Annotated in this window: 114 protein-coding genes (2 of these 114 running past the window's edge); 62 read left to right on the top strand and 52 right to left on the bottom strand. The window is 73.2% G+C overall.

Annotation, left to right across the window (positions count from 1 at the left end; translation table 11 throughout):
• On the bottom strand, positions 1-64 hold the 5' end (the start) of the coding sequence (locus CHF15_RS12770; protein WP_089223850.1) for an NADH:flavin oxidoreductase/NADH oxidase. It extends 1,040 nt beyond the left edge of the window; only the first 64 of its 1,104 coding nucleotides appear in the window; it begins with the start codon at positions 62-64; its stop codon lies beyond the left edge, outside the window.
• A 347-nt stretch (positions 65-411) separates the two neighbouring features.
• On the opposite strand from CHF15_RS12770, the gene CHF15_RS12765 reads away from it, so the two are divergent.
• Together CHF15_RS12765 and CHF15_RS12760 are read left to right on the top strand one after the other, a co-directional pair.
• Complete coding sequence (locus CHF15_RS12765; protein WP_089223849.1) at positions 412-1,422, top strand: aldo/keto reductase; 1,011 nt, start codon at positions 412-414, stop codon at positions 1,420-1,422.
• 49 nt (positions 1,423-1,471) lie between these two features.
• Positions 1,472-1,891 carry an SRPBCC family protein gene (locus tag CHF15_RS12760; RefSeq protein WP_089223848.1) on the top strand — a complete coding sequence of 140 codons (420 nt, stop codon included), beginning with the start codon at positions 1,472-1,474 and terminating at the stop codon, positions 1,889-1,891.
• A gap of 72 nt (positions 1,892-1,963) precedes the next feature.
• On the opposite strand, the gene CHF15_RS12755 is transcribed toward CHF15_RS12760, so the two are convergent.
• The gene (locus CHF15_RS12755) at positions 1,964-4,306 is read right to left on the bottom strand and encodes an FdhF/YdeP family oxidoreductase (RefSeq protein WP_089223847.1); all 2,343 of its coding nucleotides are present in this window, start codon (positions 4,304-4,306) and stop codon (positions 1,964-1,966) included.
• Positions 4,307-4,452: 146 nt separating this feature from the next.
• Between CHF15_RS12755 and CHF15_RS12750 the strand changes: the two genes are divergently transcribed.
• Positions 4,453-4,791, top strand: a complete 339-nt coding sequence (locus CHF15_RS12750; RefSeq protein WP_089223846.1) for a putative quinol monooxygenase — start codon at positions 4,453-4,455, stop codon at positions 4,789-4,791.
• A gap of 13 nt (positions 4,792-4,804) precedes the next feature.
• Here CHF15_RS12750 and CHF15_RS12745 read toward each other — a convergent pair whose 3' ends face one another.
• On the bottom strand, positions 4,805-5,599 hold the full coding sequence (locus CHF15_RS12745) for an SDR family NAD(P)-dependent oxidoreductase (protein ID WP_089223845.1): 795 nt from the start codon (positions 5,597-5,599) through the stop codon (positions 4,805-4,807).
• A gap of 192 nt (positions 5,600-5,791) precedes the next feature.
• Here CHF15_RS12745 and CHF15_RS12740 point away from each other — a divergent pair, with 192 nt between their 5' ends.
• Both CHF15_RS12740 and CHF15_RS12735 read left to right on the top strand, forming a co-directional pair.
• Positions 5,792-6,184, top strand: coding sequence for a hypothetical protein (locus CHF15_RS12740; protein ID WP_089223844.1), 393 nt, complete (start codon positions 5,792-5,794; stop codon positions 6,182-6,184).
• A gap of 39 nt (positions 6,185-6,223) precedes the next feature.
• A complete protein-coding gene (locus CHF15_RS12735) occupies positions 6,224-7,087 on the top strand; it encodes an alpha/beta fold hydrolase (protein WP_089223843.1) in 864 nt (287 codons plus the stop codon).
• 88 nt (positions 7,088-7,175) lie between these two features.
• Here CHF15_RS12735 and CHF15_RS12730 read toward each other — a convergent pair whose 3' ends face one another.
• Both CHF15_RS12730 and CHF15_RS12725 read right to left on the bottom strand, forming a co-directional pair.
• The gene (locus CHF15_RS12730; RefSeq protein WP_089223842.1) at positions 7,176-8,003 is read right to left on the bottom strand and encodes an aldo/keto reductase; all 828 of its coding nucleotides are present in this window, start codon (positions 8,001-8,003) and stop codon (positions 7,176-7,178) included.
• 170 nt (positions 8,004-8,173) lie between these two features.
• Positions 8,174-8,644, bottom strand: coding sequence for a MarR family winged helix-turn-helix transcriptional regulator (locus CHF15_RS12725; protein ID WP_089223841.1), 471 nt, complete (start codon positions 8,642-8,644; stop codon positions 8,174-8,176).
• Between the two features lie 160 nt (positions 8,645-8,804).
• Here CHF15_RS12725 and CHF15_RS12720 point away from each other — a divergent pair, with 160 nt between their 5' ends.
• A complete protein-coding gene (locus tag CHF15_RS12720; protein WP_089223840.1) occupies positions 8,805-10,019 on the top strand; it encodes an MFS transporter in 1,215 nt (404 codons plus the stop codon).
• 64 nt (positions 10,020-10,083) lie between these two features.
• Complete coding sequence (locus CHF15_RS12715) at positions 10,084-11,073, top strand: TIGR03571 family LLM class oxidoreductase (protein ID WP_089223839.1); 990 nt, start codon at positions 10,084-10,086, stop codon at positions 11,071-11,073.
• 66 nt (positions 11,074-11,139) lie between these two features.
• Here CHF15_RS12715 and CHF15_RS12710 read toward each other — a convergent pair whose 3' ends face one another.
• The 5 genes from CHF15_RS12710 to CHF15_RS12690 all read right to left on the bottom strand — a co-directional run bounded on the left by CHF15_RS12710 (position 11,140) and on the right by CHF15_RS12690 (position 16,383).
• Positions 11,140-13,479: a glycoside hydrolase family 65 protein gene (locus CHF15_RS12710; RefSeq protein ID WP_089223838.1), complete on the bottom strand. Its 2,340-nt coding sequence runs from the start codon at positions 13,477-13,479 to the stop codon at positions 11,140-11,142.
• Positions 13,476-14,219, bottom strand: coding sequence for an HAD family hydrolase (locus CHF15_RS12705; protein WP_089223837.1), 744 nt, complete (start codon positions 14,217-14,219; stop codon positions 13,476-13,478). Before CHF15_RS12705 ends, CHF15_RS12710 begins: the two co-directional genes overlap by 4 nt.
• A 269-nt stretch (positions 14,220-14,488) precedes the next feature.
• Positions 14,489-15,007: a YrhB domain-containing protein gene (locus tag CHF15_RS12700; RefSeq protein WP_089223836.1), complete on the bottom strand. Its 519-nt coding sequence runs from the start codon at positions 15,005-15,007 to the stop codon at positions 14,489-14,491.
• Positions 15,008-15,057: 50 nt separating this feature from the next.
• Positions 15,058-15,573, bottom strand: coding sequence for an SRPBCC family protein (locus CHF15_RS12695; RefSeq protein ID WP_089224002.1), 516 nt, complete (start codon positions 15,571-15,573; stop codon positions 15,058-15,060).
• Between the two features lie 168 nt (positions 15,574-15,741).
• Positions 15,742-16,383 (bottom strand): TetR family transcriptional regulator, encoded by a 642-nt coding sequence (locus CHF15_RS12690; RefSeq protein WP_089223835.1) that lies wholly within the window; start codon positions 16,381-16,383, stop codon positions 15,742-15,744.
• A 135-nt stretch (positions 16,384-16,518) separates the two neighbouring features.
• Between CHF15_RS12690 and CHF15_RS12685 the strand changes: the two genes are divergently transcribed.
• Positions 16,519-17,256, top strand: a complete 738-nt coding sequence (locus CHF15_RS12685) for an SDR family NAD(P)-dependent oxidoreductase (RefSeq protein WP_089223834.1) — start codon at positions 16,519-16,521, stop codon at positions 17,254-17,256.
• 131 nt (positions 17,257-17,387) lie between these two features.
• Complete coding sequence (locus tag CHF15_RS44845; RefSeq protein ID WP_179279762.1) at positions 17,388-17,531, top strand: DUF7660 family protein; 144 nt, start codon at positions 17,388-17,390, stop codon at positions 17,529-17,531.
• A gap of 22 nt (positions 17,532-17,553) precedes the next feature.
• Here the strand turns inward: CHF15_RS44845 and CHF15_RS12680 are convergent, their stop codons facing one another.
• Positions 17,554-18,246, bottom strand: coding sequence for a FadR/GntR family transcriptional regulator (locus tag CHF15_RS12680; protein WP_089223833.1), 693 nt, complete (start codon positions 18,244-18,246; stop codon positions 17,554-17,556).
• A 195-nt stretch (positions 18,247-18,441) separates the two neighbouring features.
• Between CHF15_RS12680 and CHF15_RS12675 the strand changes: the two genes are divergently transcribed.
• The 5 genes from CHF15_RS12675 to CHF15_RS12655 all read left to right on the top strand — a co-directional run bounded on the left by CHF15_RS12675 (position 18,442) and on the right by CHF15_RS12655 (position 23,472).
• Entirely contained in the window at positions 18,442-19,032 is a 591-nt protein-coding gene (locus tag CHF15_RS12675) for a hypothetical protein (RefSeq protein WP_089223832.1), read from the top strand.
• A 2-nt stretch (positions 19,033-19,034) separates the two neighbouring features.
• On the top strand, positions 19,035-19,697 hold the full coding sequence (locus CHF15_RS12670; RefSeq protein WP_220093284.1) for a DUF5987 family protein: 663 nt from the start codon (positions 19,035-19,037) through the stop codon (positions 19,695-19,697).
• On the top strand, positions 19,694-21,343 hold the full coding sequence (locus tag CHF15_RS12665) for an FAD-dependent oxidoreductase (RefSeq protein WP_089223831.1): 1,650 nt from the start codon (positions 19,694-19,696) through the stop codon (positions 21,341-21,343). The genes CHF15_RS12670 and CHF15_RS12665 overlap by 4 nt, the downstream gene beginning before the upstream one ends.
• Before the next feature lie 33 nt (positions 21,344-21,376).
• Complete coding sequence (locus CHF15_RS12660) at positions 21,377-22,321, top strand: MerR family transcriptional regulator (protein ID WP_089223830.1); 945 nt, start codon at positions 21,377-21,379, stop codon at positions 22,319-22,321.
• Positions 22,322-22,494: 173 nt separating this feature from the next.
• Complete coding sequence (locus tag CHF15_RS12655) at positions 22,495-23,472, top strand: hypothetical protein (RefSeq protein ID WP_089223829.1); 978 nt, start codon at positions 22,495-22,497, stop codon at positions 23,470-23,472.
• A 13-nt stretch (positions 23,473-23,485) separates the two neighbouring features.
• Here CHF15_RS12655 and CHF15_RS12650 read toward each other — a convergent pair whose 3' ends face one another.
• Positions 23,486-24,280, bottom strand: a complete 795-nt coding sequence (locus tag CHF15_RS12650) for an SDR family NAD(P)-dependent oxidoreductase (protein WP_089223828.1) — start codon at positions 24,278-24,280, stop codon at positions 23,486-23,488.
• 55 nt (positions 24,281-24,335) lie between these two features.
• Between CHF15_RS12650 and CHF15_RS12645 the strand changes: the two genes are divergently transcribed.
• On the top strand, positions 24,336-25,742 hold the full coding sequence (locus CHF15_RS12645; protein ID WP_089223827.1) for an amidase: 1,407 nt from the start codon (positions 24,336-24,338) through the stop codon (positions 25,740-25,742).
• Positions 25,743-25,747: 5 nt separating this feature from the next.
• The gene (locus tag CHF15_RS12640; protein ID WP_018563802.1) at positions 25,748-26,317 is read left to right on the top strand and encodes a TetR/AcrR family transcriptional regulator; all 570 of its coding nucleotides are present in this window, start codon (positions 25,748-25,750) and stop codon (positions 26,315-26,317) included.
• A gap of 12 nt (positions 26,318-26,329) precedes the next feature.
• Here CHF15_RS12640 and CHF15_RS12635 read toward each other — a convergent pair whose 3' ends face one another.
• Positions 26,330-26,890 (bottom strand): ester cyclase, encoded by a 561-nt coding sequence (locus CHF15_RS12635; RefSeq protein ID WP_089223826.1) that lies wholly within the window; start codon positions 26,888-26,890, stop codon positions 26,330-26,332.
• A 131-nt stretch (positions 26,891-27,021) separates the two neighbouring features.
• Here CHF15_RS12635 and CHF15_RS12630 point away from each other — a divergent pair, with 131 nt between their 5' ends.
• From CHF15_RS12630 to CHF15_RS12620, 4 genes are all read left to right on the top strand, one after another.
• Positions 27,022-27,636, top strand: a complete 615-nt coding sequence (locus CHF15_RS12630) for a TetR/AcrR family transcriptional regulator (RefSeq protein WP_089223825.1) — start codon at positions 27,022-27,024, stop codon at positions 27,634-27,636.
• Positions 27,637-27,784: 148 nt separating this feature from the next.
• A complete protein-coding gene (locus tag CHF15_RS12625; protein ID WP_143681557.1) occupies positions 27,785-28,054 on the top strand; it encodes a hypothetical protein in 270 nt (89 codons plus the stop codon).
• A 210-nt stretch (positions 28,055-28,264) separates the two neighbouring features.
• Positions 28,265-28,411 (top strand): hypothetical protein, encoded by a 147-nt coding sequence (locus tag CHF15_RS44840; RefSeq protein ID WP_179279761.1) that lies wholly within the window; start codon positions 28,265-28,267, stop codon positions 28,409-28,411.
• Between the two features lie 48 nt (positions 28,412-28,459).
• Positions 28,460-29,038, top strand: coding sequence for a chloramphenicol phosphotransferase CPT family protein (locus tag CHF15_RS12620; RefSeq protein WP_089223823.1), 579 nt, complete (start codon positions 28,460-28,462; stop codon positions 29,036-29,038).
• Here the strand turns inward: CHF15_RS12620 and CHF15_RS12615 are convergent.
• Both CHF15_RS12615 and CHF15_RS12610 read right to left on the bottom strand, forming a co-directional pair.
• Entirely contained in the window at positions 29,028-29,867 is an 840-nt protein-coding gene (locus tag CHF15_RS12615) for a helix-turn-helix transcriptional regulator (protein ID WP_089223822.1), read from the bottom strand. The genes CHF15_RS12620 and CHF15_RS12615 overlap by 11 nt on opposite strands.
• A 253-nt stretch (positions 29,868-30,120) precedes the next feature.
• Positions 30,121-30,513: an SRPBCC family protein gene (locus CHF15_RS12610; protein WP_089223821.1), complete on the bottom strand. Its 393-nt coding sequence runs from the start codon at positions 30,511-30,513 to the stop codon at positions 30,121-30,123.
• Between the two features lie 173 nt (positions 30,514-30,686).
• Between CHF15_RS12610 and CHF15_RS12605 the strand changes: the two genes are divergently transcribed.
• Positions 30,687-31,667: a D-cysteine desulfhydrase family protein gene (locus tag CHF15_RS12605; protein ID WP_089223820.1), complete on the top strand. Its 981-nt coding sequence runs from the start codon at positions 30,687-30,689 to the stop codon at positions 31,665-31,667.
• Between the two features lie 13 nt (positions 31,668-31,680).
• Here the strand turns inward: CHF15_RS12605 and CHF15_RS12600 are convergent, their stop codons facing one another.
• A complete protein-coding gene (locus tag CHF15_RS12600) occupies positions 31,681-32,442 on the bottom strand; it encodes an alpha/beta hydrolase (RefSeq protein WP_089223819.1) in 762 nt (253 codons plus the stop codon).
• The gene (locus CHF15_RS12595) at positions 32,439-33,602 is read right to left on the bottom strand and encodes an MFS transporter (protein ID WP_410169637.1); all 1,164 of its coding nucleotides are present in this window, start codon (positions 33,600-33,602) and stop codon (positions 32,439-32,441) included. The genes CHF15_RS12600 and CHF15_RS12595 overlap by 4 nt, the downstream gene beginning before the upstream one ends.
• Before the next feature lie 99 nt (positions 33,603-33,701).
• Here CHF15_RS12595 and CHF15_RS12590 point away from each other — a divergent pair, with 99 nt between their 5' ends.
• On the top strand, positions 33,702-34,460 hold the full coding sequence (locus CHF15_RS12590) for a DeoR/GlpR family DNA-binding transcription regulator (RefSeq protein ID WP_089224000.1): 759 nt from the start codon (positions 33,702-33,704) through the stop codon (positions 34,458-34,460).
• A gap of 4 nt (positions 34,461-34,464) precedes the next feature.
• The gene (locus CHF15_RS12585) at positions 34,465-35,130 is read left to right on the top strand and encodes an HAD family hydrolase (RefSeq protein ID WP_089223817.1); all 666 of its coding nucleotides are present in this window, start codon (positions 34,465-34,467) and stop codon (positions 35,128-35,130) included.
• A gap of 44 nt (positions 35,131-35,174) precedes the next feature.
• Here CHF15_RS12585 and CHF15_RS12580 read toward each other — a convergent pair whose 3' ends face one another.
• Positions 35,175-35,612 (bottom strand): Fur family transcriptional regulator, encoded by a 438-nt coding sequence (locus CHF15_RS12580; RefSeq protein ID WP_089223816.1) that lies wholly within the window; start codon positions 35,610-35,612, stop codon positions 35,175-35,177.
• 135 nt (positions 35,613-35,747) lie between these two features.
• A complete protein-coding gene (locus CHF15_RS12575; RefSeq protein WP_179279760.1) occupies positions 35,748-35,957 on the bottom strand; it encodes a DUF2180 family protein in 210 nt (69 codons plus the stop codon).
• Between the two features lie 145 nt (positions 35,958-36,102).
• Between CHF15_RS12575 and CHF15_RS12570 the strand changes: the two genes are divergently transcribed.
• Positions 36,103-36,465: an aldo/keto reductase gene (locus CHF15_RS12570; RefSeq protein ID WP_179279759.1), complete on the top strand. Its 363-nt coding sequence runs from the start codon at positions 36,103-36,105 to the stop codon at positions 36,463-36,465.
• Positions 36,466-36,537: 72 nt separating this feature from the next.
• Here the strand turns inward: CHF15_RS12570 and CHF15_RS12565 are convergent, their stop codons facing one another.
• Positions 36,538-37,026: a carboxymuconolactone decarboxylase family protein gene (locus CHF15_RS12565; protein WP_089223813.1), complete on the bottom strand. Its 489-nt coding sequence runs from the start codon at positions 37,024-37,026 to the stop codon at positions 36,538-36,540.
• Positions 37,027-37,151: 125 nt separating this feature from the next.
• Here CHF15_RS12565 and CHF15_RS12560 point away from each other — a divergent pair, with 125 nt between their 5' ends.
• The gene (locus tag CHF15_RS12560) at positions 37,152-38,078 is read left to right on the top strand and encodes a pirin family protein (RefSeq protein ID WP_089223812.1); all 927 of its coding nucleotides are present in this window, start codon (positions 37,152-37,154) and stop codon (positions 38,076-38,078) included.
• A gap of 55 nt (positions 38,079-38,133) precedes the next feature.
• Here CHF15_RS12560 and CHF15_RS12555 read toward each other — a convergent pair whose 3' ends face one another.
• Positions 38,134-38,985, bottom strand: a complete 852-nt coding sequence (locus CHF15_RS12555; protein ID WP_089223811.1) for a formate/nitrite transporter family protein — start codon at positions 38,983-38,985, stop codon at positions 38,134-38,136.
• Positions 38,986-39,515: 530 nt separating this feature from the next.
• Here CHF15_RS12555 and CHF15_RS12550 point away from each other — a divergent pair.
• The gene (locus tag CHF15_RS12550; protein WP_089223810.1) at positions 39,516-40,358 is read left to right on the top strand and encodes an IclR family transcriptional regulator domain-containing protein; all 843 of its coding nucleotides are present in this window, start codon (positions 39,516-39,518) and stop codon (positions 40,356-40,358) included.
• Between the two features lie 64 nt (positions 40,359-40,422).
• Here the strand turns inward: CHF15_RS12550 and CHF15_RS12545 are convergent, their stop codons facing one another.
• Genes CHF15_RS12545 through CHF15_RS12535 form a run of 3 tightly spaced genes read right to left on the bottom strand, consistent with a single transcriptional unit; the run spans position 40,423 to position 43,296 of the window.
• A complete protein-coding gene (locus tag CHF15_RS12545) occupies positions 40,423-41,280 on the bottom strand; it encodes a dioxygenase family protein (protein WP_089223809.1) in 858 nt (285 codons plus the stop codon).
• A gap of 2 nt (positions 41,281-41,282) precedes the next feature.
• Positions 41,283-42,113 carry a citryl-CoA lyase gene (locus CHF15_RS12540; RefSeq protein ID WP_089223808.1) on the bottom strand — a complete coding sequence of 277 codons (831 nt, stop codon included), beginning with the start codon at positions 42,111-42,113 and terminating at the stop codon, positions 41,283-41,285.
• Positions 42,106-43,296 carry a CaiB/BaiF CoA transferase family protein gene (locus CHF15_RS12535; protein ID WP_089223807.1) on the bottom strand — a complete coding sequence of 397 codons (1,191 nt, stop codon included), beginning with the start codon at positions 43,294-43,296 and terminating at the stop codon, positions 42,106-42,108. The genes CHF15_RS12540 and CHF15_RS12535 overlap by 8 nt, the downstream gene beginning before the upstream one ends.
• A gap of 255 nt (positions 43,297-43,551) precedes the next feature.
• Between CHF15_RS12535 and CHF15_RS12530 the strand changes: the two genes are divergently transcribed.
• From CHF15_RS12530 to CHF15_RS12515, 4 genes are all read left to right on the top strand, one after another.
• On the top strand, positions 43,552-45,003 hold the full coding sequence (locus tag CHF15_RS12530; RefSeq protein ID WP_179279758.1) for an amidohydrolase family protein: 1,452 nt from the start codon (positions 43,552-43,554) through the stop codon (positions 45,001-45,003).
• Positions 45,004-45,057: 54 nt separating this feature from the next.
• Entirely contained in the window at positions 45,058-45,585 is a 528-nt protein-coding gene (locus CHF15_RS12525) for a DoxX family protein (RefSeq protein ID WP_089223805.1), read from the top strand.
• A 105-nt stretch (positions 45,586-45,690) separates the two neighbouring features.
• The gene (locus tag CHF15_RS12520) at positions 45,691-46,908 is read left to right on the top strand and encodes a phospholipase D-like domain-containing protein (protein WP_089223804.1); all 1,218 of its coding nucleotides are present in this window, start codon (positions 45,691-45,693) and stop codon (positions 46,906-46,908) included.
• A 220-nt stretch (positions 46,909-47,128) separates the two neighbouring features.
• Entirely contained in the window at positions 47,129-48,592 is a 1,464-nt protein-coding gene (locus tag CHF15_RS12515; protein WP_089223803.1) for an amidase family protein, read from the top strand.
• Between the two features lie 48 nt (positions 48,593-48,640).
• Here the strand turns inward: CHF15_RS12515 and CHF15_RS12510 are convergent, their stop codons facing one another.
• A complete protein-coding gene (locus CHF15_RS12510) occupies positions 48,641-50,302 on the bottom strand; it encodes an ABC-F family ATP-binding cassette domain-containing protein (RefSeq protein ID WP_089223802.1) in 1,662 nt (553 codons plus the stop codon).
• A 377-nt stretch (positions 50,303-50,679) separates the two neighbouring features.
• Between CHF15_RS12510 and CHF15_RS12505 the strand changes: the two genes are divergently transcribed.
• The gene (locus CHF15_RS12505; protein ID WP_089223801.1) at positions 50,680-51,714 is read left to right on the top strand and encodes a serine/threonine-protein kinase; all 1,035 of its coding nucleotides are present in this window, start codon (positions 50,680-50,682) and stop codon (positions 51,712-51,714) included.
• 4 nt (positions 51,715-51,718) lie between these two features.
• Here CHF15_RS12505 and CHF15_RS12500 read toward each other — a convergent pair whose 3' ends face one another.
• A complete protein-coding gene (locus CHF15_RS12500; protein ID WP_089223800.1) occupies positions 51,719-52,885 on the bottom strand; it encodes a right-handed parallel beta-helix repeat-containing protein in 1,167 nt (388 codons plus the stop codon).
• Between the two features lie 236 nt (positions 52,886-53,121).
• Here CHF15_RS12500 and CHF15_RS12495 point away from each other — a divergent pair, with 236 nt between their 5' ends.
• The gene (locus CHF15_RS12495) at positions 53,122-53,532 is read left to right on the top strand and encodes a DUF3662 domain-containing protein (RefSeq protein WP_089223799.1); all 411 of its coding nucleotides are present in this window, start codon (positions 53,122-53,124) and stop codon (positions 53,530-53,532) included.
• 28 nt (positions 53,533-53,560) lie between these two features.
• On the opposite strand, the gene CHF15_RS12490 is transcribed toward CHF15_RS12495, so the two are convergent.
• Entirely contained in the window at positions 53,561-54,031 is a 471-nt protein-coding gene (locus CHF15_RS12490; protein ID WP_089223798.1) for a winged helix-turn-helix transcriptional regulator, read from the bottom strand.
• Positions 54,032-54,115: 84 nt separating this feature from the next.
• Positions 54,116-54,835: an SDR family oxidoreductase gene (locus tag CHF15_RS12485; protein WP_089223797.1), complete on the bottom strand. Its 720-nt coding sequence runs from the start codon at positions 54,833-54,835 to the stop codon at positions 54,116-54,118.
• A gap of 121 nt (positions 54,836-54,956) precedes the next feature.
• Here CHF15_RS12485 and CHF15_RS12480 point away from each other — a divergent pair, with 121 nt between their 5' ends.
• The 6 genes from CHF15_RS12480 to CHF15_RS12455 all read left to right on the top strand — a co-directional run bounded on the left by CHF15_RS12480 (position 54,957) and on the right by CHF15_RS12455 (position 63,579).
• Entirely contained in the window at positions 54,957-55,505 is a 549-nt protein-coding gene (locus CHF15_RS12480; RefSeq protein WP_089223796.1) for a GNAT family N-acetyltransferase, read from the top strand.
• Between the two features lie 10 nt (positions 55,506-55,515).
• On the top strand, positions 55,516-56,529 hold the full coding sequence (locus CHF15_RS12475) for a WGR domain-containing protein (RefSeq protein WP_245938797.1): 1,014 nt from the start codon (positions 55,516-55,518) through the stop codon (positions 56,527-56,529).
• 74 nt (positions 56,530-56,603) lie between these two features.
• Positions 56,604-58,988 (top strand): SpoIIE family protein phosphatase, encoded by a 2,385-nt coding sequence (locus tag CHF15_RS12470; RefSeq protein WP_245938796.1) that lies wholly within the window; start codon positions 56,604-56,606, stop codon positions 58,986-58,988.
• 321 nt (positions 58,989-59,309) lie between these two features.
• Positions 59,310-61,604 carry an FdhF/YdeP family oxidoreductase gene (locus CHF15_RS12465; RefSeq protein ID WP_089223794.1) on the top strand — a complete coding sequence of 765 codons (2,295 nt, stop codon included), beginning with the start codon at positions 59,310-59,312 and terminating at the stop codon, positions 61,602-61,604.
• Positions 61,592-62,431 (top strand): formate dehydrogenase accessory sulfurtransferase FdhD, encoded by an 840-nt coding sequence (fdhD, locus tag CHF15_RS12460; RefSeq protein WP_089223793.1) that lies wholly within the window; start codon positions 61,592-61,594, stop codon positions 62,429-62,431. Before CHF15_RS12465 ends, fdhD begins: the two co-directional genes overlap by 13 nt.
• 230 nt (positions 62,432-62,661) lie before the next feature.
• Positions 62,662-63,579 carry a LysR family transcriptional regulator gene (locus CHF15_RS12455; protein ID WP_089223792.1) on the top strand — a complete coding sequence of 306 codons (918 nt, stop codon included), beginning with the start codon at positions 62,662-62,664 and terminating at the stop codon, positions 63,577-63,579.
• Positions 63,580-63,787: 208 nt separating this feature from the next.
• On the opposite strand, the gene CHF15_RS12450 is transcribed toward CHF15_RS12455, so the two are convergent.
• The 7 genes from CHF15_RS12450 to CHF15_RS12420 form a co-directional block, all read right to left on the bottom strand.
• Positions 63,788-65,455, bottom strand: a complete 1,668-nt coding sequence (locus CHF15_RS12450; RefSeq protein WP_089223791.1) for a glycoside hydrolase family 13 protein — start codon at positions 65,453-65,455, stop codon at positions 63,788-63,790.
• Positions 65,452-66,648 carry a Gfo/Idh/MocA family oxidoreductase gene (locus CHF15_RS12445; RefSeq protein WP_089223790.1) on the bottom strand — a complete coding sequence of 399 codons (1,197 nt, stop codon included), beginning with the start codon at positions 66,646-66,648 and terminating at the stop codon, positions 65,452-65,454. The genes CHF15_RS12450 and CHF15_RS12445 overlap by 4 nt, the downstream gene beginning before the upstream one ends.
• A complete protein-coding gene (locus CHF15_RS12440; RefSeq protein WP_089223998.1) occupies positions 66,645-67,661 on the bottom strand; it encodes a glycoside hydrolase family 130 protein in 1,017 nt (338 codons plus the stop codon). Before CHF15_RS12440 ends, CHF15_RS12445 begins: the two co-directional genes overlap by 4 nt.
• A 79-nt stretch (positions 67,662-67,740) precedes the next feature.
• Positions 67,741-68,634, bottom strand: a complete 894-nt coding sequence (locus CHF15_RS12435) for a carbohydrate ABC transporter permease (protein ID WP_220093283.1) — start codon at positions 68,632-68,634, stop codon at positions 67,741-67,743.
• Between the two features lies 1 nt (position 68,635).
• Positions 68,636-69,598, bottom strand: coding sequence for a carbohydrate ABC transporter permease (locus CHF15_RS12430; RefSeq protein WP_089223789.1), 963 nt, complete (start codon positions 69,596-69,598; stop codon positions 68,636-68,638).
• A gap of 9 nt (positions 69,599-69,607) precedes the next feature.
• Positions 69,608-70,879 carry an extracellular solute-binding protein gene (locus tag CHF15_RS12425; protein WP_089223788.1) on the bottom strand — a complete coding sequence of 424 codons (1,272 nt, stop codon included), beginning with the start codon at positions 70,877-70,879 and terminating at the stop codon, positions 69,608-69,610.
• A gap of 128 nt (positions 70,880-71,007) precedes the next feature.
• Positions 71,008-72,030 (bottom strand): LacI family DNA-binding transcriptional regulator, encoded by a 1,023-nt coding sequence (locus CHF15_RS12420; protein ID WP_089223787.1) that lies wholly within the window; start codon positions 72,028-72,030, stop codon positions 71,008-71,010.
• A gap of 436 nt (positions 72,031-72,466) precedes the next feature.
• Between CHF15_RS12420 and CHF15_RS12415 the strand changes: the two genes are divergently transcribed.
• On the top strand, positions 72,467-73,357 hold the full coding sequence (locus CHF15_RS12415; protein WP_245938795.1) for a GNAT family N-acetyltransferase: 891 nt from the start codon (positions 72,467-72,469) through the stop codon (positions 73,355-73,357).
• 235 nt (positions 73,358-73,592) lie between these two features.
• On the opposite strand, the gene CHF15_RS12410 is transcribed toward CHF15_RS12415, so the two are convergent.
• Positions 73,593-74,384: a class I SAM-dependent methyltransferase gene (locus tag CHF15_RS12410; protein ID WP_089223786.1), complete on the bottom strand. Its 792-nt coding sequence runs from the start codon at positions 74,382-74,384 to the stop codon at positions 73,593-73,595.
• Between the two features lie 50 nt (positions 74,385-74,434).
• Positions 74,435-75,190: an SDR family NAD(P)-dependent oxidoreductase gene (locus CHF15_RS12405; protein WP_089223785.1), complete on the bottom strand. Its 756-nt coding sequence runs from the start codon at positions 75,188-75,190 to the stop codon at positions 74,435-74,437.
• Between the two features lie 92 nt (positions 75,191-75,282).
• Here CHF15_RS12405 and CHF15_RS12400 point away from each other — a divergent pair, with 92 nt between their 5' ends.
• Positions 75,283-75,924: a TetR/AcrR family transcriptional regulator gene (locus CHF15_RS12400; protein ID WP_089223784.1), complete on the top strand. Its 642-nt coding sequence runs from the start codon at positions 75,283-75,285 to the stop codon at positions 75,922-75,924.
• A gap of 16 nt (positions 75,925-75,940) precedes the next feature.
• Here CHF15_RS12400 and CHF15_RS12395 read toward each other — a convergent pair whose 3' ends face one another.
• The 4 genes from CHF15_RS12395 to CHF15_RS12380 all read right to left on the bottom strand — a co-directional run bounded on the left by CHF15_RS12395 (position 75,941) and on the right by CHF15_RS12380 (position 78,411).
• The gene (locus tag CHF15_RS12395; RefSeq protein ID WP_245938794.1) at positions 75,941-76,783 is read right to left on the bottom strand and encodes an aldo/keto reductase; all 843 of its coding nucleotides are present in this window, start codon (positions 76,781-76,783) and stop codon (positions 75,941-75,943) included.
• Positions 76,784-76,861: 78 nt separating this feature from the next.
• Complete coding sequence (locus CHF15_RS12390; protein ID WP_089223783.1) at positions 76,862-77,662, bottom strand: rod shape-determining protein; 801 nt, start codon at positions 77,660-77,662, stop codon at positions 76,862-76,864.
• Entirely contained in the window at positions 77,659-78,030 is a 372-nt protein-coding gene (locus CHF15_RS12385) for a TraR/DksA family transcriptional regulator (protein ID WP_245938793.1), read from the bottom strand. The genes CHF15_RS12390 and CHF15_RS12385 overlap by 4 nt, the downstream gene beginning before the upstream one ends.
• Before the next feature lie 30 nt (positions 78,031-78,060).
• A complete protein-coding gene (locus tag CHF15_RS12380; RefSeq protein ID WP_410169635.1) occupies positions 78,061-78,411 on the bottom strand; it encodes a TraR/DksA C4-type zinc finger protein in 351 nt (116 codons plus the stop codon).
• 351 nt (positions 78,412-78,762) lie between these two features.
• On the opposite strand from CHF15_RS12380, the gene CHF15_RS12375 reads away from it, so the two are divergent.
• The 6 genes from CHF15_RS12375 to CHF15_RS12350 all read left to right on the top strand — a co-directional run bounded on the left by CHF15_RS12375 (position 78,763) and on the right by CHF15_RS12350 (position 84,605).
• Positions 78,763-79,719, top strand: coding sequence for a sensor histidine kinase (locus CHF15_RS12375; RefSeq protein ID WP_089223782.1), 957 nt, complete (start codon positions 78,763-78,765; stop codon positions 79,717-79,719).
• Entirely contained in the window at positions 79,716-80,381 is a 666-nt protein-coding gene (locus CHF15_RS12370) for a response regulator (protein ID WP_089223781.1), read from the top strand. Before CHF15_RS12375 ends, CHF15_RS12370 begins: the two co-directional genes overlap by 4 nt.
• A gap of 52 nt (positions 80,382-80,433) precedes the next feature.
• Positions 80,434-80,862: a hypothetical protein gene (locus CHF15_RS12365; RefSeq protein WP_089223780.1), complete on the top strand. Its 429-nt coding sequence runs from the start codon at positions 80,434-80,436 to the stop codon at positions 80,860-80,862.
• Between the two features lie 64 nt (positions 80,863-80,926).
• The gene (secD, locus tag CHF15_RS12360) at positions 80,927-83,182 is read left to right on the top strand and encodes a protein translocase subunit SecD (protein ID WP_089223779.1); all 2,256 of its coding nucleotides are present in this window, start codon (positions 80,927-80,929) and stop codon (positions 83,180-83,182) included.
• Between the two features lie 131 nt (positions 83,183-83,313).
• A complete protein-coding gene (locus CHF15_RS12355; RefSeq protein ID WP_089223778.1) occupies positions 83,314-84,138 on the top strand; it encodes an LLM class F420-dependent oxidoreductase in 825 nt (274 codons plus the stop codon).
• A 26-nt stretch (positions 84,139-84,164) separates the two neighbouring features.
• Positions 84,165-84,605 (top strand): TIGR03668 family PPOX class F420-dependent oxidoreductase, encoded by a 441-nt coding sequence (locus CHF15_RS12350; RefSeq protein ID WP_089223777.1) that lies wholly within the window; start codon positions 84,165-84,167, stop codon positions 84,603-84,605.
• Between the two features lie 27 nt (positions 84,606-84,632).
• Here CHF15_RS12350 and CHF15_RS12345 read toward each other — a convergent pair whose 3' ends face one another.
• Together CHF15_RS12345 and CHF15_RS12340 are read right to left on the bottom strand one after the other, a co-directional pair.
• On the bottom strand, positions 84,633-87,146 hold the full coding sequence (locus tag CHF15_RS12345; protein ID WP_089223776.1) for an excinuclease ABC subunit UvrA: 2,514 nt from the start codon (positions 87,144-87,146) through the stop codon (positions 84,633-84,635).
• Between the two features lie 130 nt (positions 87,147-87,276).
• Positions 87,277-88,152 carry a LysR family transcriptional regulator gene (locus CHF15_RS12340; protein ID WP_089223775.1) on the bottom strand — a complete coding sequence of 292 codons (876 nt, stop codon included), beginning with the start codon at positions 88,150-88,152 and terminating at the stop codon, positions 87,277-87,279.
• Between the two features lie 191 nt (positions 88,153-88,343).
• Between CHF15_RS12340 and CHF15_RS12335 the strand changes: the two genes are divergently transcribed.
• Positions 88,344-89,201, top strand: coding sequence for an aldo/keto reductase (locus CHF15_RS12335; RefSeq protein ID WP_089223774.1), 858 nt, complete (start codon positions 88,344-88,346; stop codon positions 89,199-89,201).
• Between the two features lie 62 nt (positions 89,202-89,263).
• On the opposite strand, the gene CHF15_RS12330 is transcribed toward CHF15_RS12335, so the two are convergent.
• Positions 89,264-90,031 (bottom strand): NPP1 family protein, encoded by a 768-nt coding sequence (locus CHF15_RS12330; protein ID WP_089223773.1) that lies wholly within the window; start codon positions 90,029-90,031, stop codon positions 89,264-89,266.
• A gap of 282 nt (positions 90,032-90,313) precedes the next feature.
• Between CHF15_RS12330 and CHF15_RS12325 the strand changes: the two genes are divergently transcribed.
• Together CHF15_RS12325 and CHF15_RS12320 are read left to right on the top strand one after the other, a co-directional pair.
• Positions 90,314-90,733: a hypothetical protein gene (locus CHF15_RS12325; protein ID WP_089223772.1), complete on the top strand. Its 420-nt coding sequence runs from the start codon at positions 90,314-90,316 to the stop codon at positions 90,731-90,733.
• Positions 90,734-90,911: 178 nt separating this feature from the next.
• Positions 90,912-91,784: an aldo/keto reductase gene (locus tag CHF15_RS12320; protein ID WP_179279757.1), complete on the top strand. Its 873-nt coding sequence runs from the start codon at positions 90,912-90,914 to the stop codon at positions 91,782-91,784.
• A 78-nt stretch (positions 91,785-91,862) separates the two neighbouring features.
• Here the strand turns inward: CHF15_RS12320 and CHF15_RS12315 are convergent, their stop codons facing one another.
• The gene (locus CHF15_RS12315) at positions 91,863-92,309 is read right to left on the bottom strand and encodes a hypothetical protein (protein ID WP_143681556.1); all 447 of its coding nucleotides are present in this window, start codon (positions 92,307-92,309) and stop codon (positions 91,863-91,865) included.
• Positions 92,310-92,378: 69 nt separating this feature from the next.
• Between CHF15_RS12315 and CHF15_RS12310 the strand changes: the two genes are divergently transcribed.
• Together CHF15_RS12310 and CHF15_RS12305 are read left to right on the top strand one after the other, a co-directional pair.
• Entirely contained in the window at positions 92,379-93,230 is an 852-nt protein-coding gene (locus CHF15_RS12310) for a DUF3626 domain-containing protein (protein WP_089223769.1), read from the top strand.
• Between the two features lie 61 nt (positions 93,231-93,291).
• Complete coding sequence (locus CHF15_RS12305; RefSeq protein ID WP_089223768.1) at positions 93,292-94,020, top strand: HAD family hydrolase; 729 nt, start codon at positions 93,292-93,294, stop codon at positions 94,018-94,020.
• 30 nt (positions 94,021-94,050) lie between these two features.
• Here the strand turns inward: CHF15_RS12305 and CHF15_RS12300 are convergent, their stop codons facing one another.
• Both CHF15_RS12300 and CHF15_RS12295 read right to left on the bottom strand, forming a co-directional pair.
• Complete coding sequence (locus CHF15_RS12300) at positions 94,051-94,596, bottom strand: hypothetical protein (protein ID WP_089223767.1); 546 nt, start codon at positions 94,594-94,596, stop codon at positions 94,051-94,053.
• A 187-nt stretch (positions 94,597-94,783) separates the two neighbouring features.
• On the bottom strand, positions 94,784-95,629 hold the full coding sequence (locus CHF15_RS12295) for a patatin-like phospholipase family protein (RefSeq protein ID WP_089223766.1): 846 nt from the start codon (positions 95,627-95,629) through the stop codon (positions 94,784-94,786).
• Positions 95,630-95,948: 319 nt separating this feature from the next.
• Between CHF15_RS12295 and CHF15_RS12290 the strand changes: the two genes are divergently transcribed.
• The gene (locus CHF15_RS12290; RefSeq protein ID WP_143681555.1) at positions 95,949-96,236 is read left to right on the top strand and encodes a DUF6480 family protein; all 288 of its coding nucleotides are present in this window, start codon (positions 95,949-95,951) and stop codon (positions 96,234-96,236) included.
• 46 nt (positions 96,237-96,282) lie between these two features.
• Here the strand turns inward: CHF15_RS12290 and CHF15_RS12285 are convergent, their stop codons facing one another.
• The gene (locus CHF15_RS12285) at positions 96,283-97,251 is read right to left on the bottom strand and encodes an ion transporter (RefSeq protein ID WP_089223764.1); all 969 of its coding nucleotides are present in this window, start codon (positions 97,249-97,251) and stop codon (positions 96,283-96,285) included.
• A gap of 775 nt (positions 97,252-98,026) precedes the next feature.
• Here CHF15_RS12285 and CHF15_RS12275 point away from each other — a divergent pair.
• Positions 98,027-98,293 carry a hypothetical protein gene (locus tag CHF15_RS12275; RefSeq protein WP_089223992.1) on the top strand — a complete coding sequence of 89 codons (267 nt, stop codon included), beginning with the start codon at positions 98,027-98,029 and terminating at the stop codon, positions 98,291-98,293.
• A 268-nt stretch (positions 98,294-98,561) separates the two neighbouring features.
• Here CHF15_RS12275 and CHF15_RS12270 read toward each other — a convergent pair whose 3' ends face one another.
• Together CHF15_RS12270 and CHF15_RS12265 are read right to left on the bottom strand one after the other, a co-directional pair.
• Complete coding sequence (locus tag CHF15_RS12270; protein ID WP_089223762.1) at positions 98,562-99,383, bottom strand: SAM-dependent methyltransferase; 822 nt, start codon at positions 99,381-99,383, stop codon at positions 98,562-98,564.
• Positions 99,384-99,465: 82 nt separating this feature from the next.
• Positions 99,466-100,374 (bottom strand): helix-turn-helix domain-containing protein, encoded by a 909-nt coding sequence (locus tag CHF15_RS12265; RefSeq protein ID WP_089223761.1) that lies wholly within the window; start codon positions 100,372-100,374, stop codon positions 99,466-99,468.
• Between the two features lie 160 nt (positions 100,375-100,534).
• On the opposite strand from CHF15_RS12265, the gene CHF15_RS12260 reads away from it, so the two are divergent.
• The 3 genes from CHF15_RS12260 (at position 100,535) to CHF15_RS45440 (ending at position 102,281) form a co-directional block, all read left to right on the top strand.
• Complete coding sequence (locus CHF15_RS12260) at positions 100,535-101,599, top strand: lipoate--protein ligase family protein (RefSeq protein WP_089223760.1); 1,065 nt, start codon at positions 100,535-100,537, stop codon at positions 101,597-101,599.
• Between the two features lie 222 nt (positions 101,600-101,821).
• Positions 101,822-102,118, top strand: coding sequence for an NAD(P)H-dependent oxidoreductase (locus CHF15_RS46690; RefSeq protein WP_410169634.1), 297 nt, complete (start codon positions 101,822-101,824; stop codon positions 102,116-102,118).
• A complete protein-coding gene (locus CHF15_RS45440; protein WP_220093282.1) occupies positions 102,102-102,281 on the top strand; it encodes a hypothetical protein in 180 nt (59 codons plus the stop codon). The genes CHF15_RS46690 and CHF15_RS45440 overlap by 17 nt, the downstream gene beginning before the upstream one ends.
• A gap of 50 nt (positions 102,282-102,331) precedes the next feature.
• On the opposite strand, the gene CHF15_RS12250 is transcribed toward CHF15_RS45440, so the two are convergent.
• Positions 102,332-103,789 carry an MFS transporter gene (locus tag CHF15_RS12250; protein WP_089223759.1) on the bottom strand — a complete coding sequence of 486 codons (1,458 nt, stop codon included), beginning with the start codon at positions 103,787-103,789 and terminating at the stop codon, positions 102,332-102,334.
• A 158-nt stretch (positions 103,790-103,947) separates the two neighbouring features.
• Here CHF15_RS12250 and CHF15_RS12245 point away from each other — a divergent pair, with 158 nt between their 5' ends.
• From CHF15_RS12245 to CHF15_RS12225, 5 genes are all read left to right on the top strand, one after another.
• Positions 103,948-104,517, top strand: coding sequence for a MarR family winged helix-turn-helix transcriptional regulator (locus CHF15_RS12245; protein WP_089223758.1), 570 nt, complete (start codon positions 103,948-103,950; stop codon positions 104,515-104,517).
• A 203-nt stretch (positions 104,518-104,720) separates the two neighbouring features.
• Positions 104,721-107,015 carry an LLM class flavin-dependent oxidoreductase gene (locus CHF15_RS12240; protein ID WP_089223757.1) on the top strand — a complete coding sequence of 765 codons (2,295 nt, stop codon included), beginning with the start codon at positions 104,721-104,723 and terminating at the stop codon, positions 107,013-107,015.
• A gap of 52 nt (positions 107,016-107,067) precedes the next feature.
• Positions 107,068-107,769, top strand: a complete 702-nt coding sequence (locus tag CHF15_RS12235; RefSeq protein ID WP_089223756.1) for a TetR/AcrR family transcriptional regulator — start codon at positions 107,068-107,070, stop codon at positions 107,767-107,769.
• A 137-nt stretch (positions 107,770-107,906) separates the two neighbouring features.
• Positions 107,907-108,440: a hypothetical protein gene (locus CHF15_RS12230; RefSeq protein ID WP_089223755.1), complete on the top strand. Its 534-nt coding sequence runs from the start codon at positions 107,907-107,909 to the stop codon at positions 108,438-108,440.
• A gap of 5 nt (positions 108,441-108,445) precedes the next feature.
• The gene (locus tag CHF15_RS12225; RefSeq protein ID WP_089223754.1) at positions 108,446-109,144 is read left to right on the top strand and encodes a DedA family protein; all 699 of its coding nucleotides are present in this window, start codon (positions 108,446-108,448) and stop codon (positions 109,142-109,144) included.
• Between the two features lie 169 nt (positions 109,145-109,313).
• On the opposite strand, the gene CHF15_RS12220 is transcribed toward CHF15_RS12225, so the two are convergent.
• Positions 109,314-109,709, bottom strand: coding sequence for a DUF2267 domain-containing protein (locus tag CHF15_RS12220; protein ID WP_089223753.1), 396 nt, complete (start codon positions 109,707-109,709; stop codon positions 109,314-109,316).
• Between the two features lie 282 nt (positions 109,710-109,991).
• Here CHF15_RS12220 and CHF15_RS12215 point away from each other — a divergent pair, with 282 nt between their 5' ends.
• Positions 109,992-110,208: the 5' portion of a DUF805 domain-containing protein gene (locus CHF15_RS12215; protein WP_089223752.1), read on the top strand. It continues 140 nt past the right edge of the window; the window shows 217 of its 357 coding nt (coding positions 1-217); it begins with the start codon at positions 109,992-109,994; the stop codon falls past the right edge of the window.

Below are 110,208 nucleotides of genomic sequence, written 5' to 3'. Positions count from 1 at the left end.
TCCAGATCCGGTTCGGAACGGTCAGGGACCGGAGGGTGAGGGGCTCGAACAGGGTGGTGGTCACGAAGCTGTCTCCTCTGGGGGCGGTCGGGGCCGGGCCGCGTGGCGACGAGTCGGTACATCGTTCATGCGCCTGCGCCCTACAGGCTCAATCAATAATTGCACACGCGGATTAATTCCCGCATGCCGGTCAATCGTCGACATCCAGATGGCGCAGGTATCGCGCGCTTGCATTAGTCGGCGCCTGCAAGTAATCTCGGTTCCGCAAGGCGCCGGGCGTGGTCCACACCCCGTCCGACGCACCTGCGGCGGACGTCGGACCACGGCGCGCGCCGGAGGCGATCCCCCTCGCGAAACGGCCCCGCGGAGAAGCGCCCCGCACCCCACGCACGGTCGTCGAAAGGCACCATCATGTCGCTCAAGGAACTCATCCCCGGCCGCCTCGGCTTCGGTACCGCCCCTCTCGGCAACATGTTCCGCGCCATCCCCGAGGAGGAGGTGAGCGCCACCCTGGAGGCCGCCTGGGACCAGGGCATCCGCTTCTACGACACCGCCCCCTTCTACGGCGCGGGCCTCGCGGAGCTCCGGCTCGGCGAGCTGCTCTCGCAGAAGCCCCGCGACTCGTTCGTGCTGGCCAGCAAGGTCGGCCGCGTCATCCTGGACGAGTCCGAGCCGGGCGCCCGCGACCTCGGCGAGAAGGGCGGGCTGTTTGAGCACGGCCGTCCGAACGCGATGCTCCACGAGTGGACCGCCGACGCCACGGAGCGGTCCATCGAGGGCAGCCTGAAGCGCCTCGGCGTCGACCGCCTGGACATCGTCTGGGTGCACGACATCGCCCAGGACTTCCACGGCGACCTGTGGCTGAACAAGTTCGAGGAGGCCCGCACCGGCGCCTTCCGCGTGCTGTCCCGGCTCCGAGACGAGGGCGTCATCAAGGCCTGGGGCCTCGGCGTGAACCGGGTCGAGCCCATCGAGCTGACGCTGGACCTGGACGAGCCGCAGCCCGACGGCTTCCTTCTCGCGGGCCGCTACACCCTGCTGGACCACGCGCGCCCGCTGGAGCGGCTGCTGCCCAAGGCGCAGGAGCAGGGCGTCGGCATGGTCGTCGGCGGTCCCTACAGCTCCGGGGTCCTCGCCGGCGGCACCCACTTCGAGTACCAGGACGCGCCCCCGGAGGTCGTCGAGCGCGTACGGCGCATCAAGGAGCTCACGACCCGCCACGGTGTGAGCGTCAAGGCCGCGGCCCTGCAGTTCTCCCTCGCGCACCCGGTGGCCGTCGCGGCCGTCCCCGGCGCCACCAAGCCGAGCCGGATCGCCGAGGACATCGCGGCGCTCCACGAGGACGTCCCGGCCGGCTTCTGGACCGATCTGCGCGCCTCCGGGCTCGTCAGCCCGGCCGCGCCGCTCCCGAACGGCGCCTGAGCCGCACCCGCACCCGCCCCCGTCCCCCCGCAAGCCAAGGAGGAAGACCATGGCGTCCACCTCGGTCAGCCGTGTCGTACCCGCATCGCCCGAACGCGTCTGGAACCTGATCGGCGGCTTCCACGCGCTGCCCGACTGGCTCCCGTTCATCCCCGAGAGCAGCCCCCTGGAGGGCGGGCGGGCGCGCAGGCTCCGCACGCCCGAGGGCGATGTGATCGTCGAGCGCATGGTGGCCTTCAGCGAAGCCGAGCGCCACTACGCGTACGCCATCCTGGAAGCGCCCTTCCCCGTGACCGGGTACGTCGCCGACCTGCGGGTCCACGCCGTGCCCGGGCAGCCGGAGGTCGCCGAGGTCGTGTGGAGCGGCCGCTTCGTCCCGGACGGGGCCGGTGAGGCGGAGGTGGTCGAGCTGTTCGACGGCATCTACCGCGACGGCCTCGAAGCGCTCCACGGCACGCTCACCGGCTGAACCCGCGACGACGCTCCCCCGCCACGACCGGTGGTGGGGGAGCGTCGCCGCGTCGTGCCGCCGTGAGGCGCCTCAGCGGGTGGGGCCGATGGCGACCTTCACGTTCTTCATCAGCGGCTGGTCGCTCTGGCTGCTGTAGTCGTTCGCGGCGATGAGCACGTTCATCTCCGGCATGTAGCCGGCCGCGCAGCCGCGGGGCATGTCGTACGGCAGCGCGCGGTAGCCGGTGAGGGCCCGCCTGCTGCCGTCCTTCGCCGTCGCCGTGATGTCGACGAGGGTGCCCGGCCCGATGTCCCGGGCGCGCATGTCGGCCGGGTTCATCAGGACGAGGGTGCGCAGGTTCTTCACGCCGCGGTAGCGGTCGTCGTCGGAGTAGATCGTGGTGTTCCACTGGTCGTGGGAGCGCATGGTCTGCAGCACGAGCATCCCGTCGGGGGGCACCACGTCCGGCAGCGGCGCGCTGGAGAACTCGGCACGCCCGGAGGGGGTGAAGAAGACCAGTTCACGAGCGGGCTGCCGGATCCGGAAGCCCAGCGGGAGCCGGACACGGCGGTTGAAGTCCTCGAACCCGTCGAGGACCTGGGCCATGGTGTCGCGGATCCGGTCGTAGTCCTCGACGTAGTGCTCCCACGGCGTCGAACTGCCGGGCAGCGCGGCGCGGGCCATGCCCGCGATGATGGCCGGCTCGGAGAGCAGGTGCGGCGACGCGGGCCGCTTCATGCCGACGGACAGGTGGACCATGCTCATGGAGTCCTCGACGGACGTGGCCTGCAGACCGCGCCGCTGCTCGTCCTTCTCGGTGCGGCCCAGACACGGCAGGATCAGGGCCTGTTCGCCGTGGACGAGGTGGCTGCGGTTGAGCTTGGTGCTCACCTGCACGGTCAGGGCGCACTTGGCGAGTCCCCGGGCGGTGTAGGGGGTGTCGGGCGCCGCGAGCGCGAAGTTGCCGCCCATCCCGACGAACACCTTGACCTTGCCCTCGTGCATGGCGGCGATGGTGCCCACCGTGTCCATCCCGTGCTCCCGCGGCGGGTCGATGCCGCAGACCGCGCCGAGCCGGTCCAGGAAGGCCCCGGCCGGCCGGTGGTCGATGCCGCACGTGCGGTTGCCCTGGACGTTGCTGTGACCGCGTACGGGGGAGGGGCCGGCGCCCTCGCGCCCCAGATTGCCGCGGAGCAGCAGGACGTTGACGATCTCGCGGACGGTGTCCACGCCGTGCTCGTGCTGGCTGACACCGAGGCACCAGCTGATCAGGGTACGGTCGGAGCGCGAGTAGACGGCCGCGGCCCTGAGGATGTCGGAGCGGGTCAGCCCGGACTGGCGCTCCAGTTCCTCCCAGGGCGTGGCCTCGCACAGGGCGCGGTACTCCGCGAACCCGTGGGTGTACCGCTCGATGAACTCCCGGTCCAGCGCCTTGGGGTCACCGGCCGACTGCTCCAGCACGGCCTTGGCGATGCCCCGCATGAGCGCCATGTCGCCGCCGGAGCGCACCTGCAGATTGAGCGTGCCGGTCCGGGTCGACTTGAACAGGGCCATGTCCGTGATCTCGTGCGGCACGATCGTCCGGGTGGCCGCGGCCTCGATCAGCGGGTTGACGTGCACGATCTGGGCGCCGCGACGGTAGGCGTCGGCGAGGGCGGTCAGCATCCGCGGTGCGTTCGAGGCCGCGTTGACGCCCATGATGAACAGGGCCTCGGCGGACTCCCAGTCCTTGAGGTCGGCGGTGCCCTTGCCGGTGCCGAGGGCCGCCTGCAGCGCCCGGCCCGATGCCTCGTGGCACATGTTGGAGCAGTCCGGCAGGTTGTTCGTGCCGAACTCCCGGGCCATCAGCTGGTAGAGGAAGGTGGCCTCGTTGCCGAGCCTGCCGGAGGTGTAGAAGGAGGCCTCGTGGGGGCTGTCCAGGGCACGCAGTTCACGGCCGACGAGATCGAAGGCGGCCTGCCAGGAGATGGGCACGTAGTGGTCCGTGCCGGGGTCGTACACCATGGGCTCGGTGAGCCGGCCCTGGTCCTCGAGTGCGAAGTCGGTCCAGGTCGACAGCTCGGTGACGGTGTGGGCGGCGAAGAACTCCCGCGTCACGCGCTTGGGCGTCATCTCCCAGGTCACGTGCTTGATGCCGTTCTCGCAGATGTCGAGCTTGAGTCCCTTGGTGTCGTCGGGCCATGCGCATCCGGGACAGTCGAAGCCGCCGTTCTCGTGGTTCATCTTGAAGATCGCCCGGGGTCCGTCGACCAGCGCGCGTTCCTTCAGCAGCACCCGGGTGACGCTCTTGGCGGCGCCCCATCCGGCGGCCGGGTGGTGGTAGCCGTGCTGGGACGGCTGCTTGTCGTCGGCTGGACCCTCGCCGCCGGTCGGCGGTACCTCGGGCCGGCCGTCGCCGGGTGCCGTCGGCTCGTTCACGCCCTGGACGCTCATTCCGACCACCTTCGGAGCAAATGTGGCATTTAGAGATGATCATTATCCTATGGGGGTAGAGGGGCGCTGTCCTCCCCGGGCGGGCACCAGGACGGTGGGCAGGCCGCCGGCCCCGCGGCGCCCCGGACGGTGAGGTGAGGGAAGCCATGGACGACAACCCCGAGAACGGCTGGGCGCTGGCCGGCGCGCGACCCGGCCAGATCATCGTGATCGCCCGCTGGACCCCCGCACCCGGCAGCCACGAGGAGGTCCGTGCCGCGCTCGCCGAGCTCGTGGGGGCCTCCCGGGCGGAGCCGGGATGCCTGGGTTACCAGGCCTTCCATCCCGACGGGCCCGGCCGGGGCGACATCGTGCTGGTCGAGCGCTACACCGACCGGGACGCCCTTGACGCGCACCGCGGCAGCGTCCACTTCCGGAGCCTCGCGCTGGAGCGGATCGTCCCGCTGCTGCTGGACCGCCAGGCGGTCGTGACGACGGTCTCCTGAGCGCCGCGGAGCCTCAGGGGAGGATGGCGTCGACGTAACCGCCGTCGACCCGCAGGGCGCCGCCGGTGGTGGCCGAGGCCAGGTCGGAGCTCAGGTAGACCACCATGTTGGCGATCTCCTCCGGCTCGATCAGGCGTTGCAGCAGGGACTGCGGGCGGTGCTCGCGCATGAAGACCCGCTGCGCCTCGTCCCATGGGAGGCCGGGGTCCACCAGTTGGTGGACGAAGTCCTCGACGCCCGCCGTGCGGGTGGGGCCGGCGATCACCGAGTTGACGGTGACCCCGCTGCCCGCGGCCCGCTTGGCGAAACCGCGGCCGAGGGCGAGCAGCGCGGTCTTGGACATGCCGTAATGGATCATCTCGGCCGGCGTCACGACCGCCGAGTCGCTGGCGATGTACAGGACGCGGCCCCAGTCCCGCTCGAGCATCCGGGGCAGGTAGACGCGTGTGAGGCGGGCCGCGGCGAGCACGTTGACCTCGAAGTAGCGGCGCCACTCGTCGTCGTCGATGTCGAGGGCGTCCCTGGCGCCGTAGACGCCGAGGTTGTTGACGAGCACGTCCACGTCCGGCACCTGCTCGTACACGTGTACGGCGCCCTCCGGTGAGGCGACGTCGGCGCCGACGGCGAGGAAGTCGCCCTGCGGGACCTCGCCGCGCAGTCGTGCGACGGCCTCGTCCGCCCTCCCCGGATCGCGGCCGTTGACCGCGACCCGGGCGCCGGCCCCCGCGAGGCCCGCGGCGATCGCCGCCCCGATGCCCTGCGTCGACCCCGTCACCAAGGCGGTCCGTCCGGTGAGATCGATGCGCATGTACCGCTCCTTCGGCTGTCCCGGTCTCCGGTGGACGGTCGCGGCGCGGCCGTCCACCTCCCAGCCTTCCCGGGCGGGGCCGCGGTGCTCGCCGGACGCGCCGTGCGGGGGACGTACCGGCGTGCCCGCGCCCGGCGCGCACCTGACGGTGTATTAGCTGTGAGCGAAGATCGGCGTCAGCGAGGAGTGGACATGACGACGGCAACGACGCAGGGGCCCGCGGAGGAGTTCCGCAGGCTCAGTGACGGCGACGCGGAGCTGAGGGCGCACGGGGCGTACTTCAGCTGCACCTACCTGCTGGACATGGAACGGCACGCCTTCCTGGTACGCATGCACCGCGGCAGGGTGGAGGACCTCGTCGTCGACCCCGAACCGCTCACGGCCTACGACTTCGCCATCAGGGCCGGTGCCGAGACCTGGCGGGAGTTCTGCACGCCGGTGCCGAAGCCGATGTACCACGGCATCTGGGCGGCGAGCTTCCAGCGGGACATGCGGCTGGAGGGAGACCTGCTGGTGCTCATGCAGAACCTGCGCTGCCTCACCCGTCAGCTGGAACTGCTCCGCCTCACCGGCCCGCTGGGCTGAACCGCCGCTCCGCCCACGTACCGCCGAAAGGACCCCTTCATGGGCACCGCCTCCCGCATCTCCCCGGTGACCGGCCACTACGTCACGATCGACGTGGAGGACGTCCAGTACAAGGTCTTCTACCTGGAGAACGGCCAGGGGCAGCCGCTGGTGTGCCAGCACACGGCGGGCTGCCACAACCACCAGTGGCGCGGCCTCCTGGAGGACGAGGAGATCACCGCGAACCACCGCGTCATCGCCTACGACCTCGCGCGCCACGGGAAGTCGGACCCGCCGCTGAACAAGGAGTGGTGGAAGGAGGAGTACAAGCTCACCGCCGACCACTACGTCGCCTTCATCACCGCGTTCTGCGACGCGCTCGGCCTGGAGGACCCGATCTTCATGGGCTCCTCCTTCGGCGGGAACGTGGCCCTGCAGCTGGCGCTGCGGCACCCGGACCGCTTCAAGGCGGTGATCCCCGTGGAGGGGGCGGACTACTCCCCGGGCTTCTACCTCGACTGGTGGCAGCATCCGCACGCCAACGCGGCGCAGGTCTGCGCCAGTGGGGTGTGGGACCTGATGGCCCCGCAGTCGCCCGACGCGGACCGCTGGGCGACCTGGTTCTACTACAGCCAGGGCTCGGAGGCGTTCAAGGGCGACCTGTACTTCTACTCCGTCGACCACGACCTGCGCGGCAGGCTGGGGGAGATCGACGGGGAGCGCTGCCCGGTCGTCATGCTCACCGGCGAGTACGACTACCTGACCACCCCCGCGGACGGAGCCCGTACCGCCGAGCAGATCCGTGGGGCCGAGTTCATCGAGATGAAGGAGATCGGGCACTTCCCGATGAGCGAGAACTACCCGCGTTTCGCCGGGTACCTCAAGCAGGCGCTGCGGCGCATCGAGGAGCGCACCGCTTCCTGACCCGTGTGCGCCATGTGTGCTTGAGGGCCGTCCGCCGGTTCGCGGGGGTGCGGACCGGCGGTCCGGCGGACGGGGCGGCCCCCGGCGGTCAGTTGAAGGTGTCGGGGTCCGGGCCGATGCGGGTACCGCTGTCGAGGGCGGTGATCGCCGCGATGTCGGCGTCGGAGAGCGCGAAGTCGAAGACGTCGATGTTCTGGCGGATCCGCTCGGGGGTCACCGACTTGGGGATGACCACGTTGCCGAGCTGCAGGTGCCAGCGCAGGATCACCTGCGCCGGGGTCCTGCCCAGGCGGTCGGCGATGCCGGTGACGACCGGGTCCCTCAGCACGGCGCCCTGGGCGAGCGGGCTCCACGCCTCCGTGGCGATGCCGTGCCGGGCGTGGAAGGCGCGCAACTCGGCCTGCTGGAGCTGGGGGTGCAGCTCCACCTGGTTGACGGCGGGGACGACGTCGCTGCTGTCGATGAGGCGCTGCAGGTGCGCGGGCTGGAAGTTGGACACGCCGATGGCGCGGGCCCGGCCCTCGGCGTGGATCTTCTCGAAGGCCCGCCAGGTGTCCAGGTACGTGTCGCGGGCCGGGGCCGGCCAGTGGATCAGGTAGAGGTCCACGTGGTCGAGACCGAGCTTGGCGAGGGAGGCGTCGAAGGCGGCGAGAGTGCTGTCGTAGCCCTGGTCGCCGTTCCACAGCTTGGTGGTGACGAACAGTTCGTCGCGGGCGACGCCGGAGGCGGAGAGGGCCTGGCCGACGCCGGCCTCGTTGCCGTAGATCGCCGCGGTGTCGATGCTGCGGTAGCCGCTCTCCAGGGCGGAGGTGACGGCGGCGGCGGTGTCGGCGTCGGGCACCTGGAAGACGCCGAAGCCGAGCTGCGGCATGGCGACGCCGTTGTTCAGGGTGATGTACGGGGTGGGGGTGGTCATGGTGCTGATCCTTTCGCGTCGCGGCCGGCGGCGGGCGCCGGTGCGAGTGCGGACGGGTGAACGTCCCGGGAGGGGGCGGGGGACGCGCCCTTCCCGTGCTCCACGACCAGGTTAATTGCGTACGCTGTTAATTGCAAACGCCGAATAACTTCGTACGCCCATTGGCTGGGTCAGGAGGCGGGCACCTTGGCGCCCTGCAGATCCTCCACCGCCTTGACCAGCGGTGCGAGCTCCGGGACGAGGGCCGCCTCGTCCATCGCCGCGCGCAGCGCCGTGTTGTTCGTCGGGCGGGCCTCCTCCAGCAGCTTCAGGCCCTCCTCGGTCACGTTCGTGTAGATGCCGCGCCGGTCGGTGGGGCAGAGGTAGCGGGCCAGCAGGCCGCGGTCCTCCAGTCGGGTGACCAGGCGGGTCGTCGCCGACTGGCTGAGTACCACGGCGTCGGCGACCTGGCGCATCTGCAGGTGGCCTCCCTCGCCGTCGTGCTGGCGGCTGAGGACGTCGAGCAGCGCGTACTCGCGCACGCTCAGGTCGTGGTGGGTCTGCAGCTGCTTCTCGATCCGCCCCTCGATCCGGCCGTGCAGCAGGGACAGGGCGTGCCACCCCTGGGCGAGGGCGGTCAGTGCCGGATCGGTGGCGGTCATCGAAGTCCCCTTTGTGCGGCGGCTGCGGGCGGAGGCGGTGATCCTCCACTGGCCATGGTAAGCCGCCACCCGAGGATGTCCAGCGTTTGACGTTATAGCGCGTCTGCAATTATTGTTGGCGCCTGTTAGGTGCCGCTGCAATTTCTGGAAGGTCTCCGCCATGCCTCTCGCGCTCCTGGCCCTCGCCATCGGGGCTTTCGGGATCGGAACCACCGAATTCGTGATCATGGGCCTGCTGCCCGAGGTCGCCACCGATTTCGGGGTCTCCGTCCCCACCGCCGGCCTGCTCGTGACGGGCTACGGCCTCGGTGTCATGATCGGCGCGCCGATCATGACGCTGCTCGGCACCAAGGTGTCCCGCAAGAACATGCTCATGCTGCTCATGGGTGTGTTCGTGCTCGGCAACCTGGTCTCCGCCCTGGCCCCCGCCTTCGGCGTGATGATGGCCGGGCGCATCCTCGCGTCCTTCACCCACGGCGCCTTCTTCGGCATCGGTTCGGTCGTCGCCGCCGACCTCGTGGCCCCGGAGAAGAAGGCGCGTGCGATCTCCATGATGTTCGCCGGGCTCACCGTGGCCAACGTGATCGGCGTGCCGCTGGGCACCTTCATCGGGCAGAGCGCCGGCTGGCGCACGACCTTCTTCGTCGTCGCCGGCCTCGGCGTCGTCGGACTGGCCGGCGTCCTCAAGCTGGTGCCCGACATGCCGAAGCCGCAGGGCGTGCGCCTGCGCCACGAACTGGGCGCCTTCCGCAACGTCCAGGTCCTGCTGGCCATGGCGATGACCGTGCTCGGCTTCGGGGGCGTCTTCGCGGCCATCACCTACATCGCCCCGATGATGACCGAGGTCACCGGTTTCGCCGACTCCTCCATCACCTGGCTGCTGGTGCTCTTCGGGGCCGGCATGGTCGTCGGCAACCTGATCGGCGGCAAGTACGCCGACCGCGCCCTGATGCCGATGCTGTACACGGCGCTGGGCGCCCTGGCCGCCGTGCTGGCGCTGTTCACCCTCACCGCGCACAACGAGCTCACCGCCGGGGTCACGATCTTCCTCATCGGCGCACTGGGCTTCGCGACCGTGCCGCCGCTGCAGAAGCGGGTCCTGGACCAGGCCTCCGGGGCCCCCACCCTCGCCTCGGCCGTCAACATCGGCGCCTTCAACCTCGGCAACGCCCTGTCCGCCTGGCTGGGCGGGGTCGTGATCGCCGCGGGCCACGGCTATACCTCGCCGAACCTCGTCGGGGCGGCCCTGACCGCCTCCGCCCTCGTGCTCGCGGTCGTCTCCGCCGCACTGGAGAAGGGCCGCGGCGGCCGGAACGGCCGGGTCGTGACCGGGGCCACGCCCGCCGGTGAGCCTGCCCTCACCTCCCGGCACTGATCGCGCGCGCCGGGACCGCCGGCACCGCGGACCCGACACCGCACCCGAAGAAGGCCCGCACACCATGACCAGCACCGCCCTCGCCCGCCTCACCGGTCCCCACCGGCGGCTCACCCTCGGACTCGAACTGCCCCTGGACAACGACTGGGGAGCCGGCCGCCTCGCCGCCGACCGGCAGGCCGGCCGCCCCTTCGGGGTGCCTGACCTGGGGGGCCACGCCGACCTCGCCCGACTCGCCGACCGCCTCGGCTTCAACGCCCTGTGGCTGCGCGACGTGCCGCTGTACGACCCGCTCGCCTTCGGCGACGCCGGATCCGTCTTCGACGTCTTCGCGTACCTCGGCCACCTCGCCGCGCTCACCGAGCACGTCGTCCTCGGCACCTCCGCCGTCGTCCTGCCGCTGCGCAGCCCCCTGCACGTGGCCAAGGCCGCCGCCACCGTCGACGTGCTCTCCGGGGGACGGCTCGTCCTGGGCCTGGCGAGCGGGGACCGCCCGGTGGAGTACCCGCTGTTCGGCGCCGACTTCGACGGCCGCGGGCAGGCCTTCCGCGACGGCGTGCGGACCCTGCGCGCGGCCTGGGCCACTCCGGCCCCCGGGCTCGGGCTGACCCTGCCAGGCACCGGACTACGGGCCGAGCGCCGGATCGACGTCCTGCCGAAACCCGTGGGCGGCGACATCCCGGTCGCGGTGGCCGGCAGCGCCCGCCAGAGCCCGCAGTGGATCGCCGAGCACGCCGACGCGAGCCTGAACTACCCCCGCCCCCTCGGCGCCCTGGGGGACGACGTCCGCCGGTGGCGGGAGCTCACCGGCGGACTGGACAGGCCCTACCTCACACCCATGCTGCTCGACCTCCTCGCGGACCCCGCCGCCCCGGCCGAGCCGATCCGCCTCGGTCTGCGCACCGGCCGCACCGCCCTCCTCGACCACCTCGCGGCGATGGCGGACCTGGGCGTCGCCCATGTCTCCCTCAACCTCCGTCCGGGGGACCGCCCGGTCGCCGAGGTGCTGCACGAACTCGCCGAGGAGATCCTGCCGCACTTCCCCGGCCGCTGACCCGGCACCGGGCACCGGGCCCCGGTCGCGGGACCGCGGCGCCGGTGCACGGGCCGCCCGGCCGGGTCAGCGGTGCCGGGGGCTGCGGCTCGGCGGCTGCTCCGGGGCCGTACGCGCGGGAAGGGTCGGCACTTTGCGCGTCTGGGGGCGGTCGATGCCGACGGTGAACAGGTCGTCGTAGTGCCGCAGCTCCAGCGGTTCCCCGTCCAGCAGGGTGTACGTCGCCGCCGCGCCGGTGATCTCCACCCTCAGCCGCCGCCCCCGCACCTGCACCGTGAAGGCGAGCCGCCGCAGCTTCTCCGGCAGCCGGGGTGCGAAGGCGGCGCAGCCGTTCCGGTACCGCATCCCGCCGAAGCCGCCGACCAGGGCGGCCCACGTGCCGGCGAGGGAGGCGATGTGCAGCCCGTCGCGGGTGTTGTTCTCCAGGTCGTGCAGGTCCATCAGCGCCGCCTCGCCCAGGTAGTCGTAGGCGAGGCGCAGATGGCCGACCTCGGCGGCCATGATCGCCTGCGTCGACGCGGACAGGGACGAGTCCCGCACCGTCAGCGGCTCGTAGTAGGCGAAGTTGCGGGCCTTCTGCTCCTCGTCGAAGGCCTGCGGCTGCTTGACCATCGCCAGTACGAGGTCCGCCTGCTTGACGACCTGCCTGCGGTACAGGTCGAAGTAGGGGAAGTGCAGCATCAGCGGGTACTGGTCGGGCTGCGTGGCGGCGAAGTCCCACACCTGGTGCCGGGTGAATCCCGCCGACTGCTCGTGGACGCCGATCGCGTCGTCGTACGGCACGGTCATGGCCGCCGCCGCGTCCCGCCACGCCGCCGTCTCCTCGTCGTCGACGCCGAGGGCCGCGCCCTCCTTGGTGTGGCGCTCGACGATGTCGGCGGCGGCACGCAGGTTCGCCTGGGCCATCAGGTTGGTGTACACGTTGTCGTCCGCGATGGCGCTGTACTCGTCGGGCCCGGTCACCCCGTCGATGTGGAACTTCCCGTGCGGGTCGTGGTGACCGAGGGAGTGCCACATGCGGGCGGTCTCCACCAGGATCTCCACGCCCGTCTCGCGCTCGAAGTCCACGTCACCGGTGAGGGAGACATAGAGGATGACGGCGTCGGCGATGTCCGCGTTGATGTGGAACGCGGCGGTTCCCGCCGGCCAGTAGCCTGAGCCCTCCGAGCCGTCGATGGTGCGCCAAGGGAAGGCGGCGCCCTTGAGGCCGAGCTGGTGGGCGCGCTCCCGGGCGGCGGGCAGCGTTGCCTGGCGCCAGCGCAGCGCCTCCGCGACGGAATCCGGAGAGGTCAGGGTGAGCAGCGGCAGGACGAAGGTCTCCGTGTCCCAGAAGGAGTGCCCGTCGTAGCCCGAGCCCGTCAGGCCCTTCGAGGGGATCGCCCGCTGCTCGGCGCGCGCGCCCGCCTGCAGGACGTGGAACATGGCGAACCGGACCGCCTGCTGGATCTCGGCGTCGCCGTCGATCTCCACGTCCGCCCGCGACCAGAAGACGTCGAGGTATTCGCGCTGCTCGTCGCAGAGCCCCTGCCAGCCGGTGCTGCGGGCACCCGCGAGCGCCGCCTCCACCTGGTCGCGCACGGCGGGCAGCGAACGGACCTGGGACCAGCTGTAGGAGACCGTCTTCTCCAGCCGCAGCTTCTCCCCGGCCGCCAGGGAGCTGGTGACGGTGAGCCGGCTGGTGTCGTCGCCGCTCTCACTGAAGCTCCGCGTCGACGGCGGTCCCTCCACGACGTGGTCGGCCGCCACCGCGACCCGCAGCCCGGTGACCGACGTGGAGTGCACCAGGCGCAGACGGTTGTTCAGCGCCTGGTTCTCCTCCGGCTGCAGGGGGGAGTCCAGCACGGCGGAGACGCGTGGGTCTCCCGACGTCCTCGGCAGCTGCTCGTTGGCCACCAGTTCCGACTGGACGACCAGCCGCACGTCGTCCACGGCCTCGACCTCGTACACGACAGCGGCGATGGACCGCTGGGTGAGCGAGACCAGACGGGTCGAGGTCACCCGGACGGTGCAGCCGGCCGGAGAGGTCCATTCGCAGGTGCGGCGCAGCAGCCCGGCGCGCAGGTCGAGGACGCGTTCGTGCGAGACGAGCCGTCCGTAGCGCACATCGAAGGGCTCGTCGTTGACGAGCAGCCGGATGATCTTTCCGTTGGTGACGTTGATGACGGTCTGGCCGGCCTCCGGATAGCCGTAGCCCGCCTCCGCGTACGGCAGCGGATGGCGCTCGTGGACACCGTTCAGATAGGAACCGGGCAGCCCGTGCGGCTCGCCCTCGTCGAGGTTGCCGCGCCAGCCGACGTGGCCGTTGGACAGGGCGAACACCGACTCGCTCTGGGCGAGCACGTCGAGGTCCAGCTCGGTCTCCCGCACGCACCACGGCTCGACCACATAGGAGGAGTGGCTGATCACGCGTCGGCCTCCAGCAGCTCGGCGAGGTCCCGCACGACGATGTCTGCACCGTGCGCGCGCAGCGCGTCGGCCTGCCCCACCCGGTCCACCCCCACGACGTAGCCGAAATGCCCGGAGCGGCCGGCGTCCATGCCGGCCAGCGCGTCCTCGAACACCACCGCGGCCTTCGCCTCCAGGCCGAACTCGCGCGCCGCCTCCAGGAAGGTGTCCGGGTTCGGTTTGCCCGGGAGCTTGCGCTCGGCTGCCACCACGCCGTCGATGCGCACGTCGAAGAGGTCCTCGATGCCGACCGCGACGAGCACGTCGCGGCAGTTGGCGCTGGACGACACCACCGCCGTCCGCAGGCCGGCGGCCCGCACGGCGTTCACGTAGCGCACGGAGCCCGGATAGGCCTCGACGCCCTCGGTGCGGATCTTCTCCAGCAGGATCTCGTTCTTGCGGTTGCCCACCCCGTGCACGGTGTCGCGCTCGGGCGGGTCGTCCGCGGAGCCCTCGGGCAGCTCGATGCCCCGGGAGGCCAGGAAGGCCCGGACGCCGTCCGCGCGTGGACGGCCGTCGACGTACTCGTCGTAGTCGGCCACCTTGTCGAAGGGGCGGAAGTCCGCGCCCTCCCGGCGCCGCAGGAAGTCGTCGAACACCTCCTTCCAGGCGGCGGCGTGCACGACCGCGGTCTTGGTCAGCACTCCGTCGAGATCGAACAGGCAGGCCCGGATGCCCTCCGGGAGACCGGTCTTCGTCATGCAACGCGCTTCCCCGCAGCGGGCCACCGGCATGCCTTCCACGGCCGCGGACCACCGGGACGCGGGAACAATCCGGGCAGGTGCGTGGTTCCACCACATGCGGGTGCCGTGAGTGGGCCAGTGACCCCGGGCCTCATCCCTTCGCCCGTGGGGACGATCGTTCGGCTGAAGCCCCACGGAGCCCCTTGCCGGGGGCGACCGCCACCGCGGCCCCGCACACCGGACCGGCGCCGGTCAGGTTTCCCCCGTCCTGACCGGCGTCTTCGCGTTCACCCGGCGACGGTCTTGACCACGGGCTCCCGGTACGGCACGAGCGCCCCGGTGACGACGGCGAGCGGACCCCGCGGAGCGGCGTTCCCGGCCTGAAGGGCCGTCACGTAGGCCAGCGCTTCGGCCGCCCCGAGCGCCGGTATCCGTTCCCGCAGCTCGACCATGGCGAACACGCGGCCGTGCGCGGCCGCCGACGCGCGGACCCGGTCGTCCAGGTCGTCCACCGCGGTCCGCACGGGCAGCCCGCGGACCCGGGCCCGGTACTCCTCCTCCCATCCGCCCATGAGGTAGTCCACCGGACCGATCGTGTGCAGGCGGCCGTCGGCGCGATCCACGAGGTAGGGCCCGTTGCCGGCCAGCAGGTACCGCGAGACCCCGGTCCTGACGTACTCCGCCGACTGGTACAGGACGACCCAGGCCAGCTCGTGCTCCTCGGCCTCCACCACCGCCATGCGTCCCGGGAAGTGCAGGTCCAGGTGCTCCTGGACCCTCCGGACCGCCTCCTCGCGCTCGATCATGCGGTGAGCATCCCGCAACCGGCCCTGGCCGGGCCAGTGGTCCTTTTGTCCTAGGTCCCGGCCCGGTCCGCGCCTTGTCCCCGCTCGGCAGCGGCCTTGAGCATGCGGAGTATCTCCTCGTGGCCCCGGCGGAGCCGTGCGCTGTCGTAGAAGAGCGTGAGCAGCGGCCCGGAGAGCGACTCCTCGATCGTGACCATCGTCCGGCCGTCGTCGGTGGGCGTCATCCGCATCCTGTCGATCGCCTTCATCCAGCCCATCGCCGCCCCGGTCCACGACAGCTCCCGCCCGGGCGCCACCACGGCGAAGGTGGACGCGATCCGCGTCCCCCGCAGCTTCCAGCGGAAGCGCGCGTCAGGCTCCAGGGACCCGAGTTCGACGACGCGCGCGTCGGAGCGCCAGGTGTCCCAGGCGCGCATGTCGCTGATGAGCTTCCACACCGCGTCGACCGGTGCGTCCACGGTGACCGAGCTCGTCGACCTGACGGGCGCGCGCTCGTCCAGCCTGCCCTTCTTGGCGTACTCCTCGTGCAGTTCCCGCAGCGGCGGGCCCGCATAGAACAGCTTCATCGTCATCCCCCCATGGAGAGCATCGCTTACCAATGAGAGCAATGCTCTCTCTTTGGCATGGGTGCGGTCAAGACCCGTTGGAGGGCATGTGTCGGTTGCCCCGGAGTTCCCCGGAGTGGGAATGGGGGCCGGAGGTGGGGCTGCAGGCCGGGTGGGGGTGTGCGTGCCCTACGACGGCGTCGTGGGCTCGGCGATCTCCAGGCGCGCGGGCGGCGGTTCCGGCAGGGGGCCGGCGTCGGTGGCGACCAGCCCGTCGAGGGCCAGCGCGAGGTAGCGGCGCCAGGCCTGCGGCTGTACGGGCAGCAGTGGTGCCGCCGTCTGGTGGATCCCGCCGAGCAGCAGGACCACGTCGGTGCCCGTGATGTCGCCGCGCACGGCGCCTCGCTCGCGCGCCCGGGACGTGAGGGCCTCGGCCGCGTCGCAGAGCTGGGCGATGCGGTCCCGGACCTCGGCGTGCTGGAGTGACGGGCGGCCGATCACCTCGCAGAAGGCCCGGTCGGCGGCGAGCACCTCGACGCCGTCGCTCATGAACTCCCGCAGTGCCGTCGCCGAGTCGTCGGCCCCGAGGAGGCGGTCCGCCGAGTCGATGAGCCGGTCGAGCATCTGGAGCATGATCGCCGCGAGGAGGTCCTCCTTCGAGGCGAAGTGGCGGAAGACCGTGCCCTTGGCGAGGCCGGCGCGCTGGGCGATCTCGCCGATCGGCACGTCCACCCCGTGTTCGGCGAACGCCGCCGTCGCCGCCTCGAGCAGCAGGCGTCGATTGCGCACCATGTCCGCCCGCTGGCCCGCAGTGGCCGTCGTCCCGCTCATCCCTGCCTCCTCCCAGGTGTGGAGCCTATCACCAACGTGACCGGGCGGTCAGGTTAGCTGTTACGCTCAACATGACCCGGCGGTCACCTTCTGCCCGGGTCATGTACCGGCACCATCAACTCCTGGGAGAACAACGTGAGCGGCACCCTCGAAGGCAAGGTCGTCCTCGTCACCGGCGCGTCCTCGGGCATCGGCAGGGCCACGGCCCTCGCCCTGTCGAAGGCCGGCGCCCGGGTCGCGGTCGGGGCCCGGCGGGCCGACCGGCTGAAGGACCTCGTGCAGGACGCCCCCGGCGAGATGCTCGCCCTCGATCTGGACGTCACCGACCAGCAGTCGGTGCGGGACGCGGTGGCGGCGACCACCGAGCACTTCGGGGGCCTCGACATCCTGGTCAACAACGCGGGCGTCATGCTCAGCGGCCCGATCCTCGACGCGGACACCACGGAGTGGACGCGCATGGTCGAGACCAACCTGCTCGGCTCGATGTACGCGGTCCATGCCGCGCTGCCCCACCTGCTCGAGCGCAAGGGGGCCGTGGTCCAGGTCTCCTCGACCTCGGGGCGTACGGCGACGGCCGCGAGCGGCGCCTACTCGGCCACCAAGTTCGGCGTCACCGCCTTCGCGGAGTCGCTCCGCCAGGAGGTCACCGAACAGGGCGTCCGCGTCGTGCTCGTCGAACCCGGCTTCGTCTCGACCGAGCTGACCAGCCACATCACCCACCCGGGGATCCGGGCCATGGCGAAGAGCATGGCCGAGTCCATGCGGACCCTCCAGCCCGAGGACATCGCCGCGGCCGTCCTGTACGCGGTCACCCAGCCCGACCATGTCGCGGTCAACGAGATCCTGATCCGCCCCACCGACCAGGCCCGCTGACAACGCCCTCCGGCCCGCCCCCGAGTCCCGCCCATGCGTGCGGACCGGGGGCGGGATGCCGTGCGGGCGGGTGCGGGATTCGCGCCGCCCCTGGCGGCGGGGCCGCGCGGACCGCGGGGTACGGTGCCGTCATGCCTCGGCCCACCTGCGGACAGTCCATGGCCGCATGGATCGAGGACAGCGCCGGATACCACCGGTCCCGCGGTGAGGAACCACCGGGCCCGGACTGGGAGTTCATCGGCCGTGCCCTGACGGCCGCCGCGCTGTACGAGTAGCTCGGCCTGGGGCCGTCGTGCCTCAGGACGGTTCGAGTGCCTCCAGCATGATGCGCTGCGTCTCGCCGAGGTACGCCTGCGCCGCCGTGCGGGCCGTGGCCGGGTCGCCGGCGGCGACCGCCGTGACGAGGGGCTCCAGGCGGGCGGCGGACTCGGCCGGGTCGTGGAAGGGCGCGACGAGGCGGACGCGCAGGGGCAGGTAGGCGGCGAAGAGGGTGTTGGTGAGCAGTACGTAGACGCGGTTGCCGGTGGCCCGGGCGAGGGCGCGGTGGACCTCGGCGTCGGCCAGTTGGACGGCGTCGGGCTCGGTGGCCGCGGCGACGGCGTCCAGGAGGGTTCGCAGCCGGGCGCGTTGCGGGGGAGTGGCCTTCGCGGCCGCGCGCTCGGCGATCAACGTGCCGACGCCGGCGCGGACTTCGAAGATGTCGGCCAGCCATTCCGGGTTGTGCCGGACGAGCATGGGCAGCAGGTCCGCGCCGCCGAGGCGCAGGTAGTCGCGGACTCGGGTGCCGACGCCGTGGCGGGTCTCCAGGAGCCCGGCCTGGGTGAGCCGGCCGAAGGCGTGCTTCACCGTGGTGCGGGTGACGCCGTACCCCTCGGCCAGGCGCTGTTCGGGAGGCAGCAGGCTGCCTGCGGGATGGGTGCCGTCCAGGATGTCCTCCTGCAGGCGGCGTTCCAGTACGTCGACGATGGTCTCGCGGGGCAGTGGCTCCACCGTGGTCGTCCTCTCGAAGCGGTCCGGCCCCAGCCCACCCGGCAAGGGGGTGGCGCGTCAACACACTCAGGCAGTGGATGAGCCACTCATTCAATGAGTGTGTGTTCAACCTCTTGCTCTGACGTCCCGTCAGCGGCATCCTGCGTGGTGCCCAGGCCCCGTACGCCCCGCCCCCACGACCGCCGGAGTCTGCCCATGCCCCGTTTCCGCCGTCCCTCACGCCTGCTGACGTCCGCCCTGGCCGTCCTGCTCGCCGCGACCGCGGCCACCGCCGCCACACCGGCCTCCGCGAACGCCCCCGAGCCGTACACCGAGCCGCCGTTCGCCGCCGCCTGCGACTGGCACGCGTACGGGGAGGGTGAGACGCCCGACCCCTGGCTGTGGCTGTCCGACCCGGTGTGCGTGGAGTACTCCAAGCGCGACATCACGCTCGACAACGGCGGCGCCGTCCGCTTCCTGCTCGCCGAACCCGCCCGCTTCGCGCTCGCCCTCCCCGTGTGCCGCTACTACCAGCGCGACCACTGGAGCGTGCAGTCCACCACCGGAGCCGTCCCGTACGTCTCCTGGGACGGCCGCTACTGGTTCGACAAGCGCGGCCGTCGCGCGGCGATGCTCCTGACGAACTTCAAGGTCGGCGGGGTCACCGCGGGCATCGGCGACCTGGTGGCCGCGCTCCGCCCCCACCTGCCCGAACTCGCCGACGTCCTCGAGGCCTACGGCGACGAGGCGGGCGAGACGGGCCTGGCCGTCTCCCTGCCCTTCAGCCTGCTCTGCGCGGGACGGTGACGATGCCCCCCACCGCGGACATCGACCGGCGCGCCGTACTGCGCGGCCTCGCCGCCGCCGTCGCGGCACTGCCCGTGCTGGGCACGGTGGCGGCACCCGCGGCGTCCGCCGCCGCGCTCGGCTCCTGGCCGGTCTCCACCCTGGAGGCCTTCGCCGACACCCTCGTGCCGGGGGAGCGACGCTCGTCCTCCGACCGCGCCATCGCCGGAGCCGCACCCGGCCCCGGAGCCGTACAGGCCGGCGTGATCGCCCTCCTCACCTCGCCCGAACTCCCGCTGAACCCGCTCCTGCCGGGCATCGCGGCACTGCTGGACGCGCGCGCCACCGCCTTCGCGGTCAGCCGGCTCATCCTGCTCCCCATCGACCGCCCGCCCTTCGTCGGCCTCTCCTTCGACCACCGCACGACCCTGGTCGCAAGGCTGTTCCAGGCCGACGACCTCGACCGCGCGATCTGGCAACTGCTCGCCTTCCTCGTCGGCCTGGCCTTCGACACCGCCGCCCACCGGCACACCGCACAGGCCCTCGCGGAGGGCCACCCCGGCCTGGTCTGGACCGGTTTCCCGCCGCCCGACGCCGACGGTCTGTGGCGCTACCCCGCCCACTCCTACGGCACGGCCCTGGCCGAGCCGCACCCCGCCACCACCCCCTCCGGGAGCCCCGCATGAGCCCCCAGACCACCGATGTCCTCGTCATCGGCAGCGGCTTCGGCGGCGCGATACCCGCCTACCACCTCGCAGCCGCGGGAGCCCGGGTCACCGTCCTCGAACGCGGACCGCGCCTGGCCACCGAGGAGTTCACGCACGACCTCGGCCTGGGTGCATACCCCCGCATCGTCGACGTGATCAAGGGCGACGGCATCTCGGTCGTCGCGGGCAACTGCGTGGGCGGCGGCAGCGTCGTCTACTTCGCCGCGTCACTGCGCGCGCCCTCCTTCGTCTTCGACCGGCGCGACGCGGCCGGACGGCGGCTGTGGCCCGCCTCCCTCAGCCGTGCCGCCCTCGACCCCTGGTACGAACAGGTCGAGCAGGCCCTGCCCGTGACGAAGCTCGACTGGCCCGACGTCTCCTACGCGGGCGGCGTGCTGGCCGCGGCCTGCGACCGCGCCGGGCACACCTGCAACCCGGTGCCCGTCGCCGTCGACCGGGCCCGCTGCACCGACTGCAACTGGATGCTGTCCGGCTGCCGCTTCGGCGCCAAGCGCTCCATGCTGCTCAACTACCTGCCCGCAGCCGAGGCCCACGGCGCCGAGATCCGGCCGCTGCACGAGGTCCAGCTGATCCGCCCGTCCACGGTCCCCGGCTACCGCTACGCCGTCGACCACATCACCCTCGACCCGTCGGACTACACCTGCCCCACCGGAGCGGGCACCCTCCACACCAAGGTCTTGGTGCTGGCCGCGGGCGCCGTCGGCACACCCGTGCTGCTCCAGCGGTCGGCGCTCGCCCTCGGCGGAGTCCCGCCGGCCGTCGGCGGCTACTTCTCCGGCAACGGCGACCGGGTCAGCGTCGCGGAGATGGACGAGGGCAAGGTCCGCTCCCTGCTCGGACTGTCGCGCAGCGCGACCGTGGCCTACGAGGCGCTGCACATCGGGATGCCGATCACCGCGGCGTCCTTCGACCGCCTCGACGCGAGCGCCCCGCAGTTCTCCCGCTTCACCCTCCAGCAGATCTACTTCCCGGCCGTCACCAACACCCTCGCCCAGACCGCCGGGCAGCGCTGGTCGGGCGTCGCCAAGAAGCAGATGCGGGCCCGCTGGCGCTCCTGGCTCACCGTGCTCGCCATGACGGAGGACGAGGCCGAGGGCAGCTTCGGCGTGCCGCCCCTCACCGGCAGCTTCACCCGGCTGGCCAACGGGCTGGGCCTGGGCACCATGCGGTTCGCGCCGACGTCCGGCACACGGCGCGGCTGGGCCGAGGCCGACACCCACACCCGAGCGGTGCTGGAACGGGACGGCCTCGCCACCGTCCGTCCGTGGAGCGAGGACGTCGCGGGCACGGTGACCGCCCACCCCCTCGCCTCGTGCCGGCTCGGCGACTCCGCCGCGATCTCCGCGCTGACCGAGCTCAACGAGCTGCGCACCCACCCCGGGCTGTTCGTGACGGACGGCTCGGCCGTCCCCACCTCCCTCACCGTCAACCCCTCCCTCACCATCGCGGCCCTCGCCGAACGCGCCTGCCCCGCCATCGCCGCCCGCTGCGCCCAGTACGGCGTCCCCGTGCGCTACGCCCCGAGCGATCCGCTCACCGGCGCGACGCGCCGGGGCGAGGTCGCGGAGGCGGCACGGGCCGTGGCGGTCCGAGCGGGGGCTTGAGTCTCCCTCAGGGGGAGACGGAAGAGTGGGGGTGTGAACGGCGACGCGCGCTACTCGATCGGGGACCTGGCCCGGCGCACCGGGCTGACGGTCAAGACCATCCGCTTCTACTCGGACCGGGGGATCGTGACGCCCGCCGGCCGCAGCCCGGCCGGCTACCGCCGTTACGACGGCCCGGCCCTGGCCCGGCTGGAGCTCGTGCGGACCCTGCGCGACCTGGGACTCGACCTGGCGACGATCCGGCGGGTCGTGGACCGGGAGCTGTCGCTGCCCGAGGCCGCGGCGGCCCACGCCGCGGCCCTGGAGGCGCAGATCCGCACGCTGCGGGTGCGGCGCGCGGTGCTGACGGCCGTGGCCCGGCGCGGATCCACCCCGGAGGAGACGGAACTCATGCACGAACTGGCCGGGCTGTCCGCGCGGGAGCGCGGCCGGCTCATCGACGACTTCCTCGACGCCGTGCTCGGCGCGCCGGGCGCCCACGCGGAGGATCCCGCCCTCGCGGGCCCGCGCCGCACCCTCACCCCGGCGCTGCCCGACGACCCCCACCCGGACCAGCTCCAGGCCTGGGTGGAGCTGGCCGAACTCTCCCGTGACCCCGGATTCCGGGCCGTGATGCGCAGGGCGGTCGAGGAGCACGTTGCCGACCGCGCGAGGGCCGGGACCTCGCCGCCGCGCCGCGACGTCGTCGCCTCGGCCGGAGAACGGGCCGGCATCGCCGTTGCCGCCGGCGTCGACCCCGCCTCCGACCGGGCACGTCCGGTCGTCGCGGCGGTCGCCGCCGAGTACGCCGGTCTCCTCGGCGTCGAGGACGGCACCGAACTACGGCGGCGGCTGCTGACCCGTCTGCGGACCGCGTCCGACCCGCGCCGGGAGCGGTACACCCGGCTGCTCGCGGTGATCAACGGCTGGCCCGTGCCGGCGAGCCGCGGGCCCGCCCTGGACTGGGCCGTCCGGGCCCTGGAGGCCGGCCGCGCGTGAGCCGACGGCCACCGCGCCCGCCACGCCGGTGCGCCGGGGCCACGCCCCGTCAGGTAGCGGGGGGCGATCACCGGCAGTAATTTGGGCCGCGGGTTCGCCCCACAGCCCCGGCCCTGCCGCGACACCGCCGGGACGGGGCCCGGCCTTTCGGAGGGCGCGATGAGGGTATGCCGATGACTCACCCCTCCGGGCTGTCACGTTTCCGGCCGGCCGTGGTCATCGTCCTGCTGCTGGCGGTGGGAGCGGGGCTGTTCGCCGGCTCGTACAGCTTCGCCATGGCGCATCCGACGCCGCATCACATCCCGATCGGCGTCGTGGACGACTCACCGCAGCTGCAGAGGTTCGTGGCGGGGATGGACTCGGACCTGAGCACCCAGCTGGTGCAGCGGCGCTTCGCCACGCGCGCGGCCGCCGTCGACGCCGTCGACCGGCAGCATGTGTTCGCCGTGGCGCAGACGAAGGCCGGGGGCGGCACCGTCGCGTTCGACCTGGTGCCGGCCGCGGGGGCATCGGTGGCCCGCGTCCTTGCGGCGGCCGCCCCGACGGCGGCCGCGCAGGCCGGGGTGCGGCTCAGCCTGGGCAACCTCAAACCGCTGCAGCCCGGTGATCCCCAGGGGCTCGCGATCTTCTACATCACGCTCGCCGCGGTCATCGTGGGATTCCTCGGCGCGGTGCAGCTGACCGTGCACGCGTCGGAGCTGAGACCGCTGGAGCGCTTCCTGACGATCGTGGTGTACTCCGTGCTCGGCAGCCTCTCCATCGTCGCGGTCGTCGACTGGGGCCTGCACGTGCTGCGGCTGCCCTTCCCGGAGTCCTGGGGGATCCTCACCCTGACGATGGTGACCTCGGGGCTGGTGTTCACCGCGTTCTACATGCTGTTCGGGAAGTGGGCCATCCTGCCGACGTGGCTGCTCATGGTGCTGCTGGGCAATCCGTCCTCGGGCGGGGCGGTCTCCTGGCTGCTCCTTCCCCAGCCGCTGGGGGCCGTGGGCCGCTGGCTGCCGCCCGGGGCGTCGGTGAACGCGCAGCACAACGCGATCTACTTCGAGGGCAACCAGTACGCCTTCCCCTATCTGGTGCTCGTCGGCTGGGCGGTGGCCGCCGCCGCGATCGCGTGGACCTGGCGGCGCCGCCGGTACCCGGAGATGTGAACGGTCCGGCCGCTCAGCGGCGGTGCCGCTGGGCCGTCACGATGTCCCGCGTCGCGCGGTCCGCCGATCCGCTGAGCCGCTGGACGCGGGCCGCGAACACCGGGAACTGCCCGGCGACGGCGGTGAGCAGCCGCAGTTCGGGCGGGGCCACGTTCACCTCGCCGAGGTTGCGCTCCACGGCCCGTACGACTCCCGCCGTGACCTGCCGCGGCGTCACCGTACGGGCGCCGGCCGGCGCCTTGGCGCCTGTGTCGGCGAACATGCCCGCGTCCCTGACGAAGCCCGGCTGGACCAGCGACACCCCGACACCGGTGCCGTGCAGGTCCTCGCGGAAGCCGTGGGCGAAGCCGCGCAGTCCGAACTTGGTCGCGTTGTAGAGGGAGGTGGACCGTGAGGCCGCCTTGCCCGACAGCGAGCCGATGAGGACGATGTGGCCCCGCCCGGCCCCGACCATGGCCGGTGCCAGCAGCCGGGCCAGCAGCACCGGTGCGCGCAGGTTGACCATCAGGGCCCGGTCGAGTTCGTCGGGGGTGTAGTCCAGCAGTTCGCCGCTGCTCGGCAGGGCGGCGTTCGCCACGAGGACGTCGATGCCGGCGCACTCGGCGGCCAGCCGCTCCACATCGGACCGGACCGCGAGGTCGGCGGGTACGGCCCTCGCGTCCAGGCTCTTCGCCAGAGGTTCGAGGACGTCGGGACGGCGTCCGCTGAGGGTCAACCGCGCGCCCTTGGCGGCGAGTTCGCGTGCCATGTCCTGGCCGAGCCCACCCGTGGCACCCGTGAGCAGAACAGTTGCACCGGCGATCCGCATCCGTCTAACCTCCCGTCTTGTTCGTTCGAACGAACAATAGGGAGAGGGGGCGGCCGTGTCCACTGCCCGGACCGAGGGGCTTGCGGCGCAGGCGCGTGCGCTGCGCGAAGGCGATGTCACCGCCGCGGAACTGGTGCGCAGGTCGCTCGAGCGCGTCGACGCCACCCAGGCGACCGTCAACGCCTTCCGCCGCGTTCGCGCCGAGGCGGCCCTGGCGGAGGCCGAGGAGGCCGACCGGCGGCTGGAGCGCGGCGAGCGGCTGCCGCTGCTCGGCGTCCCCGTCGCCATCAAGGACGACACGGACCTGGCGGGCGAACCCACCGCGTTCGGCTGCGCGGGGGCGTTCCCGGCCAAGGCGCGGGACGGGGAGGCGGTACGGCGCCTGCGCGCGGCCGGCGCGATCGTCGTCGGCAAGACCAACACCTGCGAGCTGGGGCAGTGGCCGTTCACCGAGGGCCCCGCCTTTGGTGCCACCCGCAACCCGTGGAACCTCGGGCACACGCCCGGCGGCTCCTCCGGCGGTGCCGCGGCCGCGGTGGCCGCGGGAGTGGTCGCCGCGGCGCTCGGCTCGGACGGGGCGGGCTCGGTCCGCATCCCCGCGGCGTGGACGCGCCTGGTCGGCATCAAGCCGCAGCGCGGCCGGGTCTCCACCTGGCCGGACGCCGAGTCCTTCCACGGCCTGACCGTCAACGGCCCGCTCGCCCGCACCGTGGGCGACGCCGCGCTGCTGCTGGACGCCGCCGCCGGGCAGCACCCGGGCGACATCCACCGGCCCCCGGGCATCGCCGCCGTGGAGGCGGCCGGCCGCGAACCGGGCCGGCTGCGGATCGCGGTGTCCTGGCGGCCCCCGTTCGTCGCCGCCCGTGCACCGCTCCATCCCGCCGTGCGCCGCGCGGTGGGCGACCTGGCCGACGCCCTCGCCCGGCTGGGCCACGAGGTGGAGGAGGCCGAGCCGCGTTACGGCCTGATCGGGCTGAGCTTCCTGCCCCGCGCGTTCGCGGGCATCAGCCAGTGGAGCGAGCGCGTCCCGGACCGTACGCTTCTCGACCCCCGCACCCTGACCGCCTCCCGGAACGGGCGACTGCTCGCCGGGGCAGCCCTGCGCCGGGCCCGCCGCGCGGAGGGCGGCCAGCACCGCCGGATAGGGGAGCTCTTCTCCCGCTTCGACGTGCTGCTCACCCCCGCCACCGCCACCCCGCCCCCGGCCGTCGGGGCCATGACGGAGCTGTCCGGGCGGCGGACCGACCAGGCGGTGATCGCGGCCTGCCCGTACGCCTGGCCCTGGAACGTGCTCGGCTGGCCGGGCGTCAGCGTCCCGGCGGGCTTCGGCGACGGCCTGCCGGTGGGCGCGCAGTTCCTCGGTCCGGCCCACAGCGAGCCCCTGCTGATCTCGCTCGCCGCGCAGTTGGAGAGCGATCAGCGCTGGTACGAGCAGCGCGCCCCCGCCGCGGTGACAGAATGACGGACATGCCCAACCCCGCCGGCACCCGCCAGAACATCATCAGCGCCGTCCTGCGGATCATCGGTCAGGACGGTGTCGCCGCGGTCACCAACCGGCGCATCGCCCAGGAGGCCGGGGTGTCCCTCGGCTCGGTGACCTACCACTTCGCCACGCAGCACGACCTGTTGCGGGAGAGCCTGCTGCACTTCGTGGAGGAGGAGACCGGCCGCTTCACCGAACTGGCCGCCCGGGGCCGGCAGGAGGGCATCGACCTCAAGGGCGCCGCCGCGCTGGTCGGGCAGGTCGCCGAGGGGGCCGGTTTCGACAGCACGCACCTCGCGCCCTTCGAGCTGTACGTCCAGGCAGGCCGCGACCCCGCCCTGCGGGAGGCCGCGGCCGAGTGCTTCGCCGCCTACGACCGACTCGCCGCGTCCGTCCTGACCGCCCTCGGCGTGCCGGACGCCGAGGAGGCCGCCTCGACGGTCGTGGCCCTGGTGTTCGGCATGCAGATGCGTCGCCTGGCCACCGGCAGCTCCGCCGAGAGCCTGGTCGACGCGCTGCTCCTGCTGGCGAGGGGCGCCTCGGGCGCCCGCTGAGGCGCGGCGGGGTCAGCCGCGCGCTTGCCCGGCCGCCTCGGCGGCCAGCTTCGTGACCTCGTCGGCGGCCCGCTTGGCGCGTCCCGAGACCTTCCAGGCGACCATGCTCAGGGCGACGGCCGGCGACGGGGGGAAGACGCCGAGCTGGCCCAGCATCGTCACGTCGTCGCGCAGCGCCTCGTGGCGGACGACCTTGCCGTCGCGGAGGTCGAGCAGGTGCACCTGCTCGAAGTCGACCTCGCGCCCGGTGGGAGGGATCGCCTGGTCGAGCACGCCGTCACGGAAGCGCACGAACGCGCCGGTGTGCCGTCCCTGCATGCGGAGCCGGATCCAGACCTGGTCGTCGTTGCGCGCGATGCCCAGCACCGGGAAGCGCAGGTCGCTGAAGGCCGAGCGGAGCCACGCGCCCGAGGCGAGCGTCCCCGCCGGTCCGGGTATCGAACAGGCCGCGGGCGAGACGGCCGCCTCACGGTTGTGGCTGTCGGGGCCCACGACCTCGCGGGCCAGTGCCGCGTCGCCCGTCTCCAGGATCCGGAACAGCCCCTCGGCCAGGTCCTTGGCGTCCATCGCCATCGTTCCCACCTTTCGCCCGCCCGCCCCGCGGGCCGGTCTCACCGGATGCGCGCGCCGCGCATCCGATATTGAGGTTATAGAGGACCGATTGGATAGGTCAAAGCGGCACGGATATCGCATAGGATGCCGCCATGTCCACCAAGCGCGCTTACGTCTCCCCGCTCCGAGAACAGGCCGCGGCGCGGACGCGCGCGCTGATCCTCGAGCAGGCGGAGCTGCTCTTCGCCGAACGCGGCTACGGGCGGGTGACCGTCGCGGACATCGCGGAGGCGGCCGGGGTCGCGTCGAAGACCGTCTTCGCCAGCGTCGGCAGCAAGTCGGACATCCTCGACCGGATCGTCGACAAGGCCGTCGTCGGATCCGGATACGAGCAGGCCGTCGCGCGCATCCTGGACGTGCGGACGCCCGACGGTGTCCTCCAGGCGCTCGCCCGCGGTACCCGGGCCGGCAACGAGAGCCAGTTCAAGGCGCACGAGGCGATTCGCAAGGCGCTGCCCGTGCACGAGAACGGCGAGGCGCTGTGGGAAAGGGCGACGGCCGACTACCGGAAGGCGTTGCACGCGGTAGCCCGGCATTTCCTGGAAGTCGGCGCACCCGCCCTCCGGTACTCGCCCGAGGAGACCGCGGACCTGCTCTGGTTCTGGTTCGGCCCGACCGGCTGGCGCACGCTCGTGGTGGAGAACGGCTGGTCGTGGGACCGGGCCGAGGAAGTCCTCTACCGTACCGCCGCGTCCGCCCTCGCCTGACACCGCGGCTCCCCGTCAGCGGCGGAATTCGGCGGGGAGGGCGTGATGGGACGTCACAAACCGGCCCCGCACGTCACTCGTTAAGGCGATCCGTGGATTGACGGACGTTCACCGGGGAATGCGTTCTTCCGAAAGGGAGTGATTCTTCATGGATTTGAAGATTCGCAGGCTCGTTTTCGGTGCGGGAATGCTGGGAGTCGTGCTGGGCGCCGTGGTCGGGGCGATCTCGGCGGGTACGTTCTACAGCGTCGTCGTCGGTGCGTTGCTGTGCGCGGCGGCCGGTGTCGTCGCGGTCCTCTACTGGGGTGAGCACGGGGGTGCCCGGCGCCGCCGTGCCCGGTGGGCCCAGCGTCCTGAGCAGATCCCGCATCCGCGGCGCTTCGGGCGGCTCGACGGCCCCGACGCCTTCCGCTACTGACCCGACGGGCGCCGCGCCCGGGACCGGAACGCGAGAGCGCGGGTTCCCGGGCGCCCCCATACAACGCCCGAAGCGGGGAAGGCGGGCCTTCGACGCCGAAGTGGAGGTGCCCATGTCCCCCGTGTCCCGCCGTGTCCACGTCCGCCGCCATCCGTCCGACACCGTCGCCCGCTGCGGGCGAACGCCCCTGCCGTACACGGAGGATCCGCGATGATCGCCGCGTTGGTGCTCGGGCTGCCGTTGCTCCTGCTCGGGCTGATGCTCGTCCTGTCCGCGGTGGAGGACCGGATCGTAAGTCCGCCCTCCACCCCCCAGCCGTCGGTGAGCCCCAACGCGCCCGGCACACACACGCCGTAGGCTGTCCGCCCACCACGGCCGCGGCGGTCCGGCGGCGGAGGAGGCAGGTTGCCCGAAACCGGCACAGTCACCGACGCCGGGTCCGGCGGCCTCATCGTCTTCCTCAACGGGACGTACAGCTCGGGGAAGTCGAGCATCGCCGGGGAACTGCTGCTCACCCTGGACGGGACCTACTTCCACATGCCCGTGGACGCCTTCCACGCCATGCGGTCCCGTCGCGAGGTGACCCCGGAGGAACTGCCGGGTGTGCTGCGGCGCACCTGGCGCGGCTTCCACCGGGCGGTCGCCGGCATGGCCGCCGGAGGCAACAACGTCGTGGTCGACCATGTGCTCAGCGAGCCGTGGCGACTGCGGGACTGCCTCGCGCTGTTCCCCCCGAGGAACGTCGTCCTGGTCGGGGTGCACTGCTCGCTCGCGGAACTCCGGCGGCGCGAGCGGGAGCGCGGGGACCGTCCCGAGGGCCTGGCGGCCCGCCAGTTCGGCCTCGTCCACGCCCACGGCCGCTACGACCTCGAGTGCGACACGACCGAGGCCTCCGCGGCGGAATGCGCCCGGCGCATCCGTGACTTCCTGCCCCGCAGGCCCTTCCCGACCGCGTTCGAGCAGTTGGCGGCCGTCAGCCGGTGAGCGCCTGGGTGCCGAGGACGGTGAGCAGGGCGAGGCGGTCGGCGTCCTCGCTGCCCGGTTCCGCGGTGTAGACCATGATGCGCAGGTCGCTGCCGGTCACGGTCAGCACATCGCAGTCGAGGGTCAGCGGGCCCACGCGCGGGTGGTCGACGATCTTGCGGGACGCCTCGTGCCGGCCGACCGCGCCGGCGTCCCACAGTTCGGCGAAGCGGTCGCTGTGCGCGCGCAGGTCGGCGACGAGCCGGCGCACCTGCTGGTCGGACGGGTAGCGGTCGGCGGCGGCGCGGAGGTCGGCCACGAGCGCCGACTCGAAGCCCGCCAGGTACTCCCGGGTGCGCCGGATCCGCCCGGCCCGGCCGACGAAGTGGTTCCACACCCCGTTGCGCTCGTTGCCGCGCCATCCGGAGGGGTCGCCCATCAGCGCCGCGTACGGGGGATTGGCCACCAGGAGCGTCCAGGAGGCGTCGTAGACGGCGACCGGGGTCCCGGTCAGCCGGTCGAGCAGCCGCTGGACGCTGGGGGTGATGTACGCGGGGACGGTGTCCGGCCCCGGGGGCGCCAGACCCGCCAGCTGGAACAAGTGCCCGCGCTCGTCAGGGGACAGCCGCAGTGCCCTGGCCAGGGCCTCCACGACCTGGGCCGACGGATGGGAGGCCCGGCCCTGTTCGAGCCGGGTGACGTAGTCGACGGAGATCCCCGCGAGCTGGGCCAGTTCCTCCCGGCGCAGTCCCGGGGCGCGCCGGTGCCCGCCGACCGGAAGACCGGCCGCCTCGGGGGTCACCCGTTCACGCCACCGCCGCACCGCGCTGCCGAATTCCGTCGCCGCCATCTCCTCAGTGTGCTGCGCCGGAGGCGACGCTGCCTGGTACCCCGAGTCCCAGGAAGTCCGGGGGCGGCGGCGCGAGGCCGCTCCGGGCGGCAGCCGACATTTGACTCAGTCCAAACTGAGACCTAGGTTGGGGAGAAGCGGAGGGAGGGCTTCCGGGTCCGCAGGGACGTGCGCCGGCCCGGAGCCGGCCTCTCGCACCGGCGGAGCGGTCCGCGCCGACAGTTGGCCCCGGCGCACGGCCGCCCCGCCGGACTCACGCGGTGACGATGCCCGACAGGCGCTGCAGGCTGTCGTCCAGTGCCCGGTCCACGGCGCCCTCGGGCGGCACGATGCTCTCGTCGGTGAACGACAGGTGGATGGTCACCTCACTGGTCCGCTCGCCGGTCCGGTCGACCTGCAGCCAGCCCGCGTAGCGGTCGTCCTCGCGGGTGCCCCACTCCAGCCGTCTGTGCGCGCGGTCGGCCCGGAAGAGCGCGGCCGCGTCCCGTCCCGTGTCGTCGTCGTGCACGGTGACGGCGGGCGGTTCGGCGGCGCGGACGTGCAGCTCGTCGGGGAGCCAGGACTCGATGCGGCCGAGGTCCTCCGCCCGGTCGAAGACGCGGTCCGCGGAGGCCGTCATGTTCATGGAGCGCTCGAACTCACTCACGGCGATCCCACCTCCTCAGAGGGACACTTCGAGTGTCCCTCCGCCCCGTGACGGCAGCCACCGCGCCCCCTCCCGCCCTACCGGACCGTCGGGGCCGCCTGGAAGCCCACAATGGAGTCCACCGGCGTCCCGGAGCGCCGGTCACGTCGCCGTCAGAACCTGGAGCGCAGCCGATGCCCGGCAAGATCACGCTGTCCGCCTGGCCCACCCCCGTCGAACCCATGCCCCGGCTGGCCGCCGCCCTCGGCCTGGACGCGGACGACCTGTGGATCAAGCGTGACGACCTCATGGGACTCGGTGGCGGCGGCAACAAGGTCCGCAAGCTGGAGTGGACGGTCGGCGAGGCACTCGAAGCCGGAGCGGACACCCTGGTGACGGTGGGCGCGGCGCAGAGCAACCACGCCCGGCTCACCGCCGCGGCCGGGGCGCGCCTCGGACTCGGCACCGTCCTGGTCTTCCCCGGCAAGGAACCCGAGGCCGGGTCGGGTACCGGCAACCTCGTCCTCGACGGGCTCTTCGGCGCCCGGGTCGTCTGGGCTGGTGACGCGGAGCCGGCCGAGCTCGCGGGCGCCGCCGAGGACGTCTGCGTACAACTGCGCCGCGAGGGCGCGCGGCCCCACCTCATCCCCTTCGGCGGTTCCAGCGCCACCGGCGCCCGCGGCTACGTCGAGGGCGGCGAGGAGCTCCGCACCCAACTGCCCGACGCCGCCCATGTGGTGGTGGCCCTCGGCTCCGGCGGCACCATGGCCGGTCTCGTCGCCGCGCTGGGTGAGGAGCGGGTGCTCGGCGTCCACTGCGGCGCCGTGACCGAGCCGGCCGCGATCGTCGCGGACCTGGCCGGGGCGGTCGCCCGCCGCGCCGTCGCCCCGGAGGCACTGCGCATCCGCACCGACCAGGTCGGCGCCGGCTACGCGACGCTCCACGAACCGGTCCTGGAGGCGATGCGGACGGCGGCGGCCACCGAGGGCATCGCCCTTGACCCCACCTACACCGGCCGCGCGATGGCCGGTCTGGTCGCCGCCGTACGCGACGGCGGCATCCGCCGCGGGGAGCGCACCGTCTTCCTGCACACCGGCGGCCTGCCCGGGCTGTTCGGGCACGCCGAGGCCGTACGCCGCTCGGTCGCCGCGCTGCGGCCGTACGAACGGAGCTGACCGGCCGGGACGTTCACACCCCGTCGTGCAGGACGGCGTCGACGAAGCGGCCGCGCGGCCGCGGGTTGCCGGTGAACCACAGGGCGAGCCGGTGCTCCGCGTCCGGGTAGGTGAGCCGGGTGAAGCGGGCGCGGGAGCCCCCGAGCGCGGTCGCGACGGCCTCGGTGACGGCCGGCGGGATCACCGCGTCCGCGGCCGGTGTCGCGAGCACCGCCCGGCAGGACAGGGACCGGAAGGTCTCGAGGGCGGGCGAGGTGCGCCAGCTCTCCGGTGTCCGGATGATCTCGGTGAAGCCCGCCCCGAAGGGCACGCTCCAGGCCTCGGCGGCGTACACGGCGGGGGCGCACAGGCCGACGGAGGCCACGCGGGCACCGTAGTGCCGCGCGAGGTCGGCGACGGTCTGCCCGCTCATGCTGAAGCCGATCACGGCCAGCCGGTGCCGGGCCGGGACGTGCCCGTCGATGACCGCCCTGGCTTGCAGGAACCGCCGTCTCAGGCTGGATTCGGCGAGCCGGCCGGTGCTGTCCCCGTGCCCCGAGAAGTCGAGGGAGAGGGCGTGGTGACCCCGCTCGGCGACGTCGGTGAGCAGTCCGGTGAGCCGCTGCCGGTCGCTGGTTCCCGCACCGTGCAGGACGACGGCCGTCAGAGGGGCGGCCGGGCCCCGGTCCGCCGTGACCGGACGCGCCGCCGTGCAACCGAGGGTCTCGCCGTCGCAGTTCACGGTGAAGGCCTCGATCGCGGCGGGGCTCGTGTCCGTGTGGTCGGTGCCGGTCATGCCGTCGGAACCTCCTGGTGTGCCGCCGGGGCGGTGCGCGCGGGCGGGCGCAGGATGCCGGCCGTCGCGGCCGCGACGGCACAGCATGCCACGGGCAGCAGGAAGGTGAGGTTGAGCGGCATCAGGTGGGTCAGCGGTCCGATGACCGCCGGGCCCGCGAGCATGCCGAGGTAGCCGAGCCCGGCGACCCGGGAGACGTTGGCGCCCGCGGCGGCGGGATCGGCGTGGCCCGCGGCGCTGAACAACTGCGGTACGCAGCCGGACAGTCCGGCGCCGAACACGGCCCAGCCGGCCACCGCCAGCGGCACCCAGGGCGACAGGGCCGCCGTCAGCAGTCCGGCGGCGGCCACCGAGGCGCCGCCCCGCAGGACGGCCAGGGAACCGACCCGCGCCGCCAACCGGTCCACGAGGAACCGGCCGACCGTCATGGCGGTGGCGAAGGCCCCGTAGGCGAGCGCGGCGGTGGCGGCCGGCGCGTCCAGCACGGTGCTCAGGTGGAGTGTGCTCCAGTCGTTGGCCACTCCCTCGCACATCATGATCATCAGCGCGAGTACGGCGAGCGCCCAGATGCGCCGCGGCGTCTTCCTGCGGACCGCCGGGCCGGCGTCCGCCGCCTCCGGGGCGCGGGCCGCGGGCCGCAGCAGGGCGGGTGCCGCCGCGACCGCCGCGACGACCCCCAGCGCCGCCACGGCCCCGAGCGTCCACGCCGGGCTCCAGCCCTGGCTGAGGGTGCGCGCGCCCACCAGCGCGGCCAGGACGCCGCCGACGGAGAAGGTGGCGTGGAAGGCCGACATGACGGGGCGTCCGTAGGCGTGCTCGACCTGGACGGCGTGGGCGTTCATGCTCACGTCCAGACAGCCGTTGCCGATGCCCAGCAGCAGGAGGCCCGCCCCCAGGGTCCACGCGTCGCCGGCCAGACCCGGCAGGACGACGGTGGCGCTGCACAGCGCCGCACTGACCGGCACGACCGTTCGGGCACCGAGACGGTCGGTGAGGGGGCCGACGATCTGCATGCCCGCGAAGGCCCCCGCGCCGAGCAGCAGCAGGAGCCAGCCGAGGGTGGCGTGGCCGATCCCGGTGCGGTGCTCGATCTCCGGGATGTGCACGATCCACATCGCCAGCAGGAAACCGTTCAGCACGAAGTAGGCGAAGGTGGCCATCCGGGCGGCCCGAGGTGTTCCGTTCACGCATCGAACATAGCGAACAGGGATCGGTTTCGAAACCTTGCCTTTCGAACGTCGAAGATGTTCAATGCTGTCATGGCTGGCACCGACCGACTCAGGCAGATCACCGAGGCCGTACAGGAGGCGGGACGCCTCGGCGTCGCCGAACTGGCCGCCCTCACGGGCGCCTCGGAGATGACCGTCCGCCGCGACCTGGAGGCGCTGGCCGCCCAGGGCGTGCTGGAGCGCTACCGGGGCGGCGCGCGGAGTCTGCTGCTGCGCGGCGAGGAACCGCCCTTCGGGCTCAGGTCCCAGGAGGGGCAGGAGACCAAGGTGCGCATCGCCGAGGAGGTCGCCGGCTTGATCGCCGACGGCGAGGCCGTCGTACTGGACAGCGGTACCACCTGCCTGGAAGTGGCCAGGGCGCTCGCACAGCGCCGGCTGACGGTGATGCCGCTGTCCCTGCACTCCGTGAACGCCCTGACCGGTGCCCCGCACCTGACCCTGCTCGTCCCCGGCGGGCGGCCGCGGCCCGGCGAACTGGCGCTCACCGGGCCGCTGACGGAGGCCTCACTGGCCGCGTTGCGCTTCGACACCGCCGTGATCGGCTGCTGCGGGCTCAACGCCGCCAACGGCCTCACGGCCTACGACCTGGACGACGCCGCCGTGAAGCGGGCCGCGATCGCCTCCGCCCGGCGCGTCATCGCCGTGACCGAGGGCGCCAAGCTCTCCCGTACCGCCCTCGCCTTCGTCGCCCCCGCCACCGCGCTGCACGCGGTGGTCACGGACGGGTCCGCGCCGCAGGACGCGGTCGGCGCGCTGTCCGCGGCGGGCGTCACGGTGCGGCAGGTGTGACCCCGTGCCCGGCACCGTACTCTTCGACCTGTTCGGCGTCATCGCGTGCCCGCAGTCCGCGGAGGGCAGGGAAAGGCTGGCGCGGCCGGCCCTCGCGGCGGGGGTGCCCGCCGCCCGCTTCTGGGACGCCTACTGGGGGCTCCGCCCTCCCTACGACCGCGGTGAGCTGACCGGTCCCGCCTACTGGGGCGGCGTGGCGGCCGCGCTCGGGACCCGCTTCGACGGCCGGCGCACGCAGGCGCTCATCGCCGCCGACGTCGACAGCTGGAGCGCCGTCGACCCCCCGATGGTCGCCCTCGTCGAGGAACTCGCCTCCCAGGGGTGCCGCATCGGGCTGCTCTCCAACATCCCCGAAGAACTGGCCGCCCACTACGAGGCCCGCCACGCCTGGCTGCGGCACTTCCAGGTGCGCGCCCTCTCCTGCCGCACCGGCCTCGTCAAACCCGACCCCGCCGCCTACCGCTGGTGCCGGGACGCGCTGCGGGAGGAACCCGCCCGCATCCTCTTCGTGGACGACCGCCCGGAGAACATCCGCGCGGCGCGGGCGGCCGGCATGCGCGGCCACCTCTTCACCACCCCCGCGCGGCTGAGGAAACTTCTGTTGCGCGCTGCCGTGCTCCGGCCGTCCTCGGGCGATGTCGCCGAGGCGCGGGATGCGCACGGGACATGAGGGGGCGTCAGCCCCGGGAGCCCGGTGCCGTGCCGGGCGGTCGCTCACGCGCCGGCGGTCGCCTTACGGCACGCGGGGCACAGGCCCCACCAGGTGATCTCGGCCTCGTCGACGACAAAGCCCTTGTCCTCCACGGGGTCCAGGCAGGGGGGCGTGCCGACCGTGCAGTCGACGTCCTCGATGTGCCCGCACCTGCGGCACACAAGGTGGTGGTGGTTGTCGCCGACGCGCAGTTCGTAGCGCGCGGCGGATCCGGCGGGCTCGATGCAACGGATCAGCCGTGCCCTGGTGAGGTCGTCGAGCACGTTGTAGAGGCCCTGTTTGGACAGTCCTCCCGTGCCCGGGGAGCCGACGCCGATCCGCGCCTCGAGTTCCGAGGCGGTGGAGTGGGGATGGCCGCGGAGGGCGGTGAGGATGGCGCGGCGCTGTGCCGTGCTGCGCAGCCCCTTGCTCTTGAGCAGGTCGCCCGCTGACTGCTCCATGGCCGGCGTCACGCTCCTTCCGGGGCGCCGTGCGGGTGTCGGCCCGCAGGCGGTCGCGTCGCCCGCCGCCCGGCGGTACGCGCGAGATTTGACAAGGTCAATTCTAGTCGACGCGCCGCGCCGAGGTGCCCGTGCTCAGTCGGTGGTCTCGGCCGTGTGGCACGTGGCGCAGACGACCCGGCGTGCGGGCAGGCGGCTGGTGGCCCGCCCGAGGCCCTTGGGCTGGTGGACGGGGAGGCGGACGACGCGGGAGTGGTCCGCGCAGGTGAACAGGCCGCAGCGGGTGCAGACGCCGATGCCTTCGCTGTCGTGGCGCGCTTCCTGGACGCAGTCGTAGCACTTCACGCGAGTTCGCTCCGGGGAGGGTGGGGGAGGGGCGCGGCTCTCGTCGCCCCGCACCTCGAACGTAAAGGCGAGAATTGACCGAGTCAAATCTTGGCGGGGGTGCGTTCCGCCGTACGGGACGGCTCAGGCCTGCGGCCGCCGGAGGGTGCCGTACCACTGCGACTCGGCGAGGTCGCGGGCCACCGCCTCGTCCCGGGCCGGGTCGCCGATCGCCACGGTCGACGAGGCGCGCGGCTACGACGTCGTCGAACGCCTCGACGAGATCGCCGCGCGGCACGCCGCGACGGTCGCCCAGGTGGCCCTCGCCTGGGTGATGCGGCAGCCCGGGGTCAGCAGCGTGCTGGTCGGTGCGACCCGCATGGACCAGCTGCGGAACAACCTCGCCGCGGCCGAGCTCACGCTCACCGAGGACGACCTCGCCGCGCTCGACGAGGTCAGCCGCCTCGCCCCGGAGTACATCGAGCGGGTGCAGAGCGGCCCGGGTGTCCAGCGGGACCCGATCGGCTGACCCCGCAGGACCGGCAAGGGCGCGGCCCCGCCGACCGACGGCGGGTCGCGCCCCTTGGCGTACGGCCGTGCCTCACTGCTTCGGGCCGGGGCGGACCGGGTGCTTGCTCAGGATGGAGACCCGGTTGAAGGAGTTGATGGTGATCGCCACCCAGATGAGGGCGGAGAGCTCGTCGTCGCCGAACACCTCGCGCGCGGCCTGGTAGGCCTGCTCCTGGGCGGTGGCGTCGGTGGGGTCCGTGGTCACCTCGGCCACCGCGAGCGCGGCACGCTCGCGCGCGCTGAACAGTTCGGTGTCGCGCCAGGCCGGCAGCACGGTCAGCCGCTGCGGCGTCTCGCCCGCGTTGAGGGCGGCCCTGGTGTGCCGGTCGAGACAGAAGGCGCAGCCGTTGAGCTGCGACACGCGTATGTTCACCAGCTCCACCAGGTCCCGTTCGAGCCCGGCCTCGGCGGCCACGGCACGTACGGTCTCGGCGGCGGCCACCATCGCCTTGTAGGCCCGCGGACTCTGCTTGTCGATGAAGATCCGCCTGCTCGGCCGAACCGCCGTGGTGTCGCTCACCAGCACTCCTTCGCAGGGCCGTCTCCGGCCGCCGTGGGATGCGCCGTCGTCCGTGGCGGGCATCGCCGTATCATCACCACCATGATTGTTGAAATTCGAAGCAGTCGTTGTGTGAGAAGCGCGACATGAGCGAGTCCCAGGCAGAGACCGCCGTGGAGATCCTGTCCGCCCGCGACGTCCCGCTCGGCGGTCCCCGTGCGATGACGGTGCGGCGCACCCTGCCGCAGCGGAACCGCTCGCTGATCGGCGCCTGGTGCTTCGCCGACCACTACGGTCCGGACGACGTCTCCGACACCGGGGGCATGGACGTCGCGCCCCACCCCCACACCGGGCTCCAGACCGTGAGCTGGCTCTTCAGCGGCGAGATCGAGCACCGCGACAGCCTCGGGACGCACGCCTACGTGCGGCCCGGCGAGCTCAACCTCATGACCGGCGGGCACGGCATCAGCCACTCCGAGGTCTCCACCGAGCGCACCACGGTCCTGCACGGGGTCCAGCTGTGGGTCGTGCTCCCCGAGCGGGACCGCGACACCGCCCCCGCCTTCCAGCACTACGTACCGGAGCCCGTGGCGCTCGGCGGGGGCGTGGCGCGGGTGTTCCTGGGGTCCCTGGCCGGCGCCACCTCGCCGGTGGCGACCTTCACCCCGCTGCTCGGTGCCGAACTCGCCCTCGATCCCGGTGCGACCGTCACCCTGGCCGTCGACCCGGCCCACGAGCACGGCCTGCTCGTCGACAGCGGCGACGTCGAGATGGCCGGCACACGGCTGAGCCCGGCCGATCTCGGCTACCTGGCCCCCGGCGGCGACACCCTGACCCTGACCAACCACGCCGACGCCCCCGCCCGGGCGGTGCTGCTCGGGGGTCCGCCCTTCGAGGAGCGGATCATCATGTGGTGGAACTTCATCGGCCGTACGCAGGAGGACATCGAACAGGCCCGCTCCGACTGGATGACGGGCACCCGGTTCGGTGAGGTCGAGGGCTACGGCGGTGACGCGCTGCCCGCCCCGGAGCTGCCGCGCGTGCCCCTGAAGTCGCGGGGGAACACGCACTGACCGGCGCGGTCCGGCGGTGGCCCCCCGGGCCCGCCGCCGGACCGGCCCGCGTCGTTCAGACCGGGACCGACTCCGGAGCCTCGACGGGGGCGGGCCCGCCGGCGGGCCTCCCCGGCCTGCCGCGGCCCAGGAACGCGTACGCGGCGCCGACCAGCAGGCCGCCGCCGACGAGGTTGCCGAGGCCCACGAACAGCAGGTTGCGCGCGAAGCCCGCGGCCGTCGCGTCCGGCACGTGCTCGAACATCCCCAGCGAGTAGTACGTCATGTTCGCCACGACGTGCTCGAAGCCGGAGCCGACGAACGCCAGCAGGGCCCAGAAGATCACTGTGATCTTGGCGCCGTCCGACTTGGTCCGGGCGGCCATCCACACGCCCAGGCAGACCAGGAAGTTGCAGAGCACACCGCGGAAGAACAGCGCCGAGCCGGACTCCGCGGCCTTCGTCTTGAGCAGGGTGGTGAGCAGCGCGAGGGCCGGCGCGGTGTGCCCGGGAGCGGCACCGGCGCCGATGACCCCGCTGCCGTGCACCACCAGGGCGAAGAGGACGGACCCGATGAGGTTGCCCACGAACGAACCGACGATCAGGGCCGCCGCGTTGGCACCGCTGATGCTGCGGACGAGGAAGCCCTGGACGCTCGTCATCATGTTGCCGGTGGCGAGTTCGGCGCCGGCGAAGACCACCAGGATGAGCCCCACGGCGAACAGCAGGCCCTGGACGAGCTTCGTGAACGGCGACCCCGCGGCCGCCAGCGGTCCGGTGACCGTGAGCAGCAGCACGGCCGCGATCCCGATGAACGCGCCGGCCAGCAGGGAGCTGACCAGATAGCGGCCCGGGCTGAGGAGGCCGGCGGCCTTGTCGGCGGCGGTCCGCCCCTGCTCGTCGAGGGCCTGGGACACGGGGATCGGCATGGTGTCACCTCTTCACTGATGTACCGGAATGTCCGTCCTGCATTTCCCGATGCTAGGTCGGAGGAGGCGGCGAAAAGGAAAAGGAGTTGCACGTCACAAAGGGAAGGGCGAGTTCTTCCATCGGCGGGCAATCGGCGACGTATGGCCGGGTCAACGAGAATTCATCCATCGGTAAAGTGGCGCTCTGTGACGGGTCGAACCGCAGGTGGGAGCCGGTCCATGGGGTCGCGGTGGGGGGAGGCTCCGGATGCCTCACCGCATTGTCGATTCTGATGAATGGCACAGGAAACTACCGGTCGGACGGCTCCGTCCGTGGAATGCCGGTGGTGGCGCGTGGGGCTGGGGTGCGACCGGGTTCTCTCGGGCCCGACAGCCGCGGACGATCGTCCGTATAATGGCCACCGAGAGGATGCCCGTGCGGTCGGGGCCGGCGAAGGGGAACGGACGCAGGCGCGACGCCGTCTGCGGGCGGTCCGCCCTGCGGTCACCGGTGGAGCGGGCATCGCCGACGTGGACGCGGGAGGCATCGGATGGCAGGGCGCGGAAGCGGTCCGGACTTCGTGGAGGCACTGGCCCGCGGGCTGGACGTGCTGGGCTGCTTCGACGCCCGGCACCGCCGGCTGACGCTCAGCGAGATCGCCGCCGCCACGGGGCTGGCGCGGCCGACCGCGCGTCGTCTGCTGCTGACGCTCGAGGAACTCGGCTACGTCCGCACCGACCAGGGCGCGTTCACCCTCACCCCGCGCGTGCTGCGGCTGGGCATGTCCTACGTGGGCTCGCTCGGCCTGTGGGACGTGGCCCGCCCCCACATGGAGGCGCTGGTCACGCAGACCGGGGAGTCGTCCTCGATGGCGCAGCTGGACGGCTCGGACATCGTCTACGTGGCCCGGGTCTCCGTACCGAAGATCATCGCGCTGCGGGTGGACATCGGTACCCGGTTCCCCGCCCCGCAGACCTCCCAGGGCAAGGTGCTGCTCGCCGCCCTGGGCCCGGAGGAACTGGAGGCCGTCCTGGCCGAGCCCAGCCGCTCCGGGCTTCCCGCCTTCCCGCGCCCGACGCCCGAGGAGTTCGCCGCGGAACTGCGCACGGTCCGGGCTCGCGGCTGGGCGCTGGCCGACGAGGAACTCGCGCCCGGCGTACGGTCGGTCGCCGTGCCCGTGCGCGACGGCGACGGGGCGGTACGCGCGGCGATGAACGTCACCGTGCACGCCGCCGAGACCGGGGTGGACGTGCTCACCGGCACCTACCTCCCGCTGCTGCTGCGCGCGGCCGGGGACGTCTCGGCGGACTGGGCGCTGTGGCAGAGCCGCCCGCACAGCGAGGTCCGGCCGGCCGCCGCGCCGGCCCCCGGCGGTGGTACCGCCACGGGCTGACGCGTCCGGCATCCGGCATCCGGCGGTTGGTGCGGTCCGGTGCGGGCCGGTGTGAACCGGTTGATCAGCCGGACTGCAGGACGAAGTCGAACTCGGCCCGCAGATACGGGACGTCGAGCGTCGTGCCGTCGGGGGCGGGTCCCGCCGGCCGCTCGTGGAACCGCACCACCAGCGCTTCCTTCGTGCCGAAGACGACGTCGCTGTCCAGGTACTCGCTGCCCTCCTGGAACAGATGGGTGATCAGCTTCTCGTACCCGGGCTCGTTGATCAGGAAGTGGACGTGCGCGGGGCGGAAGTGACTGATGTCGGTGGTGCTGATCAGGTCGCCGACCGGTCCGTCCATGGGGATCGCGTATCCGCGGGGGGCGATGGTGCGGACGCAGTAGGTGCCGTCCTCCCGGGCCTGGTACTTGGCGCGCAGCCGGGCTTCGTCGATCTCGGGGAGCTGCGCCTCGTAGGCGCCGTCGGCGTCCGCCTGCCACACGTCGAGGACGGCCCCGGGGACGGGCTTGCCCTCCAGGTCGGTGACCTTGCCGGTGACGAACAGCGGTGTCCCGGGGATGCCGTCGGACATGTCGAAGCCGTACGGGGCGGCGGGCGATCCGTCGATGTGGAACGGGCCGAGGACGGTGGCGGGGGTGGCCTGGGGCGCGAACCTGTTGTTCAGCTGCACCACGAGGGTGCTGAGCCCGAACACGTCAGAGGCGAGGATGAGTTCCTGGCGCTTGGCGTCGCTGATCCGGCCCGCCTCGGTCAGCCACTGGATCGCGGCCATCCATTCGTCCTCGCCGAGTTCCACCTCGCGGGCGAACGCGTGGAGATGGCGGACCAGGGCGGACATCAGCTGCGCCTGGCGCGGGTCGTGGGAGGTCGCCCAGCGCTGGGCCGCCAGCTCGGTGAGGTTGTCCTCGTTGACGAACATGGTCACTCCTTGGTGTTCCCTGCGGATTCGGTGTCCGGCCGGGGCGGGACGGGCCGGTTGTTCAGGTCGACGGAGAGGAAGATGTCGTTCGCGACCGGATCGCGCATCTCCTCGGCGAGTTGGCCGATGAGCCCGGCGGTGCGTGCGAGCAGGGCGAATCCGCGCAGCAGCGGGAGCGGCAGTCCGAGGTCGGCGAGTGCGGCCCCGCAGACGCCCGCGCCGTTGAGCGGCAGGGTCCTGCCGAGGACCTGGGGGTGTACCCGGCCGATGGCCGCGAACAGCGACAGGTGCGGGCCGAACAGGCCCTCCTCGGCGGCGATGTCCATCAGCCGGGGCGTGCGCGGGTCACCGTCCTTGTGCACGTGGTGGCCGAGGCCCGGGACGAACCGGCCGGCCGCCCGCTGCTCGCGGACCAGACGGAGCGCCAGCTCGTCCCAGCCGGTGTCGTCGCGGGGCGGTTCGCCGTGCGCGGCCAGCGCCTCGTGCAGGAACGTCCCGGTGTCCTCGGTGACGCCGAGGAAGCGCGAGCCGCCGCCGAGCAGGCCCGCGGCGAGCGCGCCCTGGACGGAGTCCGGCGCGGACAGATAGGTCAGCCGGGTGACGATGGCCGTGGGTGTGAAGCCGTGGTCGGCCAGGGCAGCGAGAACGGCCTCGAAGACCCGGGTCTCGCCGCGGCTCGGGCGGCGCTGCGTCGCCAGCCAGAAGGCGAGTTCGCCGAAGCCGACCGTGCCCATGATGTCCTGGGCGAGGTCCTGGCCGAGCAGGGTGATGCTGGTGCGGTCCGAGGCGCCCAGCGCGGTGGGGTAGCCGCCGGGCGCGGACGGGTCAGTCACGGGTGTCCTCCGGGTCCCGGGCGAGCCATGCCCGCAGTTCGGCGCCGTGCTCGTCGAGCTCGGGCGGCGGCAGCCGGTACACGGCGGGAGTGGCCGAGAAGGTGACCGGGTGGCGGGTCGTGGGCACCGCGCGCTCTCCTTCGCCGACGGTGACGACCGGGTCGAGCCCGAACCGCTCGGCCATGGCGAAGCCGCCGTCGATGGTGTTGATCGGCCCGCTCGGCACGCCCGCCGCGACCAGCAGCTCGAACCATTCGTTCGCGCCGCGCTTGACCAGCTGCTCCACGAGCAGCGGCCGCAGCTCCTCCCGGTTCGCGGTGCGGTCGGCGTTGCGCGCGAACCGCGGGTCGTCGGGGACCCCGGGGATGCCGAGGACCTCGCACAACTTGCGGAACTGCCCGTCGTTGGCGGCGGCCACGATCAGGTCGTTGTCGGCCGTGGGGAGGGGTTCGTACGGGAAGACGCTCGGGTGCGCGTTGCCCATCCGGTACGGGACCTCGCCCCCGGCCACGTAGGCCGAGCTGTGGTTGACCAGTCCGGTCAGCGCCGACGACAGCAGGTTGACCTCGACGTGCTGGCCCTCGCCCGAGGCGTCGCGGTGCCGCAGGGCGGCGAGGATGCCGATGGCGGCGTGGTTGCCCGCCATGACGTCGAAGACCGAGATCCCGGCCCGGTACGGAGGGCCGCCCGTCTCCCCGGTGAGGCTCATCAGCCCGGAGACGGCCTGCACCATCAGGTCGTAGCCGGGCACGTCGCGCCCGGCGCCGGAGCCGAAGCCGCTGATGGACGCGTAGACGACGGCCGGGTTGCCGGTGCGCACCGACGCGTAGTCCAGGCCGTACTTGACGAGGCCGCCGGGCCGGAAGTTCTCGATGACGACGTCCGCCCGGCGCGCGAGTTCGCGCGCCGCCTCCCGGTCGGCCTCGCCGCGCAGGTCGAGCGAGATCGAACGCTTCCCGCGGTTGATGCCGAGGTAGTAGGTGGACACCTCGTCGCGTACCGGGGGCGTCCAGCTGCGGGTGTCGTCCCCCTGCGGACCCTCGACCTTGACGACGTCCGCGCCGAGGTCCGCCAGCAGCATCGTGGCGTAGGGGCCGGCGAGGATCCGGGAGAAGTCGGCCACCAGCAGCCCGGACAGCGGGCCCGCCGGGCCCGGTCGTGCAGGCGCGGTGCTCTCTGACATCCAGTGTCACCTTTCATCTGACCGCAGGACGGACAGCCGTCCGTACCCGTGATTCTGTTGCGGAAAGCCGGGGCCGTCAAGGGTGATCGCCAAGGCCATGGCCGGTCAGAGGCCTGTCGTTACTGCGGTGTCTCGTTTTGCGACAGGGGCCGCGCCTCTTCGGGGACGTGTGACTCCCGAACCGCGTCTTGAGGCTAGCGCTCGGTCCGATGGCCGAATAGCGTACTCGTGTCCGTCAAGCGGCCAAGGGAGTTCATGATGGATAAGGTCGAGGCATTCAGCCCGGGGCGGCCCACTGTTCTGCGCGGTGGGACCGTGCTGCCCGTCAACCGTGAGCGCGAGGTCCTCGCGGACACCGATGTGCTCGTCGTCGACGACCGGATCGCGGCGGTCGGTCCGCGACTGGCCGTGCCCGACGGGACGGTGGAGATCGACGCCACGGGCGGCGTCGTCATGCCGGGCATGATCGACACACACCGGCACATGTGGCAGACCGCGATGCGCGGTTACGGCGCCGACTGGACCCTCACGCAGTACTTCGTCTGGTACTACCTGGAGCACGGCAGGAAGTTCCGCCCCGAGGACGTGCACGCCGGCAACCGGCTCGCCGCCGTGGAGGCCCTCGACGCGGGCGTCACGACCGTCGTCGACTGGTCTCACGGCCTGCAGACCGTGGACCACGCCGACGCCGCCGTGGACGCCCTGCGGTCCGTGCCCGGCCGCTTCGTCCTGGCCTACGGCAACATCCAGCAGGCGCCCGCGGAATGGACCGCCGCGCCGGAGTTCCGCGACTTCGTCGGCCGCCGCGTCGACGGCGACGACATGCTCGGCTTCCAGCTCGCCTTCGACGTCACGGGCGACCCCGCCTTCCCCGAGAAGCCCGCCTTCGAGGTGGCCCGCGAACTGGGCGTCGCCGTCACCACCCACGCCGGGGTGTGGGGTGCCACCAACGACGACGGCATCCGCCTGATGTACGAGAACGGCTTCATGACCCCGCAGACGGTGTACGTCCACGCCTCGACGCTCAGCGCCGACTCCTACCACCGCATCGCGGCCACCGGCGGCTCGGTCTCCGTGTCGACCGAGAGCGAGCAGAGCGCCGGCCAGGGCTACCCGACGACCTGGGCCATCCGCTCGCACGACATCCCCGTCTCCCTGTCGATGGACACCAGCGTGTGGTGGAGCGGCGACCTGTTCTCCGCCATGCGCACCACCCTCGGCGCCGACCGTGCCCGCGCGCACCTGGAGGCGCACGCCCAGGGCGAGACCGTCACCCACTGCGCGCTGCGCGCCGACCAGGTGGTGGAGTGGGCCACCCTCGGCGGAGCCAGGGCCCTCGGCCGCGAGCGGGATCTGGGCAGCCTGGAGGCCGGCAAGAAGGCCGACATCGTCCTGCTGAAGAACGACCACTCGCCGGTCTCCTTCCCGCTGCTCAACCCGTACGGCCAGGTGGCCTTCCAGGCGCAGCGCGGCGACGTGCACACCGTGCTCGTCAACGGACGGGTCGTCAAGCACGAGCACCGCCTGCTCGGCGTCGACCTGGCCGCGGTGCGGCGCGAGGTTGAGCAGACCGTGGACCATCTGCGGTCCGCCATGGGCGAGGAGGAGTGGCGCAAGGGGATGAACCCCGACGTCCCCGAGACGAAGGTGCTCGACAACCCCTACACCTACACCGACTACCGCAGCGCCTCGACGCACGGCCAGTGACCCGGGGGCACGGGTGACGCGGGTGACACGGGTGACACGAAGGAGAACCGAGAGATGAACCTGGGGCTGCTGCTGCTCCGACTGCTGCTCGCCGCACTGCTCTTCGGCCACGCAACGCAGAAGCTGCGCGGCTGGTTCGGCGGGGCGGGCCTGGCCCGCACCGGCGCCGTCTTCGAGGGGTACGGCGTCGTCCCCGGGCCGCGGATGGCGCTGGTCGCCGGGGTGGCCGAGCTGACCGGAGCGGCGTCGGTCGCGGCCGGACTGCTGACGCCGGGCGGCTGCGCGGTCGTCGTCGGCACGATGACGGTGGCCGCCGCCTCGACGGCGCCGGGCGGCTTCTGGGCGCTGAAGGGCGGCTGCGAGGTGCCGTTCCTCTACGGCGCGGTCGCCGCGTGCCTCGGCTTCACCGGGCCGGGGGAGTGGTCGCTGGACCACGTCCTCGGCCTGACCTGGCAGCCGGCCCCCGCCTGGGGCGCGGCGGCGCTCGCGGCCGGTGTCCTCGCGGCGACGGTGCCGCTCGCCGGCCGCGCCAAGGTGCTGCGGAGCAGGAGGGAGTCCCCCGAGCCCCACGAGAACCCGTAGTCACTCCGGATAAGCGGCCTCCGGCCGGGCATACGGCTGGAGTACGCCACGCGACGCCGCGGCCGGACGGGCCGCGGCGGCACCGGAACCGGGGGGCACGACGGCATGGGCGCTTCGCTGGAGGAGACCGACCGCGCGGACGGGGACCGGCCGGAGCGCTCCGCCGCCGACCGCAAGCAGGAGCTGCGCCGCCGCCTGGAACGGCTGATCGGCATCGCCGCGACCGAGGGCAACTGCCTGCAGGCACTGAGGAACGGGGACGAGATCTTCCCCGCGATGCTGGACGCGATCCGCGCGGCGAAGCACACCGTCGACATGACCACCTTCGTCTACTGGCGCGGTCAGATCGCGCGCGACTTCGCGCACGCGCTGGCCGCCAAGGCGGCGGAGGGGGTGCGGGTGCGGTTGCTGCTGGACGGCTTCGGGGGGCGGCTGATCGAGCAGGAACTGCTCGACGGGCTGGACCGGGCCGGCGTGGACGTCGCCTGGTTCCGCAAGCCGGTGCGGCTCTCGCCGTTCAAGCAGAACCACCGCTGCCACCGCAAGGTCCTGGTGGTCGACGCCGAGGTGGCCTTCACCGGCGGCGTCGGCATCGCCGAGGAGTGGTGCGGCGACGCCCGGCACCCCGGGGAATGGCGGGACACCCACGTCCGGGTCACCGGCCCCGCCGTGGACGGGCTGGCCGCGGCCTTCGCCCAGAACTGGGCCGAGTGCCGGCGCAACGGGCTCTTCGACGAACGCGACCGCTTCGGCGAGCACGAGCAGAGCGGAGGCGCGATCGTCCAGGTCGTACGCGGCTCGGCGAGCGTCGGCTGGCAGGACATGCGCACCCTGCTCCGCGTGGTGATCGCCTCCGCGGAGCAGCGCATCCGGCTCGCGACCGCGTACTTCGCGCCCGACCCGTACTTCGTCGGCCTGCTCTGCCACGCGGCGGCGCGCGGGGTGGACGTCGAGATCCTGCTGCCCGGCCCGCACACCGACAAGCGCGTCTGCCAGCTCGCCGGGCAGCGCTACTACCAGCGGCTCCTCGACTGCGGCGTGCGGGTCTGGCACTACCAGCCGACGATGATGCACGCCAAGGTCATCACCATGGACGGCGTGGCCACCCTGATCGGCTCCACCAACTTCAACCGCCGCTCCCTCGACCACGACGAGGAGGTCATGCTGGCGGTGCTCGACGAGTCCTTCACCTCGGTCCTCGACGCCCACTTCGACGAGGACCTGCTGCGCAGCGAGCCCGTCGACGGCACGCGCTGGCGCGGCCGGCCGGCACTGGAGCGGGCCCAGGAGGTGGCGACCGCGCCCATCCGCCGCTTCCTGTGAGGACGGCGAGGATGATGGTGACGCCCCGCGGGACGGCCGAGCGGGGCGTACGGACCCCGGTCGCGTCAGCGCACCGTTCACCCTGGAGGGCGACATCAACGTCAACACCGGCACCGAACCGGCTGCGCCAGGCGGCCGGACCGACTCCGCCGACGCGGCGCGGCACGAGGAGTTCCCCGCCGACCTGGAGGTCGCGACGGTCGCGGAGCTGTCCGCCCTGATGGCCTCGGGCCGCGTCACGAGCGTCTCCCTCACCCGCGCCTACCTGCGGCGCATCGAGGACCTGGACGTCGGCGGACCGGCCCTGAACGCGGTGCGCTGCGTCAATCCCGCCGCCCTGGAGGAGGCCGCGGCGGCCGACGCGCGCAGGGCCGGCGGCGACCCCGGCGGGCCGCTGCTCGGCATACCGGTGCTCGTGAAGGACAACATCGACGTCCTCGGCATGCCGACCACCGCCTGCTCGGTGGTGCTCGCCGGCTCCCATCCCGCGCAGGACGCGCCACTGGTGACCGGACTGCGCGAGGCGGGGGCGGTGATCCTCGGCAAGGCGAACCTCACCGAGTTCGCCAACTACCTCACCGTCGGCATGCCCAGCGGTTACAGCTCGCTGGCCGGCCAGGTGCTCAACCCGTACGACCTGAGCGAGACGCCGAGCGGCTCCAGTGCCGGTTCGGGGGTCGCCGCCGCGGCCGGACTGGCCGCCGTCACCATCGGCACCGAGACCGACGGCTCCATCCTCAGCCCGGCGTCGGCCACGTCGGGGGTCGGGGTGAAGCCCACCCTGGGCCTGGTCAGCCGTACGGGCATCGTGCCCATCGCCTCCAGCCAGGACACCGCGGGCCCGATGACGCGGACCGTCGCGGACGCCGCCGCCCTGCTCACCGTCGTCACCGGCACCGATCCCGAGGACCCGGCCACCGCCGGCAACCCCCTCGAAGGCCACGACTTCACCGCCGACCTGTCACCCGACGCCCTGCGCGGCGCGCGCATCGGCGTCGTCGCGGAGCAGGCACCCGAGGACGGCACGGACGAACGGGCCCTGTGGGACGCGGCCCTGGACGCACTGGCGCGACGCGGCGCCGAACTCGTCGACGTCCGTATCGAGGCGCGCCGCCGGTACGACGTCGCCTCCCCGGTGCTGAGCCACGAGTTCAAGCGCGACCTCAACGCCTACCTCGCGCGGCTGCCCGAGGGGGCGCCGGTGCGCACCCTCGCCGACGTGATCGCCCACAACGAGGCCCACGCGGGCCTCGCCCTGAAGTTCGGGCAGACGCTCGCCCTCGCCGCGCAGGCCAGGGACCTCGGGCCGGACAGCGCGGACACCGTCGAGTACGAGGCCGCCCGCGCCCGGGACCTGGAGGAGAGCAAGGACCGCATCGACGCCCTCATGGCCGAACACGACGTCACCGCCCTGCTGTTCGTGAACAGCGGCAGCTCCTCCATCGGCGCCAAGGCGGGCTACCCCTCGGTCACCGTCCCCGCGGGCTACCTGGCGGCCAATCGCAGGCCGTTCAACATCACCTTCCTCGGACGGGCGTGGAGCGAGCCGCTGCTCCTCGGCTACGCGTACGACTACGAGCAGGCGACCCGGCTGCGCAGGCCGCCGTCCGCCGTCAACCCCACCCTGCTGCGCAGCCGTTCGCTCGCGGTGCCGGCGCCGAGGGCGGCGGACGAGGTGCGCTGACGGCGTCGGCGCGCGGGACCGCCCCGCACGAGCGGGGCGGTCCCGCGGTCAGCGCTGCCCGGCGTCCTCCAACAGGCCGCGCACCTGCCCGGCGGTGGTCTCGTGGAGTTCCTCGCCCACGAGCAGCCAGCGCGTGATCCCGACCGACTCCAGGAACGGCAGGTCGTGGCCGGCGACGACGAGTGCGCCCCGGAAGGACGCGAGGGCGCTCGTCAGCTGACGGACGCCGTCCATGTCGAGGTTGTTGGTGGGCTCGTCCAGGATCAGCAACTGCGGGGCCGGCGCGGCGAGCATCGCGGCCGCCAGGGCGGCGCGGAAGCGCTCCCCGCCGGAGAGGGTGCCCGCGGGCTGTTCGGCACGGGCCCCCCGGAACAGGAACCGCGCGAGCTGCGCCCGGATCTCGTTCTCGGAGGCCCCGGGGGCACCGCGGGCGACGTTGGCGGCCACGCTCAGCTCCTCGTCCAGGACGTCGAGGCGCTGCGGCAGGAACCGCAGCGGCACGTGCGTCCTCGCCTCCCCGGACAGCGGGGCGAGTTCCCCGGTGAGCGTGCGCAGCAGCGTCGTCTTGCCGGCCCCGTTGCGGCCGACCAGCGCCACGCGTTCCGGCCCGCGGAGCCGGAGGTCGCCCGACCGCAACGAACCGAAGCGCGGCCGCAGTCCCCGCAGGGTCAGCACGGTGCGGCCGGCCGGGACCGCGGTGTGCGGCAGGTCGACCCGGATCTCCGCGTCGTCGCGGATCGCGTCCGCGGCCGCCTCACGGCGTTCGTGCGCCTGGGCGAGCCGGTCCTCCTGCACCCCGCGGAGCCGGTCGGCGGACTCCTGCGCGGAGCGCTTGCGCTCACCGGCGACGATGCGCGGGGCGCGCCGCTGGGCGTCCATCTTCCGGCTGTGCCGACGGCGGCGGTCGGCCGCGATCCGTGCCTCGTCCAGTTCGCGCCGCTGGCGGCGCACGTCGGCCTCGGCGGCGCGGAGCACGCGTCCGGCCGTCTCCTGCTGGGCGGCCACGGCCTCCTCGTAGTCCGACCACCCTCCGCCGTACCAGGTGACGGAGCCCGCGCGCAGTTCGGCGACGCGGTCCACGCGCTCCAGCAGCTCGCGGTCGTGGCTGACCACGACCAGGACGCCGGAACGCCAGGAACCGACGGTCTCGTGGAGCCGGCGGCGTGCGAAGAGGTCGAGGTTGTTGGTGGGTTCGTCGAGGAGGAGGACGTCGGGGCGGCGCAGCAGCAGTGCGGCCAGGCGCAGCAGCACGGTCTCGCCGCCGGACATCCGTCCGACGGTGCGGTCCAGTTCGACGCCGCCGAGTCCCAGGGAACCCAGGGTCGCCAGGGCGCGTTCCTCGACGTCCCAGTCGTCGCCGACGGTCTCGAAGTGCTCCTCGCCGACGTCCCCCGCCTCGATGGCCCGCAGGGCGGCGCGCCGCTCCGCGATGCCGAGGGCCTGGTCGACGCGGAGACCGGTGTCGAGGGTGACGTCCTGGGGCAGGTAGGCGAGGCTGCCGCCGACGGTCACCGACCCCCGGGTGGGACGCAGCCGGCCGGCCAGCAGCTTCAACAGGGTGGACTTTCCGGTGCCGTTGGCGCCGACCAGTCCGGTGCGGCCGCGGCCGACGGCCAGGGAGAGCCCGTCGACCACGGGTGTGCCGTCCGGCCACCGGAAGGACAGGTCGGAGCAGCCCAGGGACGGGCCGGTCGTGGTGGGGGTGGACATGATGGTCCTCGCAGTCGCAGGCGCAGGGATGGCGGGCTTCGTGTGCGAGCACCACGCGGCGACCGTGCCAGGACGGGGAAGGGTGCGGTCCTCCGGGGGACGGGGACGGCTCGTGCACCGAGGTCGCAAGCGCGCGGGGTCACGGGCGCCGGGAAGACCGGCTGCGGGGTGACCGGCGTACGGCGGGGCCGTGCGCGCGATGGTCGCGGACCTCAGATGAGCAACGTCCACCTCTATCGGAGACGACAGGACCCGGGAACTGTACCTCAGGTCGCCGGGGAGACGCGTGGCCGCGAATTGCCCGGGCCCGGTCGATACACTTCAGGAAGGGGGCGGGGAAGGTTCTCCGGTGTCCGGCCGCGTGGCGGTGGTACGCGATGAATTCGATTCCGCATGACGTGAGCGTGTACGCCGGGCGGTCCTCCGGGCTCATCGGTGCCCAGATCGCCGGGTACCGCGTGGAGCGGGAGATCGGCCGCGGCGGAATGGCCGTCGTGTACTGCGCCCGGGACCTGCGGCTCGACCGCATGGTGGCGCTGAAGCTGCTCGCCCCCGAGCTGGCCCGCAACGACACCTTCCGCCGACGTTTCACGCACGAGTCGCGGGTGGCCGCCGCCATCGACCATCCCCACATCGTGCCGATCTTCGAGGCCGGGGAGACCGACGGTGTGCTCTACATCGCGATGCGTTACGTGTCGGGCCTCGACCTGCGGGCGCTGTTCGACCGGGACGGTCCGCTGCCCGTCCCCACCGCCCTGCGCATCGCCGCGCAGGTGGCCTCGGCGCTGGACGCGGCGCACGAGCACGACCTGGTGCACCGCGACGTGAAACCGGGGAACGTGCTCGTCGCCAAGGGCACCGACAGCGACCACCCCGAGCACGTCTATCTCACGGATTTCGGGCTGACGAAGAAATCGCTGTCGCTGACCGGATTCACCACCGTCGGCGAGTTCGTCGGCACGCTGGACTACGTGGCACCGGAGCAGATATCGGGGCGCCCGGTGGACGGCCGCTGTGATCTGTACAGCCTGGCCTGCGTCGTCTACGAGAGCCTGACCGGGGGCCTGCCCTTCGAGCGCGAGGAGGACATGGCCCTGCTGTGGGCGCACCAGTACGACCAGCCGCCACCCCTGACCGAGCGGCGGCCGGACATCCCTCCGGGCATGGACGACGCCATGGCCAAGGCGCTCGCGAAGGTCCCCGAGGACCGTTTCGAATCCTGCCTGGAGTTCGTGGGCGCCCTGCGGGCGGCCGCGGCGGGGCCTGAAGAGACGGCCGCGCGGGGGATCTCCCCCGACGACCAGGTCACCCGGGTGACGCCCCGGGCGGCGGCGGTCCCCGCGCCGCCGGGACCGCCGCCGGACCCGCCGATGTGGGCCCGGGCGGTCTTCCGTCGTCTGTCGGGTCTCTGAGACGTCAGCTGCTGGGGGCGACGCTGGGTGCGGTGCTCGGCGCGTCGCTGGGTGAGCTGTTGGGCAGCTGCTTGGGCTCGGTGGTCTCCATCGTGTTGTTGACGAACGTGTTGCCCTTGCCCTTGAGATCGCGGTTGGCGAGGTCGGCCGGCTTGTTGCCGCGGGCGACGTTGTCGCGGATGGTGTTCTCGGAGTTGGACGTCCCCACGACGCTGCCGAACAGCACGATGCCCCCGGACATGGGGGACTTGCCGCTGTTGTCGCGCACGTCGTTGTTGGTCACGACGGTCTTCTCGACGCCCGTGAGCAGGATGCCCGTGCCCTGGATGAACGGCAGGCGGGCGCTGGCCGCGCAGTACTTGTTGTTCCCGGTCACCGTGTTGTGGGTGACGGTCAGCGCGCCGCCCCGCGGGACGCCCTCGTCGCCGACGACGAAGACGCCGCCGCAGTTGCCGGTGATCTGGTTGTTCTCGACCTTGACGCCCCGGACACGGCGCAGACCGACGCCGATCCGGTTCTCCGACAGCTTGTTGCCCTCGATGACGGCGCCCTTGGTGTCGAGGGCACCGCCCTCGGTGTCCATGGAGTTGGCGAGGAAGATGCCCGAATCGGCGTTGTTGCGGGCGGTGTTGTCACGGAAGACGGTGCGGACCGACTTCTCCACGAGGATGCCCTGCACCTTGTTGTCCCGCGCCGTGACACGGACGACCTGCAGTCCGTCGGCCCCCGTCGCGTGGATGCCGGCCTTCTTGAACCCGGCGACCGTCAGCGACTCCAGCGTCACGTCGGAGGGCTTCTTCTGCGCCGTACCGCTGACGCAGATGCCCTCGCCCGCCTTGGCGCAGGCGTTCTCGTCGCCCTTCGCGCTCGGGGAGATGACGGTGCCCGTGCCCGCTCCGCGCAGCGTCAGCCGCGGCGTGCTGATCTGGACGCTCTCGTGGTACGTGCCGGCCGCGATGTCGATGACCTGGCCGGGCTCGGCACGGTCCACCGCCGACTGGATGGATTCCCCCGCGCGGACGGAGATCTTCTTCTGCGCGTCCGCTGCCTGCGAGGCCGCGGACTGCGAGGCCGTGGGCTGCGACTCGCCGCCGCACGCGACCGCGCCCCCCACGATGGTCGCCGTGGCGGCCGCCGCGACGACGGCCCTGCGGGACCGACAGAGCTTCATGTGTGTGCACCTGCTTCCCGTGATATGTGATCAGCATCAGCCGGAAACAGACGCTATGGACGGATGTGACACCTCGCCACTCCAGAGCGCACGGCACGCGGGTGACGCTGCCCTGATCGGCCGATGGGTCCGGGAACCACGGGGGCGCCGGGTCCGGTGGCCGGGAATCGACCCGGTACGGCTGATGGGGTGGCCGCACCGGCATCAGGGCCGGTGCCCCGGGCAGGCGCATCGTCATGGGAACGCTGACGCGATGGGAACGGCTGATCGAGCACTGGGAACGGGCGCTGGTGGCGAGGGTGCGCCGTCGGGGGCCGGTGGAACTGCTGGACGCCCTGCGCCGCGAGTGTGACGGACGGGCGGTGGTGTGCAGTCCGACCCGTGTGGTGGTGCCGAACGTGTACACGGTCGAACTCGCCGACACCCCGCACCGGGAACTGGTTCCGCACCGGGCCCGCGTGGGGGAGGCGCTGACGGATTCCCTGCTGCGGCACGCCGACCGGTGCGGTTACGAATGGGCGGGCCCGGTCACCGTGCGGATCGTACGGTCCGCCCATGTGCCCAACGGGCGCTACCGGGTGAGCAGCAACCCCATGAGCCGGATCCGCGCGGACGCGCTCGCCCGGATCGCTCCCGGGCCGCAGTGAACCACCCGCCGCGTACGGAGGGCCGAGGTCAGCGCGCGAGGCCCTGCGAAGGGGCGAACTCCACGTCCGTCACCGGGAGCACGGTGCCCGCGTCGTCGACGAAGGCGACGCTGACCGGGCGGCCCCCGGCCGCCGAGCGGCGGAGGTGCGCAGGGCCCCGCGCGGGGGTCCGGTGCACGTCGCCCCACTGCTGGAGCGCCGCGAGGATCAGTCGCAGTTCCTCGCCCGCCGGGGTCAGGTGGTAGCTGTACCGGGTGCGGCTGCCCGGCTCCCGGTACGGCCGCTTCTCCATGATTCCCTCGTCCACGAGCGAGCCCAGGCGGCCGGTCAGCAGGTCGGGGGCGATGCCGAGTTCCCGGCGGAAGTCCGCGAAGCGTGTCACCCTCCGCAGCGCCGCCTCGCGCAGGATGAGGAGCGTCCACTTGTCGCCGACGACCTCGAGGGTCCGGGCGATCGAGCAGACGGTCTCTTCCCTGCCGGTTGCCTTGGCGCTGGACATGGACTCAGTCTACCTCTGGATTGATATTCCCAAGTCAGCGCTCCTCGTGGCACCGGCCGGCGGGTGAGCCGCGTCCGCCCCCGGTCAGAGGGCCTGCGGGGCGGGCAGGCCGGGGTAGAGCAGTTCGAGCCCGCCGGACAGCGCGGCCCGCACGGCGCGGCTGCGGTCGTCGGCGACGACCTCCAGCGCCCGCTCCTCGATGCCGTCCAGGGCCAGGCCCGCCACCCAGGCCGGGTCCACCTTGTCGGCCGGGGCGACGTAGTCGGCCATCTCGGTGTCCATGTAGCCGACGTGGAGCGCGGTGACGTCGACGCCGGACGCGGCGAGCTCCTGCCGGACGACGTTGGTCATCGCCCACTCCGCGGCCTTGGCCGAGCTGTAGCCGCCGTATCCCGGGCGGTGGACCCAGGAAAGGATCGACAGGACGTTGAGGACCGCGCCGCCGCCGTTCGCCGCGATCAGGGGCGCGAAGGCCCGCGTGACGCCCAGGGTGCCGAAGAAGTGGGTCTCCATCTCCAGGCGGATGTCGGCCATGTTCCCGTCGGTGAGTCCCACATGGGTGCTGACGCCCGCGTTGTTGATCACGAGGGTGGCGTCGGAGGCTGTCCTGGCCGCCATGGCGATCGACTCGGGGTCGGTGATGTCCAGCCGGAGCGGCTCGACGTCCGGCAGATCGAGGGCCTCTGGGTTGCGGACGCCCGCGTAGACCTTGGCGGCGCCCCGGTCGAGCAGCTGGGTGGCCAGGTGGCGGCCGAGGCCGCGGCCGGCTCCGGTCACGACGGCGACGGAGTTCTTGATGTCCATGGGGGCGCTCATTCCGTTGGGCTGGGTTTGTGTCTCCAATCTAGGTCGGCTGAGTTCTGAAATGCAACTCAGCTGGAAAAACAGCTTGCCCGCGGGACGTGGCTCCCGTTGGCTTGGCGGCGTGACCGAACTGCGCACCGAACGTCTGCTCCTCCGCCGCTGGCACGACCGCGACCTCGCGCCATGGGCGGCGATGAACGCCGACCCCGAGGTGCGCGAGCACCTGGGGGAGCCGCTGACCCGCGAGCAGAGCGACGCCTCGGTGGCCCGGTTCCTGGCCGAGTTCGACGAGCGCGGTTACGGCTGGTGGGCGGTCGAGGTCCGGGCGAGCGGGGAGTTCGCCGGCTTCGCGGGCCTGGACCGGGTGGACGACGGGCTGCCCTTCACGGGGGTGGAGATCGGCTGGCGCCTGGCCCGTGGGGCCTGGGGCAAGGGCTACGCCACCGAGGCCGCCCGGGCCGTCCTGGCCTTCGGCTTCGGCACCCTCGGGCTCCCCGAGATCCTCGCGGTGACCACCGCCGGGAACCTCCGTTCCCAGGCCGTCATGGGCCGTATCGGCATGACCCGCGACCTCGCGGGCGACTTCGACGACCCCACTGCCCCCGCGGGGCCGCTGCGCCCCAACGTGCTGTACCGGATAGCCGCGGGCGCGCCCGACGCGGTCCTCTAGCATGGCGGCCGTGAGGCGGCGCGGAGCGCACGGCGGCGCCGCGGACGCCGGAGGGCCGATGACGGGGTGGCGGCGGTTCGAGTCCCCGGGAGCGGGGAGGCCCGAGTACCGGGAGATCCGCCAGGAGGGGATCCGCTGCTTCCTGCGCTGGGGCCCCGTCGGCGGGAGGGGCAAAGGGAGCACCTCGACGCTGAACGACGAGGAGCACGCCCGGCGCCATGCCGCGCGCAAGGCCGGCGAGTGGCTGCGCAAGGGCTTCACGGAGGTCGACCCGCCGCACGACGAGGCCGGACCCGACCCGGAGGCGAAGGTCCTCGACGTGCTCCGGGCGGGCCCCCGGCCGCAGGCCCCGGCCGCGGAGTACCTGCCGGTCGAGGGCTTCGACGAGGTGTACCGCCATGTGACGGCCCCCGGCCGGCCGGTGGGATTCCACGAGTACGTGGTCCTGCGCGACGACGGACGCGGCGCCGTCCGCTTCGCCGTACGGGCCGACCGGAGCGACGCGGCGGCGGTGTCCGCCTTCCTGGGCTTCGTGTCCACCCGTCGTGACCTGGCCTTCGACGGGAGCTCGCACCACAAGGTGCCGCTGCCGGAGCCGGTCGGGGCGTTCACCCACGCGCTGTTCTGCGCACCGGCGCTCGGGCAGGGCTGCGTCGCGTACCCCGCCGTCGCCGACCGCGTCGCCGCGGCCTTCCCGGTCTTCGACTGCGAGATCGGCGACGCGGATCCCGAGGTCCTGGTCGACGCGCGGATCCACGGGCACGGCTCGCTGCCCTACGCCGACTGGGCCCGGGCGCCGCAGCCGGTCGTCGACCTCCGTTTCGACGTCCGGCCCTCCCACTACCGGGGGACGCGGACGTTCAAGGTGTTCGGCACGGCCGATCTCGAGGCCCTCGTGGCGGCGCTGCCGGGTGCGGACCCCGCGAGCCGGCTGGACGTGCGCTCGTTCCGGGGCGAGATCCGGCGCTTCACTCCCGCCGAAGTCCCGTCCCTCGCCGAGGTGAGGTCCTTCCTGCACGGCTGAGGCGGCCCCGAGTGGTGACCTCGCGCGCCTGCGCAACACTGGGAACCGGAGGACCGGAACGTGATGGGACGGTCATGGGCACTGGGGCATCGCGAGGACACGGCGAAGAGGGCGAGGGGCCGGCCGGACGCAGCGCGGCGCGGTTGGTGATCGACGCCCACGGCGCGGTCGTCGTGTGGAGCCCGGGGGCGGAGCGGCTCCTCGGCCACCGTTCGGGCGACGTGCTCGGCCGGCCGGTGACGGAGCTGCTGGCCCCGGATCCCGGCACCGGTCCCGCCGACGACAGCGGCACGGGGTCCGGGTGCGTCCTCCTGCGGCACCGCGACGGCACCACGGTGGCCTGCCGGCCGGTCCTGCGGACCGTACGCGACGACGGGACGGGCCCGCGCCTGACCGTCGACCTGCTCGCCGGGGCGGCGGGACTCACCCCCGACATCGAAGGCGCCCTCCTGGAGGCCCTGTTCACGCGCTCACCCATCGGCCTTTTCGTGCTGGACCCGCAGCTCAGGCTGATGCGCTTCAACGCGGCGGCGGAGGGTATGCACGACCATCGGTCGCGGCTCGCCCTGGGGCGGCGGCCGACCGAGGTGTGGCCCGACTTCAGCGCGGAGCTCGCCGAGCAGGTGATGGGCCGGGTGCTCAGGACCGGCGAGGCCGCGATCTCCTTCGAGAAGCGCGGCCGTCCGCCCGGCGACCCCGCCCGGGAACACGTCTACTCGGCGTCCGCCTTCCGGCTCGAGGCGGAGGACGGCCGCATCCTCGGCGTGGCCGACGCCTTGGTCGACGTCACCGAGCGCCACCTCGCCGAACAGCGCCTGGCCCTGATGGCCGAGGCCGGCCGGCGGATCGGCACCACGCTGGACCCGGTCCGTACGGCGCAGGAACTGGCCGAGGTGGCCGTACCCGGGCTGGCCGACTGCGTGAGCGTGGACCTGCTGGCCCCCCTCCTCGGCGGCGACGACATGGCGGCGGGCTCCGTCGAGGACGACACCGGGCTGCGGCGCGCCGCGACCTCGGCCCGCTGCGGCCGGACCGGCCCCTACACGACGGGCGCGGTCGGCACCCACCTGGCACGCGCGCCCGCCCTGCGGGTGCTCGCCGACCACGAGCCGTGCCTGGTTCCCCGGCTCGCCGAGGACGGCGCGTGGATCCGGGACGACCCCGTGCGGGGCGGCAGGGTGCTGGAGGAGCGGGTGCACTCCCTGATGGTGGTGCCGCTGCTGGTCCGCGACTGCGTGCTGGGCCTCGTCACCTTCCACCGGTGGGACCCGGACCTCGGGCCCTTCGGCGACGACGACCTCTCGCTCGCCGTCGACCTCGCCGGTCGTGGCGCCATGGCGCTGGACAACGCCCATCGCTACGTGCGCGAGCGCAACGCCGTCCTCGCACTGCAGCGCGGCATGCTTCCCCAGCGGCTGCCCGCTCCCAGCGCCGTGGAGTGGGCCCACCACCTGGTGCGTTCCGGTGCCGGCGGCGACTGGACGGAGGTCATCCCGCTGCCCGGCGCGCGGGTCGCCCTCGTCAGCGGCAGCACCCCCGGCCGCGGCATGCGCACCGCGGCGACCATGGGCCGGCTGCGGGCGGCCGTGCACACCCTGGCCAACCTTGACCAGGCGCCGGACGAGGTCCTCGCCCGTCTGGACGACCTGGTGCGCAACCTCGCCGACGAGCACGCGGGCGCGGGCTCCGGTTCCCCGGTGGGCGCCACCTGCCTCTACCTCGTCTACGACCCCGTGACCCGGCTGAGCACCATGGCCTCGGCCGGCCACCCGCCGCCGAGCGTCGTCCACCCCGACCACACCGTGCGGACCCCGCAGGCCCCCGAGGGCGAGCCCCTCGGACGCCCCGGGCCGTCGTTCGGGATGACCACCCTGGAACTGCCCGAGGGGTGCATGCTGGTGCTCCGCACCCCCGGGCTGCTGCAGAGCCGGCCGGAGGGGACGGGGCAGGCGGAGTTCGAACGGCTGCTGGCCACGCCCTGCGACTCCCTGCAGGACATGAGCCTGCTGCTCACCGAGGCCCTGGTCCCCGCGGACCCGGACCGCGACGCCTCCGTGCTGGTGGCCTGCCCCCGTCCCCTCGGCTCCGACCGCGTCGTGACGTGGGACCTGCCATGCGACCCGGCCGCGGTGGCCACCGCCCGTACGCTGGCGACGCGCCAGCTCTCCGCGTGGGCCCTGCAGGAGGAGTGCTTCGCCACCGAACTGATCGTCAGCGAGCTGGTCACCAACGCCATCCGGTACGCGGCACCGCCGATCCAGCTGCGGCTCATCCGCGACCGAGCGCTGACCTGCGAGGTCTCCGACACCAGCAGCGCCGCCCCCTTCCTGCGGCACGCCCGCACCACCGACGAGGGCGGCCGCGGCCTGCTGCTGGTCTCCCAGTTCGCGGAGCGCTGGGGCACCCGCTACCGGGAGCGCGGCAAGACCATCTGGACCGAGCAGACGATCGCCGTCTAGATGCCCGAGGGCTGTGGTCGTGTGCGGCGTGAACGGCGCGGTGACGGTGCCGAATTCTCTTGGACGGTGGAACGAACGGCCTCGGGAAATTTCCGGATGGTGGGGCCATTTGTCTTTTGCGCGCGTCTTTCGCCGCCTTCCCACGGATGTGAAAAGTGCCGCCCCGAGCAGGGAGTTCACGTTCGGGTTCCTTCATCGGCGCCGCCTATCAAGCAACAGGAACGGCCTCTTTGACGGGCCGGTGAAGCGGGCTTAGCTTTTCTGCGAATCGGTATTCGCGGCGGTTTCCGCGGAGTCGGAAGCCGGGAAGGCAGGGCAGGCATGAGCGCTCTGGAGGACCCAACGGACGAGCACCTGGAGATCACCTCGCCCAAGACCTGGGCGGCCGGTCTCCCCGCGGTCGCGCACGCACTGCAGTACTCGCTGAGCCAGACCTCGCCCCGCCGGACCATGCTGACCCTGCTGAACGTCAACCAGGCCAAGGGCGTCGACTGCCCCGGCTGCGCCTGGCCGGAGGCGGCGCCGGGCAAGCGGCACATGAACGAGTACTGCGAGAACGGCGCCAAGCACATCAACGACGAGGCGACGTCGCACCGCGTACGGCGCGAGTTCTTCGAGCGGCACACCGTCGACGAATTGGGCCGCAAGTCCGACTACTGGCTCAACCAGCAGGGCAGACTGACCGAGCCGATGGTCAAGCGGCCGGGCGCGGAGCACTACGAGCCCATCTCCTGGGACGACGCCATCGCCCTGATGGCAGACGAACTGCGCGCCCTGGACTCCCCGGACGAGGCCCTGTTCTACACCTCCGGACGGGTCGGCAACGAGGCCGCCTTCCTCCTCCAGCTCTTCGCCCGCGCCTACGGCACCAACAACCTGCCGGACTGCAGCAACATGTGCCACGAGTCCAGCGGCTCCGCGATGACGGAGACGCTCGGCGTCGGCAAGGGCACCGTCAGCCTGGACGACATCCACGAGGCCGACCTGATCTTCGTCGTCGGCCAGAACCCCGGCACCAACCACCCGCGCATGCTGTCCGCACTGGAGGAGACCAAGCGGAACGGCGGAAGCGTCGTCGCCGTCAACACCCTGCCCGAGGCCGGGCTGATGCGCTTCAAGAACCCGCAGAAGGCGCGCGGCGTCGTCGGGCGCGGCACGGTCATCGCCGACCAGTTCCTGCACATCCGCGCGGGCGGCGACCTCGCCCTCTTCCAGGCGCTGAACCTGCTGCTCCTGGAGGCCGAGGACGCCGCTCCCGGCACGGTCCTGGACCACGACTTCATCCGCGAGCACAGCACGGGCTTCCAGGAGTTCGCCGAGCAGGCGCGCAAGACGTCGTGGGACGACGTGCTGACGGCCACCGGCCTGACGCGCGAGGAGATAGAGCAGGTCCACGAGCGCGTCCTGGCCGCCAAGAGCGTCATCGTCTGCTGGGCCATGGGCGTCACGCAGCAGAAGCACGGTGTGCCGACCATCCGCGAGATCGTCAACTTCCTGATGCTGCGCGGCAACCTGGGCAGGCCGGGCGCCGGGGCGTGCCCGGTGCGCGGCCACAGCAACGTCCAGGGCGACCGCACCATGGGCATCTGGGAGAAGATGCCGCAGAGCTTCCTCGACTCCCTGGGCCGGGAGTTCGGCTTCACGCCCCCCGCCAAGCACGGCCACGACTCCGTCAACGCCATCCGCGCCATGCGCGACGGCGAGGCGAAGTTCTTCCTCGGGGTCGCGGGGAACTTCATCCGGGCCACGCCCGACAGCGATGTCACCGAGCAGGCCATGCGCCGCTGCCGGCTGACGGCGCACATCTCCACCAAGCTCAACCGCTCGCACACCGTGTGCGGCGACACCGCGCTGATCCTGCCCACCCTGGGCCGCAGCGACCGGGACATGCAGGCGGGCGGCGAGCAGTTCGTCACCGTCGAGGACTCCATGAGCATGGTGCACGCCTCCCGCGGCAAGCTGGCGCCCGCCTCCCCCGACCTGCTGAGCGAGGTGGCGATCATCAGCCGGCTGGCCCGGGCCACCCTCGGCGGGACCCCGGAGATCGGCTGGGAGGAGTTCGAGGCCGACTACGGCACCGTCCGGGACCGGATTTCCCGGGTCGTGCCGGGGTTCGAGGACTTCAACCGGCGCGTCGCCGAACCGGGCGGATTCCAGCTGCCGAACCCGGTGAACGCGATGACCTTCCGGACGCCCAGCGGCAAGGCCGTCTTCACCCGCAACGACTTCGAGATGCCGCTGGCCCCCAAGGGCCACCTCATCCTGCAGTCGCTGCGGTCGCACGACCAGTGGAACACCGTCCCGTACGCCATGGACGACCGCTACCGCGGCATCCGGGGCGGCCGCCGGGTCGTCATGGTCAACCCCGAGGACATCGAGGACCTGGGGCTCACCGAGATGCAGATGGTGGACCTGGTGAGCATCTGGACCGACGGCAGCGAGCGCCGGGCCGAGTCCTTCCGCCTGGTCCCCTACCCCACCTCGCGGGGGTCGGCCGCCGCCTACTACCCGGAGACCAACGTCCTGGTCCCGCTGGACAGCGTCGCGGACGTCAGCAACTGCCCCACGTCCAAGGCCGTCGTCGTACGACTGGAGGCGGCGGCATGGGCCGGGTGACCGCGCGGCGGCGGGTGCTGCGGATCAGGGACGGGGTGCCCGGGCACCGCTCGGACACGCTGGCCGCCGAGGAGCCGATGGAGATCCGCGTCGGCGGCCGCGCGCTGACGATCACCATGCGCACCCCGGGCAGCGACTTCGACCTCGCGGTGGGCTTCCTCGTCAGCGAAGGGGTCGTCCACGGACCGGACGAGGTGCTGGGCATCCGCTACTGCGCCGGCGCCACGGCTGACGACGGCAACACCTACAACATCGTCGACGTCGTCCTGGCGCCCGGTGTGCGGCTCCCCGACGTCTCCCTGGAGCGCAACTTCTACACCACCTCCTCCTGCGGCCTGTGCGGCAAGGCGAGCCTGGACGCGGTGCGGACCACGCAGCACTGGAGTGTGGCGGGCGACGACACGGAGATCGACTCCGAGGTGCTCTTCACCCTCCCCGACCGGCTGCGGGCGGCGCAGCGGGTCTTCGACAGCACGGGCGGGCTGCACGCGGCCGGGCTGTTCACGACGGACGGCGAGATGCTGTGCCTGCGTGAGGACGTGGGCCGCCACAACGCCGTCGACAAGGTGGTCGGCCACGCGCTGCAGGAGGGGCTGCTGCCGCTGCGGGGCACCGTGCTCATGGTCAGCGGGCGGGCGTCCTTCGAACTCGTGCAGAAGGCGGCCATGGCGGGCATCCCGGTGCTGGCCGCGGTGTCCGCGCCGTCCTCCCTCGCCGTGGACCTGGCCGACGAGACGGGGATGACCCTGGTGGGCTTCCTGCGCGGCCGCTCGGCGAACGTGTACACCGGCGCCGAGCGGTTGCGCGCGGGCGCGCCCGTCGCCTGACGCGAGGCGGTGGGCGCGCTCCTCCCGAGTGCGCCCACCGTTCCGCGCGCGGGCCGCATCCACGACTCGCCCCGCACGGCACTCACCGGTTCACTGGGAAGAGGAGCGCTCCGGGCATCTCGCGGAGGCGGGCGCCGTCGGCCCGCCGGGAGCGACTTGGTATACAGCTCGGAACCGGCGACGACTCCGACGCGTATCCAGGCCGGCGGAATCCTGAGAGGTGCTCAGCCGTGCTCTTCCGGCAGCTCGAATACCTGGTGGCCCTGGCGCAGGAGGGGCACTTCGCCCGTGCCGCGCAGAGCTGCGGGGTGTCCCAGCCCTCGTTGTCCGAGGGCATCCGCAAGCTGGAGGAGGAGATGGGGGTCCCGCTGATCCAGCGGGGCCGGCGGTTCGACGGCCTGACCGCCGAGGGCGAGCGCGTCGTGGTGTGGGCGCGGCAGATCCTGGCCGACCGGGACGCCATGGAGGGCGAGGTCGCCGCCATGCGCACCGGCCTGAGCGGCCGTGTCCGCATCGGCGTCGTGCCCAGCGCCGCCACCGCCGTGCCGCGCCTGGTCGACCCGCTGTGCACGCGGCACCCGCTGCTCACCGCGCACATCGTCAACGACCTGACGTCGAGCGACATCCTCACCATGCTCAGGGACTTCACCCTGGACGCCGCCGTCACCTACCTGGACGACGAGGTGCGCGCCGCCTTTCGTACCGTGCCGCTGTACCGGGAGAAGTACGCGCTGCTCACCGACGCCTCGTGGGCCCCGGTCGGCGGCGCCACGGTGTCCTGGGCGGAGGCGGCGGCCCTGCCGCTGTGCCTGCTCACCCCGACCATGCGGGGACGGCGCACCATGGACGCCCTCTTCGCCGCGGCCGGGGCCGAACCGGTGGCGAGGGTGGAGACCGACTCGTTCGCCTCGCTGATCGCGCACGTCGTGCCCGGACGGTGGGCCGCGATCGCCCCCCTGGCCTGGATCCATGCCCTGGGAGTGCCGCCAGGGGTGCGGGCCGTCCCGATGGTGGAGTCCGCCCGGGCCGCCGAGATAGGGCTGGTCGCCTTCCGCCGGGATCCCGAGTCCGTGATGGTGCAGGCACTGGTCGCCACCGCACAGCACGCCGACCTCAAGCCGCTGGAATCGCTTCCCCGGATGCAGTGAGGGCGGTGCTCGCGGCCGCCGGCGGCGGGGCGGACGCCCGCCCTGCCCCCGCGAGCCCGGCCCCGGGCCGGGGCCGAAGGGCCACGCCCTCTCCCTCGACACCATCGGCCGCCCCGCGGCCGCCGGGAACCCTCGCTGCTCCGACAGTCCGGACTGTCGTGCCGACGGCCGTTCGCCGAGGGGCGGACGGAGCCCTGGCACCGCCGCTCTAGGACGCGATCGCGGTCGTGCCCCCGGCACTGCGGAGCCAGACGGTGGTGTCCGCGGGCACCGTGCGGCCGTCGAGCGGGGTGCTGGCCAGCAGCACCTCGTCGCCGTCCGCGAGGGGCAGCGGTTCGGGACCGAAGTTGGTCAGGCACCGCAGACCCGGTGCGCGGTCGAAGGCGAACCAGGAACCGTCCGCCGGCCCCTCCGGGGCCGCCACCGCGTCGGCCGGGACCGGCGCGGCGCGCCGCAGGCGCAGCGCGGCGCGGTACAGGGCGAGCATCGAGGCGGGGTCGTCCTCCTGGGCCCGTACGGTGAGGTCCGCCCAGTCGCCCGGCTGCGGGAACCAGCAGGCGTCCGGGGCGGCGGTGCTGAACCCGTACGGTGCCGACGCGCCCTCCCAGGGCAGCGGCACCCGGCAGCCGTCGCGGCCGCGTTCGAGGTGGCCGGAACGCTCCCAGAGCGGGTCGCGCAGCCGGTCGTCCGGTATGTGGGCCTGCGGCAGGCCCAGTTCCTCGCCCTGGTAGACGTAGGCGGCACCGGGCAGCGCGAGCATGAGCAGCGCGGCGGCCCGGGCGCGGCGCCGCCCGCGCGGCCCGCCGCCGTACCGGGTGACCGGGCGGACCGCGTCGTGACTGGAGAGGACCCAGGTGACCGGTGCCCCGACGGCCCGCATCGACGCGGCGGACCGCTCGATGACCGCGCGCATCTCCGCCCCGTCCCAAGAGGACTCCAGGAAGGCGAAGTTGAAGGCCTGCTGCATCTCGCCCGGGCTGACGTACCGGGCCAGCCGGGCCGGTTCGAAGACGGCGGCCTCGGCCACCATCACCCGCTGCTCCGGAGGGACCGCGCCGGGCGGGGCCGGGTGGGTGTCCAGGAGCCGGCGCCAGGTGCGGAACAGCGGGTGCAGTTCCTCCTGGTCGTGGTACGGCATCAGGTGGTTGCGCAGGATGTCCTGGTGCTGCCCGGGCCCGGCGTCGGGGAGGCCGGGGGCCTTGAAGAGGGTGTGCGCCACGTCGATGCGGAAGCCGTCGACCCCGCGGTCCAGCCAGTGCCGGAGGATCCGCTCGAAGTCCGCGACGACCTCCGGGTGCCGCCAGTCGAGGTCCGGCTGCTCGGGTGCGTGCAGGTGCAGATACCACTCGCCCGGGCCGCCGTCCGGCGCCGGGACCCGGGTCCACGCCGGGCCCCCGAAAGCCGACTGCCAGTCGTTCGGGGGGAGTTCACCGTCCACGCCGCGGCCGGGGCGGAAGAGGTAGCGGTCCCTGGCCGCGCTCCCCGGGCCGGCCGCGAGGGCCTCCCGGAACCAGGGGTGCGTGTCGGAGGTGTGGTTGGGGACGAGGTCGATCAGGACCTTCAGCCCCAGCCCATGGGCGCGCGCGACCAGGGCGTCGAAGTCCGCTTCGGTGCCGAGGTCGGGGGCGACGGCGGTGTGGTCGGCGATGTCGTAGCCGCCGTCGGCCAGCGGGGACGGGTAGAACGGGGTGAGCCACACCGCGTCGGCCCCGAGCCGGGCCACGTGGTCCAGGCGGGCGGCGGCGCCGGCGAGGTCGCCGACGCCGTCCCCGTCACCGTCGGCGAACGCGCGCGGGTGGATCTCGTAGCAGACGGCGTCCCGCCACCAGGGCGCCGCCGGCTCGGGACCGGTGGTGCTGCTCACGATGCTCCTCATGCTCCGGATCGGTCCGAGGGGACCGGGAGGGTACGGCCGCTCCGCGCGGAGCGGGTGGCGGTCTCGGCCACCGCGACCGCGGTCCGACCGGACCGCGCGTCGGCCACCGGGGTGCCGCCCTCGGTCGCGCAGCGCAGCAGGTCGGTGAAGGCGGCACGTACGCTCTCCGCGTACACGTGCTGCTTGCGCGCCTCGCCGCCCAGGTCGACCACGCAGGTCACCCGGTGCGGGACGCTGCGCTCGACACCGCGGCCGCGGGCGGGCGCCGCCGGTCCCGCGTCACGTTCCACCGTGACGGTGACCCGCTCCCCGCCGTGCGGTCGCAGCCCGGGCACGGCCAGCAGACCGGCGGCGCGCGCGGGCAGTTCCTCCCAGCGGCGGGCGCCCCGCTCGTCCGTCCAGGCCGTGACCGTCGCGTGGGCCGGGATCCAGCCGGTGACCCGGGCCTCGGCGAAGCCGTAGTCCAGGCGCATCAACTGCCGTTCGGCGCGGTGGGCGTGGGTGAAGGAGTGGGTGTGGGTCGCGACGGCGCCGCCCGGGTGGGTGGCGGTGGCGACGACGATGTCGACGGGGCCGCCGTCGCGGCGGACGGCCGTGCCGTGCACCTCGACGGGCTCGCTGCCCATGAGGGCGCGGGCCGCGTCGAAGAAGTGCACGCCGTGCTCGACGTGGATGCCGCCGCTGTGGGCGGGGTCCCAGAACCAGTGGCCGGGGCCCAGGTCCTCGTCGGCGGCGTCGTTCTCGAAGGCGAAGCGCACCAGCGGGTCCAGCAGCCCTTCCTCGCGGAGGCGCTGCAGCATCCGCAGGACGGGGTTGTAGCGCAGGACGTGGTCGACGACGAGGACCCCGGTGGAGCGCTCGGCCTCCGCCTCCACCCGCAGGGCGTCCTCCAGCGTCACGGCCAGCGGCTTCTCGCAGAAGACGTGCCGGCCCGCGCGCAGCGCGCCGACGGCGAGTTCCGCGTGGGTGGCCGGGGGAGTGGCGATCGCCACGACGTCCACACCGGGGAAGCCGGCCAGCGAAGCGGCGTCGCCGGCGACGGCGGCGCCGTGCCGCCGCGCGAGGGCGGCGGCACGGTCACCGTCGGGGTCGGCGCACGCGACGACGCGTACGCCGGGGAGGTCGGCCACGGCGTCCAGCAGATAGGCGCCGAACGCACCGCAGCCGGCCAGGCCCAGACCGAGCGGAGTCACTCGGCACGGTCCAGGCGGGCCACGCCGATGTGCGCGTCGGCCATGCCGTAGAACACGTAGCGGACGCCGTCGATCTCCTCGATCGCGGTCGGGAAGACGACGTTGGGCACGGTGCCCGAACGCTCCTCCTCCGTCTCCGGCTCCATCAGCGGCTCGTCGGTGCGGGCCAGGATCCGGGACGGGTCCTGCGGGTCGAGGATCATCGCGCCCGCCGCGTAGCTGACCTTCTGCTGCTGGGCGAAGGGGTCGTCGATCGTGCCGGACACGCCGTGGTGGATGAGCAGCCAGCCCTCCTCGACGCGGATCGGGGCCGGGCCCGCGCCGATCTTGAGCTCCTCCCAGGGGTGCTCGGACAGCGCCACCAGGCGGTGGTCGCGGGGCCGGGCCAGGGCGCTCAGGTCCTTCTCGACCTCGGCGACGGGGACGTAGGAGATCCAGATGCCGGGGCGCTCGTCGGTCACGCCGGCCGGCAGGTGCACGCCCTCGCCGGGGCGGAACCAGCCCAGGTCCCACATCGGGCGGTGCAGCATCGCGAAGCAGGGCGTGCCGTCCGGGCCCGGGACGGGCTCGGGGAAGTGCACCACGTCCTTGTTCGGGAAGAGGTTGAGGTCGGTGTCGAGGTCGGCCTGGTAGGCGAACTGGATCGGGCCCAGGCGCTCCCAGGTGACCAGGTCCTTCGAGACGGCCAGCGCGGGCTTGGGGCCGAGCGGGCCGTAGGCGACGTACGACATGACGTGCAGCCCGAGCGCCTCGATCCACGTCGTGCGCGGGTCCTCCACGCCGGCGTTGTTCTTGCCGCGCTCCCAGCCGGCGTCGGGGGCGAGGACGACGCCGCGGCGCTCGACGCCGGTGGGCACGCCGTCCTCGAGCACGACCTCGGCGAGGCCCACGCGGGAGACGTTGCCCTCCGCGACGAGACGGGGCAGCAGGTGCAGGGTGCCGTCCGGGGTGCGGCCGGACGCGGGGTTGAGCACGCCCTCGGCCTCGTTCGCCTCGCCTGCCAGCGGGGACATCACGACGCCGATGCGGGTCAGGCGGTAGGGCACGGTGGTGGAGCCGGTGGAGCCGGTGGTGCGGTCGTTCACAGCGAGTTCAGCCCTTCGTGGCGGAATCGAGGTCGGTGGAGGTGAAGCGGCTCTGGAAGACGAGGTACAGGGCCACCGCGGGCGCGGCCAGCACGCAGGCGCCGGCGAGGATGGCGCCGAACGGGTTGGCGGCGGCGGAGGAGACGGTGCTGATGTAGTTGGCCAGCGAGACGGCCAGGGGCTGCATGTCCTGCTCCTTGGTGACCAGGAACGGCCACAGGAACTCGTTCCACGGCCCGGTGAAGCTCAGCAGCACCACGGAGGCGAGCGCCGGCTTGCACAGCGGGATCGCGATCCGGAACAGGATCTGCAGCTCGCCCGCGCCGTCGATGCGCGCGGCCTCGAACATCGCCTGCGGCAGCTGCAGGAAGAACTGCCGGAAGATGAAGACCGCGCTGGTGTTGATGGCGAACGGCAGGATGATCCCGATGTAGGAGTCGGCCAGTCCGTAGTCGCGGACGATCAGCACGTACAGCGGGATCATCAGCAGCTGGAACGGGACGACCTGCACCAGCAGGACCAGCGCGAAGGTGGACCCCTTGCCCCGGAAGTGGAGCCGAGCCAGGGCGTATCCCGCCAGCAGACCGAAGACGGTGGTGCAGACGATCACGCCGCCGGTGAAGATCCCGGAGTTGATCAGGGAACGGCCCAGCGAGATCGCCGAGTTGATCTCCGCGTAGTTGTGCAGGGAGAGGTTCCCCGGTCGCGGGAACGCCCCGGCGGGGCTGCTGTCGGGCTCGCGCTGCAGCGAGCCGACGAGCATGTAGTAGAAGGGGAAGAGGAAGGCGAAGGCGCCGGCGAGCAGCGCCAGTCGCGACAGGATCCGGCGGGCGCGGGAGTGCGTGTGCGGACTGTGCCCTGCCGGGCGGCGGTTGTTTGCGGGAGCGTGGACGTCGGTCATGTCAGTCCCTCTCCAGCCATCGGCGGTAGACGAGGGAGATGCCGGTGATCAGCACGACGAGGATCACGCCGATCGCCGCCGCCTCGTCCGGGTGGCCCTGCTGCAGACCGCGCTGGTACATCAGCAGCACCGGTGAGGTGGTCGCCCCGTCGGGGCCGCCGCCGCTGGTCAGCAGATAGGGCTCGGTGAACAGGTTCGCCCCGGTCACCGTCGCCAGGACCAGCACGAGCAGGGTGGCGGTGCGCACCGCCGGAACGGTGATCGACCAGAACATCCGCGCCTTGCCCGCGCCGTCGAGCGCGGCGGACTCGTACAGCTCGCCGGGCACGTTCTGCAGCGCCGACAGGTAGAGCACGATGAAGAAGCCGAGCTGCTTCCAGGCGACGAACAGCGCGATGGTCGGCATCGCCAGATGCGAGTTGACCAGCCACGACGGGTCCGGTGCGAGCGGCCCGAGCGCCTTGTTGACCAGGCCGTTGGAGTTGAACAGGAACAGCCACACGCCGACGACCGCGACACTGGCGGTGATGTACGGGACGTAGTAGGCCGTGCGGAAGAACGTGCGCGCCCGCAGCTTGGAGTTGAGGGCGGTGGCGAGCACGAGGGACGCCGCCACCGTCAGCGGCACATTGATGACCAGGAAGACCGCGATGTTGCCGAAGGAACGCCACACGTCCGGATCCGTGAGGACGGAGGTGTAGTTGGCGAACCCCACGAAGGGGCGGTCCACCTGGGCGCCCGGCGCGGCGAAGAAGTAGTCGTGGAAGGAGATCCATACCGCGAAGCCGAGCGGGTACAGGAAGATCGCGGCCAGGTACAGGAGGTACGGGGAGACGAAGGCCAGGCCGATGGGCTGCCGGCCGGCGAACCGCGACCTGCGCGGCCGTTGCCCGCGGTCGGTCCGGGGGCGGGCCCCGCCCCGGGCGGACCCGGGGCGGAGGACGTCATGGTGCGTGGAGGACATGGCCGTGACTCACTGCTTCGCCAGGCCGTCGACCTTGCCCGCGGCCTCGCGGAAGGCGCTCTCGACGTCGCCCTTCCCGAAGATCACGGACTTGGTGTAGGCGTCGCGGAACGTCTGCCAGATCTCGACGGAGTTCGGCACGTTCGGGGCTTCGACGGTGCGGTCGGCCTGCTCCGCGAAGGTCTTGTAGTCCGGGTGTGAGGCGAAGTAGTCGGGGTACGCGGCCGCGAGGCCCTGCCGCATCGGCATCTGGCCGGTGGCCTCCAGCAGCTTGCCGTCCTGCTCCTTGCTGGTGGCGAACTTCAGCACGTCCCAGGCCGTGCCCTTGTTCTTGCACGCGGTGAACATGCCGATGGACTTCTCGTCGCTGAAGGTGCCCTTGGCCTCCGCGCCGGTCGCGGTGGGCACCGGCACGGCGCCCCACTTGACCTTGTCGCCGTAGACCGAGACGGCCCACGGGCCGACGATCGCCATGGCGGACTTGCCGTCGGCGAAGGCGTCACCGTTGTACTGCTCGTTGGGGGCCAGGCGGTCCGCGTACATCGTCTTCCAGAACTCGGCGGCCTTGATCCCGTCGGGCGAGGCGAACTGGGCCTTGCCGTCCTCGACGAGCTGCTTGCCGGTCTGGGCGGCGAAGAGCGGGTAGAAGTCGAACCAGGACTGGTAGAACTCCGAGGTGGGAGCCGGCCAGATGGCGGCGTGCACCCCGCCCTCGACCAGGGCGCGCGAGGTGGTCAGGAAGTCCTGGTAGGTGGAGAGCTTGGGGTGCTCGGCGTCGAGCCCGGCCTTCTTGAACAGGTCCTTGTTGTAGAAGATCATGACGGGGTTGCTCTTCCAGGGCATCTGGTAGTGCTTGCCGTCGGGCGACGCGTACTGGGAGAGCCGTTCGCCGGTCCGCTCCTCGAGGTACTTCTTCCCACCCGGGAAGTCGTCCAGGGCCACCAGGCCGCCCTGCTTCTGGAAGCCGGGCACGGCCGCGGGAGCGGTGTTGAGGATCAGGCACGGGGCGTTGCCGGCCGTGATGGCCGCGCCGATGACCTCCTCGGAGCTCTTGCCCGCGGGTATCTCCTGCGCCTTCACCTTCTCGTCGGGGTGGGCGGCGTTCCAGGACGCGACCATGCTCTTGCCCCAGGCGACCTCCTGGGCGTTGTTGGAGTACCAGACCGTGATCGGGCCGTGGGCGTCGCCGCCCGCGGCGGAGTCCGACCCGCCGCTGCCGCACGCTGCGAGCGGCACGGTCAAGGCGACGGCGGAGAGGACGGTCAGGACGGTTTTCTTCATTGCGGTGGCTCCGTGTTCTCAAGGGGTGGGAAGCGGCCGTTCCGGGGCGTCGTCCTGCCTCGGTGACGGCCCTCCGGGGAGCGGAGAACGTCGTGGGCGCGACGGGCGCGCTTCGGCGGGTGTGGTGGTCAGGGGCGGGCGGGCGCCGGTCCCGTGGAGTCGCGCACCATGAGCGCGGCCGGGTCCAGTTCCACGTGCGGGGTGGTGCCGTGCTCGATGGTCTCGATGAGGGCGCGGGTGGCGGCCCGGCCCCAGCTGGCGGCGTCGGCGCGGCAGGTGGTCAGCGAGGGTCGGGTCCAGGAGGCCAGCGGTACGTCGTCGAAGCCGACCACCGACAGGTCGTCGGGCATCCGCAGGCCGGCTTCCTGCGCCACGGCCATGCCCGCGGTCGCGGAGAGGTCGTTGGCGTACACGATGGCGGTGGGCCGGTCGCCCCGTGTGATCAGCGCCTGCGTGGCGAGCGCGCCGCCCTCGGCGGTGAAGCCGCCCGGCAGCACCGGGCCCTGGGGCAGGCCCGCCTCCGCGAGCGCGTCCCGCCAGGCGCCGAGCCGCCGCTGGGCGTGCAGGTACTCCGCGGGGCCCGCGACATAGGCGATGTGGCGGTGGCCGAGTCCGACGAGGTGGTGGACGGCGCCCGCGACCACGGGACGGTCGTCCAGGTTGACCGTGGCGATGCCCTCGACGCCGTCGTCGGCGCCGACGGCCACGGCGGGCAGGCCGAGTTCCCGCAGCAGCTCCGGGCGCGGGTCGCCCACCCGCAGGTCGGTGAGGAACACCCCGTCGACGCGCTGGTCGTCCACCAGGCGGCGGTAGGTGTCCATCTCGTTGCGGGGGCTCGTCACGTGCAGCATGAGGCCGTCGCCCGACTCGGATATGACCGACTCGATGCCCGCCATGAAGGCGGGGAAGAAGGGGTCGGTGCCGATCAGGTCGGGCTCGCGGGTCAGGACCAGGCCGACGGCCCTGGCCCGTCCGGTCGACAGTGCGCGGGCGCTGCGGCTCGGCGTCCAGCCCAGCTGCCCGGCCGCGGCGCGCACCCGTTCCTGGGTCGCGGCGGCCACGCCGGGGCGGTCGTTGAGAACGAAGGAGACCGTCGCCCGGGACACACCCGCCAGTTGGGCGACATCGGCGATCGTGGGGCGTCGGGCCATGCGGACTCTCCGTGTACGGCGGCGGAAGGGGGGCCACATCCGCAGCCGCAGGTTCCGTCGACCGGCGTGCCCCGCGGGGCACGCCGTCCGGCGGCACCTTTGGCGCCGGAGGCAGCACGTTCTGGCACTCGCATACCGGGGCAACCAACGCGAAAGGATGATGTCATCTCGCGTTTGAACCGGTTTAAACGAGCGATGTGGGAACCATGAACCCCAGGGGGCGGAGTGTCAAGGGGCTGCTTTCGGTTGGGGAGTTGTATGTGGCAAGTGTGGCGATAAGTCTGAAATGTCGAGAGGCTCCGCCGTCACCGCGGATCGAGTGCGCGGCGACGCTGTGTAACGACCCGTGAGACCGTCGGTGTGCCGTGCAGGCCTGCTGCTACCGTCTGCCCAACCCCCCGGCCCGCGGCGGACGGAGCGAGCGACGGAAACGGATGTGTTCCCCGACACGGTCCTGCGCACCGAGCGGTTCGTCCTGCGCCCGTTCACCCCGGACGACGCCCACGACACCTGGGCGAGCTGCGTGGACCCCCTCACCCAGCGGTGGCTGCCCCTGCCCCGGCCCTACACGCCCGAAGAGGCGATGGCCTGGTGCACGACGGGCTCCCACGCCCTGCGCGCGTCGGGCGACGGCATCCACTTCGCCGTCGCCGAGCGGGACGGCGGGCGTCTGGTGGGCACCGTCGGCCTGAAGCGCACCGACTGGCGGGTGCGGACGAGCGAGGTGGGTTACTGGGTCTCGCCCTGGGCGAGAGGACGCGGCATCGCCGCGGAGGCGACCCGGGCGCTGGCGACATGGCTGCTGGCCGAACAGGGCTTCCGGCGCCTGGAACTGCGCGCGGCGACGGGCAACACCGCGTCCCAGCGCGTCGCCGCGAAGGCCGGCCTGCGCCGCGAAGGCGTCCTGCGCGACGCGGGTTTCGTGCACACCGGCCAGGTCGACCTCGTCGTGTTCTCCCTGGTGCCCGGCGACTTGGCGGTTGCGCCGGCGGAGAACCGGAGCGTGGTCGCGGACGGGTCGCCGACCGAAGCGGAACTGGACGGCATCGAGGAGCGCGCCGCGAGCGCGTCGCCCGGCCCCTGGACGCCACTGCTGGAGACCCGGGCGGGGATCGGCGGGGCGAGTTTCCTCCAGGTCGGGGCGGCCGGTGGTGCGGGCGACGAGGAGTTGCACCTCACCAGGGTCACCGCCGGGCGCGAGGTCGCCGGCCCGGACGAACAGCTCGACGCCGACCTCGACTTCATCGCCTCCGCCCGCCAGGACGTGCCCCGGCTGCTCGCCGAGGTGCGCCGGCTGAGGGCCGCGCTTGCGGCGGAGAACTCCTGAAGACGCCTCAGGCCCCCGCCGCGTCATTGCGGTGGGGGCCCGACTCATGGCGATGAGGACTCCTGCAGGGAGAAGCGGAGCCCTCCGACTGCACCACCGTCCAGCCTGGTCGCGGGACCGCGCGGGCGCATGTCGCGCTGGGCCGTACGGGTGATGTCCCCGTGTGCGGCCCCGGTCCGTCGGCCGGGGTCTTCGAACGGTACGGCGCGGGCTCCGAGCATCGCGCCGGCACTGCCTAGAGCGGCGACCGGCCCCAGGCCGTGAGCATGCCGGGGGGCAGGTCGGCGCACTCCGGGGAGTCCAGGTGACGCACCGCCTCGTCGACGAGGGCGTCGTCGACGAGGCCCGTGGCGATCATGGTCGATCGTGTCCGGTCCAACGTCTGCGCCCAGAACCGGCTGATCGCACTGCCCGGTACGAGAGGCGGCACGTGGATCTCGGCCGCCACCGACCGGAGCCCCGCCGCCCTGAGCATCTCGGGGTAGCGGGGCACCCGGGAGACGTCGGTGCCGATCGAGTCGCGCAGCCCCCGCCACATCGCCCGCATGACCAGTGTGTACGGCGTGTCGGGGGCGTCGGCGGTGGTGAGGTCCACGGCGTCGCCGACCACCAGGACGCCGCCGGGGGCGAGCAGGCGGCCGAGCGTGGCGATCATGCGCTCCGGCGACGGCAGGTGCATCAGCACGAACCGCGCGTGGACGAGGTCGAACCGTCCCGGCGGGAAGTCGTCCGCGGTGACGTCCGCCTGCCGCACCGTGAGGCCCGGCGTCGGGTATGCCGCAAGGAAGCGCACGTCCCGGTCGACGGCGAGCACCTCGGAGACGCCGGCCTCGCGCAGCAGCCTGCGCGCCACGGTGCCCGTGCCGGCGCCTACGTCCAGGCAGCGCCATCCGGGGCCCGCCCCGAGCTGCCGCAGGCGGGCGAGCGTGGTGTCGTCGAACGTGGCGGCGGCGAGGTCGACGCGGTCGCCCTCACCGGCGTCCTCCGGGCTGAAGAAGCGCTCGCCGTAGCGACCGGCGCTGGTCATGCCCTCATTGTGGCAACGGGCCGACGCGGCCACACGTCGGCGGCCGGTCGCTACACCGCGGTGTACCCGCCGTCGACGGTGAGCGTGGCGCCGTGGATCTGCGAGGCCTCGTCGCTCGCCAGGAACACGACGGCCGAGGCCACCTCCGCCGGGGTGCCGGCGCGGCGCGCGGGCATGCGGGAGATGATCGGCGTCAGCTGCTCCTCCCTCGCCGCGACCTTCTCCGTCAGGGTGGGACCGGGAGCCACGGTGTTGACCCGGACCCCGTGCGGACCGTACTCCGCGGCCCACGAAGTCGTCAGCGAGTGCACGGCCGCCTTGGTCATGCTGTAGAGCGCCGAATGCGCCATGCCCCGCATGCCGTTGATGGACCCCAGGTTGACCACGGCGCCGTGTCCGCGCTCGGCCATGGGCGGGGCCAGCAGGCCGGTGAGGAGGAACACCGACCGCACGCTCACCGCCAGCGCCTGGTCGACGGTCTCCTGCGGGACCTCGGCGGTCGGCGTCGGCGTGAGCAGGAGTGCCGCGTTGTTGACGAGGACGTCGATCCGTCCGCCCGCCGCCGCGAGCGCGCCGGTGGCGAGGCGGCCGACGGCGTCGGCACCGCCCGACAGGTCGGCGCCGACGAACGCCGCCGAGCCGCCGTCCTTCTCGATGCGTGCCACCACGTCGGCACCGCGGGCCTCGTCGCGTCCGCTGACGACGACGAACGCGCCCTCGGCGGCCAGGGCCGCCGCGATGGCGGCGCCGAGGCCCGTGGTGGAACCGGTGACCAGGGCCGTCCGCCCGGTGAGTCGCTGGGTCATGTGCCGCGCCTTTCTCCGTGAACCGGCTGGGAACGGCCAAGGTGCCACCCAAAAAATGGACCTGCAAGTCCAGAAAGTGGCACGATGAGGGCATGGCACCACGACTCACGGCCAAGGGCGCCGCCACCCGGCAACGCATCGTCGAGGGGGCCGCGGAGCAGATCCGCGAGCGCGGCGCGACCGAGACCACCCTGGACGACATCCGCGCCCGTACGGCCACCAGCAAGAGCCAGCTCTTCCACTACTTCCCCGGCGGCAAGGAGGAACTGCTGCTCGCCGTCGCCCGGCACGAGGCCGGCCGGGTGCTGTCCGACCAGCAGCCGCACCTCGGCGCGCTCACCTCGCGGCAGGCCTGGTACGACTGGCGGGACGCGGTCGTCGACCGCTACCGGCGGCAGGGGCAGCAGTGCCCGCTCGGCACGCTCGTCTCGCAGCTGAGCCCCGCGACGCCCGGGGCGCAGGCCGTCACCAGGGAACTCCTCGGGTCCTGGCAGGCCCAGATCACCAGCGGCATCCGGGCCATGCAGGAGAAGCGGGAGATCCCCCCGGAACTGGACGCCGACCGTGCCGCGGCCGCCCTGCTCGCGGGCATCCAGGGCGGTGTCTCGATCCTGATGTCGACGGGCTCGCTCACCCACCTGGAGGTCGCCCTCGACCTGGGCATCGAACGGCTCCTCGTCGCACCGGCACCGGCACCGGCACCAGCACCCGCACCCGCACCGCCGCCCCGCTGACCCGGCGCGGCGCCGCTCAGAGGACCTCCAGCGGGACGGGCCCGCGGGGCGGCGGGAAGGCCGCGTCCAGCGCCGCCAGCGCGTCCGGGGGAAGCCGTAGGTCCACCGCGGCGCGGTTCTCCCGCACGTGCTCGGGCCGCCCCGAGCGGGGGATCGCCGCCACGCCCTGCTCCAGCACCCACGCCAGTGCCACCTGGGCGGGCGTGGCGCCGAGGCCGTCCGCCACGGCCCGCAGCGGTGCCGAACGCAGCAACCGGCCCTGCTCGACGGGGGAGTACGCCATCACGCCGGCCCGGTTGCGCCGGCACCACGGGAGCAGGTCCCACTCGATGCCGCGCCGGGTGAGGTTGTAGAGCACCTGGTCCACCGCCACCGCCGACCCGCCCGGAACGGCGGCCAGTTCGGCCATCTCCCCGGCGTCCAGGTTGCTGACCCCCCAGGTGCGGATCTTGCCGGCGGCCATCAGCTCGGTGAACCCGGCGAGGGTCTCCTGCAGCGGATGCCGCCCCCGCCAGTGCAGCAGGTACAGGTCCAGGATGTCCGTGCGGAGCCGTCGCAGACTCGCCTCGCAGGCCGCGGCGACGCCACGGCGGTCGGCGTGGTCCGGGAGCACCTTGCTCACGAGGAACACCTCGGCACGACGTCCCGCGATGGCCTCCCCGACCAGTTCCTCCGACGCGCCGTCGCCGTACATCTCCGCGGTGTCGACGATCGACATGCCCAGGTCCAGACCGAGCCGCAGCGCGGCGACCTCCTCGCGGCGGCGCCCCGGGTCCTCACCGAGGTACCAGGTGCCCTGGCCGAGCGCGGGGACGTCCCGCGAGGACAGCCGGACCGTACGCATCGACGCTGCCGCCATCCCTGCCTCCCCGGCACGACACACCTTCAGGCCACCACCCCGCATCCGGACCCGCAACCCGGTGGAGGGCGACGGCCGCTACTCCGGCACCGGTGCGGGCACGTCGCCGGTGGACGACGGGTGGCGGCGGGCGGATCCGAGCAGTTCGGCGGCTCCGCGCACCGCCGCGGTGTCCGGCGCCGGTACGACCTTGACGGGTACGTCGAGCAGGCGCGCGAGACGGCGGACGAACCCGGGGCGCACCGCGCCGCCGCCGGCCAGGAGGACGCCGCGCGCCGCGGCGGGCGGCTCGGCCGTCGTCCGGTCCCCGTCCACGACGGTCGCCACCATGGCCGCGACCGCGTCGACGAGGCGTGCGGAGGCGGGGTCGTCGTCGAGGCCGCAGGCGCCGAGCGCGACGCGTTGTGCGTCGGTCACCACGCCGTCGACGAGCAGGACCGTCTCCGTGAACCGGGCACCGGCGTCCACCACGAGCAGCGGGCGGGACAGGTCCTCGCGGGCCGCCAGCGCCACCGCACGCGCCGTCGGCACGGTCAGCACGGCGCGCGGCCGCAGGACCTCCACGGCGGCCCGGGCCGCCGCCCGGCAGGGCACACCGTCCAGCACGGGCGTTGTCAGCACCACCAGCGGACGGCCGAGCCGGGGCGGCCCGTGGCGGAGCAGCCGGTCGAGCATCCGGGCGGTGCCCGCCACGTCGACGGCGTGGCGGCGGAAGGGGTGGAGGGTGCGCGGGCCCCGGTCCGGGCCGGCGTCGGGGAACGTCACCGTGGGGACGTCGAGCACCATGCCCCCGCCGAGCGCCCAGACCCGTGTGCGGGCACTGCCGAGGTCGACGGCGAGACCCGTCCACCGGCGCTCCGGCGGCCACGGCGTGCTCATCCCGCGGCCCCCCTCGCCTGCCGGCAGCGGCCGCAGTAGCGGGCCTGGGGGACGACCACCAGATGGGTCAGCGGGATCGGCCCGCGGCACAGCGGGCAGATCCCGTACCGTCCCTCCCGCATGCGTTCCAGGGCCGCCTCGACGTCGGCGAGCACCATCCGGGCGGAAGCGGCGAGCGCGGCGCGGACCTCCTCCCGGGCCGCCGCCCGCCCGTCGGGCGGCCGGTGCGCGGGGGCCGGCACGGGCGCACCGATCTGCCGCAACTGCTCCCGGCGGAAGAGGCGTTGCTCGTGGAGGCTCGCGCGCAGTGCGGCGAGGTCCTCGGCGGACAGTTGCATGGCGCGGTCGTCCGCGGTCCGGTGGTTCACCACGTCACCTCTCTCCGGCCGGTCCTCGGATCACGCGGCACGGCGCCCGCAGGCCACGCAGCAGCGCGCGTACGGGAGGATCTCCAGGCGCTCGGCCGGTATGGGCCCGGCGCAGTCGGGGCACACCCCGTAACTGCCGTCCTGGAGGCGCGCGAACGCGGCCTCGATCTCCCCCAGCACCCGCTGGATGGCCTCCTTCTGCACGACCATGACGTGGTCGTCCGCCGCCCAGCCGGCCTCGGCGACGGCACGGAGCTGGGTCAGCCGGGTGTCGCGCTCGTGCTCGAGTCGCTGACGGACCTCGTGCGCGGCCATGCGGCCGGTCGGGGTCTCGGGCCGGGGTTCGGGCCGGGGTCCGGGCCGGGCGGTGTCGGGGGACACGGCGTGCTCCTTCCGGGGAGGGGATGCGCGGGCGGCCGGCGCCGAGGGAGGCGCCGGCCGGGACCACGCGGGGGGTCACCTCCCACCGTCGCCGAACGGGCGGCTTCTGCCCATCGGCCGTGACACCCATCTCCTGTGGGTACCGGACCCCATCCGCGGGCCGGCCGGCGACCCCATGACCACCCCGGAGATGGGGGTCGCACCCCATCGACCAGGGCACCCCGGCGCGGCAGGCTGGAGGGAGGCCGCCACGACGGCGGCCGCGCCCGCCTGCCGGAACCCGCGGAGGCGGGCGCCAGGTGTGCGCGCGTGAGCGACGAGGGAAGAGCGGGAGAAGGAGGCCGACGTCAGGTGTCCCTGTTCTGGCGGATCTTCGGGCTGAACGCCGTGGTGCTCGGTACGGCCACGGCACTGCTGTTGTGGGCCCCGGTGACCGTCTCCGTACCCGTGGTGCTGGCCGAGGCGGTGATCCTGGTCGGCGGCCTCGCCGTGATGCTGGTCGCCAACGCCGTGCTGCTGCGGGTCGGCCTGGCCCCGCTGGACCGGCTGACCCGGCTGATGACCACCGTCGACCTGCTGCGTCCCGGGCAGCGGTTGCCGGCGAGGCGCGGCCACGGCGGTGTGCCCGAGCTGATCCGCACCTTCAACGCCATGCTGGACCGGCTGGAGGCGGAACGGGCCACCAGCAGCGCCCGCGTCCTGTTCGCGCAGGAGGCCGAGCGCCGCCGCGTCTCCCAGGAGCTCCACGACGAGGTCGGGCAGAGCATGACCGCCGTGCTGCTCGAACTGACCCGGGCCGCCGACCAGGCGCCCGAGCCGCTCCGCGGTGAACTGCAGCAGGCGCAGGAGATCACCCGGGAGAGCCTGGACGAGGTCCGCAGGCTCGCCCGCCGGCTGCGTCCCGCGGTGCTGGACGACCTCGGCCTGGTCAGCGCGCTGACCTCGCTCACCGGTGACTTCGCCACGCACACCGGGCTGGGGGTGCGGCGCCGTTTCGACACCGACCTGCCCTCCCTCGACCACGAGACGGAACTCGTGCTGTACCGCGTCGCCCAGGAGAGCCTGACGAACGTCGCCCGCCACGCCGAGGCCGAACGCGTCGAGGTCAGCCTGCGCCACAGCGGCGACCGCGTCGTGCTCGGCGTCAGCGACGACGGACGCGGCACCGGCATCGTCCACGAGGGCGCCGGCATCCGCGGCATGCGCGAACGGGCCCTGCTCCTCGGCGCCGCGCTCGACATCACCTCCACACCACGGGCCGGCACCCAGGTCCGGCTGACCGTGCCCGCCCCGAGGGAACGCTCATGACCCCGACCGGACCGACCCCGATCCGCATCCTCCTCGCCGACGACCATGCCCTGGTGCGCCGCGGGGTGCGGCTGATCCTCGACCGCGAACCGGACCTGGAGGTCGTCGCCGAGGCCGGCGACGGCGCGGAGGCCATCGCGCTGGCCCGCGCCCAGGACGTCGACCTGGCCATCCTGGACGTGTCGATGCCCCGCCTGACGGGATTGCAGGCGACCCGCGACCTGGCCGCGCTGAAACCCGGGCTGCGCGTCCTGATGCTGACGATGCACGACAACGAGCAGTACTTCTTCCAGGCGCTCAAGGCGGGTGCCTGCGGCTACGTGCTGAAGTCGGTCGCCGACCGCGACCTGGTCGCCGCCTGCCGGGCCGCCATGCGCGACGAGCCCTTCCTCTACCCGGGCGCGGTCACCGCCCTGATCCGCGACTACCTCGACCGCGCCCGCCACGGCGAGGAGACCCCGGAGCACGTGCTGACGGCGCGGGAGGAGGAGGTGCTCAAGCTCGTCGCCGAGGGGCACTCCTCCAAGGAGATCGCCGAGACGCTGGTCATCAGCGTGAAGACCGTGCACCGGCACCGCGCGAACCTGCTGGGCAAACTCGGCCTGCACGACCGGCTGCAGCTCACCCGCTACGCGATAAGGGCCGGCCTCATCGAGGCGTGAGCCCGGCGCCCGGACCCCGCCCCATCCCTGACGACCGACGAGGAGGTGCCGCATGGCACGGCGCCGTGCCCCCGCGGCCCGCCCGCGCGGCTCCCGCCGGTCGGCGAGGGCGGTCGCCGGGACGCTGGCCGCCACCCTGTTCGCCCTCCTCGGGCTCCTCGTCCCGGCCGCCGCCGCGACGGGACCCGGGGACGCCCCGCCGCACCGGGCCGCCGCCGGTGACCTCGACTCCGGGCCGCACGCCGCCGGGCCGCCCGCCGCCCGGCCGTACGCCGACTGCACCGCACCCGCCCGGACGTGGCGCGACGCCCCGGGTGAGCGGCACTCGCCGCCCCTCGACGGCGCGGCCTCCTCCGCCCGGACCGCCCTCCCCTGCCCGCGGTACGTCACGCCGCGACCGGCCGCCGCCGGCACCGCCACCGCGAGCGCGCACGCCTCGCTCCGCCGCGGACGCGCCCCACCCTCCTCCACCGGCATCTGACAGCTCATCACTTCACCCTCGCACGCCGCCCCGCGCGGCTGCGCCATGCCTGCTGGAGGCCCCCGTGACACGCGCCACGCGCGTGCGGGCGTTGCTCGCCCTCGTTGCCGTCGCCCTGTCCCTCTACGTCGCCGCCACCGTGCCGGTCCGCCTCGGGCTGGACCTGCGCGGCGGCACCCAGATCGTCCTGGAGACCCGCTCGACACCCTCGGCGCCCGCCGACGCGGAGGCCACCGCCCGCACCGTCGAGGTGCTGCGCGGCCGCGTCGACGCCCTCGGCGTCGCGGAACCCGCCATCGCACAGTCCGGTGACCACCGGATCATCGTGGAACTGCCCGGCGTCGAGGAGCCGGCGCAGGCCGCCGCCGTCCTCGGCCGCACCGCCCAGCTCACCTTCCACGCCGTGCTCGGCACGGCCGGGGACGCCTCCGCACCGCAGTCCGGGGAACCCGCGGACCGCGTACTCGCCGACGAGTCCGGCCAGTCGCTGCGGCTCCGCGCCGCCTCGCTGACCGGCGGGGACGTCAAGGGCGCGCACGCCCGCTTCGACCAGGACACCGGTGCGGGCTGGACCGTCGACGTCGACTTCAAGGGGGAGGGCCGGGACAAGTGGGCGCGCCTGACCGGGGAGGCGGCCTGCCGCCCGGCGGGCGACCCCGCCCGCCGCGTCGCCATCGTCCTGGACGACAAGGTGATCTCCTCCCCGCAGGTCGACCCGTCGGTGGCCTGCGGCACCGGCATCACCGGCGGGTCGACGCGGATCACGGGCACCTTCGACGACGGCGAGGCCCGCGAACTGGCGCTGCTGATCAGCGGGGGCGCCCTCCCGGTCCCCGTGGAGACCGTCGAGCAGCGCACGGTCGGCCCCACCCTCGGCGCCGCGGCCGTCACGGCCGCCGTCTGGGCCGCCGGGATCGGCACCGCGCTGACCTCGCTGTTCGTCATCGGCGTCTACCGGCTCGTCGGCGCCCTGGCCGTCGTCGCGCTCGCCTGCTACGGCCTGGTCTCCTACGCCGCGCTGGCCGCCCTCGGCGCCACCCTCACCCTGCCGGGACTCGCGGGCTTCGTCCTGGCGATCGGCATGGCCGTCGACGCCAATGTGCTCGTCTTCGAACGGGCCCGGGAGGAGTACGCGGCACGGCGCCGCACGAGCCTGGGGTCCGCGCTGACCGCCGGTTTCCGCAATGCCTTCAGCGCCGTCGCCGACACCAATGTCACCACCCTCATCGCCGCCGCGCTGCTGTTCTTCCTGGGCTCCGGGCCCGTGCGCGGTTTCGGCGTCACCCTCGGCATCGGTGTCCTGGCGTCGATGCTCAGCGCCCTGGTGATCACCCGGGTCCTCGCCGACCTGGCCGTCGCCCGGCCCTCCGTCCGGCGGCGGCCGCAGCTGTCCGGCATCGCGGGCATCGGCGCCGTACGGGAACGGATCACCCGCCGCGACTCGGACCTGATGCGTCGTCCGAGGCGCTGGCTCGCGGTGTCGGCGGCGGTGTTCGTCCTGGCGGGCTCCGGCGTCCTCGTGCGCGGCGCCGACCTCGGGGTGGAGTTCACCGGCGGCCGGCTCGTCGAGTACGCGACGGACCGGCCGGTGGACGCCGACCGGGCGCGCGACGTGCTGGCCGGTGCGGGGTTCCCGCGGGCGGTCGTGCAGACCTCGGGCGAGGACCGTCTCAGCGTGCGCACCCCGGAGCTGACGGAGGCGGAGGAGGACCGCGTCACCGAGGCGATCGGCGACCTCGGCGGGCGGGCCGACAAGCTCCGCGACGAGTCCGTCGGCCCGGGCATCGGCGGGGAGTTGCGGCGCGGTGCCGTCATCGCCCTCGTCGTGGCGCTGGCCGCCCAGCTCCTGTACCTGGCCGCCCGGTTCCGGTGGACGTTCGGCGCGGCGGCGGTGGCCGCCATGGCGCACGACGTCGTCGTCCTGGTGGGGGTGTTCGCCTGGCTCGGCAGGCCTGTCGACGGCGTCTTCGTCGCGGCCCTGCTCACCGTCATCGGCTACTCCGTCAACGACTCGGTGGTCGTCTTCGACCGGGTCAGGGAGCTGGCCCGGCGCGACCGCAAGCGCCCCTTCGCCCAGGTCGCCAACACGGCGATCCTGCAGACGGTGCCCCGTACCGTCAACACCGGGATGGGCGCGGCGTTCATCCTGGCCGCGCTCGCCGTGCTGGGGGAGGGATCGCTCGCCGACTTCGGGCTGGCCCTGCTCATCGGGCTCGCCGTGGGCACCTGGTCCTCCGTCTTCACCGCGGCGCCGCTCGCCGTGGAACTGCACCGGCGCGGGCGGGAGCCGGTGGCCGCGCGCCGCGCGGCGGCCGGCTGAGCGGGCACCGGGCCCGGCAGGGTCCGGCGGCGATGCTCCGCCCGGGTGGTCGAGGGCGCACGGCCACCCGGGCGGGGTAGGCAGCACAGCGGGGCCAACCCCTCGCCGCCGCCGCAACCCACGGAGCCGTCGTGAAAATCGGGATCTCCACCTTCATCACCGACCAGGGCATCCGTCCCGCCCCGCTCGGAACCGCCCTGGAGGAACGGGCGTTCGACTCGCTGTTCATCGCCGAGCACAGCCACATCCCGGTGCGGCGGGAGACCCCCTACCCCGGGGGCGGCGAACTGCCGGAGATGTACTACCGCACCCTGGACCCCTTCGTCGCCCTGTCCGTGATCGCCGCGGTCACCCGGCGCCTGCTGCTGGGCACCGGGATCGCGCTGGTCCCGCAGCGCGACCCGATCCACACGGCCAAGGAGGTCGCCTCCCTCGACCTGGTCTCCGACGGCCGCGCCGTCTTCGGTGTCGGTGTCGGCTGGAACCGCGAGGAGATGCGGAACCACGGCGCCGACCCCGCCACGCGCGGTCTGCTCACCGACGAACGCCTGCGGGCGATCCGCGAGCTGTGGACCTCGGACGAGGCCGAGTTCCACGGCCGGTTCGTCGATTTCGGCCCGGTCTTCGCCTGGCCCAAGCCGGTGCAGCGGCCGCACCCGCCGATCTACGTCGGCGGAGGCGAGGGCGGGTTCCGCCGGGTCGCGGAATTCGGGGACGCCTGGATCGCCAACAGCGACGGACCGGACGACCTCGGCCCGCGCATGGAGCGGCTGCGCGAGGTCGCCGGACGGGACGTGCCCGTGACGGTGTATGCGGTCCGCGGCGGCGAGGAGCACCTGGAGGGCTACCGGCGGCTCGGGGTCGAACGGGTCCTCCTCTACCTGCCGACGCTGCCCGAACGGGAGAGCCTGGAGCACCTGGACCGACTGGCGGCGCTCGCCGACCGGTTCCGCTGACCGGCGGCCACGACGAAGGAGGCCCGATGCCGGTCCTGACGAGCCGCGAGGCGCGAGAGCGCTTCGCCGCCGCACGCGTCGCCCGCCTGGCCACCGCCGACGCCGCCGGAACACCGCACCTGGTGCCCGTGGTCTTCGCCGTGGACGGCGACACGGTCGCGCTGGCCGTCGATCACAAGCCCAAGCGGACCACGCGCCTCAAACGCCTGGCCAACATCGAGGCCAACCCGGCGGTCTGCCTGCTCGCCGACGACTACGACGAGGACTGGGACGTGCTCTGGTGGGCCCGCGCCGACGGCACGGCCCGCGTCCTCCCCCCGGCCGGCGGACCGGCCGCCGGATCCGCCGCGGCCGCCCGCCTCGTCGCCCTGCTGACCGCCAAGTACGGCCAGTACACCGGCCGTCCGCCCGCGGGGCCGCTGGTGGAGATCTGCGTACGGCGCTGGAGCGGCTGGCGGGCCGGGTGAGCCCGGGGGCAGGCGGGCGGTGAGCGGTCAGCCTGTCAGCCGGCGTGCCAGGTAGGGCGCCGTACGGCTCCCGTCCGCCCCGGCCACCTGCGCGGGCCGTCCGGTGGCGACGACCCGGCCGCCCGCGTCCCCGCCGCCGGGGCCCAGGTCGACCACCCAGTCGGCGCCCGCCACGACGCCCATCTCGTGCTCGACCACGAAGACCGAGTGGCCCGCGTCGACCAGCCCGTGCAACTGCCGCATCAGCAGCTCCACATCGGCGGGGTGCAGCCCCGTGGTGGGCTCGTCCAGCAGGTACACGGTGTGCCCGCGGCGGCCGCGTTGCAGTTCCGAGGCGAGCTTGATGCGCTGCGCCTCGCCGCCCGACAGCTCGGTGGCGGGCTGCCCCAGCCGCAGATAGCCCAGCCCCACCTCCTGCAGGGTGCGCAGGCTCCGGGCGACCGGGGGGACGTCCGTGAAGAAGCCGGCCGCCGCGTCCACGGTCATGCCGAGCACCTCCGCGATGTTCCGCCCCCGGTGACGGACGGCCAGCGTCTCCTCGTTGTAGCGGTCCCCGTGGCAGGTCGGGCACGGTGCGTACGTGCCGGGCAGGAACAGCAGCTCGACGGCGACGAACCCCTCGCCCTGGCAGGTCTCGCAGCGGCCGCCCGCGACGTTGAAGGAGAACCGCCCGGCCTTGTAGCCGTGCCGCCGGGCGTCGTCGGTGGCCGCGAAGAGCTTGCGCACCGCGTCGAACAGGCCGGTATAGGTGGCCAGGTTGGAGCGCGGTGTGCGGCCGATGGGCTTCTGGTCCACCCGCACCAGTCGGTCCACCACCTGCAGCCCCTCGGCCAGGACCCCGAACGCCGGCCCGGCGCCGTCGCCGTCCCACGCTGCGCCGTCGTCGCCCTCGTCCGTGTCCGCGGGATCGGCCGCCCCGTCCGCGGTGCCGGCCGGCCCCAGATGTTCGGCCAGCACCCCCGCGAGCACGCCCACCAGCGTGGACTTGCCCGAACCCGACACCCCCGTGATCGCCGTGAACACCCCGAGGGGCAGCTCGACGTCCACACCCCGCAGATTGTGCCGGGTGATGCCCCGCAGGCCCAGCCACGACGACGGCTGCCGTGCGGTGCGGCCGGCGGCCGGATCGGGTCCCGAGGCGAACAGGAAACGGCGGGTGGCGGACTCGGCGACCGCCTCCAGCCCGTCCACCGGGCCGCTGTACAGCACCCGGCCGCCGCGCTCGCCCGCGAGCGGCCCGACGTCGACGATCCAGTCCGCGCGGCGCGCCACGTCCATGTCGTGCTCGACGACGAACACCGAGTTCCCCGCCTCCCGCAGCCGCACCAGGACCGTCAGCAGCGCCTCGCTGTCCGCCGGGTGCAGCCCGGCCGAGGGTTCGTCCAGCACGTACACGACACCGAACAGGCCGGAGCGCAATTGGGTCGCCAGGCGCAGGCGTTGCAGCTCCCCGGGGGAGAGCGTCGGCGTCGTGCGGTCCAGGCTGAGGTAGCCCAGACCGAGTTCGGTGACGACCTCGATCCGGGCGACGAGGTCGGCGCAGAGCGTCGCGGCGATCCCCCGCTGCGGGCCCTCGGGGAGGTCGTCCACCGCGCCCCGGGCGACCGGGCGCAGAACCTCGGCGAGCCGGGCGAGCTGCATCGCGTTGAGTTCGGCGATGGTCCGCCCGGCGAAGGTGACGGCCAGCGACTCCGGGCGCAGCCGGCTGCCGCCGCAGGCGGGGCAGAGCGAGCTTTCCAGGTACCGTTCCGCGCGGGCGCGCAGCGCCGGGCTCTTGGAGTCGGCGAAGGTGTGCATGACGTAGCGCCGCGCGCTCTGGAAGGTGCCCTGGTACGGACGCTGGATCCGCCCGGCCTCCCGGACCGGGTGGACGGTCACCACCGGCTGCTCGTCGGTGAACAGGATCCACTGCCGGTCCTGCGGGGACAGATCGCGCCAGGGCCGGTCGACGTCGTACCCGAGGGTGCGCGTGACGTCCCGGAGGTTCTTGCCGTGCCAGGCGCCCGGCCAGGCGGCGATCGCCCCGTCGCGGATGCTCAGCGAGGGGTCCGGGACCATCAGCTCCTCGGTGGCCCGGTGCACCCGGCCCAGCCCGTGGCACACCGGGCAGGCGCCCGCGGCAGTGTTGGGCGAGAAGGCGTCGGAGTCCACGGCCTCCGCGCCGGGCGGGTAGCGGCCCGCGCGGGAGAAGAGCATCCGCAGCGTGTTGGACAGGGTCGTCACGGTGCCCACGTACGAGCGGGAGGTCGGTGCCCCGCGGCGCTGCTCCAGGGCGACCGCCGGGGGCAGCCCCAGCACGTCGTCGACCGCCGGGGCGCCCACCTGGTGGATGAGCCGGCGGGCGTACGGGGCGACGGACTCGAAGTACCTGCGCTGCGCCTCGGCGTAGATCGTGCCGAACGCGAGCGAGGACTTGCCCGAGCCGGAGACCCCCGTGAACACCGCCAGCGCGTCCCGGGGGACGTCCACGTCGACGTTCCGCAGGTTGTGCTCGCGGGCGCCGCGCACCCGGACGTACGGGTCGTGGGCCGAGGTGTTCATGCCCCTCCGGGGGACGGCGCGGTGGTACGGGACGGGCGGGCGGCGCCGCGCCCCCGGGACCAGTGTGCGCGCGGGTGCGGGCGCCCGCAGGTCCGCGGCGGGGCCGCCGGTGGGGGCGGGAAAGGCGACGTCACGGCAGGTAGGACAGCAGCTTGCGGGCGGCGGGGGAGACCCGGTCCTCCTGGGGCAGGGCGGCCGACACCTCCCAGATGTGGTCCTCGGCCCCCGCCAGCTCCACGGTGCGCAGCCCCGCGGCGTGCTCCTTGCGGGCGATGGGCTGCGGAACGACGGCGATCCCGAGGCCGTGGTGGACCAGGTCGATCAGGCTGTGCACGTCGTTGACCTCCAGGGCGACTCGGCGCTCCACCCGGTTGGCCGCGAAGGCCCGGTCGGTGAGCCCGCGGGCGCCCCAGTCGGGGTGGAAGTCCACGAACTCCTCGCCGCCGAGATCGGCCCAGCCGGCCCTCTGCGCCCCGGCCAGCCGGTGCCCGGGATGGCACAGCAGGACCATCGGGGCCCGGGTGATCGGCCGCAGCCGCACCCCCTCGGGCGCCTCCCCGCTCAGGGCGGTGAACGCCACGTCCAGCCGGCCGCTGGTGATGTCCTGCACCAGGGCCGCCGACCCGGCCTGCCGCAACCGGACCTCGACGCCCGGGTGCCGGGCGCGGAAGCGGGCCAGCAGCGCGGGCACGTCGACCCCGGCCAGGCACTGCTCGGTGCCGATGGTGAGCACACCGCGCATCAGGCCCTGCACCGCCGCCACCGCCTCCTTGGCGGCCCGTACGCTCGCCAGCGTCCGGCAGGCCTCGTCCAGCAGGGCCCGGCCCGCCGCGGTCAGCTCCACGCTGCGGGTACTGCGCACGAACAGGGGCGTCCCGAGCTCCTGCTCCAGGGCGCGCACGGAGGCGGACAGGCCCGACTGCGAGATCATGAGGCGTTCGGCGGCGCGGGTGAAGTGGTGCTCCTCCGCGACCGCGACGAAGTACTCCAGATGGCGTAGCTCCATGATTCAGAAGCCTAGCTCCTGAATGTGTTCGCTTTCTTCTATTGGACGTGTGGGTGCAGCTCCGGCGAGGCTTGCACTGTGCCCGCACGGCCGCGGTCCGTATCCGGTCGTGCCGGCACGCCATCAGTGCGCAATCACTGCGCCGTCGGTACGCAAGCGCCGAGACGCAAGCCGAGAAAGGCCACGGACACATGCAGACTCGCCGCATCGGCGACACCGAGGTCAGCGCGATCGGCCTGGGCGGCATGCCCATGTCGATCGAGGGCCGGCCGGACGAGGCACGGTCCATCGACACCGTCCACGCGGCGCTCGACGCCGGTGTCACCCTGATCGACACGGCGGACGCCTACCACCTGGGCGCTGACGAGGTCGGCCACAACGAGACCCTGATCGCCAAGGCGCTGGCGTCCCACGGGCGCGGCTCCGAGGTCCTCGTCGCCACCAAGGGCGGCCACCTGCGCCCCGGCGACGGCCGCTGGACCCTCGACGGCTCGCCCGAGCACATCAAGCGCGCCTGCGAGGACTCGCTGCGGCGGCTGGGCGTGGAGGCCATCGGCCTCTACCAGTTCCACCGCCCCGACCCCCAGGTCCCGTACGCGGAGTCCGTCGGCGCGGTGCGCGACCTGCTCGACGAGGGCAAGATCCGCATGGCGGGCGTCTCCAACGCGGACCCGGACCAGATCCGGCTGGCCGACGAGATCCTGGGCGGCCGCCTGGTCTCCGTGCAGAACCAGTTCTCCCCGGCCTTCCGCTCCAGCGAGCCGGAGCTCGAGCTGTGCGACCGCCTCGGCATCGCCTTCCTGCCGTGGAGCCCGCTCGGCGGTATCTCCCGGGCCGGCGAACTCGGCTCGGCCTACGCGCCGTTCGCCCGGGTCGCGCAGGCCCACGGGGTCAGCCCGCAGCGCGTGTGCCTGGCGTGGATGCTCGCCAAGTCCCCGTACGTGATCCCGATCCCGGGCTCGAGCCGCCCGGAGACCATCCGCGACTCGGTGGCCGCGGTGGAACTCGTGCTCACCGCCGAGGAGATCGCGGAGCTGGACGCCGTCTGACGCGGCCGTACGCCGGGGCGGGGCGGGGCGGGGCGGTGCGCCGCCCCGTCCCGGCGTACGCGTCAGGCGTTGGGGTCGAACGGGATGCCCGCCGGCTTGGCCTTCGCCAGGTGGGCGTTGAAATTGCCGTCCTTCAGCCCGAAGACCGCGCTGCCGAAGTCGGCCTGGCTCAGCTTGTCGCGCAGGCCCGCGGGGTAGCCGTTCCAGCCGATCAGGTCCGGGAACTGCCAGCCGTGGTAGTGGTTCTCCGGCGGCTCGTCGTTGGTGTTGGCGGGACGGAAGCAGTGCGTGCCCACGCCGTCCTTGTGGTAGACGACCTTGGGGTGGGTCCCGTCCCAGCGGATCTGGTCGCGGCCGTAGACGTTGAAGTTGCCGTGCGCCGAGGTGGACACGTACTGGGCCTGGTCGTCCTTCACCCAGACCACGACGTGCTCCCAGTCGTGGCGGTGGCCGCCGAGGCTGATGCCGGGTATGGCCTGGTCCTTCTCGAAGTAGAGGCCGTAGATGATGGCGCACCAGCCGTTGTTGCACTTGTAGCGGGCGTAGCCGTTGGTGTTGTCCAGGTCCGACTGGTCGCGGCAGTTGCCGTTGAGGGCGCCGGTGGGGTTCAGGCCCGGGTTGATGGTGCCGTCGGGGCCGATGGCGGGGGTGGCGTAGCAGCCGTCCGTGTCGTAGTCGAACGCCGGCTGGAACGTCTGCTCCAAGCCGTCCGCGTTGGCGGGCAGGGCGGTGGGCGGGGCGGCGAAAGCCGTCCCCGGAAGGGCGATCACCAGTGCGACCGCGCTGCCGACGACAGCCGCGACCCTGCCGATACGCGAGCTTCTCTTCACTTGCTTCCTCCTGGTCGACCGCGGTGGGGGAGTGCACGGCCTGATTGACATGCCCGGATCAGCCTGGCCGAACCGCGTTGACGTGTCGAGCCTCGTCGGATGGCCCCTCGATGAAGCGTCAACCAATAGCGGGAGCAGGCCTCTTCGGCCGCGACGTCCGGGGACTGTCACCGCCGGGTACCGATCCGGTCGGCTCCCGGGACATGCGCGGGACCTGCGCGGGACGATGCCGTCGGATGGCGGCACCGGACGCCGTGGGGGCGTCCAGGAGGAGGGGGAACCATGAAGTACGCAGTGCCCGCAGCCCTGTTGCTGCTGCTCCTGACCGCGTGCGGCGGCAAGGGCGCCGAAGCCGGCGCCGGACCGTCGACGGGCGCGCCGGCGCCGGACGCGAGCGCGAGCGCGTCGAGGACCGCCTCGGCGGGGGACCCGTCGCGCGGCGCCGACGCCAACCCGGTCGACGCCGCATCGTTCTGTGCCTTCCTCACCGATGAGCGGTCCAAGGTGGAGGACGTCGGCTCCGGCGTCGGCGCACAGGCCGCGCTGGCCATCGACCTGGCCACCTGGCTCGCCGACCACCCGGAGCAGCAGCCGGGCAACGCCGCGGACTTCGACACCGCGGCGCGGGAGGGCTGCCCCGAGGTCCGCGAGTCGATCCTGGCCGCCACGGGCCACGGCAGCCTCAAGGAGGCGCTCGGCTGACGGCGCGTCGGTACGGCGGTACGGCGGGGCCCGGGCAGGACGCCCCGCACACCGTCCTGGCGTCCCGGGCGGGCAGGGGGTGAGCAGGCGGCCGGTCGGCGTAGTCCGCCGCGCGGAGAGCGGGCCCGGCGTCGAAGCTGGTGAGCAGCCGTCCGCCGGCACGACGCGAGGAGACCCCATGACATCCATGAGCGCGGAGGCCAACGCCCACGACTCAGGCACCTTCGAGCTCGGCGGTGACCTGCCCGTCCACCGGCTGGGGTACGGGACGATGCAGCTCACGGGGGAGGGGGTCTGGGGCGATCCCCCGGACCCCGAAGAGGCCGTAAGGGTCCTGCGGCGTGCGGTCGCCCTCGGCGTCACCTTCATCGACACCGCGGACTCCTACGGCCCCTTCACCGCGGAGCTGCTCGTGCGCAAGGCACTCCACCCCTATCCGCCGGACCTGGTGATCGCCACGAAGGCCGGCTTCGTACGCCCGGGACCCGGCGAGTGGGTCGCGGTCGGGCGGCCCGCGTACCTGAGGCAGCAGGTCGAGCTGAGCCTGCGCCACCTGGGCGTCGAGCGCATCGACCTGCTCCAGCTGCACCGTGTCGACCCCGAGGTGCCCATCGCCGACCAGGTCGGCGAACTCGCCGCCATGCAGCAGGAGGGCAAGATCCGGCACATCGGGCTCAGCGAGGTGACCACGGCCCAGATCGAGGAGGCCTCGAGGACCGCGACCGTCGTCTCCGTCCAGAACCGCTACAACCTCGCCGACCGCGCGTCCGAGGACGTCCTCGCCCACGCCGAGCGGAACGGCATGGGCTTCATCCCCTGGTTCCCGCTCGCCACGGGCGGACTGGCCAGGGAGGGCGGCCCCCTGGACCGGATCGCCGAGGCGCACGGCGCCCAGCCGTCCCAGCTCGCCCTCGCCTGGCTGCTGCGGCGTTCACCCGTCATGCTGCCCATCCCGGGCACATCGAAGGTCGCCCACCTGGAGCACAACATCGCCGCCGCGGGCATCCGGCTCACCGACCGGCAGTACGAGGAGCTGACGGCGGCGGTCTGAGACCGCGGACGCGCACGCGCACGCGACGGCGCCCGATGGCGCGGGTACGCCGCCATCGGGCCGCCGCAGCGGGTCCCGTCAGGAGTCCTGGGTCTTCAGGCACTGCGCCTTGGGGTCGTGGGCGTCGATCTCGCCGCCGAGGTTCAGGATGCTGGCCTGGAGTTCCTCCTCGTCGTCCGGGCCGTCGGACCGCGTGGTGCCGGCCTGCAGGTCGGCGAGTTCGAGGCTTGCCGAGGTCTGCTGCGCCACCCGGGACAGTCCCAGGGCGAGTTCCTGCCAGTCGGAGTCGAGACGCGCGGCCTGGGCGGCCTGGCGTGCGCTGTCCTCGAGAGCGGGTACGACCCTTCGGTGGGCCGTCTTCCGGGCGTCCGCAGTGCTGAAGTCCGAGGTGAGGAACATCTCGTAGTTCGCGCACGCCTCACGGGCGAGGTCGCGCGCCCGGTCGGCGTCGCCCGACCCGCAGGCACCGACCGAAGCCGTCACGGCGAGGACGAGGGCGAATGCCCCCAGGGATGATCTTTGCATGGTGACATCATTCCTGTGGCCGGGGATATGCGTGTGCGAACTCTCCTTAGTCCGCGCGACACTTCGGGGATGACGTCCGACGCCGCCGCCCCGACCCCGCGGGAGCGGGCCCTGCGCCATGTGGCGGGGCTGTCGTCCGGACCTCCGGTCGATCCGGCGCTGCGCGTGACGCTGAACTTCCACCCGGACCGCGTGTCGCGGGGCGAGACGGTGCTGGAGGCCCTGGCCAGGGGCGGGGTGTACCTCTCGCAGTTCGCCACGGGGACGAGCAACGGCGGCCTGACCGCCCGCCCAGGTGGCGACCGCCGGCGTTGGGAGAGCCGCATCTTCAACGGTGCGTACGACGCCGTGCCGGCCGCCGAACGACCCGTGTACGGAGCGCTGAACTTCCGCCGCAGGACGGTCGGCGCCGCACCGCGCTTCGGGTCGGCCCACTTCCGCCTGACCGCCCGGACCTTGGCGCGGACGACGTTCTGCTACCCCGACAGCTGCTTCGAGCCCTCCGACTTCGGCGTCGGGGAGCGCATGGGGCTGATCGCGCTCGCCCTGGCAGACTCCAAGGACGCCCTCGACGACTACATCGAGGCACAGGTCCACGGATCGGTGCGCCTGGACGACGACGTCGAGGCGTTCGTCCTGGACCCCTGCTACCGGGGCACGGCCGTGGAGACCGCCGCCCGGCGGCTGCCGTGTCCCCTGGAGTGGCACGGCGGCTTCCGGCTCACGGTGGCGGAGTTGCGCCTCAGGCCCGCCTACCGCGGCCAGGAGTACGTGGACCTGGGTGCCGGGATCGCGGTCGACGGAGTGCTCGACCCGCGCGCGATCGGCCTGGCGGCCGCCACCGGGCGGCACGACGGGCAGGCGCTCAAGAAGGTGTGGCACTACGTCGCCCGCTTCGGGACGGCCACCGCCGCGAGCTGACCCCCCCTCGCCGTCCGGGCGACCCTGGTGGCGTGCCCGGAGCGTGCGGTAGGAAGATCGAATGACACACGCTCCCGTCTGCGGTCCCGAAGGTCCCCTGCGTGCCGCGGCTGCCGCCCGCGGGCCGCTGCCCGTGCGCGCCGTGCTCTTCGACTTCTCCGGCACCCTGTTCCAGATCGCCTCGTACGCGGACCGCATCCGCGGCGCGCTCGGACGGCCCGTCGACGAGGCGGAGATGGAGCGGCTGCTCGACGGGCTGGAGGCGGGGCTCGCGGACCCCGAGGTGGTGCGCGCGCAACCTGGGCGGGACGTCTCCTCGAAGGCGCACCGTCACGCCTTCACGACGTGGTACGCCTCCGTCCCCGAACTCGCGCCGTACGCCGACGCGCTCTACGACCAACTGCGGGCCCCCGCCCGCTGGGTGCCGTACGCCGACGCCCGGCCCACGCTGGAGGCCCTGCGGCACGCGGGCATCGCCCTGGGCGTCGTCAGCGACGTCGGCTGGGACCTGCGGCCGACCTTCGCCCACCACGGGCTCGACCACCACTTCTCCGCGTGGGTGCACTCCTACGCGTACGACACCGAGAAGCCCGACCCCGTCCTGTTCGGGCACGCCTGCGGAGCGCTGGATGCCGACCCGGCCGAGACGCTGATGGTCGGTGACCACCCCGCCAAGGACGGCGGCGCGGCCGGCGCCGGACTGCGCTCCTACGTCCTGCCCGCCGGCGCCGCGCCCGGCGCGCACCGCGGCCTGGACGCGGTGCTCCGACTGGCCGGGGTGCGGCCGTGAGCGGGCGGCGCGGGACGCGGGCCGGTGCTTCTACCAGCGGTGCCACACCGCTTTGGGCGCGTTGTCGCGTGTGTTGGAGTGGTCGTCTCCCGAGATGAAGAACAGGGCCCAGGACACGACCTGGTCACCGGCGCGCTGGGCTCCGAGTTCGAGTTGGAAGCCGTCGCAGGAGAAGTCTCCTGCGGGGCTGTACCGCACGCCGATGTCGTGCGCGTTCGCGTGAGCTTCCATCTCCTGCGCGAGCTGTGACGGGACACGGCCGATGAGCCGGATTCCCTCGCAGGTCACCTGGGGCCCCAGGCGTCCGTCGACCTGGACGTAGGCCAGCTCTCCGTCCGTGTAGAAGTAGCACTCCACCGCCGCCTGGCTCAGGGGGGAGCTTTCCTTGGCGAAGCAGACGGGATCCCACCCTGGGCTGTATCCGTCGGACTTGGAGGTGAAGCCGTGCGCGTCCAGAGCCGCGATGACCTCTTCCCGGTGCATGTCCATGCGCAGCGGCCCCAGGGTCCGGCCGGGGAGGTAGTTCCACTGATCCCGTTCCGTGTCCGGGAGAACCGGCCAGGTGTCCACGTCCATCGCACGATGATCGCTCACCCGGCTCACGACCCGCGTATCAGGGCGGCGGTGGGACGACCGGCCGGGGCGGTGGCAGCAGTCAGCCCACACCGCGACCTTCAAGGTCACCGAGGCTGAACTCGCGGTGCTGCGCCGTTGCTCAGCCGGGTCTGACGGTCAGGCAGGTCTCGGCGGGGCAGCCGCGCGGTCACGCCCCGCTCCACAGGGGCCGCAGTTCACGGCCTTGCGCCCGGCCGGCCTCGGCGGCGGGGCGGCGGGTGGCGGGGTCGAGGGGGTTCGTGCCGATCGCCGCCACCGACGCTTCGTCCGGTCCGACGACGGCGACTTCGGCGCCGGCGGCCCGCAGTTCCGCCACGGCGAGCTCCAGGGGGTGCTCGCTGGGGAACAGCTCCGTGGCCCCCATCGGCACGATCGCCAGTACGCGCGAGGCGCCCCCGGCGTAGTCGGTGTTCGAGGCGGACCGCACCCCGCCGTCCACGAAGCGCCGACCGTCGATCGTCACCGGCGGCCAGATGCCGGGCACGGCGCAGCTCGCGGCGACGGCGTCCACGAGGGCCACCCCGGACGAGCCGTCGAAGACCCGCGGCTGCCCGGTCTCCGCGTCCACGGCGACGATGCGCACCGTCCGGGACGCGGGCCAGTCGTGCGAGGGGAGACGGGACTCGATCACCCGACGCCGTTCCGCCTCCGGCACGGTCTCGGTGCCGAGGGCGTACCGGCCGACCGCGCGCCGCATGTCGGGGACGGAGGCGATGCCCTGCAGCACTTCGGCGATGCCCGCGCCGAAGTTCGCCAGATCCACGTCGGCCATGATCTCGGCCGACTGCAGCTCCGGCTCGGTCTGCCGGGCGTAGAGCTCGTCCAGCGGCAGCCCGCTGCCCAGTTGCGCCGCGACCGTCGCCCCCGCCGACGTCCCGACCAGCACCTCGGCACCCGTCACATCCCGCCCCGCGTCCGCGAGCCCGGCCAGCAGTCCGGTGATCCAGGCGATCCCGGCGACTCCGCCGCCGCCGAGCACCAGTGCGTCGGTCATCTTCAGCGCTCTCCCTCGGCGTTGCCCCCGTGAGCCCACGCCTCATCCTCTCCCGTCCCGAGGGGATCGTGCGGTTCCGCGAGGGGGACGAGTGCGGTCGGCCACCATGCGTGACGAGGTGATCACGCGCGTCGACGGGGCGGAGAGCCGCTGAGCGTGGAACTCTTCGTGCGGATATAAGATGAATTGCCCGGGCAGTGGACAGCGAAGACCTCCGCGGACCGAGACGAGGTTCCGGAGCGTGCCGACTGCCGCCGCCCGACGTGACGCCGCGCGGAGCGATCCCGTCTCCGCCAGAGGAACGTCCGGAGTGGTGAGCATGTCCGACACACTGATCCGTCCCAGGCCGTCGATCGGCCCCACGATCGGCCCGGGCTTCGTCGCCGCGAGCGGCGCCGCGGCGCAGCCCGCGCCCGCCCTGCGCCCGCACCGCGCCCGGGTGGCGCCCACTCCGACGCCGGCCTGCGAGGAGAGCACCACCGCGGGGATCTCGTACGCCGAACCCCCCGAGGTCCCGAAGACCTGGGAGGTCGTGGCCCTGGTGGCGATCTTCGCCGTCACGCTCCTGATCGCCGTGGGGTTGTTCGGCCGCGTCCTGACGCTCTGACCCCACCGGGGGTACGACGCGGGCGCCTGGCGTGCGGCGCGCGGCCTCAGGTCGGTGCCGGTGACCCGGCCGGGCGCGCGCCGGACGAGGCGGGCTCAGGGGGCGGGACGGCCGCGGCGATGACGGCTTCCGGGCCCGCGCTCCGCGCGCCGACGAGAGCCAGCCCCTCCTCCAGTTCGTCCAGGGCCCGCCGGGCGGTGGCGATGCGTTCCCGCAGGTCGCACGATGGCTCTCCGTCTCCGTCGGCATTCTGCTGCGATGCCTCGTGCTCGCGCTCGTGCTCCAGCTGCCTGGCCTCCTCCAGCGAGCTGATGACCACGCCGATGAGCAGATTGACCAGCACGAACGAGCCGATCAGCACATACGAGGCGTAGTAGAGCAGGCTCCACCGCGAGATCTGCAGGCCGCCGTGGACGGCGTCGCCGATGCCGTCCAGGGTGATCAGGAGGAAGAGCGACAGGGCGGCCCGCCCGATGGACCCGTAGTGCTCGGGGTCGGCGTCGGCGAAGAAGACCCAGCCGGTCATGGCGTAGACGTACAGCAGCATGGTGCCGACCAGCAGGAAGCTGAGCGTGCCCGGCAGGCTTTTGCCGACGGCCACGATGATGATGCGCAGCTGCGGCAGGAAGCGCGCCGCACGTACGACCCGGGCCAGCCGCAGCAGGCGCAGCACCGTGGCGTTCTCGCGTGCGAAGGGCAGGTACGCCAGCGTCACCACGGCCAGGTCGAAGAGGTTCCACGGGTCGCGGAGGAAATCCCGGGGGCGGTCGGCGTGGGCGCAGGCCCGTAAGACGACCTCGGCGGTGAAGACCGCGAGGAAGCAGTGCTCCACCAGCTTCAGGGAGCCGTGCCAGCGGGCGGTGATCCCGTCGTACGTCTCGACGCCGAGGACGGCCGCGTTGGCGAGGACGAGGGCGAAGACGGTGACGCCGAACCACTCGGACTCGACGACCTCACGGCACCGTACGGCGAGCGCGGCACGGCCCGGAGGGGGATTGGCGATCTGTTCGGCCATGTGCGTGTACCCGGTCCTCCGCTGCCGCCTGCCTGTTGACCCGACTGAAGTGGATCTTATTCGGACAGGCGGGCCGAGGGGCCCGGGAAGCGGCGGAACTGCACTGTGAGAGTGGGCGGTTCGGCCCTCTGTGCTCATGGCCGCATCGTGCCGCGGGCGGGCCGGTGGGCCGGGTGCTCAGGCGGCCGGGGGCCCGCACCGCCGGAGTTCCGCCGGAACCGGGGCTTCGGCGGCCGGCGGCGCGGGCGGTGGCGCGGGGTGCTGGCACGCGGAGCACAACTGGTGCCCCCGCGCCGTGATCCGGGTGCCCCACCCGAGGCAGGACGGGCAGTCGCGTGCCGAGACCGGGTCGGGGTGCGGGACGGCGGGAGCGGAGTGTGCTCCGTGGGACATCCGGTACTCCTCGAGGTGCGCGGAGAGCGGGCACGGCTTGGAGCCTTATGGGCTCTTTATCCAGGTATAAACGAAATCTTCCATTCGGTACAAACGTCCTGCGTCACGGAAGGGGAACCGTCCGTGACGCCCGCCCTCGGCGGTCCCGCCGCCCGCGACGGGAATGACCGCGTCCGCCCACCGGTTGCACCTGACGCGGGTGACCGGTGGCGGGAGTACGCCGCCTGGCGCCGTGGGGACCGCGCAGTGGTCCGGTCTCCACGCGGACGCCGGCGAGCGGCGACCGGCACCCGCCTGCTTCCCGCGCCGGTCCGGGCTCCCTCCGGGCCGGCGCGGGCCGTGCCCCGGGGGATTGTCGGTGCCGGGTGACACCGTGGAGACCATGGACGAGCTGATGCGACCCAGGGTCTACGGTGCTGATGTCGACGACCCGGATCCCGGCCCCCGGCCCGGGCACCTCTACCGGGAGCTGGTCGGCGGCCCGCTGGACGGGCTGCTCCTCGACGTGACCGGCTGGACGGATTCGCAGCATTCGGCGGGTGCCGAGCTGCGCACCGACGTCGGCCGGTTCGGCGCGGGCGGCCGCGCCCGGTACGCCCCTCGCGCGGAGGACGCCGTCCACTGGGACTGGCGCGGCGACAGCCGCTGACGGCACGCTCGCCCCCGGCGTCCCGGACGGCCCGTCACACATGTGTCCATCGCGCCTGGTTGCGCGGGAACCCGGGTGGGTCAGTCCGGCTCGCCGGATCGCGTCACGGGGTGTCTGATGAACACAGCGGACCCGGGGCCCCGGAGTGGCCCCCGGCGGTCCCGGGCCGCTCTTGCCGCCGTGCCCGGCGGTGCGGGCCATCGTCGCGCGCGCGTCGCGGAGTTGACGCGCGCGCGTGTGACGTGGGGCGGCGGGGATGGGCCCGCGGTTACGGCTTCCGGGCCAGCCCGGCGGCGATGAGCCGTTCCCAGACGGTGAGTTCGCGCTCGGCGTCGCCGATGCGGGAGACGCCGTCGCCCGCGTCCGGGCGCCACAGCGACGCGGGGACGATCCCCGGCTCCAGGATCTCCAAGCCGTCCAGCAGGTCCTCGATCTCCTTGTCGGTGCGCCACCGGCCGCGGCCGAAGGTCTGCTGGAGGATGCGCTCCGCCTCGGCCGTCTCCGGGTTGTTGCCGGACCGGAAGTGGCTGACGAAGAAGTAGCTGCCGGCGGGGACTTGGTCGCGCCAGTAGTCGACGATGCCCTTCGGGTCCTCGTCGTCGTTCACGTGGTGGAGGATCGCGCTGAGGATGACGGCGACGGGCTTGTCGAAGTCGATCACCTCGAGGGTGTGCGGGTGGTTCCGGATGACCTCGGGTTCGCGTATGTCGGCCTGGATGACGCGGGTGTCGTCGTTCTGCTCCAGCAGCGCCCTGCCGTGGGCGAGCACGATCGGGTCGCTGTCCACGTACACCACCGTGGAGCCGGGCACGTGCCGCTGGGCGACCTGGTGGACGTTGTCCGCGGTCGGCAGACCGCTGCCGAGGTCGACGAACTGCCGTACACCGGTCGTGGTGGCGATCTCCCGGATCGCACGGATCAGCGCCGCACGGTTGGCGAAGGCGATGGCCACCGAGCCGGGCAGGTCCTGCTTGAACACATCGCCGATCTCCCGGTCGACGGCGTAGTTGTCCTTGCCGCCGAGCAGGTAGTCGTAGACGCGCGCGATGCTTGGTTTGGTCTGGTCGACCCAGGAGACGTCGTCCGTCATGACATCCATCCTTCTCCGCGATGACGCCGGGCAACCGTCATCCTAGGGAAGGTCGCGGGCAGTTCACCCACGGCGGCGGTGCTCAGCCCAGCCGGTCGACGAGCCGGGTCAGGATCCGGCCGGTGTTGCGGGGCGGCTGCGACTCGGCCGCGAGCCGGTCCATGACGGTCAGGTAGTGCTCGACGTCGTCCTGCTTGTCCAGGTAGAGCGCGCTGGTCAGCTGCTCCAGGTAGACGATGTCGGGCAGGTCGGGCTCGGAGAAGCGCAGGATGGTGACGGGGCCGCCCGCGGCGGCCAGACCGCCGATGTCGAACGGGGCGATCTGCAGCGTCACGTTGGGGAGGGCGGCGACCTTCATCAGATGCTCCAGCTGACCCCGCATCACCTCCGCGCCGCCGAGCGGCCGGTGGAGGCAGGCCTCGTCGAGCACCACCCACAGCTGCGGCGCGTCCTGCTTGGAGAGCAGGGCCTGACGGGTCATCCGCAGGTCGACGCGGCGGCTGATCTCCCGCTCGGAGGCGCGGGGGTGACCGAGCCGGGTGACGGCCCGGGCGTACGCCTCGGTCTGCAGCAGGCCGGGGACGAACTGCACCTCGTAGGTGCGGATGGTGTGCGCGGCCTCCTCGAGGCCGATGTGCGTCTCGAACCAGCTCGGCAGGACGTCGGCGTACTGGTGCCACCAGCCGGGTGTGTTGGCCCGGTGGGCCAGCGCCAGCAGGTCGGCGCGCTCCTGGGCGTCGGTCACGCCGTACAGGGTGAGCAGGTCGGCGACGTCGCGCTCCTTGAAGCCCACCCGGCCCAGCTCCAGGCGGCTGATCTTCGCGTGCGACGCGCGGATCGCCTCACCGGCCGCCTCGCGGCTGATCCGCCGGGACTCGCGCAGCCGGCGCAGCTGCGTGCCCAGGACGATGCGCAGCACGGTCGGTCCCCCGCGCTGCACGGCGAGCGGTGAACCGGTGGCGGGCTCGTGGCCCGGCCGGGCGGCAGTCATGTCGGATCCCCCTGAACGACTGGTTGCGGATTCAGTGTTCCATCGCCGGCCCCCTCAGTACAGGCACATCCGCCCCGTGGCGGAGAGCGCCGCGCCCGCCCCGTCCGTGCCCGGCGCAGCCGCCGGGACTAAAGAGACGGCCGGGACGGTTGTCGTCGTCATGCACGGTGAGTACAAGGTGCCCGGTGGGAAGCTCGTGGTCGTGGACCTCGACGACCACGACGGGGTGCTCCGCGACGTCCGGGTGGCCGGCGACTTCTTCCTCGAGCCGGACGAGGCGATCTCCGCCATCGACCGCGCCCTCGAAGGTGCCCCCGCCGACACCGACGCCGCCGGCCTCGCGGCCCGGATCGAGGCGGCCCTGCCCGAGGGAACGGTCATGTACGGCCTGACCGCGGAGGGGATCGCCGTCGCCGTGCGGCGGGCCCTCGCCCAGGCCACGGACTGGACCGACTACGACTGGCAGCTGATCCACGAGGCGCCGCAGTCCCCGGCCCTGCACATGGCCCTCGACGAGGTCCTCACCGCCGAGGTCGCGGCCGGCCGCCGCCCGCCGACCCTGCGGGTGTGGGAATGGGGCGGCCCGGCGGTCGTCATCGGCAGCTTCCAGTCCCTGGCGAACGAGGTCGACGCCGACAACGCCGCGCGCCACGGCCTGACCGTCGTACGGCGGATCTCGGGCGGCGGCGCGATGTTCGTGGAGCCCGGGAACACCATCACCTACTCCCTCTCGGTGCCCGCGTCCTTGGTGTCGGGGCTGTCGTTCGCCGACTCCTACGCCTACCTCGACGACTGGGTCCTCGACGCCCTCGGCGACATGGGCATCAAGGCCTGGTACCAGCCGCTGAACGACATCGCCACCGAGGCCGGCAAGATCGCCGGCGCCGCGCAGAAGCGGGTGGTCGCCCCGGACGGCGGGGCGGGGGCGGTCCTGCACCACGTGACGATGTCCTACGACATCGACGCCGACAAGATGCTCGAGGTGCTTCGCATCGGGCGGGAGAAGATGTCCGACAAGGGCACCCGCAGCGCCCAGAAGCGCGTCGACCCGCTGCGCCGCCAGACCGGGCTGCCGCGCGAGGCGGTCATCGACCGCATGATCGAGTCCTTCCGCGCCCGGTACGGCCTCACCGACGGGAGCGTCACGGCCGAGGAACTGGCCCGCGCCGAGGAACTCGTCGCCACGAAGTTCGGCTCCCCGGAGTGGACCGCCCGCGTGCCGTGACCCTGCCCGGGTGCCGGTGGGACGGGCCACGCTCGAGGCTGCCGGCAGACCGCATCGTCCACCGGGCCGTCACCGCGCCGGGCGGGATGGGCCGCACGGCGCACCCGCTCGATCTCGATCGCACTCGGCCCGCTCGCCGTCGACATCGCCCGCGCGATCGTCTCCGGGCATCCCGGTGACGGCCCGCGGGCGGCGATCGGAGAACTGGCCGCCGTCGACGGCGTGATCACCGCGACCCCGGTCTGCACCGCGGGTGTGAGCGGCCTGTTCAAGTCGTTCTTCGACGTCCTGGACGATGGCCTCGTCGTCGCCAGGCCCGTGCTGCTCGCCGCGACGGCCGGCAGCCCGCGTCACGCGCTGGTCGTCGAGGACCACGTCTGTCCCATGTTCGCCTGCCCCACGCGCTCTCCGTGCCGACGTCGGTCTTCGCCGCCCCCGAGGACTGGGGTGCGTCGGCGCTGGGGACCGCATCGGCCGGGCGGCCGTCGAGCTCGCGGCGCTGATGGGCAGCGGCGGTGACACGATCGCCGGCCGGGCCTGGTCCGGCTACCGGCACCGGTTCGACGGCAGCGCCACGCGAGCCGAACGCACCGCCGCCGACGTCGGCTTCGACACCCCGCTCATGCGCCTGGCGGCCGGGGGACCCCTGTTGCGGAAGGACGACGCTTCCTCCGGCTCCTGAGCCGGCGCCCGCCGGCCTCGCCGCCGCCGGCGGTCCGCGGCGGCGTCCCGTCAGGAGCGGACGGCGATCGGGTGCTCCGCCGGGGCGGGTTCGGCCGTGCCCTCGCGGGGCACCAGCCACGCGGCGAGGACCGCCCCCAGCCCGGCGAGGGCGAGCACGGCGAAGCCGCAGGTGTACCCGGCCTCGGCGGGCAGCCCGCCGTCCCCGGCACGGGCGCCGACGATCCCTCCCATGAGCGCTGCTCCCAGGGCGCCGCCGACGGTGCGGACGTTGGCGTTGACACCGGCCGCCACGCCCGTCTGGCCGGGATGGACGGCGGCCACGACGATGTTCGACATCGTGGCGACGGCGCCCCCGAAGGCCGTGCCGAGCAGCACCATCGCGACCACCGCCTGCCAGGCGCGGTCGTGGCGGAGGGCGAGCCCCGCCAGGGCGAGGGCGTTGAGTGCGGCCGCGGAGGTGAGCACCGTGCGGGCGCCGACGAGGCGCGTCAGCCGAACCGACACCGGGCCGGCGACGGACATCGCCACCGTCATCGGCAGCAGGAGCAGCCCGGCGCGGGTGACGCTCGCACCGAAGCCATATCCGCTCTCCGGCGGGGTCTGCAGGAAGGCGGGCATGAAGCCGAGCACGGCGAAGACGCTCGCGCCGAGCAGCAGCGAGACCAGATTGGTGGTCCACACCGCGGGGACGCGCAACATGCGCATGTCGACCAGCGGACCCGCCGAGCGGCGCTCCGTCGTGATCCAGGCCGCGGCGAGCGCGACGGCCGCGACCAGCGGCCCGAGCACCCTGCCCGACGACCATCCCCACACCGGGGCCTGGGTCAGCGGTACGAGCAGCGCGATCAGCCAGCCGGCCATGAGCAGTGCGGACGCCCAGCTGACGGGGCCGTCGTTCCGGGAGGGCGAGGGCGGCACGACGATCCGCGCCGCCACCGCCGCGATGGCGGTGAGGACCATCGGGAGCCAGAACAACGCCCTGATGCCCAGGGCGTCTTCGAGCGGTCCGGCCAGGACGACGCCGCTGCCGCCGCCCACGGCGGTCAGTGCCGACGCGAGGCCGATGGCGCCGGGGATCCGCTCCCGCGGCAGCTCGTCCCGGACGATCCCGAAGGCGAGCGGCAGGACGCTGCCGCCGACGCCCTGCACCGCCCTTCCGGCGATCATCACGCCGATGCCGGTGGCGGCCGCCGAGAGCAGTGACCCCACGGCGAGCGCGGCGAGTGCCACGACGAGCATCCGGTCTTTGCCGTACCGGTCCCCGAGGCGGCCGAGGACGGGTGTGAAGACGGACGCCGACAGGAGGAAGGCGGTGACGACCCACGTGATGTGCGTCTGCGTGGTGCCCAGCTCCTCCTGCAACCGGGGCAGCACCGGGTTGATCAGGGACTGGAGCAGGGCGAAGGCGAAGACGCCGAGCAGGACGACGGCCAGGACGGCGCGAGGGCGAGCGGGACGCGCCGGGCGCGGGGAACGCGGGGAACGGGGGGCTGTTCGGGGTGGCATGGGGGGCCTTGTCTGCGGACGGGAGCCCCGGAGCGGGGCCCGCGGGGTTCCGTCGGGCGGCATCGGGTCCCGGAGAAGGATGTCAGCAAGATCTTATGTCTCGAAGATAGTCTGTCAAGCAGACAATATGTCGAACCGAAGTGAATTAGGGTGTCCATGTGACTTCACAGCGCAGCCTCGGCGCGGAGGCCCCGGAGCCCCGGCCGTCCGGACTGGACGACGACTTCGGCTTCGCCATCGGCGCGGTCTTCCGTGCCTACGCCAAGGCGGTCGAGGCCGCTGTCGGCGACATCCCCGGCGGCCCCCGCGGCTACTTCGTGCTCTCGGCCGCGGCCACCGGTGAGGCGGGCAGTCAGAAGTCCCTCGCCGAACGCCTCGGGGTCGACCGGACGGTCATGACGTACCTTCTGGACGACCTGGAGGCCGCCGACCTCGTGGAGCGCCGGCCCGACCCCGCCGACCGCCGGAGCCGGCACGTGTTCGCCACCGAGCACGGCGCCGAGCGCTGGGAGGAGTTGCGCGCCCGCGTGGGCCTGGTCGAGCAGCACCTGCTCGGCGCCCTGCCGGAGGAGTCGCGGGAGGCGTTCCGCGGCATGCTGTGCGCCCTCGCCCGTCATGTGACCGGGCGCGACGGGACCGCCGACCCCTGCCAGGTCGTCGTCGAGTTCGGGATCGCCGAGGAGGCGCCCCGCGCCCCGCGCCGCGGACGGCGCCGCTCCGCGAACTGACCCGGGGGCGCCGTGAAGGTGCCCCCGCCGCTGTCCGCCGCCACCGGCCGCAACCGCCGTCCGTACGGGCGGCGGTCGGGCGTGCGCACGTACCTCCCCCCTCCGTCTTTGGCCGTGGAATATGTGGGTCTACAGATGTGCTGCGATATATATTATTTGTCAGACAGATGGACTGTCCGGCAGCGCACTCAGAGGACGACGTCATGCCCGACCACGGTCACGAACTCCTGCTCGGCACGTTCATCACCCCGGCCGCCCACGACCCCGCGCAGGCCGTGGCGCTGGCCGAACTCACCGAGGCGGCGGGCCTGGACGTCGCGACGTTCCAGGACCACCCCTACAACCCGGACTTCCTCGACACGTACACGCTCATGACCTGGGTCGCGGCACGGACGAGCCGCCTGCGCGTCTCGGCGAACGTCACGAACCTGCCGCTGCGCCCGCCCGCGATGCTCGCCCGCACGGCGGCGAGCCTGGACCTCCTGTCCGAAGGGCGGTTCGAACTCGGCCTCGGCGCGGGCGCGTTCCCCGACGCCGTGCACGGCATGGGCGGCCGCCGCCTGACGCCGGGGCAGGGCGCCGAGGCGCTGGAGGAGGCCCTCGACGTCATCCGCGGCGTGTGGGACGGCGACGCCCACGGCCCGCTGAGCTTCCAGGGCGCGTACCACTCCGTCCCCGGGATGAAGCGCGGCCCGCGCCCCGCCCACGACATCGGCGTCTGGCTCGGCGCGTACAAGCCGCGCATGCTGCGCCTGACGGGCCGCAAGGCCGACGGCTGGCTGCCCACACTGGAGTACCTGCGGGCCCCGGGGATGGCCGAGGCGAACAAGACGATCGACGAGGCCGCCCTCGCGGCCGGCCGCGACCCCGGCGAGATCCGGCGCCTGCTCAACCTCCTGCGGGTGGACTTCTCCCCGGTCCGGCGCGGTCACCTGCAGGGCCCGCCCGCGCAGTGGGTCGAGGAACTGCTGCCCCTCGTCCTGGAGGACGGCTTCTCCGGGTTCTTCGTCGGCCGCGACGACCCGCACGTGATCCGCACCTTCGGCGAGGAGGTGGCGCCCGCCCTGCGCGAGGCCGTCGCCCGTGAAAGGGCGGCCGCGGGGACGAGCACCGCACCGCGGCGCCCGGTGGCCGTCCTCGCCGCGCGGCACGGCACGCTCGACTACGACGCCCTCCCGGACTCCCTGGCCGGCAAGGCCGTCGAGCCCGGCGACCGCGGCTACGAGGACGTACGCCACACCTACACCCGTACCGGTTCGCCCGCCCTGGTCGTCCGCGCGGAGAACGCCGACGACGTCGTGGCGGCCCTCGGCTACGCGCGCGGCCAGCAGGCGGCCGTCGCGGTGCGCAGCGGAGGCCACGGCATCAGCGGCCGTTCGACGAACGACGGCGGGGTCGTCATCGACCTCTCCCGGATGAACGCGGTCGAGGTCCTCGACCGGGCCACCGGACGCGTGCGCGTCGAGCCCGGCGCGCGGTGGGGCGACGTCGCGCGCGCACTCGCCCCGTACGGACTGGCCATGAGCTCCGGCGACTACGGCGACGTCGGCGTCGGCGGACTCGCCACCGCCGGCGGCATCGGCTACCTGGCCCGCAAGTACGGACTCACCATCGACCACGTCACCGCGGCCGAGATCGTCGTCGCCGACGGCCGCAGGCTCCGCGTCGACGCGGAGCACCACCCCGGACTCTTCTGGGCGATACGCGGGGCGGGCGGCAACTTCGGCATCGTCACGGCCTTCGAGCTGCGGGCCTACGAGGTCGAGGACGTCGCCTACGCCACGCTCGTCGTCGACGCCGGCGACACCGCGGACTTCCTGATGGAATGGGGCCGCCTCGTCGAGGCCGCCCCGCGGGAGATCAGCAGCTTCCTGTCCCTCTTCCCCGCACGGCGCGGCGCGCCGGTGACCGCGCGGATCACACTGGTGTACGCGGGGGACGACGTCGACGAGGCGCAGCGGGCCCTCACCCCCTTCCTGGGCACCGGGCCGGTCCTCGACCAGCAGGCCCAACTCGCCCCCTACCACGCGATCGTGGCGCCGCCGGGGAACCCGCACCGCGGGCAGGGCCTGGAGGACACGCGCAGCGGACTGCTCACGCACATCACCCGCGAGGCCGCGGAGACCGTCGAGGCCATGATGAAGTCCGGCGACCTCCTGATCATGCAGTTCCGCTCGATGGGCGGCGCCGTCCACGACGTTCCCGCCGACGCCATGGCCTGGTCGCACCGCACCCAGGAGTTCTCCGTACTCGGCGCCACCGCGCCGGACTTCGTCCCGCGCATGAACGCCCAGTGGGCCCGGCTGTACCCGCACCTGGACGGCATGTACCTGAGCTTCGAGACGGACACCGACCCGGCGCGCCTGACGGACGCCTTCCCCGGACCGGTCCTCGCGCGGTTGCGCCGACTCAAGGCCGAGTGGGACCCGGAGAACGTCTTCGACCGCAACTTCCCCATCCCGCCCGCGACATCGTCCGGCGACGGCACAGCCGGATAGGACCCTGCGCGGCGGCATCCGGAGTGTCCTCTCCGCTTGGTAGCCTGGGTACATGGCAGCGACCGAGAGCCCCCGATCCGCCGAACGGGGACTGCGCGCGGACGCGCTGCGCAACAGGCGGCGGATCGTGGCCGCCGCGCGCCAGATCTTCGAGGAGCGGGGTCTCGACGCGCCGTTGGACGAGGTCGCCGAGCGCGCCGGCGTCGGCGCGGGCACGCTCTACCGGCGCTTCCCGTCGCGCGAGGAACTGGTCGAGGCCGCCTTCGCGGAGGAGCTGACGCGGGTCGGGGCCATCGCCGAGGAGGCGCTGCTCTGCGACGACCCGTGGACCGGTTTCAGCACGTTCGTCGAGCGGCTGTGCGGCGCCATGGCGGCCGATCGCGGCATCAGCGACCTGCTCGTCCTCAGGCTCCCCAACTCGCGGGTCGCCGCGGGCTCGTGCGAGCGCCAGAACCGTGCCGTGGCCGAACTCGTGCGCCGGGCACAGGAGGCACGAGTCCTGCGCGAGGACGTCGTCCCGGAGGATGTCCTCCTGTTCCTGATGGCCAACGCGGGCGTCATCGAGGTGACCCGGGGCGCCGCCCCGCACGCGTGGCGCCGCCTGGTGGCCTTCCTGCTGGAGGCCTGCAGGCCCGTCCATGCGGGCCCCCTGCCGGCCGCGCCGACCCCGCTGCAGACCGAGCGCGCGCTGCTGGGGAACGCCGAGGCCAAGGGCCTGCGGGCGCCGGGCCGCGAGGGCCACGGCCCCGGCTGACCGTACCGCCGGGCCGGCGGGCGCTGTTAGGTGCGTCACGGCGGAAATAAGTGGAGAGCCGGGTCCGGTTGCCTGATCGGAAGACGATGTCGACGCGCCGCCGTGGCGACGCGGAACCGGCTGATCAGGAGGCCGCGGTGAACCCATCCCCATCCGCGAGTGATGGCTGGACGGAGCTGGGGCAGGACGCGGCACACGCGCTCGACCGGATCCACGCCGTGGCCCCCTGGCCGCTGATGGCGGTGACCCTGCTCTGGCTGGCCAACCGGCACCCCGCGGTCTACGTCCGGGTCGCCGTGGCGCTGCTGCTCTCCAGCGCGGCCGGGCTCGCGCTCTCCGCGTCGATGGGCCGGGTGCCGGTGCGCGGGACGTCCCCCGCCCGTGACTACCTGGCGGACTACTTCGCACTGCCCGGTGCCGGGGCGGGCTGGTACCTGCTGACGGCGCTCGCCGTCGTCGCCACCGTCCCGGCCGCCTGGGCGCGCATCGCCGTGGCGGCGGTCGCGGTGTCCTCGGTCGCGGCGGCGGTGGCCACCGCAGACGACCCGGTCACCGGTTCCCTCCTGGCCGCGGGCGTGCCGGTGCTCGCCTGGTTCACCGCGCGCCTCGTGCCGTACCGGGGCTGGGCGCGACGCGCGCCCGACGCGGCGCCGCTGCGGCAGGCGGGCTGACGGCCATGCACCTGGACGGCCTGATCGAGGCGGCCGGATGGTGGACGTACGCCGTCGTGTTCGCCGTGACGGCGGGGGAGACCAGCGCGTTCGTCGGCCTGCTGCTCCCCGGGGAGACGGTCATCCTCCTGGCGTCGGCCATCGCCGGCCGGGGGGACCTCAACCCCCTGCTCCTGGCCGCCGTCGTGGTCACCGGCGGCATGCTCGGTGACAGCCTCGGCTTCGCGCTGGGACGGCACTGCGAGCGGCACCCGGGCAGTCGCATGCACCGGATACGGCCCGACAGCCGGACCGGGCGCGCCCAGCAGTTCCTGGTGCGGCACGGCGGGGCGGCGGTGTTCACCGGGCGGTTCGTCGGTTTCGTCCGCACCTTCCTGCCCTTCGTCGCCGGCGCCTCCGGCATGCCCTATCGCCGCTTCTTCCTCTACAGCGGCGCCGCGTCGCTGGTCTGGGGCGTCGGCAACGTGCTGCTCGGCTACTTCGCCGGTGCGGCCGCCACCGAACTGCTCCACCGTGCCGGGCTCCTGGCGATCCCCGTGCTCGTCGCCGCGGGCGCCGCCGCGCTGGTCGCCACCCGCCTCCTGGCCCGGCGCCGCCGCGCGACCGTGCGGCCGGCGTCGCGGATCGTGGCGACGGGCGGCGCCGCCAGGCGCGCCCCGGAGCAGGACCCGGCGGGCGCGTACACCTCCGCACGGGAGTCCTGAGCCCCGGCCCCGTGGCCGAGCCGGAGGCGTGGGGGCACGGCCTTCCCGCGGACCGGCGGTCACGTCGTGAGCACGGGACCTCGTGGAGGTCGACCGCGAGCGGGACCGGGGCGTCCACGTCGAGTCCGACCTCTGGATGCGGCATCCGCAGCCGCCCCGGGCCGCCCGCTCAGGCGGCGCTGACGAGGTCGTCGCGGCCGAAGAGCGGGGCGTAGTCGCAGGGCAGCTGGTGGAGGACACGTGTCGTCAGGTCGCGTCCGGCCAGCCGCGCGACCACGGTCAGCACGGTGGAGCTGTCCCAGCGTGCCGTGGCCGTGGTGCCGCCGGTGCGGGCCGCCAGGTCCTCGACGAAGGCGCCGCAGGTGATGGGCCGGATCTCCGGGATCTCGGCGGTGAAGACGAGCGCCGCCTCGACGGGCAGGCACGCGGCCAGCGCGACGCGTTCGTCGCCGATGAGCCGACGGCCCAGGGCGGCGAGCACCGCGCGCACCGCCTCCTCCGCCCGCTCCCGGGTGGGGTAGACGCCGTCGTACCGCACCCGCTCCAGCATGTGGTCGAACGTCATGGACGCCGTGGGCCGACCCGGTTGGGGCTGGGGGGACATCGGAGTACCTCCGCGATGGGTGTGCGTGCCGGCCGGTGAATCCGGCCGTTCGCGCCCCGTCTACCCCGAAAGCCGCGGAGTATGACCGCCGACCCGCCATGGGGACGATACGAGCGGAACACCATGAAGCGGATCAAGACCTTTTACCGTCGCATATCTTGACCTGCGCACTACAAAACCCTACATTCCGCCTGCCCGGCCGTTCCGGACGGGCTTCCGGTCGTCGCCCTTGGGGGGTTCCGCATGCACTGGTACCTGGACGTGCTCAAGAAGTACGTCGTCTTCGACGGGCGCGCGCGCCGCACCGAATACTGGATGTTCGCGCTGATCAACCTGGTGGTCAGCATCGTGCTCCTCTTCCTGGGGCGCGCCATCGGCTTCGACTACCTCCAGTCGGTCTACGCGCTCGCGGTGCTCCTGCCCACGCTCGGCGTCTCCGCCCGCCGCCTGCACGACACCG

Origin of the sequence: Actinacidiphila glaucinigra (assembly GCF_900188405.1) — a bacterium.
GTDB lineage: Bacteria > Actinomycetota > Actinomycetes > Streptomycetales > Streptomycetaceae > Actinacidiphila > Actinacidiphila glaucinigra.
Note: the sequence above shows the minus strand (reverse complement) of the source record. Positions and strands in the feature narration are given on the sequence as shown.

Coding starts and splice junctions, on each gene's coding strand:
- CHF15_RS12765 (WP_089223849.1), top strand. CDS start 412: ATGTCGCTCAAGGAACTCATCCCCGGCCGCCTCGGCTTCGGTACCGCC.
- CHF15_RS12760 (WP_089223848.1), top strand. CDS start 1,472: ATGGCGTCCACCTCGGTCAGCCGTGTCGTACCCGCATCGCCCGAACGC.
- CHF15_RS12755 (WP_089223847.1), bottom strand. CDS start 4,306: ATGAGCGTCCAGGGCGTGAACGAGCCGACGGCACCCGGCGACGGCCGG.
- CHF15_RS12750 (WP_089223846.1), top strand. CDS start 4,453: ATGGACGACAACCCCGAGAACGGCTGGGCGCTGGCCGGCGCGCGACCC.
- CHF15_RS12745 (WP_089223845.1), bottom strand. CDS start 5,599: ATGCGCATCGATCTCACCGGACGGACCGCCTTGGTGACGGGGTCGACG.
- CHF15_RS12740 (WP_089223844.1), top strand. CDS start 5,792: ATGACGACGGCAACGACGCAGGGGCCCGCGGAGGAGTTCCGCAGGCTC.
- CHF15_RS12735 (WP_089223843.1), top strand. CDS start 6,224: ATGGGCACCGCCTCCCGCATCTCCCCGGTGACCGGCCACTACGTCACG.
- CHF15_RS12730 (WP_089223842.1), bottom strand. CDS start 8,003: ATGACCACCCCCACCCCGTACATCACCCTGAACAACGGCGTCGCCATG.
- CHF15_RS12725 (WP_089223841.1), bottom strand. CDS start 8,644: ATGACCGCCACCGATCCGGCACTGACCGCCCTCGCCCAGGGGTGGCAC.
- CHF15_RS12720 (WP_089223840.1), top strand. CDS start 8,805: ATGCCTCTCGCGCTCCTGGCCCTCGCCATCGGGGCTTTCGGGATCGGA.
- CHF15_RS12715 (WP_089223839.1), top strand. CDS start 10,084: ATGACCAGCACCGCCCTCGCCCGCCTCACCGGTCCCCACCGGCGGCTC.
- CHF15_RS12705 (WP_089223837.1), bottom strand. CDS start 14,219: ATGACGAAGACCGGTCTCCCGGAGGGCATCCGGGCCTGCCTGTTCGAT.
- CHF15_RS12700 (WP_089223836.1), bottom strand. CDS start 15,007: ATGATCGAGCGCGAGGAGGCGGTCCGGAGGGTCCAGGAGCACCTGGAC.
- CHF15_RS12695 (WP_089224002.1), bottom strand. CDS start 15,573: ATGAAGCTGTTCTATGCGGGCCCGCCGCTGCGGGAACTGCACGAGGAG.
- CHF15_RS12690 (WP_089223835.1), bottom strand. CDS start 16,383: ATGAGCGGGACGACGGCCACTGCGGGCCAGCGGGCGGACATGGTGCGC.
- CHF15_RS44845 (WP_179279762.1), top strand. CDS start 17,388: ATGCCTCGGCCCACCTGCGGACAGTCCATGGCCGCATGGATCGAGGAC.
- CHF15_RS12675 (WP_089223832.1), top strand. CDS start 18,442: ATGCCCCGTTTCCGCCGTCCCTCACGCCTGCTGACGTCCGCCCTGGCC.
- CHF15_RS12670 (WP_220093284.1), top strand. CDS start 19,035: ATGCCCCCCACCGCGGACATCGACCGGCGCGCCGTACTGCGCGGCCTC.
- CHF15_RS12665 (WP_089223831.1), top strand. CDS start 19,694: ATGAGCCCCCAGACCACCGATGTCCTCGTCATCGGCAGCGGCTTCGGC.
- CHF15_RS12655 (WP_089223829.1), top strand. CDS start 22,495: ATGACTCACCCCTCCGGGCTGTCACGTTTCCGGCCGGCCGTGGTCATC.
- CHF15_RS12650 (WP_089223828.1), bottom strand. CDS start 24,280: ATGCGGATCGCCGGTGCAACTGTTCTGCTCACGGGTGCCACGGGTGGG.
- CHF15_RS12640 (WP_018563802.1), top strand. CDS start 25,748: ATGCCCAACCCCGCCGGCACCCGCCAGAACATCATCAGCGCCGTCCTG.
- CHF15_RS12635 (WP_089223826.1), bottom strand. CDS start 26,890: ATGGCGATGGACGCCAAGGACCTGGCCGAGGGGCTGTTCCGGATCCTG.
- CHF15_RS12630 (WP_089223825.1), top strand. CDS start 27,022: ATGTCCACCAAGCGCGCTTACGTCTCCCCGCTCCGAGAACAGGCCGCG.
- CHF15_RS12625 (WP_143681557.1), top strand. CDS start 27,785: ATGGATTTGAAGATTCGCAGGCTCGTTTTCGGTGCGGGAATGCTGGGA.
- CHF15_RS44840 (WP_179279761.1), top strand. CDS start 28,265: ATGATCGCCGCGTTGGTGCTCGGGCTGCCGTTGCTCCTGCTCGGGCTG.
- CHF15_RS12615 (WP_089223822.1), bottom strand. CDS start 29,867: ATGGCGGCGACGGAATTCGGCAGCGCGGTGCGGCGGTGGCGTGAACGG.
- CHF15_RS12605 (WP_089223820.1), top strand. CDS start 30,687: ATGCCCGGCAAGATCACGCTGTCCGCCTGGCCCACCCCCGTCGAACCC.
- CHF15_RS12600 (WP_089223819.1), bottom strand. CDS start 32,442: ATGACCGGCACCGACCACACGGACACGAGCCCCGCCGCGATCGAGGCC.
- CHF15_RS12595 (WP_410169637.1), bottom strand. CDS start 33,602: ATGGCCACCTTCGCCTACTTCGTGCTGAACGGTTTCCTGCTGGCGATG.
- CHF15_RS12590 (WP_089224000.1), top strand. CDS start 33,702: ATGGCTGGCACCGACCGACTCAGGCAGATCACCGAGGCCGTACAGGAG.
- CHF15_RS12580 (WP_089223816.1), bottom strand. CDS start 35,612: ATGGAGCAGTCAGCGGGCGACCTGCTCAAGAGCAAGGGGCTGCGCAGC.
- CHF15_RS12560 (WP_089223812.1), top strand. CDS start 37,152: ATGAGCGAGTCCCAGGCAGAGACCGCCGTGGAGATCCTGTCCGCCCGC.
- CHF15_RS12555 (WP_089223811.1), bottom strand. CDS start 38,985: ATGCCGATCCCCGTGTCCCAGGCCCTCGACGAGCAGGGGCGGACCGCC.
- CHF15_RS12550 (WP_089223810.1), top strand. CDS start 39,516: ATGGCAGGGCGCGGAAGCGGTCCGGACTTCGTGGAGGCACTGGCCCGC.
- CHF15_RS12545 (WP_089223809.1), bottom strand. CDS start 41,280: ATGTTCGTCAACGAGGACAACCTCACCGAGCTGGCGGCCCAGCGCTGG.
- CHF15_RS12535 (WP_089223807.1), bottom strand. CDS start 43,296: ATGTCAGAGAGCACCGCGCCTGCACGACCGGGCCCGGCGGGCCCGCTG.
- CHF15_RS12530 (WP_179279758.1), top strand. CDS start 43,552: ATGATGGATAAGGTCGAGGCATTCAGCCCGGGGCGGCCCACTGTTCTG.
- CHF15_RS12525 (WP_089223805.1), top strand. CDS start 45,058: ATGAACCTGGGGCTGCTGCTGCTCCGACTGCTGCTCGCCGCACTGCTC.
- CHF15_RS12520 (WP_089223804.1), top strand. CDS start 45,691: ATGGGCGCTTCGCTGGAGGAGACCGACCGCGCGGACGGGGACCGGCCG.
- CHF15_RS12515 (WP_089223803.1), top strand. CDS start 47,129: ATGGCCTCGGGCCGCGTCACGAGCGTCTCCCTCACCCGCGCCTACCTG.
- CHF15_RS12510 (WP_089223802.1), bottom strand. CDS start 50,302: ATGTCCACCCCCACCACGACCGGCCCGTCCCTGGGCTGCTCCGACCTG.
- CHF15_RS12505 (WP_089223801.1), top strand. CDS start 50,680: ATGAATTCGATTCCGCATGACGTGAGCGTGTACGCCGGGCGGTCCTCC.
- CHF15_RS12500 (WP_089223800.1), bottom strand. CDS start 52,885: ATGAAGCTCTGTCGGTCCCGCAGGGCCGTCGTCGCGGCGGCCGCCACG.
- CHF15_RS12495 (WP_089223799.1), top strand. CDS start 53,122: ATGGGAACGCTGACGCGATGGGAACGGCTGATCGAGCACTGGGAACGG.
- CHF15_RS12490 (WP_089223798.1), bottom strand. CDS start 54,031: ATGTCCAGCGCCAAGGCAACCGGCAGGGAAGAGACCGTCTGCTCGATC.
- CHF15_RS12485 (WP_089223797.1), bottom strand. CDS start 54,835: ATGGACATCAAGAACTCCGTCGCCGTCGTGACCGGAGCCGGCCGCGGC.
- CHF15_RS12470 (WP_245938796.1), top strand. CDS start 56,604: ATGGGCACTGGGGCATCGCGAGGACACGGCGAAGAGGGCGAGGGGCCG.
- CHF15_RS12465 (WP_089223794.1), top strand. CDS start 59,310: ATGAGCGCTCTGGAGGACCCAACGGACGAGCACCTGGAGATCACCTCG.
- fdhD (WP_089223793.1), top strand. CDS start 61,592: ATGGGCCGGGTGACCGCGCGGCGGCGGGTGCTGCGGATCAGGGACGGG.
- CHF15_RS12450 (WP_089223791.1), bottom strand. CDS start 65,455: ATGAGGAGCATCGTGAGCAGCACCACCGGTCCCGAGCCGGCGGCGCCC.
- CHF15_RS12440 (WP_089223998.1), bottom strand. CDS start 67,661: ATGTCCCCGCTGGCAGGCGAGGCGAACGAGGCCGAGGGCGTGCTCAAC.
- CHF15_RS12435 (WP_220093283.1), bottom strand. CDS start 68,634: ATGACCGACGTCCACGCTCCCGCAAACAACCGCCGCCCGGCAGGGCAC.
- CHF15_RS12430 (WP_089223789.1), bottom strand. CDS start 69,598: ATGTCCTCCACGCACCATGACGTCCTCCGCCCCGGGTCCGCCCGGGGC.
- CHF15_RS12425 (WP_089223788.1), bottom strand. CDS start 70,879: ATGAAGAAAACCGTCCTGACCGTCCTCTCCGCCGTCGCCTTGACCGTG.
- CHF15_RS12420 (WP_089223787.1), bottom strand. CDS start 72,030: ATGGCCCGACGCCCCACGATCGCCGATGTCGCCCAACTGGCGGGTGTG.
- CHF15_RS12410 (WP_089223786.1), bottom strand. CDS start 74,384: ATGACCAGCGCCGGTCGCTACGGCGAGCGCTTCTTCAGCCCGGAGGAC.
- CHF15_RS12405 (WP_089223785.1), bottom strand. CDS start 75,190: ATGACCCAGCGACTCACCGGGCGGACGGCCCTGGTCACCGGTTCCACC.
- CHF15_RS12400 (WP_089223784.1), top strand. CDS start 75,283: ATGGCACCACGACTCACGGCCAAGGGCGCCGCCACCCGGCAACGCATC.
- CHF15_RS12395 (WP_245938794.1), bottom strand. CDS start 76,783: ATGGCGGCAGCGTCGATGCGTACGGTCCGGCTGTCCTCGCGGGACGTC.
- CHF15_RS12390 (WP_089223783.1), bottom strand. CDS start 77,662: ATGAGCACGCCGTGGCCGCCGGAGCGCCGGTGGACGGGTCTCGCCGTC.
- CHF15_RS12370 (WP_089223781.1), top strand. CDS start 79,716: ATGACCCCGACCGGACCGACCCCGATCCGCATCCTCCTCGCCGACGAC.
- CHF15_RS12365 (WP_089223780.1), top strand. CDS start 80,434: ATGGCACGGCGCCGTGCCCCCGCGGCCCGCCCGCGCGGCTCCCGCCGG.
- CHF15_RS12350 (WP_089223777.1), top strand. CDS start 84,165: ATGCCGGTCCTGACGAGCCGCGAGGCGCGAGAGCGCTTCGCCGCCGCA.
- CHF15_RS12345 (WP_089223776.1), bottom strand. CDS start 87,146: ATGAACACCTCGGCCCACGACCCGTACGTCCGGGTGCGCGGCGCCCGC.
- CHF15_RS12340 (WP_089223775.1), bottom strand. CDS start 88,152: ATGGAGCTACGCCATCTGGAGTACTTCGTCGCGGTCGCGGAGGAGCAC.
- CHF15_RS12335 (WP_089223774.1), top strand. CDS start 88,344: ATGCAGACTCGCCGCATCGGCGACACCGAGGTCAGCGCGATCGGCCTG.
- CHF15_RS12325 (WP_089223772.1), top strand. CDS start 90,314: ATGAAGTACGCAGTGCCCGCAGCCCTGTTGCTGCTGCTCCTGACCGCG.
- CHF15_RS12320 (WP_179279757.1), top strand. CDS start 90,912: ATGACATCCATGAGCGCGGAGGCCAACGCCCACGACTCAGGCACCTTC.
- CHF15_RS12315 (WP_143681556.1), bottom strand. CDS start 92,309: ATGCAAAGATCATCCCTGGGGGCATTCGCCCTCGTCCTCGCCGTGACG.
- CHF15_RS12310 (WP_089223769.1), top strand. CDS start 92,379: ATGACGTCCGACGCCGCCGCCCCGACCCCGCGGGAGCGGGCCCTGCGC.
- CHF15_RS12305 (WP_089223768.1), top strand. CDS start 93,292: ATGACACACGCTCCCGTCTGCGGTCCCGAAGGTCCCCTGCGTGCCGCG.
- CHF15_RS12300 (WP_089223767.1), bottom strand. CDS start 94,596: ATGGACGTGGACACCTGGCCGGTTCTCCCGGACACGGAACGGGATCAG.
- CHF15_RS12295 (WP_089223766.1), bottom strand. CDS start 95,629: ATGACCGACGCACTGGTGCTCGGCGGCGGCGGAGTCGCCGGGATCGCC.
- CHF15_RS12290 (WP_143681555.1), top strand. CDS start 95,949: ATGTCCGACACACTGATCCGTCCCAGGCCGTCGATCGGCCCCACGATC.
- CHF15_RS12285 (WP_089223764.1), bottom strand. CDS start 97,251: ATGGCCGAACAGATCGCCAATCCCCCTCCGGGCCGTGCCGCGCTCGCC.
- CHF15_RS12275 (WP_089223992.1), top strand. CDS start 98,027: ATGGACGAGCTGATGCGACCCAGGGTCTACGGTGCTGATGTCGACGAC.
- CHF15_RS12270 (WP_089223762.1), bottom strand. CDS start 99,383: ATGACGGACGACGTCTCCTGGGTCGACCAGACCAAACCAAGCATCGCG.
- CHF15_RS12265 (WP_089223761.1), bottom strand. CDS start 100,374: ATGACTGCCGCCCGGCCGGGCCACGAGCCCGCCACCGGTTCACCGCTC.
- CHF15_RS12260 (WP_089223760.1), top strand. CDS start 100,535: ATGCACGGTGAGTACAAGGTGCCCGGTGGGAAGCTCGTGGTCGTGGAC.
- CHF15_RS45440 (WP_220093282.1), top strand. CDS start 102,102: ATGGGCAGCGGCGGTGACACGATCGCCGGCCGGGCCTGGTCCGGCTAC.
- CHF15_RS12250 (WP_089223759.1), bottom strand. CDS start 103,789: ATGCCACCCCGAACAGCCCCCCGTTCCCCGCGTTCCCCGCGCCCGGCG.
- CHF15_RS12240 (WP_089223757.1), top strand. CDS start 104,721: ATGCCCGACCACGGTCACGAACTCCTGCTCGGCACGTTCATCACCCCG.
- CHF15_RS12235 (WP_089223756.1), top strand. CDS start 107,068: ATGGCAGCGACCGAGAGCCCCCGATCCGCCGAACGGGGACTGCGCGCG.
- CHF15_RS12225 (WP_089223754.1), top strand. CDS start 108,446: ATGCACCTGGACGGCCTGATCGAGGCGGCCGGATGGTGGACGTACGCC.
- CHF15_RS12220 (WP_089223753.1), bottom strand. CDS start 109,709: ATGACGTTCGACCACATGCTGGAGCGGGTGCGGTACGACGGCGTCTAC.